Below are 94,763 nucleotides of genomic sequence, written 5' to 3'. Positions count from 1 at the left end.
GGTGCCCCGCGGAGCGGGGCACCCCAGGGGCTGTACCGCTCGGCGCTACCTGCGCCGGAGCCATCTGCGCCACCGCGGCTCCAGCCTCTCGAACACGGCGGCTGGCTGGTGCGACAGGTCCGGGCTGGCAGACAGCTCGGTCAGGGGGGCGACTGCCTCGGGGATGTCGCTCATCTGCAGGTGCTTGCGGAGCCAGACGACGTCCCGACGGACGATCCGGACCGGGGAGCCGACCGCCAGAGCCCGTTCCGGGACCGGTCGGGACCCTGTGACCATGCCCCGGAAACCGATCACCGCCCCGTCCCCGACCCGGCTCCCGGGCAACAGCACGCTGTCCCGGCCGATCCACACGTGCTCGCCGACCTGTACGGAGCGCGAGGGGTTGATGCGTCGCCCGGTGACCCCGTCGTAGAGCGGGTGCGAGTCGTCTGCGCGGATGTTGGTGAGGGGTGCGATCAGGCAGTCGTCACCGATCGTGACCTGCTGGCCCTCGGCGGCGGTGATCTCGAAGCCACGGCCGATCCACACACCCTCGCCGATGGTGACCAGGCAGTCCCGGCCGACCCCGATGTGGCCCGTGACATCCGATCGGGCACCGATCCGGATCACTGAGCCGGGAAGCCGGAAGCGCACGCTCCCGGAGTACTTGACCCCGGGGGCCAACTCCAGGAGGCAGTTCTCGGCGCGCTTCTCGAAGACCACGGACAGCTTGCTGGTGAGACTGGACTGACCGATGATCCGGTTGTTCCCCGGACGGGTCTCGATCAGCGCTTCTTCGGTCGCCGACATCGACCGTCACCCTATGTGCCAACCGGGACGACCGCTCGCCCCCACCCGACAACCCCGGACCCGCCGCCTGGAGGCACCGCCGGATGGGTCACCCCCGCAGCCGGGACGACGTCACGATCGCCAGGAAGTGGCCGGCCACCGCCAACAGGGACGCCGGGATGAGCGCCACGAGCAGGACGCGGGTGCCCACCAGGTCCCCGACGACGAGGTCGACGACCGCCGCGGCCAGGATGACCAGGCTCAGCTCGATCGAGTGGTAGAGCCGGTGGAAGGGCACGAAGCGGGCCAGCCGGCGCAGCCGGGCCAGCCCCCGCGCCCGCGGTGCCGTGGTCGCCTCGTCGTCCCCCACGCGGGACAGGCCCGCGGCGGCCCGGGCGACGTGCACCATGTCGTTGAGCGACTTGTTGAGCACGATCACCACGGCCAGCAGCGCGCCGAGCGTCGTCCAGCCGTAGCCGCCGGGCAGGTCGTCGAGCCCACCCGCGGCGCGCACGCCCAGGCCGATGGGGATGAGGGCCTCGGTGAGGTAGTGGCCCACGCGATCGAGGAAGACGCCGAGCGGGCTCGACGTCCCCCGCCACCGGGCCACCTCACCGTCGCTGGCGTCCCACAGCATCTGCAGCTGGGTGAGCAGGACCGCCAGCACCGCTCCCCAGAGCCCCGGGACGAGCAGCGCGAACCCGGAGGCGGAGCCGGTCACGATCATCAGCGCGGTGACCGCGTTGGCCGAGAGGCCCGCCCGCACGAGCAACCGGGTGAGGTACGGCGAGATCTGCCGCATGTACAGGTCGCCGGTCCAGTGCTCGGCGTTGCGGCGCCCGCGGATGGCCGGCGGCTGGGTGACCTCCCGCAGCAGGGCGATGCTCGGCCAGGCCGGACGCTCGGCCCTCACCGGCCCGCCCGTGCCGCGGTGGCCTGCAGGGCGTCCCGCTCCCGGACGACGTCGTCGCACGCGTCGAGGAACCGGGCCAGCGCGGCGGCCGGGTCGGCGCCTCCCAGGTAGTGCTCGACCAGCTCCGCCCGCTGGTCCCGTTCCCGGTCCTCGGTCAGGCACCGCCGCACCAGCTCCCCGGCGCGGCCGGCCTCCGCCGCCGCCAGCCGGGGGACGGCCGCCAGCAGCGGCGAGGCGCCCACGACCGCACCCGGCTCGGCCGGGACGGTCACCACGAGGGGGCGGCGGGTCGGCAGCCACTCGACGGCCACCGACGACACGTCGGTGACCAGCACGTCGGCGTCGGAGAACGCGCGCTCCAGCGGGACGGCGGTGTCGACGGCCGAGCCGGTCGCGCGGACGGCGTCCTCGGTGAACACCTGCCGCAGCGCCGCGTCGGCTGCCGCCACGTCGGCCCGGTTGGCGCCGGTGCGCGGGTGCGGCCGGTAGACGACCCGGAAGCCGGCCGCCACCAGGGACCGCACGAGGGCGGCGCCGTGCGTGGCCACCGAGCTGTAGGCCATGGACGGCTGGGCGCCCTCCCAGGTCGGGGCGTACAGCACGGTCGGGCGCTCCGGCACGGGGCGCGGGTCGGGCGCCGCCGCCTGGGGCCGGCCGATGCGCACCAGCCGGTCGCGGTCGAACCACATCAGCTCGCGCACCACCCGCTCCTCCGCCGCGGCGCCGGCGACGAAGGCCCGGTCGTAGGCCTTGAGCTGGTTGGACGCCGACACCGCCTTGTCGCTCTCCCCGTGCCCCAGGTAGACGTGCGCCACGCCCGCGTAGCGCAGCATCTGGAAGTTGCGGGGGTGGTGGCTGACGTAGAGGGCCAGGGCGACCCGGCTGCGCTGCACCAAGCCGTCGAGGGTGGCGGTGCGGGCGACGCAGAGCACCGACAGGTGGGTGACCGCCCGCAGCCGCGCGGTGGTGCGGCTGTCCTGGGTGACGAGGACGACCCCGTGCCGCCCGTCCAGGGCGCGCAGCGGGGCGAGCCACTGCTCCAGCTGGTAGGCGTTGCGCGGGGGTTCGGGGAAGAAGGCGACGACCCGCTGCTCGAGCACCCGGCCGGCCAGCCGCGCGTCCTCTCCGATGCCGTCGGGTTCGCCTCCGGGCACCAGACCCAGACGCCGCACCAGGCGGCCACCGGTCGAGCGCAGCCGGGCGGGCAGCAGGGGGAAGGGGGAAGGCACGTGCGGCTCCTCGGTTCGGCCGCTCCGCACGCTACCTGTCAGACGACGGGCGGCCGGCCGTGCCCGGCCATGCGGGCGACCGTGCCCCAGCCGATGGGGGACCGGGTGCCGGGGTCGGACCGCCAGCCCTCCCACCAGCCCCGGAACCAGGGCCGCAGCGTGGCGGGGGTGCCGACCGAGCGGACCACCTGGAGCGCGGTCCAGCTGAGCACGTAGGGCAGGCCCAGGGCCCAGGGCAGGTTGCGGCGGGCCAGCCACACGCGGTTGCGTGCGTTGAGCCGGTGGAAGTCCCGGTGCCGGGTGGGGGCGGTCAACGGGTGCTCCACGGCGAGGTCGCCGGCGTAGTGGACGCGGGCTCCGGTGTCCCACACCCGCCAGGCCAGCTCGATGCCCTCGTGCGCGTAGAAGAAGGGGGCGGGCCACCCGCCGGCCCGCTCGAACCGCGCCCGCCGGACGACGACGGCGCCCTCCCAGACGGAGAAGGCGGCGCTGGACCGCCGCCGGTCGCCGACCCGCAGGCGCGGCGTCCACCGGCGCGGGCCGGGGACCCCACCGGGGCCGTCGACCCGCGGCTGCAGCAGGCCCAGTCGCGGGTCCTGGCCGAAGCGGCGGACCGCCTCGGCCAGGAAGCCCGGGTCGGGGAGGACGGCGTCGTCGTCCAGGAAGAGCAGCAGGTCCCCGGACACGTGCGGGACGCCGGCGTTGCGGCCCGCCGGGATGCCGACGTTCCCCGGCAGGGCCACGCCCCGGACGCCGTCGGGCAGGCCCGTGGGCGCCCACCCGTTGCCGACGACGACGACGTCGGTGGCGACGCCGGTCTGGGCCAGGACGGAACCGACCGCCCGGTCGAGGTCCGCGGGCCGGCGTCCCTGGGTGAGGACGACGACGCCGACGAGCGGGCGGTCAGCCACCGTGGACGGTGACCGACTCCACGCCCTCGGGCAGCACGTCGCCGGGCTCCTCCTCGTGGAGCTCCTCCGCGGCGACGGAGGCGTCGAGGTGGGAGGCCAGCGCGTCCTCGCGGCGGACGTCGACGATGTGCCCGGTGAAGGCCGAGATGAGCACGTCGAGCGAGGTCTCGGCGACCGCCTCGGAGGTGAGCAGGCTGTCGGCGGGCTCGTCGCCGAACGCCTTGGTCCGCATCGGCGTCGCGGTGCGCTCGGGGTTGATGCAGTTGACCCGCACCCCGTCGGCCGCCCACTCGTCGGCGAGGGCCTGGGTCAGGTTGACGACCGCCGCCTTCGCCGAGGAGTACAGGCTGTAGCCACTGCGGCCCCGGGTGTAGGAGCTCGAGGTGAACAGCAGCAGCGACCCGCGGGTCTTCTGCAGGTGGGGCTGGAAGACCTGCGCGATGTGGATCGGCGCGAGGTAGTTGACCTCGGTCGCCATGTACACGGTCTCCTCGGAGGTCTCCGCCAGCTCGCCGCGCGGCAGCACGCCGGCGGTGTTGACCACGTAGTCGACCCGTCCGGTGGCGGCGAGCACCTGCTCGCAGGCGGCGACGATGTCGGCGCGCCGCTCCACGTGGGTGTTGGTCGCCGACCGGCTGAAGACCATGGCGGTGGCGCCGTACGCCTCGGCCAGCCGCACGATGTCGGCGCCGATGCCGTAGCTGCCGCCGAAGACGACGATCGTCTTGCCCTCGAGCGCCTCCCGGTACTCCGCGTCGAACCGGGGACGGGGCGCCTCGTGGCTGTCGAGCTGGAAGAGCTTGTCGGCGATGTAGACGTCGATCGGCTCGGTGACCTTCATGTTCCGGTCCTCGCCGCGGACGACGGCGATCGGCACCTCGGGGGTGTACCGGAGGACGACGGTGCAGTCGTCGGTGGCCTCGAAGTCGGGGTCCTGCGCGGCGCGCTCGTAGGCGCGGCGGATGACAGAGAGGCGGAAGCACTGCGGGGTCTGCCCCCGGCGCAGCAGCGGGCGGCGCAGGACCTCGTCGATGGTCTGCCCGGTGGCCTCGTCGACCTGGATGATCGTGTCGGCCGAGGGGATCGCGGTGTCGACGGCCTCGTAGCGCTCCAGGGCGTCGATGCAGTCGGCGATGACCCGCTGGCTGAGCAGCGGCCGCACCGCGTCGTGGAAGACGACGTTGCACTCCTCCGACCCGAGGGCGTCCAGCGCCCGCTGGGTGGTGGCGTTGCGGGTGTCGGCGCCCTCGAGCACCTGGGTGACCTTCGGGTAGGCGCCCGAGCGGAGGATGGCGCGGACGGCGTCCAGGTGGCCCGGGGCCATCAGGACGATGATCTCGTCGATCAGCGGCGAGGCGTGCAGCACACCGATCGTGTGCTCGATGATCGGCTTCCCGGCCACCTTGATGAGCTGCTTGGGGATGGACAGGCCGACCCGGGTCCCCGTGCCGCCGGCGAGGACGACCGCCACGTTCCGCAATCTGGTCACCACCTGACTGTAAGGGCGCTCCGTCGGTGAATCATGCGTGGACGAGTCCCGTGGGACGCCTGGGACAGACGTCTCGACGGTGACGTGCGGGACGGGTCCTTCACGCTCCCCGGACCCGCCCACGGCCCCGGTCCCGCGCACGCGGTCGTGCCGAACCGACTCCGCTGGGTGGTCGACACGCCAACGGCGCGGGTCCGCCCGGGTGAACTCTGCCCCAACGGGCGCGTACCCGGCCACCTGTCGTGGGCAGGGTGGAGGCGTGTTCCACGACCCGTCCGACCGCGGACCCCGCTGCGCCACCTGCGCACACGAACGCTCGGTGCACGAGCACAACCGCCCGGGCACCGACTGCGGGCGCTGCGGCTGCGACCGCTTCCGCCTCTCCGTGCGCGAACTCGTCGGGCAGTTCGTGGGCGGCCGGGGGCCCCTCGCCGTACGGGCCTGACCGGCCCGTCCCCTCCGGGGGTCTCCCTCAGCCGAAGTGGCTCTTGTGGATGACCCCGTGGACGCCGACCGTCCGGTCGACCACCTGGGAGACCTCGAAGTCGGCGGCGGCCGACAGGTAGGCGTAGGCCACCGCGCGGTCCATGCCCAGGTCGTGCTGCAGGAAGTCGAGCGCGTTGACCACCGCCCGGCGCGCGGCCACGTCGAGGTCGACGAACTGGCCGTCGCGGTACCCGTCGGGGTCGGAGAGCCCGATGGGCAGCCACGCGTCCGGTGACTCGCCGAACGGGTAGCGGAACGCCACCGACGGCGCGTCACCGGAGCCCGGCGTGCAGACCGTCAGCCGGAAGGTGAGGCGCAGCGACCCCTCCAGAGCGGTGAGTGCCACCTCGCCGTGGCCCATGGACATGTGCGGGTCGCCGACCGAGAACAGCGCCCCCTCCGCGACGACCGGCAGGTAGAGCGCCGAGCCGACGGTCAGCCGGCGGATGTCGATGTTGCCGCCGCCGGTGGTGGGCGGGATGGAGTTGAGCAGCGGGTCGTCGAGCGCCGCGGCGTCGCTGACGGTGGCGACGGCCATGAGTCCGGGGAAGCAGTCGACCGGCCAGCTCACCGAGCGCCCGCCGGTCCCCACGGGCAGCGAGGCGCGCATGACGTCCCGGCCGGGGGACAGCGGCGTGAACACCGAGACGTTGCCGTAGCGGGTCGGGTCCCCGGTGTCGCGCCCGTCGGTCGAGACCGGCGGCATCACCTCGGCCTCGGTGATCCCGCCCTCGGGGGCGGCCAGCTGGCGGGCGAGCGCCCCCTTCCCGTGCCGGCTGGAGACGACGCCGTAGGGCACCCGGGGCAGCGCGGTGAGCGGCTCGATCTTGAGCACGTCGCCGGGCCGGGCGCCCTCGACGAACACCGGACCGGTGACGACGTGCGGCCCGTCGGCGTCGAAGTCGCGCTGGTGCCGCCCGTACGAGGCTGCGATGGCGACGGCGTCGTCCAGGACCTGGTCGCGCGGCACGCCGTGCTCTCCGAACCAGGCCACGGGGTCGCGACCCTGGTCCTCCAGGATCCCCTCGTGGCTGACCGTGTCGACGGTGACCGTGCCCCCCGAGCGGACGCGGGCCACCGGCGCGTCGCCGGTGCGGGGCAGGTAGCCCCACAGCACCTCCTCCGGCCGGGAGGACAGGTAGACCTCGCCGTCGATCGGCCCCTGCCCGGGCTGCAGCACCTCGCCCGGCAGCCGCGTCCGGCCGCCGGGCGCGGCCGAGGCCGGTGGGGCGGCGGCGATGCCGGCGCCGAGCAGTGCCCCCGCGGCCAGCGTGGCCTGGACGAACGCGCGGCGGCCGATGCCGCGCTCGACCAGCTCGGCGGCGGCTGCGGGGTCGGGACCGGTCGTCGGGTGCGGGGGCTGCGTCATGGGGTGCTCCGGGGTGCCGGGGACGGTGGTCGCAGCCGGGTGTACGGACCCCCTGTTGCCGTCCCGCGACGTCGCGTGTCGGCCCGGTTACCGGATGGCGTGCCCGGAACGCAGCGTCACGCGGTGTGCACCACGTGGAAGGCCTCGGCCAGCCGGCCCGCAGGCAGGCCGAAGCGGGACGCGGTCTGCCGCATCCAGCCGCCCACGAACTCCTCCAGGTCGTCGCGGTGGCTGACCTGGGTGACGTGGCTCTTCAGCGCCGCGTACTTCAGCTCGACGACGTCGGTCACGTCCACGGCGTGGTCCGCGCGGGGGCTGGCGGTCAGCCAGACCTCCTCCACCGTCCAGGCCTCGAGCCCCTCGTCGGCGAGCAGTTCGGGGAAGGCGAACGGGTTGCGCGCGTCGGGGTAGACCGCCCGCAGGGTCGACTCGCCCACCGTCATGTGGTCGGGGTGGCTGGCGCCGATCCGCTCGAAGAACCGCTCCGGCGAGCTGGTCAGCACCCGCTGGGGACGGACCTCCCGGATCACCCGGCTGATGTCGCGGCGCAGGTCGAGGGTCAGCTCCAGCCGGCCGTCGGGGTAGCCGAGGAAGCGGACGTCGGTGACCCCGACCGCCTTCGCCGCCGCGTCCTGCTCGGCCCGCCGCAGCGGCCCCATCTGCTCGCGCGGGGTCTCGTCGAAGCCCCCGGCGTCGCCGTCGGTGACGATGAGGTAGGTGACCTCGGTGCCGGCGGAGGTCCAGGTCGCGACGGTCCCGGCGCTGCCGAAGTCGACGTCGTCGGGGTGGGCGAGCACGCACAGCGCGCGGTCGACGGAGTGGGCGGGACGGCGGGGCCGGGGGGAGGTCACCCGGCGGAGCCTAGGAGGACCCCGTCCTCCTCACCCCTCGTGGGAGGACCCGGTCCGCCTCACCGGGGAAGGACCCCGTCCTCCCCACCCTTCGCGAGCTCAGGGCGGGACCCGGGACGAGGCCGCGCGGCGAGCCTCGGGACGGGGCCTGCCGGGACGGGGCCGCGGCGGGCCCCGTCCCGAGGGTCGTCACCCCGAGGGCAGGCCGCGCAGCTTGTCGGGGTTGCGCACCACCAGCACCTGCGCGACCAGCCCGTCGACGAGCACCAGCGACATCGTCAGGTACGGCGCGCCACCGGCCCACACGACCACGCCCGGCGCGCCGTTGAGGTCGGCGACCTCGGTGCGCAGGCCGGGCAGGGACAGGCCCTGGGCGGCCGTGGCCAGGAGGAAGCGGGCCACCTTGTCCGCGCCGGCGATCGGCCGCAGCGCCGCCTTGGCCTTGCCCCCGCCGTCGGTCACCAGCACCACGTCCGGGGCGAGCGCGGCCAGCAGCGCCTCGACGTCCCCGCCGGCGCAGGCGGCGAGGAAGCGCTCGGTCACCGCCCGCTGCGCCGACCGGTCGGCGTCGAACCGGGGCTGCCGGGACTGCACGTGCTCGCGGGCCCGGTGGGCCATCTGCCGGACGGCGGCCTCGCTGCGGCCGAGGGTGGCGGCCACCTCCGCGGCCGGCAGCCCGAACACCTCCCGCAGCACGAACACGGCCCGCTCCGCGGGGGAGAGCGTCTCCAGGACGACCAACAGCGCGAGCGAGACCTGCTCGCCGAGCTCGGCGGCGTCGTCCGGGCCCGGTGGGGGAGCGGCGCCGGCGACCGGCTCCGCGCCGGTGAGCAGGGGCTCGGGCAGCCACGGCCCGACGTAGCGCTCCCGGCGGGTGCGGGCGGCGTCCAGCCGGTCCAGGGCCAGTCGGGAGGCGGTCCGCACCAGGTAGGCGCGCGGGTCGGCCACGGCGGACCTGTCGGCCGCCGACCAGCGCAGCCAGGCGTCCTGGACGACGTCCTCGGCGTCGGCGACGCTGCCCAGCATCTGGTAGGCGACGGTGAACAGCAGCCGCCGGTGCCGGTCGAAGTCGGCGAGCGGGGCGGTCATGCCCCGGCCGGGAGCTCGCAGCGGTCCCGGAAGCCCTGGCTGGTCAGGCCGAGCGCGCTGTTGAACCGCGACCGGACGTTCTCCACGGCCACCATCATCGTGAGCTCGACCAGCTGCGCGTCGTCGAGCTCGCGCCGCAGCCCGGCCACCATCTCGTCGGTCACCGCGGGCGGGGTCGCCGTCACGGCCTCGGCGTAGGCCATGACCTGCCGCTCCAGGTCGGTGAAGACGTCGCTGTCCCGCCAGGTGGGGACGGCGCGCAGCTTCGCGGCGTCCACCCCCTCCTGGCTGCTGATCCAGTAGCCGAAGTCCACGCACCAGGAGCAGCCGATCGAGACCGCCGAGGCCATGACGGCGAGGGCCTTGAGCGTGCGGTCCAGCCGGTTCCACCGGGCGAGGGAGGTCTCGAACCCGGCGTCGGTGACGAGGACCCCCGGGTGGTGGGCCATGGCGGCCAGCGGGTCGGGCAGCACGCCGTAGGTGCGGCGCGCGTACCACTCGGCGAGCCGGGTGACCAGCGTGCGGGGCGGGTCGAGGGGGATGCGGGCCATGGTCGTCGTCCTCTCCATCGGGTGGTGCTCATGGAGACGGGACAGCCGCCCCGGACGTGACACGCCAGCGGGGGTTCCGGTCCCTCCCCGGCCGGAGGAGCCTGGCGTGGCACGGGGCCGGTTCCGGTGGCCTGCGGCGGCGGGTCCGCCGGGGGGAGGAGCGGACGTGGACCCGGACTTCAACAAGACCCTGCAGCGGACGGCCGAGGCTCTGGCGGCGATGGGGGCGGGCGACCCGGAGCCCTACGCGGCGCTGTGGGCCCGGTCGGACGACGTCACGCTCTTCGGCGCGTGGGGTCCGATCGAGAAGGGCCACGAGGCGGTCACGCAGACCTTCCAGTGGGTGGGCAGCCGGTTCAGCGACGGGGCGCTCACCCCCACCCACGACGTCGTCCACGTCGACGGGGACCTCGCGTACACGGTCGGGTCCGAGCGCGGGGTCGTCCGGGTCGACGGCGGAGAGCCCTTCCCCATGACCATCCGGGTCACCCACGTCTACCGGCGGCTGGACGGCGAGTGGTGGCTGGTGCACCGCCACGCGGACTTCCCGCCCCCCGACCAGCGCCGCGGCTGACGGCGCCCCGCGGGACGGGGGCCTCCTAGAGGCGGCCGCGGCCCTGGCGGAGCAGCATCATGCCCAGGGTCGCGCCGTCGCTGCCGAGCGCGTCCTGGAAGCGGGAGAGGACCTGCTGCTCGCGAGCGAGCGACAGCCGGGTGCCGCCGGCGGCGCGGCGCAGCTCGCCGATCTGCTGCGAGACGGCGAGCCGGCGCTGCACCAGCCGGATGATCTCCGCGTCGCACTCGTCGATCTGCTCGCGCAGGTCGGCGATGCGGTCGGCGGCGTCAGTCGCGGCGGGGACGGTGGCGGTCATCGGGTTCCTCCAGGGCGGGCGGGAGGCCGTCGGACCCCGGGAACGAGGAACGCCCCGGGCTCCTCGGGCCCGGGGCGTCTGTTGCGGCGTGTGCTCAGCCAGCGGTGACGGACACCGGGACCCGGTGGCCGTAGGAAAAGCTGAGCGCGGCGAGCACGGCGGGGAGTCTGCCACACCTCCGGGGGACCGCCACGGCGTCCCCGGGACGGGTGTGGCGACTGTTCCGCGGGCCCCGGGCAGCGTCACCCGACCGGCTTACAGTGATGTCGTCATGAGCAGCGTCCAGCAGGCCCTCCCCGGTACCGCCTCCCTCCAGCGCTCGGCCTCCGGTCAGGTGGGCCGGGAGCTGGACCGGATGCTGGCCGGTCTCAACGGCCCTCAGCGGCAGGCCGTCGTCCACGAGGGCAGCCCGCTGCTCATCGTCGCCGGCGCCGGCTCGGGCAAGACGCGCGTGCTGACCCACCGGATCGCCTACCTGCTGGGCGCCCGCGGGGTGCAACCCGGCGAGGTCCTGGCGATCACGTTCACCAACAAGGCCGCCGGGGAGATGAAGGAGCGCGTCGCCGCCCTCGTCGGTCCCCGCGCCCGCGCGATGTGGGTGTCGACCTTCCACTCGATGTGCGTGCGGATCCTGCGGGCCGAGGCGGCCAAGCTGGGCCTGAAGTCGTCGTTCACGATCTACGACCAGGGCGACTCGGTCCGACTGATGACGATGGTCGCCCGCGACCTGGACCTCGACGCCAAGCGCTACCCCGGCCGCAGCCTCGCTGCGCAGGTGTCGAACCTCAAGAACGAGCTGGTCGACGAGGAGTCCTTCACCCCGGTCACGGCACCGGAGAAGGTGCTGGCCGAGGCCTACACGCTCTACCAGCAGCGGCTGCGCCAGGCGCACGCGCTCGACTTCGACGACCTGATCATGACGACGGTCAACCTGCTGCAGGCCTTCCCCGACGTCGCCGAGCACTACCGCCGCCGGTTCCGGCACGTCCTGGTCGACGAGTACCAGGACACCAACCACGCGCAGTACGTGCTGGTCCGCGAGCTCGTCGGCACCGGCGAGGGGCCGGTGCCGCCGGCCGAGCTGTGCGTGGTCGGCGACGCCGACCAGTCGATCTACGCCTTCCGCGGCGCGACCATCCGCAACATCGACGAGTTCGAGCGCGACTACCCCGACGCGACGACGATCCTGCTGGAGCAGAACTACCGCTCCACCCAGCGGATCCTCAAGGCGGCCAACCAGGTCATCGCGAAGAACACCGGCCGCCGGCCCAAGAACCTCTGGACCGACGCCGGTGACGGCGAGCTGATCGAGGGCTACGTCGCGGAGAACGAGCACGACGAGGCCGCCTGGGTCGCCGAGCAGATCGACGCCCTGGTCGACGAGGGCACGGCCAAGCCCAGGGACATCGCCGTCTTCTACCGGACCAACAACGCCTCCCGTGTGTTCGAGGAGGTGTTCATCCGCGTCGGCATGCCCTACAAGGTCGTCGGCGGCGTGCGCTTCTACGAGCGCAAGGAGGTCCGCGACGCGCTGGCCTACCTCAAGGTGGTCGCCAACCCGGCCGACGTCGTCAGCCTGCGCCGGGTCATCAACGTGCCCAAGCGCGGCATCGGCGAGAAGGCCGAGTCCTGCATCGAGTCCTTCGCCGACCGGGAGCGGATCGCCTTCGCCAACGCGCTGCGCCGCTGCTCGGAGGTCACCACCCTCGCCCCGCGGTCGCTCAAGGCGATCCAGGAGTTCGTGTCGCTGCTCGAGGAGTTCGAGAACCTGGTCGAGACCGGCTCGGGGCCGGCCGCGCTGCTGGAGAGCATCCTCGACCGCACCGGTTACCTCGCCGAGCTGCAGGCCAGCACCGACCCGCAGGACGAGGGGCGGGTCGACAACCTCAACGAGCTCATCTCGGTGGCCGCGGAGTTCGAGGCGGCGAACCCCGGCGGCTCGGTGACCGACTTCCTCGAGCAGGTCTCGCTGGTCGCCGACGCCGACCAGATCCCCGTCGCGGGCGACGAGGCCGGCGTCGTGACGATGATGACCCTGCACACGGCCAAGGGCCTGGAGTTCCCCGTCGTCTTCCTCACCGGCATGGAGGACGGCGTCTTCCCGCACCTGCGCGCCCTGGGCGACCCGCGGGAGCTGGAGGAGGAGCGCCGGCTGGCCTACGTCGGCATCACCCGCGCGCAGCAGCGGCTGTTCCTCTCGCGGGCGACGGTGCGCACCAGCTGGGGGCAGCCGGCCTACAACCCGCCGTCCCGCTTCCTCGACGAGCTGCCGTCCGACACCGTGCGGTGGGCGGGCAAGGAGCCGGTCCCGGCGCCGAGCACCGGGTACCGCTCCGCCCAGCAGCGGGTCGCCGCCACCGGTCTGTCGACCGGCGGGTTGCGCGGCGGCGCCGGCAACCGCGCGGTCATCTCCGTGGAGGTCGGTGACCGCGTCAGCCACGACGCCTTCGGTCTGGGCACCGTCGTCGAGGTGACCGGCGCCGGGGACAAGGCCCAGGCGACGGTCGACTTCGGCTCCGGCGGCACCAAGCGCCTGGTCCTGCGCTACGCCCCGCTCGTCAAGCTCTGATCCCCGCCGCCCACGCGGACGGCCCGGCCGTGCTCCACGGGTGCCCCTCGTGGTCCGGCGGTGCTGCAGCACCTGCTGGGCACGAGGAACGCCCGAGAGGCGGTGGGTGGGCCGGTCGGGTCAGATCCCGACGCCGCGGTCGGCGAGGTACTGCTCGGGGTCGATGGGCCGGCCGGTCATGCCGCCGCGGTGGATCTCGTAGTGCAGGTGGGGTCCGGTCGACTGGCCCTCGCTGCCGACCTTGGCGATCGGGTCGCCGGCGTGCACGATGTCGCCGGCCTTGACCGAGTAGTAGCGCATGTGGCCGTAGATGTGGACGTTGCCGTCGGCGTCCTGGATGTAGATCGCGTTGCCGTAGCCGGAGGCGGCCCCGGCGCGGATGACGACGCCGTCGACGGCAGCCACGATCGGCGTGCCGAGGGGCGCGGCCAGGTCGATGCCCCAGTGCATGGAGCCCCAGCGCATGCAGAAGCAGGTGCTCATCCGGCCCGGGGTCGGCAGGACCGTCTTCGGCTCACGCGCGGCCCGGGACGCGGCCAGCTCACCGAGGCGGGCCTGGGCCTCGGCCTCGGTGATGCCGCGACGCACGCCGGCGTCCTCCATGTCGCTGATGAGGCCGACGTCGGAGGCGGTGCCCAGGCCGTACTCGGCGGCGCTCACGCTGATGTCGGTGGCGTCGGACCCCAGCGCGCTGGGGAGCGCGGCGACCACGGCGCCCGCGACCAGGGCGGCGAGCCAGAGCGGGCCGCGCCGGCCCGGCGGGCGGGGCACCGTGCGGCGCCGGGGAGGTGTCTCGGGGACGTCGTCGGTCGCGGGCGCAGGAGCCGGGGTGGCCGCGACGAACTCGGGAGAGGAGCGCGGAGCCGGGACGACGGGGCCCGGCTCGCGGTCGGTCCTCGGTCGCTCCAGGAGTGCGGGCCCGGTCTGCGGGGTCACGGAGCACCTTCTTCGTGAGCGACCCTCCGGGCGTGCCGCGCGGGCACACCATCGGGGGAGCGACGGCGGATGAGACGTCTGGGGACGCCCGCCGGCGGGTGCCGGCGCCGTGATCGGACCGTAACGATCCGTCAGGTCACCGACGGTCAACGACACTCCGTGTCGCCTTGTCTGCAACGTGTGATCTGGGTGTGGTGTGGCGGACCCGGGTGTGCACGAGCCGGACGTGCGCCCGCGGGCGCACGCCGGCGGCCGTGGGGGACGCGTTGCCGCGGGGTGGCGTGCCGGCGGCTCAGGCGACGGCGGTGGGTGCCGGCCGGAGGGCCCGCGGTCTGCGCACGCCGGCCAGGGTGGCGGCGACCTCGTCGAGGACGCCGCGGTGGAACGGCAGCGACGTGTGGCCGACCCCGCGGACGAGCACGTTGCGCGCCTGCAGGTCCGGGTGGTCGCAGCGGCCCGCGGCGGTGGGGATGACGACCTGGTCGAGGTCGCTGTAGATCGCGGTCAGCGGGGTGCGGATGCCCCGCGCCGGCTCGGCGAGCTCCTGCAGCACCGGGGACCCGGGACGGAGCTGGCGCACCAGCGGGGTGGGCAGCAGGTGTGCCAGCAGCGAGCCCTGGTGCGGCGTCCCGAGGGTCACCAGCTGGTCCACCCGGCGGTCGCCGCCCTGGCGCTGCACGTGGTAGCGGGCGATGAGGCCGCCCAGGCTGTGGCCCACCACGTGCACCCGCTCGTGCCCGGTCTGCTCGCAGATCCGCTCGAGGTGCACGCCGAGGTCGCGGGCGCCACGGGCGACGTCGGACAGCAGCGGGCTGTAGTTCCAGGAGCAGACGTGGGCGAACCCGCGTCGCCGGAGGCCGCGGCGCATCACCGCGAAGATCGAGTGGTTGTCGACCAGGCCGTGCACGAGGACGACGGGGACGCGCGCGGCCAGCGGGTCGGCGGCGAACAGCGCCCGGACGCCGGGGGGCTGCTCGCCGGGCCGGCAGCGCGGGTCCGGCCGCAGCGCGTCGGTGCGGGTGCCCAGCGGGTACATGAGCACGTGCGCCCCGACGAGGGCCAGCTCGGTGATCCCGCCGGTCACCGCGGTGCGGGTCACGAGGGACCGCAGCCCACCCCGTGGGGTCCGGGGCTGGGGGGCTCGGGTGTGCGACGCTGGTCCGGACCCGGGGTCGCCGAGTGGGCGCATCTGTCAGTCCTCCCCGTTCGTGACCACCGGTGCAGCCCGGGTCCGACGTCGACCGGTGGTGAGGTCTGCCCCCAGCCATGCCCGGTTAACCCGACGGTAAAGCTGCCGTGTGACACCCGTCACACGACGACGCCGTGCTGAGCTCGGATCGACGCCGGTTCGTGACCTACGACGAAGGGGGATGCGTGGCCGCGCGCGATGGCTCTGCCCGGGACCGCGACAGCACCCGGGCCGCCGGTCCCGACCGGGGCGGTGTCACCCGCGAGAGCGCGGTGCCCGCCCGGGAGAGCGCGGTGTCCGCCCGGGACCGGACGGCGTCCGCCCGCCGCACCGGGCCCCGCCGGCCCGCCGCCCCCGCGCCGGCCGGTCCGGCCGACGGGCTGGTGGTCGGTGAGGTCCCGCCGGCCGCGCGGCTCTGCGGGGTGCTGCTCGTCCTCGCCGGGCTCACCGGTGCCGCCGGCGCCTTCCCCACCTACCTGTACGTGGGCGGGGAGGCGCTCGCCCAGGCCGGCGGGTCGGGCGGTGCGCTGGTCGCCCTCCTGACCCCGGTCGTCACGGGCGCCGTCGGCGGCGTCCTGGCGGCGGGGCGCATCCCGCGCCTGGGGCTGGCCTACGCCGGCGTCGGCGGCGCCCTGGCGCTGGGCCTGCTGCTCATCGAGCTCTACCGCGCGCGGACCTCCACCATCCGGCCGGCCGTGGAGGTGCTCGCCGGCAGGGAGGTCCTGACCAGCTCGGTGGAGATCGGCGCCGGCTGGGTGCTCGGGGTGGTCTCCCTCGGCCTCACCGTGCTGGCCGGGCTGCTGTCCGTCGTCGCCCGGGGCCGCACGGTCATGGAGGACGCCGGCTCGCTCGACCCCGTGCGCCCGGTCCTGGCCGGCCTCGCGGCGCTCCTGGGCGTGGGCACGGTGCTGTGCCTGGTGCTGCCCGCCGCCGACGTCCCCGACCGGCTGGTCACCGACCCGGTGACCGGGATGCAGACGGTCGTGGAGCAGGCCGGTCCGCAGGGCCTGCTGGAGCGGCCCGGCCTGGCGCTCCTGGGCGGTCTGCTCCTGGCCGGGGCGGTCGTCCTCTGTTCGGTGCTGGCCCCCTCCCTGCGGCCCCGGCTCGCCGCGGTGGGCGGCCTGCTCGCCATCGCCGTCGTCGTCCTCACCGCGGGGCTGTCGGGCCTGCGCGACGCCGCCGTCTCCGACGAGCTGGAGTGGACGCTCCCCGGCGCCGGCCTGCTCGTGGCCGGGCTCGGCTACGGCGTCCTCACGGCGCTGGCCTGGCGGTGGCGACGGCCGTCCTCCGCCGCCTGAGACGCCCCGGTCCCGCCGTGCAGGAACCGGCGGGAGGCGCTGTGATGCCGACCACGGCTCCCGGAGCCGATGGGACGACGGGAACCGCCGAGCGTTACCGTGCCTGTTCGTGGATCTCTTCGAGTACCAGGCCCGTGACCTCCTGGCGTCTCACGGCGTACCCGTCCTCCCCGGCGGCGTCGCCGAGACCCCTGAGCAGGCCGAGGCGATCGCGCGCGAGATCGCCCGGCCCGTCGTCGTCAAGGCCCAGGTCAAGACCGGTGGCCGCGGCAAGGCCGGTGGCGTCAAGCTCGCCGACGACGCCGACGAGGCCCGCGCGCGGGCGCAGGACATCCTCGGTCTGGACATCAAGGGCCACATCACCCACCGCGTGATGGTCGCCCAGGCCAGCGACATCGCCGAGGAGTACTACTTCTCCTACCTGCTCGACCGCGCCAACCGCACCTTCCTGGCCATGGCCAGCGTCGAGGGCGGCATGGAGATCGAGCAGCTCGCGGTCGAGCGCCCCGAGGCCCTGGCCCGCATCCCCGTCGACGCCACGGCCGGCGTGGACACCGCGAAGGCCACCGAGATCGTGGACGCCGCCGGCTTCCCCACCGAGGTGCGCGACCAGGTCATCGCGATCGCCGTCCAGCTGTGGGACGTCTTCAGCAAGGAGGACGCCACCCTGGTCGAGGTCAACCCGCTGGCCAAGGCGCCCGACGGCACCGTCCTCGCGCTCGACGCGAAGGTGAGCCTCGACGACAACGCCCGTTTCCGGCACGCCGACCACGAGACCCTCGAGGACACCGCGGCGGCCGACCCGCTGGAGGCCGCGGCCAAGGAGAAGGACCTCAACTACGTCAAGCTCGAGGGCGAGGTCGGCATCATCGGCAACGGCGCCGGGCTGGTCATGAGCACCCTCGACGTCGTCGCCTACGCCGGCGAGGAGTTCGGCGGGGTCAAGCCGGCCAACTTCCTCGACATCGGTGGCGGCGCCTCGGCCGAGGTCATGGCCAACGGCCTGCACATCATCCTGTCCGACCCGGCCGTGAAGAGCGTGTTCGTCAACGTCTTCGGCGGTATCACCGCCTGCGACGCCGTCGCCAACGGCATCGTCACCGCGCTGCAGCTCCTCGGCGACGAGGCGACCAAGCCGCTGGTCGTCCGCCTGGACGGGAACAACGTCGAGGAGGGTCGGCGGATCCTCGCCGAGGCCAACCACCCCCTGGTCACCCTGGTCGACACGATGGACGGCGCCGCGCGCCGGGCCGCCGAGCTCGCCGCCGCCTGACCGCACCGAGACCCGACAGGACCAGAGAGATGTCGATCTTCCTCAACGAGAACAGCAAGGTCATCGTCCAGGGCATGACCGGCTCCGAGGGGCGCAAGCACACCCAGCGCATGCTCGCCTCGGGCACCTCCATCGTCGGCGGCGTGAACCCGAAGAAGGCCGGCCAGAGCGTCGACTTCGAGGGCGGCGCCAGCGTGCCGGTGTTCGGCTCCGTCGCCGAGGCGATGAAGGAGACCGGCGCCGACGTCAGCGTCATCTTCGTGCCGCCGGCCGGCGCCAAGAACGCCGTCATCGAGGCCGTCGACGCCCAGATCGGGCTGGCCGTGGTCATCACCGAGGGCATCCCGGTGCACGACTCGACCTACTTCTGGGCCCACGCCCAGGGCGGCTCCACCCGGATCATCGGGCCCAACTGCCCCGGCCTCATCAGCCCCGGGCGGTCGAACGCCGGCATCATCCCGGCCAACATCACCAAGCAGGGCAAGATCGGGCTGGTCAGCAAGTCCGGCACGCTGACCTACCAGATGATGTACGAGCTGCGCGACATCGGGTTCTCCACCTGTGTCGGCATCGGCGGCGACCCGGTCATCGGCACCACGCACATCGACTGTCTCCAGGCCTTCCAGGACGACCCGGAGACCGAGGCCATCGTGATGATCGGTGAGATCGGTGGGGACGCCGAGGAGCGGGCCGCGGACTTCGTCAAGGCCAACGTGACCAAGCCGGTCGTCGGCTACGTCGCCGGCTTCACCGCGCCCGAGGGCAAGACGATGGGCCACGCCGGCGCGATCGTGTCCGGCTCGGCCGGCACCGCGCAGGCGAAGAAGGAGGCCCTCGAGGCCGCCGGCGTCCGCGTGGGCAAGACCCCCTCGGAGACCGCCCGCCTCATGCGCGACATCGTCGGCTGACCGAACGGCTCGCCACGCCGGTCCCGGCCGGTGGACCGCTGCCCGGTGACCTCGGTGAGGTCACCGGGCAGCGGCGTCTCCGGGGGGACTCGATACCGTCACGGACGGGTGCGGGCGGGCGCGCCGCGTTGCCGCCGCTCTCGGACGCCGTTCACGATCGCGTCCAGTGATCACGCCACTGCCGAGGAGTACCCCGCGATGACCAGTCAGCCGCCGCCCCCACCGGGTGGGTACGGGCAGCCGGGGTACGGCCAGGAGCCCGGCCGACCGCAGGAGCCCGGCCAGCAGCCGCCGTACGGCCAGCAGCCGGGACAGCCTCCGCAGTACGGGCAGCCGTCCGGCCAGCCTCAGTACGGGCAGCAGCCGGGGTACGCCCCGCAGCAGCCGGGGTACGGCCCGCAGCCGCCGTACGCCGGTCAGCCCTACGGCCAGGCGCCGTACGGCCAGCAGCCCTATGGCCAGGGTCCCTACGGGCAGGCCCCGTACGGCCAGGCCCCGTACGGCCAGCAGCCCTACGGTCAGGCCCCGTACGGCCAGCAGTCCTACGGCCAGGGCTCCTACGGCCAGGCGCCCTACGGCCAGGCACCCTACGGCCAGGCACCCTACGGCCAGCAGCCCGTCGGCCGGCCGGGCGGGACCGGTGGCGGCGCCGGCTTCGACCCCAAGCGCCTGAAGTTGGCCGACCACGCGGTCGCCGGTGGTGCGCTGCTGTTCCTGGTCCTCGCCTTCTTCCCCTGGTACCGGTTCGACGACGCCTTCTTCGGGACCGACTTCAGCTTCAACGGCTGGGAGTCCGGACAGGTCAAGACGGCGTTCTTCTTCTTCCTGCTCGCGGCGGTCTGGGCCGTCCTGCCGGCCTTCGTCGACCTGCGGCTGGGCTTCCCGAGGTCGTCGATCACGGTCGGCCTGTCCGCCCTGGGTCTCCTGTTCGCCCTGCTCGCCTGGCTGGACTCGTTCAGCGAGGGCTTCGCCTTCTCCATCTGGGCGCTGCTCGGCTTCCTCGTGGCCCTGGCGATCCTGGCGTTCGCCGTCCTCGCCCTGCTGCCGGAGCTGAAGAACCGCCCCGCCCTGCCCGGTGGCCTGGCCGGGGCCGCCCAGTGGGCCAACCAGCCGGCACCGCAGTTCGGCGGACCCGGCGGCCAGCCGCCAGCCCACGGCCAGCCCTACGGCCAGCAGCAGGCCTACGGCCAGCAGCAGGCCTACGGCCAGCCGCAGGCCTACGACCAGCCGCAGGCCTACGACCAGCAGGGGCCCGGCCAGCAACCGCACGGCCAGCGGGCCCCCGGTCAGGCCGCTCCGGGCCAGCCGGAGCCGGCCCCGCCGGTCTCCGAGCAGCCCGGTCCGCCGCCGTCGGCGCCGGGCGCCGGGACGGGCACCGGCGCGAACCCCGCGGTCACCGACCCCGGCCGCGGGGAGCCGGGCGGGTCGACCGCCTCGGGCTCCGGGCAGCCCTCGGGCACCGCTTGACCCGGACGTCCCGCGAGGACGGACCGGCCTGTCGGCGGGGGGCAGTGGCCGGTGGGCCGCTGCCCCCCGCCGGCTTTGTGGGGGCGGTTGGGCGCGGATCCCGGCGATCGGCGTCCGGCCTTGCGACAGTGGAGGCGTGGTCTCCCTGCTGGCACGCCTGACCCTGCCCGGGCAGCGGGAGCCCGCCGCTCGCGGGCTGCGGCACCCCGCCGTGCTCTCGGCCGCGGCCGCGGCGGTGGCCGCGGTGCTGGGCCTGCTGGGACTGGGGCTGGCCGTCGTCGTGGTGCAGACCCTCGACCCGGCCGGCGGGCTCCCCGTCGCGGGCTCCGCCCGGCTGGCCGGCCGGCTGTGGCTGCTGGCCCAGGGCGGCGGGCTCACCCTCGGGTCCGGTCCGCTCGTGCTGGCGCCGCTGCTGCTGACCCTCGCCGTCGCCTGGGGGCTGTCCAGCGCCGCCCGCGGCATCGTCCGGGCCTGCGACGTCGACACGGCCCGCGGTGCCGCCGTCGTCCTGACCGCCCTGGTCGCCACGCACACCGTGCTGGCGGTCCTGCTGGGGCTCGCCCTCGACGCGCCCGGAGCCGGCGTCGACCTGCTGCGCTGCGCCGTCGCGAGCGCGGTGCTGGCCGTCCTCGCCGCCGGCTGGGGCACCGTGCGCGAGTCCGTCGTCCTCGAACCCCTGCTGGACCGGCTGGCGGCGCCGGTGGGGCCGGTGCTGCGCGGGGTCCTCGCCGGGTTCCTGACGGCGCTCGCCCTCGGGCTGGCCGTGGTGGCGGTGGCGCTGGCGTCCGACACGCGGGGGTACGCCGCGCTGTCGGGCTCCCTCGGTGGAGCCGGTGCGGGAGCGGTGGGCCTGCTGGCGCTCGGCGTGCTGCTGCTGCCCAACGCCGCCGCCGCGGCGATCGGGCTGGCCGCCGGACCGGGCTTCGTCGTCGGCACCGGCACGCTGGTGTCGGTGCACGGCGTCACGCTGGGCGCCGTGCCGGCCCTGCCGCTGCTCGCGGCGCTGCCCGACACCCAGGCGGTGCCCCTGGTCGCGTTCGTGTCGCAGGCGGTGCCCGCACTGGCCGGGCTGGTCGCCGGCGTCACCGTCGGCCGCCGGCTGGGCGACCGGGACGGCGGCTCGGTGACCGCCGGGCTGTGGGGGGTGCTCGCCGGGGTCCTCCTCGGTCTCGCCTGCGGGCTGCTGGCCTGGGCGGCCGGCGGGTCCCTCGGCGACGGCGCGCTGGCCCGGGTGGGCGCGCCCGCCGTCGCCACGGGGCTGGCCGTCGCCGCCCAGGCCGGGATCGCCGCCGCGGTCGGCGCCGCCGTCGCCCGCTGGCGCGCCCTGGCCTGAGGCGCCTGCACCCGTCGGAGGAGGCGGACGGGGCCCTCATAGGATCGCGGGCGTGCCCGCAGCCGACCGTCCCCCGCGGGCACGGGTGGTCGTCCTGCTCTCCGGCTCCGGGTCCCTCTGTGCGGCGCTGCTGGCGGCCGCCGACGAGCCCGGCTACCCGGCGACGGTCGTCGCCGTGGGCAGCGACCGCGACGCCGCCGGCCTGGAGCACGCCCGCCGCCGCGGCATCCCGACCTTCGTCCGCGCCCTGCGCGACCACCCCGACCGGGCCGCGTGGGACCGGGCGCTGGCCGGCGCGATCGCCGAGCACCGGCCCGACCTGGTCGTCTCCGCCGGTTTCATGAAGATCGTCGGCCCGGCGGTCCTGGACGCCTTCGGTGGCCGGCTGGTCAACACCCACCCGGCGCTGCTGCCGGCGTTCCCCGGAGCCCACGCCGTCCGGGACGCGCTGGCCGCGGGGGTGGAGGTCACCGGCAGCACGGTGCACCTCGTCGACGCCGGCGTCGACACCGGCCCGGTGCTCGCCCAGCGCGAGGTGCCCGTCCTCCCGGGGGACGACGAGGCCCGGCTGCACGAACGGATCAAGACCGTGGAGCGCGAGCTCCTGGTGGAGACGGTGGCGCGACTCGTCACCCAGCACACGGAGGACCCCCGATGAGCGACCGCACCCCGATCCGCCGCGCACTGCTCGGCGTCTACGACAAGACCGGGATCGAGGAGCTGGCGCGCGGGCTGGCCGACGCCGGTGTGGAGCTGGTGAGCACCGGGGCCACCGCGCGGCGCATCGCCGAGGCCGGTGTCCCGGTGACCCCCGTCGAGCAGGTCACCGGCTTCCCCGAGTGCCTGGAGGGCCGGGTGAAGACGCTGCACCCCGCCGTCCACGCCGGCATCCTGGCCGACCGCCGCAAGCCCGAGCACGTGCGGCAGCTCGAGGAGCTCGGCATCGCCGCGTTCGACCTCGTCGTGGTCAACCTCTACCCGTTCACCGAGACCGTCGCCTCGGGCGCCAGCCCGGACGAGTGCGTCGAGCAGATCGACATCGGCGGCCCGGCGATGGTGCGCGCGGCGGCCAAGAACCACCCGTCGGTGGCCGTGGTCGTCGACCCGGCCCGGTACGGCGACGTCCTCGCGGCCGTCACCGGAGGCGGCTTCACGCTCGCCGAGCGGCAGGCCCTGGCCGCCGCCGCGTTCCGGCACACCGCCTCCTACGACATCGCGGTCGCCTCCTGGATGGGCAGCGTGCTGGCGCCGGAGACCGACACCGTCTTCCCGGCCTGGGTGGCGGCCAGCTGGGAGCGCGCCGACGTGCTGCGCTACGGCGAGAACCCGCACCAGCAGGCCGCGCTCTACCGCGGCGGCCAGCCCGGCCTGGCCCACGCCGAGCAGCTGCACGGCAAGCAGATGTCCTACAACAACTACGTCGACACCGACGCCGCCTGGCGGGCCGCCCACGACCACACCGACCCGTGCGTGGCGATCATCAAGCACGCCAACCCCTGCGGCATCGCCGTCGGCACCGACATCGCCTCGGCGCACCGCAAGGCCCATGCGTGCGACCCGGTCTCGGCCTTCGGCGGGGTCATCGCCGCCAACCGCGAGGTCGACCTGGCCATGGCCGAGCAGGTCGCCGGCGTCTTCACCGAGGTGGTCGCCGCGCCGTCCTTCACCGACGACGCCCTGCAGGTGCTGACCGGCAAGAAGAACATCCGGCTGCTGCGCCTGCCCTCCGCCGGCCGCCCGGCGACCGAGCTGCGGCCGGTGAGCGGTGGGCTGCTGCTGCAGACCGCCGACCGCCTCGACGCCACCGGCGACGACCCCACCACCTGGACGCTGGCCACCGGGGAGCCGCTGGACGCCGCCGGCCTCGACGACCTGGTCTTCGCCTGGCGCAGCGTGCGCGCAGTGCGCAGCAACGCGATCCTGCTCGCCCACGACAAGGCGACCGTCGGCGTCGGGATGGGACAGGTGAACCGGGTGGACGCCGCCCGCCTCGCCGTCGCGCGGGCGGGGGAGCGGGCCGCGGGGTCGGTCGCCGCCTCTGACGCGTTCTTCCCGTTCGCCGACGGGCTGCAGGTGCTGCTCGAGGCCGGGGTGCGCGCGGTCGTGCAGCCGGGCGGTTCGGTGCGCGACGAGGAGGTCATCGCGGCCGCGGCAGCCGCCGGCGTGCCGCTGTACCTCACCGGCACCCGCCACTTCGCCCACTGAGGGGGACCCCGTGCCGCCCACACCCCGCAAGCTCGGCGCGGGTCCCTCCACGGGGCCGAAGCCGCACGTCGGACCCCCGGCGGCCGGATCCGAGGTGGAGGGGGAGGACTTCGCCCGGGTCGACTGGTGGGGCGCCCAGCTCGACGGCGTGACCTTCACCCGGTGCCGGTTCGACGACGCCGGGCTGGAGGAGCTGGTCACCCGCCGGTGCGTGTTCGACTCCTGCGTGCTGACCGGCGTCCGGATGGGCGGCTCCCGGCACCTGGGGACGGCGTTCCTGTCCTGCCGGTTCGACCGCGCACGGCTGTTCGACGTCGTCTGGGACGGCTGCAAGCTCACCGGCTCGCAGTTCCCCGGTGCGCAGCTGCGGCCGATGACCTCGACCGACTGCGACTGGTCGTGGACGTCGTTGCGCGGTGTCGACCTCTCCGGCCTGGACCTCTCGGGTCAGCGGTTCCGTGAGGCCGACCTGACCGACGCCGACCTGCGCGAGTGCGACCTCGCCGGAGCCGACCTCGACCGCGCCCGCCTGCAGGGGACCGAGCTGCGCGGCGCCGACCTGCGCGGCGCGTCGACCGACGGGGTCCACTGGCGGGCGCTGGACCTCACCGGCGTCCGGGTGGACCTGGTCCAGGCGGTGCAGTACACCCGGGCCCACGGCGCCCTGGTCGCCGACTGAGCACCTCGTCGTCCTCGCCGACCCCGGGGTGGCGCCTCGGCGACCGGTCAGTGGCTCAGGCCCGGGGGCCGTGGGTCCCGTACCGGGGGCCGGTGAACATCGCCTTCAGCGCGCCCAGCAGGCCCAGGGCCGGGACGGCGACGGCGAACCAGAAGCCGGTGTCGATCTCGGCCACGTCCCACCCGATGTCCACGAGCGGGACCACCACCCCCGCCGCGGCCACCAGGCTGACCAGGAGCGCCAGGACCCCGAGGAAGCGGTGCGTGCGGGCCGGCAGCACCATGAGCAGGCCCAGGACGAACAGCACCCCGCCGCCCAGGACCACCGCCATGGGCTGCCAGAAGCCGCTGTCGAACAGCGCCCCGAAGCCGCCGCCGTCGAGGTCCTCGAAGCCGCGGCGCACGAGGTCCAGCCCGGTCAGGTCGCTGCCCGGCAGCCAGCGCAGCAGCAGGCTCACCGCGGCCGTGATGCCCGCGAGGATGAGCAGCAGGCTGGCGAAGGTGTCGGGACGGCGGACGGTCACCGGCGTGGTCGAGTACTCCGGCGCGGTGGACGGCCTGTCCCCGGACCAGCCCGGGTACCCCGCGTCGGTCTGCGGGCCGCGCACCGGGGCGATCCCCGGACTGGTCTGCTCCCGCCAGTCGCCGGAACCGCTCTGCGTGCCGGCCGGGGACTGGTCGCGCTCGGTCATCTGCTCTCCTCGCGGATCGGCAGGCGGCGGGAAGGCGCCCGCTGCCCGCGAGCCTAGGGCCGCAGTCGGTCCGGTGGAGCGTCCTCGGGCAGACTGTCGGCCGTGCCCGCGACGATCCTCGACGGCAAGGCCACCGCAGCAGCCATCCGGACGGAGCTGACCGAGCGCGTCGCCGCCCTCACCGCCGCCGGCCACCGGCCCGGTCTGGGCACGCTGCTGGTCGGCGACGACCCCGGCAGCCGCTGGTACGTCAACGCCAAGCACTCCGACTGCGCCCAGGTGGGCATCGCCAGCATCCAGCGCGAGCTGCCCGCCACGGCCACGCTGCAGGACGTCCTCGCCGTCGTCGACGAGCTCAACGCCGACCCCGCGTGCACCGGCTACATCGTCCAGCTGCCGCTGCCGAGGGGGATCGAGGAGAGCGCCGTCCTCGAGCGCATGGACCCGGCCAAGGACGCCGACGGACTGCACCCGGTCAACCTCGGCCGGCTGGTGCTCAACGTGCCCGGCCCGCTGCCGTGCACCCCGGTCGGCATCGTGGAGCTGCTGCGCCGCTACGGCGTGCCCATCGCCGGCGCCGAGGTGGTGGTCGTCGGCCGGGGGATCACCGTGGGCCGGCCGCTGGGCCTGCTGCTCACCCGGCGCACGGAGAACGCCACGGTCACCCTCTGCCACACCGGCACCCGTGACCTGGCCGCCCACCTGCAGCGGGCCGACATCGTCGTCGCCGCCGCGGGCGTCCCCGGGCTGGTCACCAAGGACGTCGTCAAGACCGGAGCCGCCGTCCTCGACGTCGGCGTGAGCCGGGTGGAGGGCAAGATCGCCGGTGACGTCGCCACGGACGTCGTCGACGTCGCCGGGTTCGTCGCGCCCAACCCCGGCGGGGTCGGCCCGATGACCCGGGCCATGCTGCTGCAGAACGTGGTCCTCGCCGCGGAGCAGGCCGCCGCCGCGGACGTGCTCAGCGCCTGATGTCCCGCCCACCGCTCCACACCCGCCGGCCCTTCCTGGCCGGCCTGCTCCGGCAGCTGCCGCTGCTGGCGGTGCTCGTCGGGGTGGCGGTGGGCTTGCTCATGGTGACCGTGGAGCACTGGCGGCGCGGGCTGGTCGTCGTCGGGCTGGCCCTCGTGGGCGGCGGGGTGCTGCGGTTGCTCCTGCCCCTGCGCCGGGTGGGCTTCCTCGCCGTCCGCAGCCGGCCGGTCGACGTCGTCCTGATGGTCGGCGTCGGGGTCACGCTCACCGCCTTCGCGCTGGCCATCCCCGGCGACTGAAGGGGGAGCCCGCGCCACCCCCTCGGGCGGGGCGGCGCCCGGAGCGTTAGGTTGGCCGCCATGGCAGAGCAGCCCAGGAACGGCAAGGTGACCGTCGTCGGTGCCGGGTTCTACGGCTCGACCACAGCCCTCCGCCTCGCGGAGTACGACATCTTCGAGACCGTCGTCCTCACCGACATCGTGGAGGGCAAGCCCGAGGGGATCGCCCTCGACATGAACCAGTCCCGGCCGATCGAGGGGTTCGAGACGAAGGTCGTCGGCGTCGGCGGCGGGTCGTACGAGGGCACCGAGGGCTCGGACGTCGTCATCATCACCGCGGGGCTGCCCCGCAAGCCCGGCATGAGCCGGATGGACCTCATCGAGACCAACGCCAAGATCGTGCGGCAGGTCGCCGAGAACATCGCGCGGACCTCACCCGACGCCGTGGTCATCGTCGTCTCCAACCCGCTGGACGAGATGACCGCGCTCGCGCAGCTGGCCACCGACTTCCCGAAGAACCGCGTGATGGGCCAGGCCGGCATGCTCGACACCGCCCGGTTCTCCAACAACGTGGCCGAGGAGCTCGGCGTCCCGGTGGGCTCGGTGCGCACCCTCACCCTCGGCTCGCACGGCGACACGATGGTGCCGGTGCCCTCGCGCTGCACCGTCGACGGCAAGCCGCTGGCCGACGTCCTGCCGGCCGACCGCATCGAGCACCTCGTCGACCGCACCCGCAACGGCGGGGCGGAGGTCGTGGCGCTGCTCAAGACCGGTTCGGCGTACTACGCGCCCTCGGCCGCCGCGGCACGCATGGCCCGCGCGGTCATGGAGGACGCGGGCGCGGTCATGCCGGTGTGCGCCTGGGTCGACGGCGAGTACGGCATCTCCGGGGTCTACCTGGGGGTCGAGGCCGAGATCGGGCGCGAGGGTGTCCGCCGGGTCGTGGAGGGCGACCTGACCGAGAGCGAGCTGGCCGGGCTGCGCGAGGCGGCCGAGGCCGTGCGCGCCAAGCAGGCCGACGTAGCCGACCTCTGACCGACCCGGTCAGAGCTGCAGAGAGGGAAACGAAGACGTGAGCAAGATCAAGGTCGAGGGGACGATCGTCGAGCTCGACGGCGACGAGATGACCCGGATCATCTGGCAGTTCATCAAGGACCAGCTGATCCTCCCGTACCTCGACGTGAACCTCGAGTACTACGACCTCGGCATCGAGAAGCGCGACGAGACCGACGACCAGATCACCGTCGACGCGGCCAACGCGATCAAGCAGCACGGGGTCGGCGTCAAGTGCGCGACGATCACGCCGGACGAGGCGCGGGTCGAGGAGTTCGGGCTCAAGCGCATGTACCGCTCGCCCAACGGGACGATCCGCAACATCCTCGGCGGCGTCATCTTCCGCGAGCCGATCATCATGTCCAACGTGCCGCGGCTGGTGCCGGGCTGGACCAAGCCGATCGTCGTCGGCCGCCACGCCTTCGGTGACCAGTACCGCGCCACCGACTTCCGCTTCCCGGGCGAGGGCACGCTGACCCTCACCTTCACGCCGAAGGACGGCGGCGAGCCGATCGAGCACGAGGTCTTCCAGTCGCCGGGCGCCGGCGTCGCGATGGCGATGTACAACCTGGACGAGTCGATCCGCGACTTCGCCCGGGCCTCGATGAACTACTCCCTGCAGCGCGGGTACCCGCTGTACCTGTCGACCAAGAACACGATCCTCAAGGCCTACGACGGCCGGTTCAAGGACCTGTTCCAGGAGGTCTTCGAGACCGAGTTCAAGGACCAGTTCGAGAGCGCCGGCATCACCTACGAGCACCGGCTGATCGACGACATGGTCGCCGCCTCCCTCAAGTGGGAGGGCGGCTACGTCTGGGCCTGCAAGAACTACGACGGTGACGTGCAGTCCGACACCGTGGCGCAGGGCTTCGGCTCGCTGGGCCTGATGACCTCGGTGCTGATGAGCCCCGACGGCCGCACCGTCGAGGCCGAGGCCGCCCACGGCACGGTCACCCGGCACTACCGGCAGCACCAGCAGGGCAAGGCGACGTCGACCAACCCGATCGCGTCGATCTTCGCCTGGACCCGGGGCCTGGCCCACCGCGGCAAGCTGGACGGCACCCCCGAGGTGACCCGCTTCGCCGAGACGCTGGAGAAGGTCTGCATCGACACCGTCGAGGGCGGTCAGATGACCAAGGACCTCGCGCTGCTCATCAGCAAGGACCAGCCGTGGCTGACCACCCAGGACTTCCTGGGGGCCATCGACAGCAACCTGCAGAAGGCCATGGCCTGAGCGAAGGGCCCTCCTGCCCCGCAGGGCCGTGCGTCGGCCCCCTCGCCCAGCCGGGCGAGGGGGCCGACGCGTGTCCGGGCTGCGGACTCAGGCGCCGAAGAGCTGGGTCCACCACGGGCCGCCGGGGCCCTCGGCCACGCCGACACCGAGCGTCGTGAGCTCGCAGTCGAGGATGTTCGCCCGGTGGCCGGAGCTGTTCATCCAGTCCTCCATCACCGCGGCCGCGTCCGGCTGGCCGTAGGCGATGTTCTCCGCCCGCGCGTGGTCCACACCGGCCTGCTCGGCCCGGTCGAACGGCGAGAGCCCCTCGGGCGTGGTGTGCGAGAAGTAGTCGCGGTCGCGCATGTCGGCGCTGTGCGCCCGGGCCACGGCCGCGAGGGCGCCGTCGGCCGCCAGGGGAGCGCAGCCGGCGTCGGCGCGGGCCTCGTTGACCAGCGCCAGCACCTGGCCCTCGGCCGTCGGGTCGGCGGGCGCGGCGGCCGCGACACGCGGGGCGGCGGCCGGCTCCTCGGCGCGTGCCGGCGCGGGCTCGTCGGCCGGCTCCTCGGCGCGTGCCGGCGCGGGGGCCTCCTCCTCGACCGGGGTGGGGGAGGACGACGGGGTCGGGTCCGCGGCGGGAGCGGCCGGCGCCGGGGCCTCGGGCGCGGGCACCTCGACCGGGGCGGGCGTCGTCGTCCCCGGGGCGGGGGCCTCCGACGCCGTCCCGGGCGTGGCGGCGGGCGCGCCGTCGACGCCCATCTGCACCGTCGCGCCGCGCGGAGTGCCGCCGGAGGACGACCGGTCGCGGGGAGCGGTCGCACCGGACGACGAGGACGACGCGTCCAGCGCCACCTCGTCCGAGGTGGTGGTCAGCGCGCCGGACACCATCGGGACGGTGAGGGCGACGCAGGCCACCGCCGCGGCGACGGCCAGGACCGGGACGATCCGGCGCAGGCCGAGCGCACGACCCAGGGTGCGGAGGAGGCGACCCAGAGTCGCGACGATGCGGGAAGAGAGCGGCGGACCCGCCGGCATGTGGTGCACCAGGTAACCCTTACGAGTTGCTAGATCACGATCTGTGACTTCGTTGAGAGTAGCCGGACGCGGGGCCTGATCGGCACCGGGATGTGGCCGACCTCACAGGGCGTTCGACTTCACCCCCGTCGAGCGGTGTTCCGCGGGGCCGGGGCGGGCAGCATGGGAGCGTCCTGCCCGCAGTAGACCGAGGAGCACGCCGCCGGTGAGCGACGTCTGGCTCAACATCGTCATGGTCGTCGTCTTCGTCCTGATCGGCGGCGCCTTCTCCGGGGCGGAGATCGCGCTGGTGAGCCTGCGCGAGTCCCAGGTGCGCGCGATGGCCGAGGGCGGGGGGCGGCGCGGCAAGGCCGTGGCCCGCCTGCTCAGCGACCCCAACCGGTTCCTGGCCGCCGTCCAGGTCGGGGTGACGCTGGCCGGCTTCTTCTCCGCCGCCTTCGGTGCCAGCACCCTCTCCGAGCCGTTCGCCGACTGGCTCGCCAGCATCGGCGTGGGCGAGCGGGTGGCCGGCACCCTGGCCCTCGTCCTGGTGACCATCGCGATCAGCTACCTGTCGCTGGTCGTCGGCGAGCTGACCCCCAAGCGGCTGGCGCTGCAGCGGGCCGAGGGGTTCTCCCTCCTCGTGGCCGCCCCGCTCAACGGCATCGCGAAGGTGTCCCGGCCGGTGATCTGGCTGCTCTCGAAGTCCACGAACGTGCTGGTGCGCGTCCTCGGCGGGGACCCCAAGGCCAGCGGCGAGGCGATCAGCCAGGAGGAGCTGCGCGACCTGGTCGCCGCGCACGAGTCCCTGAGCACCGACGAGCGCCGGCTCATCGGCGAGGTCTTCCGCGCCGGCGACCGCGAGGTCCGCGAGGTCATGACGCCGCGCACCGAGGTCGACTTCCTCGAGGCGTCGATGACGGCCAGCCGGGCGGCCAAGCAGGTGCACGACTCCAGTCACTCCCGCTACCCCGTGGTCGGCCGGGACGAGGACGACGTCCTCGGGTTCGTGCACGTGCGCGACCTGTTCCTCCCCAACCACCCCGCGGGCCGGGCGGCGACCGTCGGCGACCTGGTCCGCGAGGTCAAGCGCCTGCCCGGCACCGCCGGCGTCCTCACCGCGCTGTCGGAGATGCGGCGGGAGAACCACCACCTGGCGATCGTGGTGGACGAGTACGGCGGCACCGACGGCATCGTGACCCTCGAGGACCTCATCGAGGAGGTCATCGGCGAGATCTACGACGAGTACGACGAGGAGGTCGCCGACGACGGCGAGGACGTCCCGGGCGGGCCGCACGAGGTCGACGGGCTGCTCAACCTCGACGACTTCCGCGAGGTCACCGGCCTGCAGCTCCCGGAGGGGCCGTACGAGACGGTGGCCGGTTACGTGCTCGCCCACCTCGGCCGGCTGCCCGAGCCCGGCGACGAGGTGACCGTCGAGGGCCGCACGCTCACGGTGCTGGAGCTCGACGGACGGCGGATCGCCCGCCTGTCGGTCTCCCGCGCGGCCGACCCCGAGCCGGCGTCGGGGGAACCCGCCGCCGGCTGAGCCGTCCCCGAGGGCTCAGCCGCGGGCCCGGGCGGTGTCCCAGGCGTCGCGGACGATCCCGGCCAGGTCGGTGTGCTGCGGCGTCCAGCCGAGGTCGGCGCGGATCCGGTCGCTGGAGGCCACCAGCTGGGCGGGGTCGCCGGCCCGCCGCTCGCCGATGACCACCGGCACCGGGTGCCCGGTGACCTCCCGGACGGCGTCGACGACCTCCTGCACCGAGAAGCCGGTGCCGTTGCCCAGGTTGTAGATGCGGTGCTCGCCCGGCTGCGGGGCGGTCAGGGCGAGCAGGTGGGCGTCGGCCAGGTCGGCGACGTGGATGTAGTCGCGGATGCAGGTGCCGTCCGGCGTCGGGTAGTCCTCGCCGTAGACGGTCATCGCCTCCCGGGTGCCCGCCGCGACCTGCAGGGCGATCGGGATGAGGTGGGTCTCGGTGGTGTGCCGCTCCCCGAGGCCGTACGCGGCGCCGGCCACGTTGAAGTAGCGCAGGCTCACCGCGGCGAAGTCGTACGCCGTCGCGTAGGAGGTGAGCATCGCGTCCACGGCGAGCTTGGTGGCGCCGTAGGTGTTGGTCGGCCGGGTGGGCGCGTCCTCGCGGATCGGCACCTGCTCGGGCTCGCCGTAGGTGGCGGCGGTGGAGGAGAAGACGATCCGGCGGCAGTCGACGGCGCGCATCGCCTCCAGCAGCGCCAGCGTCCCGGACACGTTGGTGTCCCAGTAGATCTCCGGCCTGACCTGGGACTCGCCGACGAGGCTCTTGGCCGCGAAGTGCAGCACCGCCTCGGGGCGGACGTCGGCCAGCACCGGGCCCGACTCGTGCAGGGACGCCTGGACCAGCCGCGCCCCCTCCGGCACCGCGTCGGCGTGCCCGGTGGAGAGGTCGTCGAGCACCGTGACCTCGTGGCCACCCGCGAGCAGGGCGGCCGTGACTACGCTGCCGATGTAGCCGGCTCCACCGGCGACGAGAACGCGCATGCGCCCACCCTAGAGATCCGCGCGACCCGGGGTGGGCGTGGTCAGGAGGCAGAGCCTGTGGTCAGCGCACGACCGGCGGTGCAGCAGCTGCCCGCCTACAAGCCGGGGCGCAACCCCGCCGACCTCGCCCGGGAGATCGGGGTGGCGCGGGCGGTCAAGCTGGCCAGCAACGAGGTCGCCTTCCCGCCCCTGCCGGCGGTCGTCGAGGCGCTCGCCGCCACGGCCGCGGAGACCAACCGCTACCCGGACAACGGCGCCGTCGTCCTCACCGGCGCGCTGGCCGAGCGCTACGGGGTCGACCCCGCCCAGATCGTCACCGGCTGCGGCGCGGTCATGCTCTGCCAGCAGCTGGCCCAGTCGTTCAACGACCCCGGCACGAGCATCGCCTTCGCCTGGCGGTCGTTCGAGATGTACCCCCTGCTGGCGCAGGTGGCCGGGGCCCGCTCCGTCCGGGTCCCGCTGGTGCCCGGGCGCCGCGGCGGCCCGGCCGACACCCACGACCTCGAGGCCCTCGCCGCGGCCGTCGACGAGACCACGCGGGTGGTGTTCGTCTGCAACCCGAACAACCCGACGGGGACGGCGGTGGGCCGGGCCGAGCTCGAGCGGTTCCTGGACGCCGTCCCGGCCGACACGCTCGTCGTCCTGGACGAGGCCTACCGCGAGTTCGTCACCGACCCCGACGTCCCCGACGGGCTCGAGCTGATGCGCGGCCGGCCCAACGTGGTCGTGATGCGCACCTTCTCCAAGGCGTGGGGGCTGGCCGGCCTGCGGGTGGGCTACCTCGTCGCCGAGGACCCCGCGGTGGCCGAGGCGGTGCGCAAGACCCACGTCCCGTTCAGCGTCAACATGCTCGCCCAGGCCGCCGCGGTCGCCGCCCTGGCCAGCGAGGACGAGGTGCGCAGGCGCTGCGCGGCGGTCACCGCCGAGCGGGCCCGGCTGACCGCCGCCCTCCGCGAGCGGGGCCTGGACGTCGCCGACAGCCAGGCCAACTTCGTGTGGCTGCCGGTGGGGGAGGACGCCGCGGCGCTGGCCGCCGCCCTCGAGTCGCGGGCGGTCATCACCCGCCCGTTCGCCGGCGAGGGCATCCGGGTGACCGTCGGCACGCCCGAGGAGGACGACGCCTTCCTGGCCGCACTCGACCAGGTGCGCTCGGCCACACCGGCCGCGTGACCCGCCGACCGTGACGAGGACGTTCGGGACGTGCGGCGCCGCGGCTCAGGAACGGCTGGTTTGATGGCCGACGTGCCTCTTCCCCGTGTGCTCTCCGGCATCCAGCCGACGGCGGGTTCCTTCCACCTCGGCAACCACCTGGGTGCGCTGCGGCAGTGGGTGCGGCTGCAGGAGACCACGGAGGCCTTCTACTGCGTGGTCGACCTGCACGCCATCACCGTCGCGCAGGACCCGGCGGAGCTGCGGCGCAACAGCCTCGTGTCGGCCGCCCAGCTGTTGGCCCTGGGCGTCGACCCGGAGCGGAGCACGCTGTTCGTCCAGAGCCACGTGCCGGAGCACCTGCAGCTGTCGTGGGTGCTCGAGTGCCTCACGGGGTTCGGCGAGGCGAGCCGGATGACGCAGTTCAAGGACAAGAGCCAGCGGGAGGGCGTGGCCGGCACGACGGTCGGCCTGTTCACCTACCCGGTGCTGATGGCCGCCGACATCCTCGTCTACCGCGCCGACCAGGTGCCCGTCGGCGACGACCAGCGCCAGCACCTCGAGCTCACCCGCGACCTCGCGACCCGCTTCAACGGCCGCTTCGGCGAGACCTTCCCGCTCCCGGAGGGGATCATCCCCGCGGGCGCGGCGCGGGTCATGGACCTGCAGTCGCCGGACAAGAAGATGAGCAAGAGCCTGCCCCCGGCGGGCTGCGTCTTCCTGCTCGACGACCCGAAGGTGACGGCGAAGAAGATCCGCTCGGCGGTCACCGACACCGGCCGCGAGGTGGTGGCCGACCCGGTGGAGAAGCCGGGCATCACCAACCTGCTCACCATCCACAGCGCGCTGTCGGGCACCCCGGTCGCCGAGCTGGAGGAGCGGTTCGCCGGCCGCGGCTACGGGGACTTCAAGAAGGAGCTGGCCGAGGTCGTCGTCGACTTCGTGACGCCGGTCCGGGAGCGGACCCAGGAGCTGCTCGACGACCAGGCGGAGCTGGAACGGATCCTGGCCGCGGGCGCGGCCCGTGCCCGGGAGGTCGCCGCCACGACGGTCGCCGCGGTGTACGACCGGGTCGGGTTCCTCCCGTCGGCGGGAGCGGGCGCGTGAACGACGACACCTTCGTACCGCGCAGTCGCAGCGTGGTGCCGGAGACCGCCGTCCTGGGCGTGGTCGTGCCGATCCCCGAGCCGTGGTCGCAGCTGTTCGTGGACTGGCGGACGAAGGTGGGCGACCCGCAGGCGAGCCTGGTCCCGCCGCACGTGACGATCCTGCCGCCCACCGAGGTGGCCGTCGCCAACCGGCCGACCATCACCGCGCACCTCGCCGACGTGGCCCGGGCGCACCCGCCCTTCGACATGCACCTGTCGGGCACGGGCACCTTCGCGCCGGTGTCGCAGGTCGTGTTCGTCGCGGTGGCCCGGGGGATCGGCAACTGCGAGCTGATCGCCAACGACGTCCGCCGTGGCCCCCTGGCCCGCGGGCTGTCCTACCCGTACCACCCCCACGTGACCGTGGCGCACGACGTCCCGCCGGACATGCTCGACCTCGCCTACTGCGGGCTGGCCGACCTCTCCGCCCAGTTCCGCGTCGGCCACTTCACCGAGTTCGAGCAGACCCCCGACGGCGCCTGGGAGGTCGCGCGCGAGTACCCCCTCACCGGCCCGCCGCACTGAGGAGGAGGACCCCTGCCCCCACCGCCTCCGACCTCGCGGTGGGTCCCTGCAGGGGGCCGCGCCAGTCCGTCACCAGGGCGGCGACCGGGTCGCCCGCCGGGGGGCCGGACCGCAGACTGGTCGCGATGACTGCGACCCGGGCCGAGCGGTCCGCGCCACCCGGCCAGGAGCCGCCCGCGGCGCAGAGCCGCTGGAGCCGGGTGACCCGCCTGGCCGAGAGCTGGGACGCGCAGGTCACCCGGTTGCGTCACCGCCAGCCCTGGTTCGACCACCTGGCCCGCGCCGGCGGCCGCTACCGGCGCACGCAGGGCGACCTCATGGCCGCCGGCGTCACGTACTTCGTGTTCCTCGGCCTGGTGCCGGTCCTGCTGCTGGTGGCCTCGGTCATCGGCCTGGTCCTGGCAGGGGACGAGCTGCTGCAGGCCCAGCTCTACGCCGCGATCCGGGACGCCTTCCCCGGCTCGACCGGCCGGCAGATCGTGGGGGAGCTGCGCGGGGCCGTGGGTTCGGCCGGCGTCGTCGGCGTCATCGGCCTGGCCGGGTTCGTGTACGCGGGGCTGCGGGCCATGGACAAGCTGCGGATCGGCATGGAGCGGATCTGGCGCGGCCGGGCCGACGAGCCGGAGTTCCTCCGCGACAACCTGCAGGACCTGCTCGCGCTGCTCCTGCTGGGCGCGACCGGCCTGCTCAGCCTCGGCTTCACCGGCGTGGTCACGCAGGCCACCGGCTGGCTGCTGGCCCTGCTCGGCCTCGACGACGCCCCCGGTCTGGGCGTGCTGACCTTCGTCCTGGGCCTCGCCCTGGCGGTCGCCACCGACGTGCTCGTCTTCCTCTGGCTGCTCAAGGTGGTGCCGGCGACGTCCCACCCGCTGCGCCGGCTGCTGCCCGGGGCGCTGTTCGGTGCGGCGGGCCTGGAGGCGATGAAGCTGCTCGGCAGCCTCTACCTCTCGCTGATCTCCGGCAGCGTGACCGCCTCGGCCTTCGGGGGTGCGGTCGGCATCCTCGTGTGGATCAACCTCGTGTGCCGGTTCGCGTTCTTCACCGCGGCGTGGACCGCGACCCTGCCCCGGGTCCAGGGGGCCGCCCACGTGGTGCGGGACCGCGCCGAACCGGTGGTGCCGCCGGCCGACCGCTGACCGGCGTCGGGACCACGTGGACCGCGCGGCGCACGCCGACCACCGTCGCGACGACGATCGAGACGGCGGCGACGCCCAGCGCCGCGGGCACGAGGGGGGAGTCCGCGGTGTCCCCGCCCGCCGAGGGGGTGCCGGGGGCCGCGACGGCGGCCGCGGCCGGGGGTCGGGCCGCGGACGGCGTCGCGGCGACGTCCGCGCGCGACTCGACCAGCACACCGACCCCGTTGGTGCCCTCGGGGACGCTGAACCCCCAGTCGAGCAACAGGGCGGCCTGGTCGGCGGCGCGCAGCGGGGTGTTCTCGGTGCCCATGACGCTGACCACCAGTCGGCGCCCGTCCCGCTCGGCGGCGGTGACGAAGGTGTGCCGGGCGGCGTCGGTGAACCCCGTCTTGCCGCCGAGGTTGCCCGGATAGCTGGTCAGGAGGGGGTTCTGGCTCTGGATCTGGTAGCCCTCGGACCGCCCCTCCACGGCCGGCATCGCGGCGAGCCGGGTGGTGAGGATCGCCGCGGTGCGCCGGTCGTCGACCAGCCGGCGGAAGATCAGCGCCAGGTCGTAGGGGGAGGAGGACTGGCCGGCGACGTCCAGGCCGGACGGTGACCCCGCGACCGTGTCGTGGGCACCGATCGCGGCGGCGGTCTCGTTCATCGCCTCGACCGTCGCCTCGACCCCTCCGGCCGCGCGGGCCAGCGCGTTGGCGGCGTCGTTGCCCGACTGCATCATCAGCGCCTCGAACAGCACCGACACCGGGTAGCGGCCACCGGCCACCATGCCGACGCGGCTGCCCTCCATCCGCTCGTCCTCCTCGGTGCCCTCGACCACCAGCTCGGGGTCGAGCAAGGGGACGAGGGTGAGCAGGGTCAGCGTCTTCAGCGTGCTCGCCGGGTAGTAGCGGCCGTGCGGGTCCCGCGTCGCCAGCACCGCGCCCGTGTCGGCGTCCGCGACGAGCCAGCCCGGCGCGGCGACCTCCTCGGGCAGCGCGGGAGCGTCGTCGACGGCCACGGTGCCCCGGGTGTCCAGGCCCTCGCCGCCCACGGTGACCCCGCCGGGACCGCTGCCCTGGGGCGGGCCGCCGGGGATCGGCGCGGTGGGCGTGGGCGCCGACGGGTCGGCCGTGGGCCGGGCGTCCTCGGCGAGGGCCACGCCGGGAGCGAGGGCGAGCCCGGCCGCCAGGACGAGGGACGCGAGCCGGGCTGCCGCCGTCCGCCGTCGCACGAGGGCACGCTAGACCCGACGGCGGCCGGCGTCTCCCCGAACCTGCGCCGGTGGCCCACGCCACGCGCCCGAGCCGCCTTCGCAACGATCGCGTCTCTATCTCCTCCCCGGCCTGCGGCGGGGCCCGCACGCGCGGTTAGCGTGCCCAGGTCGCGCGTTCTGCGGCCCCGGCGGCGCCGGTCCGGCGGCGCGTGACCCGGATCCCACCGGGGCGGGCTGGTGCACGTGTACGGCTCGTCCCCCCAGAGAGGAGAGCGTCTTGCGCCGAGCGCGGAGGATGAAGGCCGCGGCGTTGCTGCTGGCCGGCAGCATGGCCCTGGCGGCCTGCGCCAGCGACGAGGAGGGCGGCGGCGCCACCGGCGGGGGTGGCGGCGAGGCCGCCGGCGACCTGCAGATCGGCCTGGCGTTCGACACCGGCGGCGAGGGCGACCGCTCGTTCAACGACGCGGCCGTGGCCGGCGTCGAGGCCGCCATCGAGGAGCACGGCGGCGAGGTCACCAAGCTCAGCCCCAACGCCGACGCGTCCAACCGTGCCGACCTGCTCACCCAGCTGGCCGACCAGGGCTTCAACCCGATCATCGCCGTCGGCTTCGCCTACAGCGACGTCATCGGCGAGATCGCCGCGCAGTACCCCGACGTCACCTTCGCGCAGGTCGACGGCTCGGTCGCGGACGCCGGCAACCCGGAGAACCTGACCGGCCTGCTCTTCGCCGAGGAGCAGGGCTCCTTCCTGGCCGGCGTCGCGGCGGCGCTGAAGACCGAGAGCAACCACATCGGCTTCGTCGGCGGTGTGCAGACCCCGCTGATCCAGAAGTTCGAGGCCGGCTACGTCGCCGGCGCCCAGGCGGTCAAGCCCGACATCACCATCGACCGGCAGTACATCTCGCCGGCCGGTGACTTCTCCGGCTTCAACGACCCCGCCCGTGGCCAGATCGTGGCCCAGGGCATGTACGACGCGGGCGCCGACATCGTCTACCACGCCGCCGGTGGGTCCGGGATCGGTGTGTTCCAGGCGGCCGCGGCCTCGCAGGGCCGGGCGATCGGTGTCGACTCCGACCAGTACCAGACGGTCGACGACCCGGCCCTCCAGGCCGTGATCATGACCTCGATGCTCAAGCGGGTCGACGTCGCGGTGGAGACGTTCATCGGCGAGTACGTCGACGGCAACGTGGCCGGGGGCCAGGACGAGCGGTACGACCTGGAGTCCGACGGCGTCGGCCTGGCCACCAGCGGTGGCTTCATCGACGACATCCAGGACGACCTGGACACCTACCGCCAGCAGATCGTCGACGGCACCATCACGGTCCCGACCACCCCGTGACGACGCTCGGCTGACACGAGGCACGACCGGCAGCGGGCCCGGGGGAGCAGACGCCCCCGGGCCCGCTGTCGCGAGCGGGAGGGACCCCTGCCCCCTCCCCCCGGGGGCCCGTGCGCGATCATGCGGCGGGCCGGTGGAACCCGGGCCGGGGGAACGGTGGCGGCGGTCGATCCCGCGCCACCGATGCAGCAGAGTGGACGTGCCCGCACACCCGCAGGGCGCAGCGAGGGAAAGGCCCACCATGCCTCCAGGATCCGGGGCCGCAGGCGTCCCGACAGGGGAGCCCGCGGACGGCGGCGAGCCGCTGGCCGTCGAGCTGCACGGCATCACCAAGCGCTTCCCCGGCGTCGTCGCGAACAAGGACATCGAGCTGCGGGTCCGCCGCGGCGAGGTGCACGCCATCGTGGGCGAGAACGGCGCCGGCAAGTCGACGCTGATGAAGACCCTCTACGGCGAGCACCGCCCGGACGAGGGCCAGATCCTCGTCGACGGCCGCCAGGTGCACTTCCGCAGCCCGGCCGACGCGATCGCCGCCGGCATCGGCATGGTCCACCAGCACTTCATGCTGGCCGACAACTTCACCGTCCTGGAGAACATCGTCCTGGGCAGCGAGCCCACCCGCGGCGGCCGGCTGGACCGGGCCGAGGCCCGCCGCCGCATCCGGGAGATTTCCGACGCCTACTCCCTGGGGCTGGACCCCGACGCGCTGGTCGAGGACCTGGGCGTCGGCGACCGGCAGCGGGTCGAGATCGCGAAGGTGCTCTACCGCGACGCGCGCACGCTGATCCTCGACGAGCCCACCGCCGTCCTCGTGCCGCAGGAGGTCGACGAGCTGTTCGGCAACCTCGCCGAGCTCAAGCGGGAGGGCCTCACCGTCATCTTCATCTCGCACAAGCTGGACGAGGTCCGCAAGGTCGCCGACTCGATCACCGTGATCCGGCGCGGCACCACCGTCGGCACCGCCGACCCGAGGACGACGACCAGCCGCCAGCTGGCCGAGATGATGGTCGGCACCGAGCTGCCCTCGCCGGAGACCCGCACGTCCACGGTGCGGCCCACGCCCGTGCTGGAGCTGCACGAGGTGACCGTGCCCGGCGTCGGCGGGCGCCCGCTGGTCGACGCGGTCGACCTCACCGTCCGCGAGGGGGAGGTCGTCGGCATCGCCGGCGTCGAGGGCAACGGCCAGGCCGAGCTGGTGGACGCCGTCATGGGGCTGCGCCCGGTGTCGTCCGGCGCCGTGCTCCTGGGCGGGGAGGACATCACCTCCTGGCGGACCCGCGCCCGCCGGGAGGCCGGCCTGGGCTTCATCCCCGAGGACCGGCACCGCCAGGGCATGCTGCTCGACGCGACGCTGTGGGAGAACCGCGTCCTCGGCCACCAGACGCGGCCGCCGGCGGTGAAGGGGCCGTTCATCGACCGCAAGGGCGCCCGCGCCGACACCGAACGGATCATGCGGGAGTACGACGTCCGTGCGCCCGGCCCCGACACCCTCGCCGTCGCGCTGTCCGGCGGCAACCAGCAGAAGCTCATCGTCGGCCGGGAGATGAGCGCGACCCCGCGGCTGCTCCTGGCCGCCCACCCCACCCGCGGCGTCGACGTCGGCGCCCAGGCGGTGATCTGGGAGCTCCTCAAGGAGGCCCGCGCCGGCGGCATGGGCATCCTGCTGGTCTCCGCCGACCTCGACGAGCTGATCGGCCTCTCGGACACCCTGCACGTGATGCTCCGCGGCCGGCTGGTGGCGACCCTCGACCCGTCGCGCGTCACCCCGGAGGAGCTCGGCGGCCACATGACCGGCGCGCGGACGACGGCGGGTGCGGCATGAGCGTGCTGCGCCGCCTGGGGCCGACCGTCCTGGCCCCCGTCCTCGCCGTCCTCGTGGCGGTGGTGATCTCCGCGATCGTCATGGCGGTCCTGCAGGTCGACCCGATCCGGGTGTTCGAGGTCATGGTCGACTTCGGCGACACCCCGTCCCAGCAGGTGACCGCCATCGTGGTGGTCCTCAACCGCGCCGTCCCGCTGTTCCTCGCCGGCCTGGCGGTCGCCATCGCCTTCCGGATGGGGCTGTTCAACATCGGCGTCGAGGGCCAGTACCGGCTGGCGACGATCATGGCCGCCGCCGTCGGCGCCGCCGTGGCGCTGCCCGGCCCGCTGCACGTGCTGCTGATCGTGGTGGTGGCGATGGCGGTCGCCGCCATCTGGGCGGGCATCGTCGCCGTCCTCAAGGTGACCCGCGGCGTCAGCGAGGTCATCAGCTCGATCATGCTCAACTTCATCGCGCTGGGCATCGCGTCGTTCCTGCTCACCGGGCCGTTCCGGGGGAGCCCCGAGGGCGCGTCGATCATCAGCACCGCGGAGATCCCCGAGTCCGGGTGGATGCCGAGCCTCAACGGGCTGTTCGACCTGCTGGGCCTGGCCAACCCGCCGCGGCAGCTCTACGGCTTCCTGGTCGTGGCGCTGCTGGTCGGCATCGGCATCGCGGTGCTGCTGAACCGCACCCGGTTCGGCTTCGACCTGCGGGCCACCGGCCTGTCACCGTCGGCGGCGCGGGCCAGCGGCGTCGACGCCCGCGGCATGGTCATCAAGACCATGCTGCTGTCCGGGGCGGTCGCCGGGCTGATCGGCATGCCCGACCTGCTCGGCAACACCCACAGCTACACCACCGACTTCACCTCCGGGCTGGGTTTCCTCGGCATCGCCGTGGCCCTGCTCGGCCGCAACAACCCCGTCGGCATCGCCCTGGCGGCGCTGCTGTTCGCCTTCCTGGACCGGGCGCTGGTGCCGCTGCAGATCGCGGACTACCCGTCGTCGGTCATCACGATCATCCAGGGCACGATCGTGCTCGCCGTCGTCATCTCCAACGAGGTCGCCCGCCGGATCGCCCTCCGCTCGGCCGAGAGCGGGTCGGCGCAGGCCGGTCCGACGCCGGCAGCGGGGGACGGCGGCGCGGGGACGGCACGCACCGCGGACGGCGCGGACGCGGGCACCGGGGCGGGGGTCAGCCGCGGCGCCGGTGCCGGCCAGCAGACCGACGAGCGGCAGGAGACCCAGGCATGAGCACCGTGGCGACGGCGCGGGACGCCGGGCCCGGCCGGGGCCCGGTCGGCGAGCTGTTCCTCGGCGGCGGGCGGGCCCGCCGGATGACCTGGCTGGCGGTCGGGGCCGTGGTGCTGGTCTCCGCGGTCCGGGTGGTCAGCGGCGAGCAGGCGCTGACCTCCTCCTCGACGATCTCCGCCGCGCTGCTGCTGGCCGTGCCGATCGGGCTGGCCGCCCTCGGTGGCCTGTTCTCGGAGCGGGCCGGCGTGGTGAACATCGGCCTCGACGGGATGATGACGCTCGGGACCTGGGGAGCCGGTTTCGCCGGCTACCAGTGGGGCTGGGCGGCCGCCCTGGCCGGGGGGATCGTCTTCGGCGCCCTCGGCGGGCTGCTGCACGCCGTCGCCACGGTGACCTTCGGGGTCGACCACGTGGTCTCGGGGGTGGCGATCAACATCCTCGCCGCCGGTCTCGTCCGCTTCCTCTCCGAGCTGCTCTACACCGACAACCCGGCCGGTGGTGGGGTCACCCAGTCACCGGCGCTGTCCAGCGACCCGCCCGAGTTCTCGGTGCCGGTGCTCTCCTCGGGCCCGGACCTGCTCGGCGACCTCGAGCGCCAGCAGTGGTTCCTGGTCAGCGACGTCGCCGGCATCCTGCGCGGGCTCACCAGCGGCGTGGGGCTGCTCACCGTCCTCGCGGTGCTGCTCGTGCCCGCGTCCTACCTGCTGCTGTGGCGGACCGCCTTCGGGCTGCGGCTGCGCTCGTGCGGGGAGAACCCGGCGGCCGCGGACTCCCTCGGCGTGCCGGTCTACCGGCTCAAGTACATCGCGGTGGTGATCTCCGGCGCGCTGGCCGGCATGGGCGGGGTGTTCCTCGTCTTCATCGCCGGCATCTACCGCGAGGGGCAGACCAACGGCCGCGGGTTCATCGGCCTGGCCGCGCTGATCTTCGGCAACTGGCGCCCCGGTGGCCTGGCGGCCGGCGCCGGCCTGTTCGGCTTCGCCGACGCGCTGCAGCTGCGCAGCCGGACGGCGGTGGTCGCGCTGTTCCTGCTGCTGGCCGTGCTGCTCGCCGGTGTGGCGGTCTGGCAGGCGGTGCACCGCCGCGCGGTGCGGGCCGTGGTGGCCGGGGTGGTCGCCGCCGGCTCGCTGATCGCCTTCCTCACCATCGACGAGCTCGCGCCCGGCCTGGTGTCGTTCACGCCCCACCTGACCACGCTGCTGGTGCTGTCGCTGGCGTCGCAGCGCCTGCGGATGCCCGCAGCCGACGGTCTGGTCTACCGACGAGGAGAGCACTAGTGACCGACGTCGACTGGGAGGCCCTGCGCGCCGCGGCCCGGGAGGCCATGACGCACGCCTACGCCCCGTACTCGCGGTTCCCGGTGGGCGTCGCGGGGCTGGTGGACGACGGCCGGGTGGTGACCGGCTGCAACGTGGAGAACGCCTCCTACGGCCTGGGCCTGTGCGCCGAGTGCGGCATGGTCAGCGACCTGGCCCGCACCGGCGGCGGCCGGCTGGTCGCGGTCGCCTGCGTCGGCGGGGACGGGCAGCCGCTCATGCCCTGCGGGCGCTGCCGGCAGCTGCTGTGGGAGCACGGCGGCGCGGACATGCTCATCGAGACCGTCTCGCTCGGCATCGTGCCGATGCGCGAGGTGCTGCCGGACGCCTTCGGCCCCGATGACCTGACGGCTGCCGCCACGCGGTCTGCCGAGGGAGCAGTGGCCGCCGCCGAGCGGGGACAGGGCTGATGGACGCGATCGACGTCATCCGGGCCAAGCGGGACGGCGCCCCGCTGACCCCGGAGCAGATCCGCTGGGTGATCCGGTCCTACACCGACGGGACGATCCCCGACGAGCAGGTCAGCGCGCTGCTGATGGCGGTGTTCTTCCGCGGGATGTCGCCCGAGGAGCTCGCGGTGTGGACCCAGGCGATGATCGACTCGGGGGAGCGCAAGGACCTCTCGCCGCTGGGCCGGCCGACCGCCGACAAGCACTCCACCGGCGGGGTCGGCGACAAGACCACGCTGCCGCTCGCGCCGCTGGTCGCCGCGTGCGGGGTGGCGGTGCCGCAGCTGTCCGGCCGCGGGCTGGGGCACACCGGCGGCACCCTGGACAAGCTGGAGTCGATCCCCGGCTGGCGGGCCGACGTGCACGAGGAGGCCTACCTCGCGCAGCTGCGGGAGGTCGGCGCGGTCATCTGCGCGGCCGGTCACGACCTCGCCCCGGCGGACAAGAAGCTCTACGCACTGCGCGACGTCACCGGCACCGTGGAGTCGATCCCGCTGATCGCCAGCTCGATCATGAGCAAGAAGATCGCCGAGGGCGCCGACGCGCTGGTGCTGGACGTCAAGACCGGGTCTGGGGCGTTCATGAAGGACCCCGACGCCTCCCGCGAGCTGGCCCGCACGATGGTGGGCCTGGGGGAGGCGGCGGGGGTCCGCACCGTGGCGCTGGTGACGGCGATGGACCGGCCGCTGGGCCGTGCCGCGGGCAACGCCGTCGAGGTCGCCGAGTCGGTGGAGGTGCTCGCCGGGGGCGGTCCCGCCGACGTCGTCGAGCTGACCCTGGCCCTGGCCCGGGAGATGCTGACCGGCGTCGGGCGCTCCGACGTCGACCCCGCGGACGCGCTGCGTGACGGCCGGGCGATGGACGTGTGGCGGCGGATGATCGCCGCCCAGGGCGGGAACCCCGATGCACCCCTGCCGCAGCCCGCGGAGAAGCACGTGGTCCCCGCGCCGGCGACGGGCACGCTGACCCGCCTGGACGCCTACGCGCTCGGGGTGGCCGCCTGGCGGCTGGGCGCCGGCCGGGCCCGCAAGGAGGACCCGGTGTCCGCCGCCGCCGGGGTCACCTGGACCGCCGGCGTGGGGGAGCGGGTCACCGCGGGCCAGCCGCTGCTGGAGCTGCACACCGACGACCCGGCGCGCATCGAGCGGGCCCTGGCGGCCCTCGACGGGGCGATCGGCGTCGACACCGGCGAGGAGCCGCTCCCGCTGGTCCTCGACCGCATCACCGCCTGAGCGGCGCCGCGCTGCCGCGATCATGGAGTCCGGGAAGCGGCACACCGTCGGATCGCGGCGGGTCGCTCCCGCAACTCCGTGATCGCGGGGGTGGTCGGGGAGACGACCGGCCCCTGCGGGCCGGGTGGGAGACTGTCGCATCGTGACCAGTACGTCCCCGGCCGTCGTGGCCGACAGCCGGCCCCGGCCCGGCGCCCCACTCGACCCGGAGGCGGCGATCTCGGTCCGCGGGCTGGTGAAGCGCTACGGCGGGTACACCGCCGTCGACGGGCTGGACCTCGACATCCGCCGCGGCGAGATCTTCGCCCTGCTGGGGCCCAACGGCGCCGGCAAGACGACGACCGTGGAGATCTGCGAGGGCTTCCGCGGCCGGGACGCCGGTGAGGTGCGCGTCCTCGGGGCCGACCCGGCGCAGGCCACCCGGCAGTGGAAGGCGCAGCTGGGCATCGTGCTGCAGTCCGGCGCGGGCGACAGCCAGCTGACCTGCCGGGAACTGCTGCGCGCGCAGGCCTCGTACTACCCGGACCCGCGCGACCCCGACGAGGTCCTGGACCTGGTCGGGCTCACCGAGAAGGCCGGCGCCCGCGGCCGGTCGCTGTCCGGCGGCCAGCGACGCCGGCTGGACGTCGCCCTCGGCATCGTCGGCCGGCCCACGCTGCTGTTCCTCGACGAGCCGACGACCGGGTTCGACCCGGAGGCCCGGCGGCAGTTCTGGTCGCTGATCCGCTCGCTGCGGGACCTGGGCACCACGATGCTGCTCACCACGCACTACCTGGACGAGGCCGAGGCGCTGGCCGACCGGGTCGGGGTCATCACCCGCGGCCGGCTCGTCGAGGTCGCCGTCCCCTCGGCCCTGGGCGGCCGGGGGCAGGCGCCGGCCGTCGTCACCTGGACCGAGGACGGCGCCCGGCGGACCGAGGCCACCTCGACGCCGACCGCGTTCGTCCAGCAGCTGGCCACGCGCTTCCCGGGCGAGGTGCCCGACCTGGCCGTCGCCCGTCCCACCCTCGAGGACGTGTACCTGCAGATGATCGGGGAGCCCGCATGACCGCCGTCCGCGAGGCCCGGACCCCGGCGCAGACCGCGCTGCCCTCGGTGCTGCGGGTCTGCCGGGCCCGCGCCTCGGTGGAGCTCAAGGAGTTCTTCCGGCAGCGCGAGTCGGTCGTCTTCACGCTGGCGTTCCCGGTGATCCTGCTGGTCGTCTTCGGGGCGGTCCTCGACTACGACATCGGCGCCGGCGTCACGTTCACCCAGTACTTCATGGCCGGGATCGTCGCCGCGGGCATCCTCGGCGCCAGCCTGCAGAACATGGCGATCAGCATCGCCACCGAGCGCTCCGACGGGACCCTCAAGCACCTGTCGGGCACCCCGATGCCCAAGAGCGCCTACTTCGTCGGCAAGGTCGTGCAGGTCCTCGCGGTCACCGTGCTGATCGTGCTGATCCTGCTGGCGGTCGGCCGGCTGGCCTACGGCGTCCCGCTGCCGTCGGGCGGCGACTGGTTCACCTTCCTGTGGGTGGCCGCGCTCGGGTCCTCGGCGTGCACGCTGCTGGGGATCGCCGTCTCCAGCCTGGCCAGGAACGGCCGCTCGGCCTCGGCGATGGTCACCCCGATCGCGCTGGTGCTCCAGTTCATCTCCGGCGTCTTCTTCCAGTTCAGCCAGGTGCCGACGTGGATGCAGACGATCGCCGCGCTGTTCCCGCTCAAGTGGATGGCGCAGGGCCTGCGGTCGGTGTTCCTGCCCGACGTCCTGGCCGCGCAGGAGCCGGCCGGCACCTGGGAGCTGGGCCGGGTCGCGCTGGTCCTGGGCCTGTGGTGCGTCGCCGGCCTGGTCCTGTGCGTGCTCACCTTCCGCTGGCAGGACCGCGGCACCGACTGAGCGGGTGCCACGGCCGTCCCCGGCTCAAGTCCGCGTGCACACCGAACGACAATGTCACCGTGAGTGCACCGCTGACCGCTGACGACCTCCGCCGCGCCCCCAAGGTCCTGCTGCACGACCACCTCGACGGCGGGCTGCGACCGCAGACGGTGCTCGAGCTGGCCGACGCGGTGGGCTACCGCGAGCTGCCCGCGGACGACCCCGAGACGCTGGGCCGCTGGTTCCGGCAGGCGGCCGACTCCGGCTCGCTGGTGCAGTACCTGGAGACGTTCGCGCACACCGTCGGGGTGATGCAGCGCCCCGAGGCCGTGCAGCGGGTCGCCCGCGAGTGCGCCCTCGACCTGGCCGCGGACGGCGTCGTCTACGCCGAGGTCCGCATGGCACCGGAGCTCCTGACCGCGCAGGGCACGCCGATCGAGGAAGCCGTCGAGGCGATCCTCGACGGCTTCGCGAAGGGCAGCGCGGAGGCCACGGCGGCGGGGACGCCGATCACCGTCGGCACGCTGCTGTGCGCCATGCGGCAGAACGACCGGTGGGACGAGGTGGCCGACCTCGTCGTCCGCCACCGGGACGCCGGGGTGGTCGGGTTCGACCTGGCCGGCCCCGAGATCGGTTTCCCGCCGGACCGGCACCCCTCGGCGATCGCCCTGCTGGACCGGGCCGGGGCGCACCGCACCGTGCACGCCGGGGAGGCGGCGGGCATCGACAGCATCGTCGCCGCGCTGGACGGCGCCCGCGCCGAGCGGCTGGGCCACGGCGTGCGGATCGCCGACGAGGTGGCCGCCGACGGGACCCTCGGACCGGTGGCGCAGCGGGTCCGCGACCGCGGCGTGCCGCTGGAGGTGGCGCCGTCGTCCAACGTGCAGACCGGCGCCTACCCCTCGCTCGCCGAGCACCCGGTCGACCGGCTGCACCGGCTGGGCTTCGCGGTCACCGTCAACACCGACAACCGGCTGATGAGCGGGGTGTCGGTGACCAGCGAGCTCACCGACGTCGTCGCCACCTTCGGCTGGGACTGGGACGACGTCCAGACCGTCACCGAGCGGGCGCTGGCCGCCGCGTTCCTCCCCGTGAGCGAGCGGGAGCGGCTGCTGACCGACGTGGTCCGCCCGGGGTTCGCCGCGCTCCGCGGCTGAGCGTGGCCGGGGCCACCCCCCGCTCGGGAATCCCCCTGCGTGCTGCGCTGCTACCTTCTGTGTACCGGCACTCGCCGGTCATCCTCCCGGACGGTCCGTCCGGGCATGAGCGCATCCGTGCAGATCAGCAGCGTCTCCTGACGTCGTGATCGCCAGTGAGGACGCCGGTCTGCCGGTGTCCGCGCACCACCACGGGACGCGCCCGAGTCGTATCGGAGTCCCACACCCGCATGACCACGTTCGACACTGTCGACGTCCAGACCACCCCTGAGACCCCCGAGGTCGTCGCCCCGGAGCCCGAGGCCCCGGCCGGTCCGACCTTCGCCCAGCTGGGCCTGCCCCAGCCGCTGGTGACCGCGCTCGAGCGGCGCGGCATCCGGCACCCCTTCGCCATCCAGGCCTCCGCCCTCCCCGACGCCCTCGCCGGGCGCGACGTGCTGGGCAAGGCCGCCACCGGTTCGGGCAAGACGCTGGCCTTCGGCCTGCCGCTGCTCTCCCGGCTCGGCGAGGACGTCCAGCGGGGCCGCCGTGCCCCGCGCGGGCTCATCCTCGTGCCGACCCGCGAGCTCGCCCAGCAGGTGCACGACAACCTCGCCCCGCTGGGCCAGGCCATCGGCATCCAGCTGGCGACCGTCTACGGCGGCGCCTCGATGTACCGCCAGATCCAGCAGTTGCGCCGTGGCGTCGACGTCGTCATCGCCACGCCGGGCCGGCTGCAGGACCTCATCGGCCAGGGTGAGTGCACCCTCGACGAGGTCGCCGTCACCGTCATCGACGAGGCGGATTTCATGTCCGACCTGGGCTTCCTGCCGGTCGTGCAGGAGCTGCTCGACCAGACCCGCCCCGACGCCCAGCGGCTGCTGTTCTCGGCCACGCTGGACGGCGAGGTCGACACCCTGGTCCGTCGCTACCTGAAGGACCCGGCCCGTCACGAGGTCAAGCGCCCCGGGGACGACGCCCCGCCGGCCGAGCACCTGGCCTACAGCGTCGCGTTCCGGGACAAGGTGCCCGTGACGCAGGAACTGGCCGCCCGCCCGGGCCGCACGATCGTCTTCGCGCGGACCCAGCTCGGCGTCGACCGGCTCACGGAGAACCTCAAGGCCGTCGGGATCAAGGCCGAGGCCATCCACGGCGGGCTGCCGCAGTCGGCCCGCCGCCGGGCGCTGGAGGCGTTCACCGACGCCCGCAGCCCGGTGCTGGTCGCCACGGACGTCGCCGCGCGCGGCATCCACGTGGACGATGTCTCGCTGGTGCTGCACTACGACCCGCCGACCGACCACAAGACCTACCTGCACCGCTCGGGCCGCACCGCCCGCGCCGGTGCCGCCGGTGTGGTCGTCTCGCTGCTGCTGCCCGACCAGGTGGGCCAGGCCAAGCGCCGCTTCCGCCAGGCCAAGGTGGAGCCGGTGGTCAGCCGGGTCCGCCCGGGTGACGCCCCGATCGCCGACCTGGTCGCCAGTGGCGTGCACGTCGAGCCGGTGGAGCGCCCGGTGCGCGAGTCCCGTCGTCCCTCCGGGGGCCACGGCGCCCGGCGTCCGCGCCGCGAGGGGGAGCGTCCGCGCCGCGACGGCGACCGGCCGCGTCGTCCCTACGGCGACCGGCCGCGCCGGGACGGCGAGCGCCCGGCGGGGGAGCGCTCCTTCGGCGAGCGTTCCCGCGGGAACGGTTCCTACGGCGAGCGGTCGGGTTCGGCCGACCGTCGCGGCGGGGAACGGCGGTCCAGCCCGTACCGCGGGCAGGGACGGCGTCCCAGCCACTCGGCGGACTCCTCCGACTGAGCACCTGACGAACGGCAGCAGCCGGTCCCGGTTCCCCGGGGCCGGCCGCTGCCGTCTGTGCCCGGGGGTTGCGGTATCGGAAGCGATACCCCCGTCACGGGCCCGTGGGACGGGGGTGTCGCTTCCGATACCGCTGCGACGGGAGTCCTTCCTCAGTCGCGGAAGACCAGCGCCCCGCTGACCTGGGTGACCACCTCGTCCCAGGGCCCGCGCAGCTGGGCGGCGTCCTCGGCGCGCAGGACCGCCTCGGGCTCCCGCTCGGCGCGGGCGACCGCCCGGCCCAGCGGCTCGGCGGGCCGCAGCAGCTCGTCGACCCGGGTCAGCCCGGCGTACTCCGCGATGTCACGGACCCCCTCGACCGGCTGGGCGAGGGCGCGGTGGTCGGCGAGCCCCGCCGCGCCGTCGGCGACCTCGCGGAGGACGTCGGTGAGCTCGGTGAGGTCGTAGCGGTCCTGCTCCGCCGGCAGCGGCGGGGTGTCGGTGTCGGCGACCTCCGGCCAGGACGCGATCTCGGCGAGGTCGTGGTCCTCGTTGCCGGCGCAGAACCGGGTGAGCTCGGCGGGGGTGGCGAAGAGGTAGACCTGGCCGTCGCGGCCGAGGAACCGGGCGCGGTCGTCGACGTAGCAGCGCAGCGTCACGCCCGCACCGTCGGGGACGACGACCTCCACCGGCAGGATCCCCACGGCCTCCCAGAACTCGGCCGCCTTGGCCACCTCCGACGGGGACGCGGTGATCCGGCCGGGGCGCGCGATGGCGCTCACCGGCGCCGCGGCCGGGGCGGTGGGTGCCGCCACCTCGGCCTCCGCCTCCTCCTCGGCGTCCTCCTCGGCCTCGGCCGCGGAGGGGTAGTCGTCGAGGGCGACCGTCCCGCCGCCGGTCCAGTCGAGGTGCGCGTCGAGCTCCTCGAGGACGTCCTCCCACAGGTCGTCGAGGGCGTTCCCGACGCCCACCCACGCGTCCTCCCCGGAGCGGCCGAGGAAGGCGTCCACGCCCAGGCCCAGGGAGCCGACCTCGGGCCGGGCGACCAGCTCGGCGAGCGCGCCGAACTCCCCGCCGCGCTCCACGTCGGCACCCGGCCGGCGGTCGAGCTCGACGTCGGCGTCGACGTCGCGCTCGTCGTCCTCGTCGGTGAGCTCGTCGTCCTCCTCGCCGTCGTCCTCGTCGACGTCCAGGCACTCGGCCAGCCGACTGACGATGTCGATGGTGGCCGCGAGCTCCTCCACCGCCCAGCGGTCGGGGTTCTCCGCGGCGACGTCGTAGACGCCGTCGAGGTCGTAGCGGTGGTCGTCGTCCGGGGTCAGGTCGGCGGCCCCGAGGCCGACCACGACCGGCCAGACCGGGTGGTCGGCGAGGTCGTGGTCGGTGCGGCTGCGGCAGAAGGCCGCCAGCGCCGCCGGGGTGGGGAAGAGGTGGACGGTGGCCCGGTCACCCTCGGACGTGCCGAGGAAGGCCTGCCACTCCTCGCCGTCCTCCTCCCACGGCGGGGCCCACAGGGTGTAGCCGGTGCGGTCGTCGAGGGTGAGGGCGATGGGGACGATGCTCGGCCTTGCCACGGGGGACATCCTGCCCGGTCCCCCTGGATGCGCACCTCCGGGTCCGGACCGTCCCGGGTCCCGCCCTGAGTGGGCGAAGGGGTGGGGAGGGCGGGGTCCTCCCTCACACGCCCATGGGGTGCCAGACGGTCTTGGTCTCCAGGAACCGGGTCAGCCGGGTGAGCCCCGGGTCGGCCGTCCAGTCCGGCTCCTCGGCCGGCGGGCGCAGCACCCGCTTGATGCTGCCGGCGGCCAGCCGCTCGAGCTCCATCGCCCGGTCGGCCGGGGCGCCGGTGAGGTCGACGGCGTCGACGTCGTCGTGCTCGGCTAGCCACGGGCCCAGCTCCCCGGCGTCGCCGGTCAGCAGGTTCACCACGCCCCCCGGGACGTCGCTGGTGGCCAGCACCTCGGCGAGGGTGACCGCCGGCAGCGGCCGCTCCCTCGACGTCACGACGACCGCGGTGTTGCCGCCGGCGAGCACCGGCGCCAGGACGCTGACCAGCCCCAGCAGCGAGGAGCGCTGCGGCGCGAGGACGGCGACCACCCCGGTGGGCTCGGGCAGGGAGAAGTCGAAGTACGGGCCGGCGACCGGGTTGGCCCCGCCCAGGACGGCGCCGAGCTTGTCGGTCCAGCCCGCGTACCAGACCCAGCGGTCGATGGCGGCGTCCACCGCGGCGCGGGCCCGGGAGGTCGACAGGCCCTCGCCCGCGGCGACCTCCTCGCAGAACTGGACGTGCCGGCCCTCCATCACCTCGGCCACCCGGTAGAGCACCTGGCCGCGGTTGTACGCGGTGGCGCCCGACCACTTCGCGAAGGCGGCGCGGGCGGCGACGACGGCGTCCCGGGCGTCCTTGCGCGACGCCAGGGCGGCGTTGGCGAGGAAGTGGCCCTTGGCGTCGGTGACCTCGTAGGTGCGCCCCGACTCCGAGCGGGGGAAGGCGCCGTTGACGTAGAGCTTGTAGGTCTTGCGGACGGCGAGTCGCTCGTTGCCGATCACTGGTCAGCACCCCTCAGGTACGCAGCCAGCCCGTGCCGGCCGCCCTCGCGGCCGTAGCCGGACTGCTTGTAGCCGCCGAAGGGCGACGTCGGGTCGAACTTGTTGAACGTGTTGGCCCACACCACGCCGGCGCGCAGCTGGTCGGCGATCTTGAGGATCCGCGAGCCCTTCTCGCTCCAGATGCCGGCCGACAGCCCGTAGGTCGTGTTGTTGGCCTTGGCGACCGCTTCGTCCGGCGTCCGGAAGGTGAGGACGCTGAGCACCGGCCCGAAGATCTCGTCGCGGGCGATGCGGTGGGCGGGGGAGACGTCGGTGAACACCGTCGGCGGGAACCAGAAGCCGCGGTCGGGCAGCTCGCAGGCCGGCTGCCACCGGGAGGCGCCCTCGGCCTCGCCGATGTCGGACAGCTCGCGGATCCTCGCCAGCTGCTCAGCGGAGTTGATCGCGCCGATGTCGGTGTTCTTGTCCAGCGGGTCGCCGACGCGCAGGGTGCCGATCCGACGCTGCAGGCTCGCGACGACCTCGTCGTGGACGTTCTCCTGCACCAGCAGCCGGCTGCCCGCGCAGCACACGTGTCCCTGGTTGGAGAAGATGCCCTGCACGATGCCCTCGACCGCCTGGTCGACGGGGGCGTCGTCGAAGACGATGTTGGCCGCCTTGCCGCCGAGCTCCAGCGTCAGCGACTTGCGGGTGCCGGCGACGGCCCGGGCGATGGAGCGGCCCACCTCGGTCGAGCCGGTGAACGCCACCTTGTCGACGTCGCCGTGCTCGACCACGGCCCGGCCGGTGTCGCCGGCGCCGGTCACGATGTTGACCACGCCGGGCGGCAGGTCGGCCTGGCGGCAGACCTCGGCGAACAGCAGCGCGGTCAGCGGGGTGGTCTCGGCCGGCTTGAGGACGACGGTGTTGCCGGTGGCCAGTGCCGGGGCGACCTTCCACGCCAGCATCAACAGCGGGAAGTTCCACGGGATGACCTGCCCGGCGACACCGAGCGGGCGCGGGCCGGGGCCCAGGCCCGCCCAGTCGAGCTTGTCGGCCCAGCCCGCGTGGTAGAAGAAGTGCGCCGCGGCCAGGGGGACGTCGACGTCGCGGGACTCCCGGATCGGCTTGCCGTTGTCCAGCGACTCCAGGACGGCGAACTCCCGCGCCCGCTCCTGCAGCAGCCGGGCGATCCGGAACAGGTACTTGCCCCGGTCGGCCGGGCGCATCGGCCCCCACGTGCGGGTGAACGCCCGTCGGGCGGCGCGGACGGCGCGGTCGACGTCGGCCTCGGTGCCGGCGGCGACCTCGGAGAGGACCTCCTCGGTGGCCGGGTTGACCGTCTTGAACGACTCGCCGCTGCCGTCGACGAACTCGCCGTCGACGAACAGGCCGTAGGACGGCGCGATGTCGACGATCGACCGGGACTCGGGCGCGGGGGCGTACTGGAACGGGTTCTCGGTCATCGCCTCAGTCGATCGTCACGTGGTCGGGGCCGGAGTAGTGGCCGGTGCGCAGCTTCTGCCGCTGCAGGAGCAGGTCGTTGAGCAGGCTGGAGGCACCGAAGCGGAACCAGTCGGGGGAGAGCCAGTCGGGCCCGGCGACCTCGTTGACGAGGACCAGGTGCTTGACGGCGTCCTTCGTCGTCCGGATGCCTCCGGCGGGCTTGACCCCGACCTGCCGGCCGGTGGCGGCGCGGAAGTCGCGGACCGCCTCCATCATCACCAGGCAGACCGGCAGCGTCGCCGCGGGCGAGATCTTGCCGGTGGAGGTCTTGATGAAGTCGCCCCCGGCGAGCATCGCCAGCCAGGAGGCGCGGCGGACGTTGTCCAGGGTGACCAGCTCACCGGTCTCGAGGATGACCTTGAGGTGGGCGTCGCCGCAGGCCTCCTTGACCGCGACGACCTCGTCGAAGACGTCGAGGTACCGGCCGGCGAGGAAGGCGCCGCGGTCGATGACCATGTCGATCTCGTCGGCGCCGTTGGCCACGGCGTCCCGCACGTCGGCGAGCTTCACCGCGCGGCTGGCCCGGCCGCTCGGGAAGGCGGTGGCGACGGCGGCGGTGTGGATGCCCGTGCCGGCGAGGGCGTCGCGCGCGATGCCGGCCAGGTCGCCGTAGACGCAGACGGCGGCGACCCGCGGGCAGGATGGGTCGGTGGGGTCGGGCTGCCGGGCCTTGGCCGCCAGCGAGCGGACCTTGCCTGGGGTGTCGGCGCCCTCGAGCGTGGTCAGGTCGACCATGGAGATGGCCGTGTCGATCGCCCACGCCTTGGCGGTGGTCTTGATCGACCGGGTGCCGAGCACGCCGACGCGGGCCTCGGCGCCCACCTGGTCGACTCCCGGCAGGCCGTGGAGGAACGCCCGGAAGGCGGCGTCCGAGCGGGTCACGTCGCCGAACGGCGCCAGGGGCTCACGCCGTGGCGGGGTCTCCGCCGTCAGGGCGTCGGGGTCGAGCACGTGGGTCATGGCGGCATTCTCCCCCGAGGGCGGTTTCCCCCGGCCGATACGGTGGCGCCCGTGCAGCTCACCGTCGTGGACCACCCGCTCGCCCGTGCCCGACTGACCCGCATGCGGGACGAGCGGACCGACAACGCGGCCTTCCGGGCGGCGCTGCGCGAGCTCACCCAGATGCTGGTCTACGAGGCCACCCGCGACCTCGCCATCGCCGAGGAGCCGATCAGCACGCCGGTCACCGGCACCACCGGCTACCGGCTGGCCTCGCCGCCGCTGATCGTGCCCGTGCTGCGGGCCGGTCTGGGCATGGCCGACACCGCGCACGGGATGCTGCCGGAGTCGCAGATGGGCTTCGTCGGCCTCGCCCGCAACGAGGTGACCTTCCAGCCGGAGGCCTACATGGCGTCCCTGCCGGCGTCCCTGGTCGACCGCGAGGTCTTCGTGCTGGACCCGATGCTGGCCACCGGCGGCTCGCTGGTGCACTGCTGCGGCCTGCTGACCGAGCGCGGCGCCACGTCCATCACCGTGCTGTGCGCGCTGGCCGCGCCGGAGGGCATCGCCCGCCTGGAGGCCAGCGGCCTGCCGCTGCGGGTGTTCACCGCCTCGGTCGACGAGGGGCTCAACGACAAGGCCTACATCGTCCCGGGCCTCGGCGACGCCGGGGACCGCCAGTTCGGGGCGGTGTGACCATGCGCTTCGGGGTGCTCGGCACCGGGCACTGGGCGCAGACCGTCCACGCGGCCGCGCTCGCCGAGCACCCGACGGCGTCCCTGGCCGGCGTGTGGGGCCGCGACCTGGCCAAGGCCAAGGCGGTGGGCGCGGAGTTCGACGTCCCGGGCTTCGCCGACCTGGACGCGCTGCTGGCCGAGGTCGACGCCGTCGCCGTCGCCGTCCCCCCGTCGGTGCAGGTCGGGCTCGTGGAGCGGGCCGCGGCCGCCGGCAAGCACGTGCTGCTGGAGAAGCCGATCGGGCTGTCGCTCGCGGAGGCCGACCGGGTGGTCGCGGCGGTGCGCGACGCCGGCGTCGCCTCGGTCGTCTTCTTCACCTTCCGCTTCCAGTCGGGGACGTCGACCTGGCTGGCGCAGGCCGGCCGCACGATGCTGGCCGGTGGTGCCGGGACCTGGCTGAGCGCGCTCGCCGGCAGCCCGTTCGACTCGGCCTGGCGCCGGCAACACGGGGCGCTGTGGGACATCGGCCCGCACGCGCTGTCGCTGCTGCTCCCGGCGCTCGGGCCGGTCACCTCGGTGCAGGCCGGGGGCGGTGCGGGGGACACCGTCCACCTGGTGCTGCAGCACTCCGCCGGGGTGGCGTCGACCGTGACCCTGTCGCACACCGTCGCGCCGATGTCGACCGGGGTCGAGTTCTACGTGCACGGGGACGCCGGCCGGGTGGTCCTGCTCCCCGACACCGAGCACCCGGTCGAGGCGCTGTCGGTGGCGGTGGACGAGCTGGGTCAGGCGGCGATGACCGGGGGGACCCACCCCTGCGACGTCGGCTTCGGTCGTGAGGTGGTCGCGGTGCTGGCGACGGCGGAGCGGGCGCTGGCGTCGGGGTGCCGGGAGCCGGTCTCGGACTGAGGTCCTGCGGCGGCGCGGACTGGCTCCTGTTCGGGCGAGCGGCTGGGTCGACTCCTGCGGCTGTCTCCCTGGACCTGCGGTGGTGCACCACCGCAGGAGTGCGGGCACGACCGCGAGAGCGGTCAGTCGTAGGGGTTGGTGAGGACCGGGCGCGCCTCCAGGACGGCGAACGTCACGGGCGGTCCGTCGGTGGTGGTCGTGCCGGGGACGTCGGCGCTGGCCCCGCCGTCCACGCTGAAGGTGCCGCTCCAGGTGGTGGTCAGCGAGGCGGTGTAGGTGCCGCTGCGGTACTCGTGGCGCACCGAGTGGTCCGGGTACGGGGCACCGGGGTCGGTGCTGGTGAGGTCGGTGCCGTCACCGGTGTGCCAGGTGAACCCGGTCGCGGTGGCGACGATGTCGACGGTGAAGCCGCGGATGTCCACGGTGAACGTCTGCGTGGTGGGGCCGTCGGTGTGGAAGACGACCGGCAGGCCGGTGAGTGCGTTGCCCGGCGGCTGCTGCTCGGTGGCCAGCTCCGGGAGCGGCAGGGTCTGGAAGTAGCGGAACACCTCACCGGGGGACGGCGGCGGGTTCAGCGCCGTGATGTCCACGCAGGCCTGCGCGAAGCCGAGCCACTGTCCGACCGCCGTTCCGGGCGCCGCACCAGATGTGTCGAAGCCGTCGACAGTCGTTCCGTCCTCTTGAACTAGACGCTGGCGCTCAATGACAAGCGTCTGAACGACTCGATCAGGAGGTGCTGGACAGAGGGCGTCGTCTTCCGCACGACAGACGCCTCCCGCTGTTGTGTCGACCGCGCAAGGTGGACTCAGCCGGTACAGGTAGGGCTGTGGGGTGGTGGCATGGACGCTGGCCACCCACTGACCGCCGGGGGTCTGTTCGATATAGGCGGCGGTAAGCGCACCCAGAGTATGGCTCACTTCCGGACTTTCGCATGTCACTCGGCAGTGATGCTCGTCCGCGTGAGCTTCCACAGGTGCGGCCATGGAGGCTGTGAAACCCCCCGCAAACAAGAGCAGCACCACCGCGAGGCGAGATCTCATGTAAACGCCAGGTATGTGGCCACCCATGACTGGCGTTGTTGATCCCAGCGAAGCGCCGCACTTGCTAACAGATCGGTCTTCCTGTCGAAGGTCAAGTCAGGAACGGGTTGGCCTGAGTTGTTTACGATGACGAGCCGCTCCTGATCCACGCGAAAGGTCAACTCGGCGGTGTCTTCACTAAGCAGTGGGTCGCCGACGCGAGTTATGAACACCTGTCCGCCCTCGTAGCGGTAACCAGCAGATGCATCTGCCTCGTAATCAGCAGCGATGCGGTCGCAGTCCTCGCAGCCGTCGCTGAACTCACGCAGGGGTGCGGCGTCCATGACGGTCGACGTCCGGTTGATGAGGTCGATGTAATAGCGGACGAAGGCCTCGGCGCCGGCGGCGTCCTGGGTGCGTGCCTCGTCGGGCATCGGCAGGTCCTCGGGACCGAGGGGTGGGAGCTCCTCCTCCGTCGCGACCGGGGCGTCCGCGCTCGGGAGGGTGTCCGCGGCCTCCTGCTCCGCCGAGCACCCGCCCAGCACCGCCGCGCCCACCCCGAGGCCCGCCACCAGGCGCAGGCTCCAGCCCCGTGTCACGTCCACCCCCGAGTCGATCCGGTCGCGGGGAGACTACGGAGGGTCGGCCGCCCGGGCAGCCGACCCTGTGGACAACCACCCGATCGCATGGTCGGGGCTGCCCGCGCGTTCCCTGGGGCGGCGGACCACGCGGAACACCGGTGACGTGCACGCCAGGGGGAGTGGGCCGTGTCACCATCTGCCCCATGACCTCCACCCGGGCCGGCAGCCTGCGCGCGGCCGCCGCCGTCGCCACCACCCTCCTCCTGGTGTCGGGTTGCTCCGGCGACGACGGCGGGGCGGAGACCGGTGGCGGGTCGGGGGGTGGGGCCGAGACCCAGAGGATCGCCCTGGGCACCATCCCGATCATCGACCTCGCCCCCGTCTACCTCGGTCAGGAGCAGGGCTTCTTCGAGGAGCAGGGCATCGAGCTGGACCTCAGTGCCGGGCAGGGCGGCGCCGCGATCGTGCCGGGCGTGGCCAGCGGCAGCATCGACATCGGGTTCGGCAACAACTTCTCGCTCGTCGTCGCCGCCTCCAGCGGCCTGCCCCTGAAGGTCATCACCAGCGGGGTGGACAGCACCCAGGACCCCGAGCGCGACCAGTTCACGATCGTCACCGCGGACCCGGCGATCACCCGCCCCGCCGACCTCGCGGGCAAGCGGGTCGCCACCAACACCATCAACGCCATCGGGGACAGCGTGGTCAGTGCCTCCGTGCGCGCCGACGGGGGCGACCCGTCGACCATCCAGTTCGTCGAGCTGCCCTTCCCGAACATGGCCGCGGCGCTGCAGGCCGGGGACGTCGACGCGGCGTGGCTGGTCGAGCCGTTCGTCACGCTCGCCGAACAGCAGGGGATCCGCGTCCTCACCACCCCGCTGAACGACTTCACCGACGTCCAGATCGAGGTGTCGACGTACTTCACGAGCGCCCAGTTCGCGGCCGAGAACGCCGAGGTGGTGGAGCGCTTCGCCACCGCGATGAACGAGTCGCTGACCTACGCCCAGGAGAACCCCGACGCCGTCCGGGCGATCCTGCCGACGTTCCTGGACATCTCCCCGGAGCTGGCCGCGCAGGTCCGGCTCCCGGAGTGGAACACCGAGGTCAGCGAGGAGACGTTCGAGGTGTTCACCGACCTGGCCGAGACCCAGGGCCTGCTCGACGGGGAGGTCGACATCGACTCGCTGCTGGAGCTGGCGCGCTGAACCGGGGGAGCCCCTCCGGCACCCGGTCTCAGGCGCCCAGCCGGTCGGCCAGCTCCCCGAACGAGGACACCGACAGGTCGGCGTCCGGGTCGGAGGCCGGCGGCACCCGCCGCCCGCCGAACTCGTCGGGGCGGTGCACGTACGCCGTCCGCAGCCCGCGGTCCCGGGCCGCGGCGAGGTCGTCGACGTGCGCAGCGACCATCAGCACCTGGGACGGCGCCAGCGCCAGCAGCGCGGGCGCGGAGTCGTAGACCTCCGGGTCGGGCTTGTAGTGCCGCACGACCTCCGCGCCGAGGACGAGGTCCCAGGGCAGGCCCGCGCGGCGCGCCATGTCCACGATCAGCGCCACGTTGCCGTTGGACAGCGGCGCGAGCACGTGCGAGCGCCGCAACCGGGTCAGCCCCGGGACGACGTCCGGCCAGGGGTCCAGCCGGTGCCAGGCGAGCACCAGCTCGTCGCGCACGTCGGCCGGCACGTCGGGACGGCTCGCCGCGGCCAGCACCTCGTCCAGCGAGGACCGGTGCAGGGCGTCCAGCGGCGTCCACGGCAGCTCGCCGGAGCGCACCCGGTCCATCGACGGCACGTACCGCCCCCGCCAGTCGTCCGCGAACGCCTCGGCGTCGACCGACGGGCCGAGCAGCCGCCGCACCTCGCGGGCGACGCCGCCGCGCCAGTCCACGACGGTGCCGAAGACGTCGAAGACCAGCGCGCGGACGTCCACCGACCTACACCCCCAGGACGGCGGCCATCTCCGCCCGCAGCCGGTCGAGTTCCTCGGCTCCCTGGCGCCGCGCATCGGTCACGGCGGCCGGCGAGGGCACCGGGACCACCGTCTCCAGGTAGGCCTTGAGCTTGGGCTCGGTGCCGCTGGGCCGGACGATGACCCGCACCCCGTCGCCGAGCAGCCGGACGGCGTCCACCGCGGGCGTCCGGTCGCGCAGGTCGTCGGCGGCCACCTCGCGACCGAGCAGGCGGGACGGCGGCGAGGCCCGCAGGCCGGCCATCATGTCCGCGATCCGCGAGAGGTCCTCGACCCGCACCGACAGCTGCCCGGTCACGTAGAGCCCGTGCTCGACGGCCAGCTCGTCGAGCCGGTCGATCAGGCTGCGGCCGGACGCCCTCAGCTCCGCCGTCATCAGCGCGACGGCGAGCGCGGCGGAGATGCCGTCCTTGTCCCGCACCACCGCCGGCGCCACGGAGTAGCCCAGGGCCTCCTCGTAGCCGTAGACCAGCGGCGCCGTGTCGGACCCGGCCCGCATGATCCACTTGAACCCGGTGGGGGTCTCCTCGGTCGGCACGCCGTGCGCGGCGGCGACCACCCGCATCAGGGACCCGCTGACCAGCGACGACGCGTACGTGCCCCGGACACCGCGGCGCAGCAGCCAGTCCGCCAGCAGGGCACCGACCTCGTCCCCGGTCAGCTGCCGGCCGTCGCAGACCACCGAGCAGCGGTCGGCGTCGGGGTCCTCGGCGATCGCCACGTCGGCGCCGATCCCGGACGCCAGCGCGGCGAGCAGGTCGACGGCGCCGGGCTCCTCGGGGTTGGGGAAGGCGACCGTCGGGAAGGCCGGGTCGGGCGCGTCCTGCTCGGCGACGCTCACCGGCGGCGCGAAGCCGGCGGCGGCGAAGACCGCCCGGGTGGTGTCCGCGCCGACCCCGTGCATGGCGGTGTAGGCGACGGTCAGCCCCTGCCGCACGATGGCCGGCACCGTCGAGGGCTCCAGCGCCCGGACGACGGCGGCGACGTAGTCGTCCCGGACGTCGTCCCCGAGGGTGACCCAGTCGTCGGACAGCGGGACCTCGCGGGCCGGGCCGACCGACGCGATCGCCGCCTCGATCCGCTGGTCAGCCGGGGGCACCAGCTGGCGGCCGTCACCGAGGTAGACCTTGTAGCCGTTGTCGTCGGGCGGGTTGTGGCTGGCGGTGACCATCACCCCGGCCACGCAGCCCAGGTGCCGGACGGCGAAGGCCAGCACCGGCGTGGGCAGCGGGCGCGGCAGCACCTGGACGGCGAACCCGGCGCCGGCCAGCACCGCGGCCGAGACGTGCGCGAACTCGTCGGAGCGTCGGCGGGCGTCGAAGCCGATGACCACCCCGCCCCCGGCGTGCCCCTCGTCGGACAGGTACCGCGCCAGCCCGGCCGCGGCGCGGGTGACGACGGCGGCGTTCATCCCGGCCGGCCCCGCCCGCAGCGGCCCGCGCAGGCCGGCGGTGCCGAAGGTCAGCGGACCAGCGAACCGGCGCTCGAGCTCGGACCGGTTCTCGGCCTCGATGAGCGCCTCGATCTCGGCGCGGTCGCCCTCGTGCGGGTCGGCGTCGGCCCACTCGCGGGCGACCTCCAGCACCGTCACCGGTCGGCTCCGCTGCCCGGTGCGATGTCGCCGCGAGGAGCGGGCGGGTCGAAGTGCTCGGCGTCGAAGCCCGCCGTCGTGTACTCGCCGCCGACGCGGGCGTGCACCGGGTCGGCGAGGTCGGGCTCGCCGTGCACCTCGAGCAGCGCCTCGGCGAAGACCTCGGCGTCGTCCTGCGGGTCGTAGCCGAGGGCCCGGGCGGCGGTGAGGTCCCACCAGTTGCGGGTGTTGGCCGAGACGCCCCAGACGACGGCGAACCCGGGCGAGGGCGCCCGCAGCGCGGCGTCGACGAGGCCGACCTGGTCGCCGGGGGACAGCCACGTCGACAGCTGGCGCACCGTCGTCGGCTCGGGGAAGGCGCTGCCGATGCGCAGGCAGACGACGTCCAGGCCGTACCGGTCGACGTAGAGCGAGCCGAGCGCCTCCATCGCGACCTTGGAGACGCCGTAGTAGGTGTCCGGCCGCGGCGGGGCATCGGCCTCCCGCAGGAGACCGGACCCCGGGCGGGGCGTGAACCCCGTGGCGTGGTTGCTGCTGGCCAGCACCACCCGCGGGACGTCGGCCAGCCGCGCGGCCTCCAGGACGCAGTACGTCCCCTCGATGTTGGCGTGCGCGATCGCCGGCCAGGTGGACTCGCCGGAGATGCCGGCCAGGTGCACGACCGCGCTCGCCCCCTGCGCGGCGTCCAGGACCGCGGCCGGGTCGGTGACGTCGGCGACCACCTGCTCCTCGCCGGGGCGGGTGTCCGGGATGGGGACGACGTCCAGCGAGCGCACCGCCCAGCCGCGCTCGGGCAGCCCGCCGCGCAGCACGGTGCCGATCCGCCCGGCCGCCCCGGTGACGAGGACCGGCCCGCTCATGGAAGCCGCCCCACGAACTCGACGAGGAACTCGCCGAGCCGGCCCGCGGCGGCCTTGCCCGCGGCGAGGACCTCCTCGTGGTCGAGCTTCTCGCCGGTGATCCCGGCGGCGGCGTTGGTGACCATGGACAGGCCCATGACCTCCAGGCCCGCGGCGCGCGCGGCGATCGCCTCCAGCGCCGTCGACATGCCCACCAGGTCCGCGCCGAGCGTGCGCAGCATCCGGATCTCGGCCGGCGTCTCGTAGTGCGGCCCGGGCAGCGCCGCGTAGACGCCCTCGGTGAGCGTCGGGTCGAGCTCCCGGGCCAGCGACCGCAGCCGCGCCGAGTACAGGTCGGTGAGGTCGACGAAGGTGGCGCCGACCAGGGGGGAGCGGGCGGTCAGGTTGAGGTGGTCGCTGATCAGCACCGCCTGGCCGACCCGGTGGTCGGGGGCCAGCCCGCCGGCGGCGTTGGTGAGGACGACGGTGCGCACTCCCGCCGCAGCCGCCGTCCGGACGCCGTGGACCACCGGCTCGACGCCGCGGCCCTCGTAGAGGTGGGTGCGCCCGAGGAAGAGCAGCACCCGGCGCTCGCCGACCCATACCGAGCGGACCTCCCCGCCGTGGCCGACCGCGGTCGGGGCGGCGAAGCCGGGCAGGTCACCGATCGCGACGCTCGCCGCGGCGGTCCCGAAGGCGTCGGCGGCCGGGGCCCAGCCCGACCCCATGACGATGGCGACGTCGTGGCCGTCGCCGAGCGCGGCGACGAGGTCGTCGGCCGCCCGGGCGGCGAGGGTTGCGGGGTCGTTGACCGGAGGTGCACTCACGCACGGACGCTAACGCAGGCCCGCCTGCAGGGCTCCCTGCGTGGTCCCGCCGCGCTCGCACCGGGAGCCGGGGGGCGTGATCGTCCCTAGACTCCGCAGCGTGCAGATTCCCTTCCGCTCCTCCGAGCGCGCCAGCCTGGGAGTCGAGTGGGAGCTGCAGCTCGTCGACCTGCAGACCCGGCAGCTGACCGCCGGCGCGGTGGAGATCCTCCAGGAGATCAGGCCCGAGGGGGCCGAGGAGCACCCCAAGGCCAAGCACGAGCTGCTCCAGTCGACCATCGAGATCATCACCGGCATCTGCACCACCGTCGCCGAGGCGAAGGCCGACCTGGCCGGCACCCTCGCCGAGGTCCGGGCCGCCGCCGAGCGCCGCGGGCTCGGCCTGATGTGCGCGGGCACCCACCCCATCACCGACTGGCAGACCCAGCAGATCTCGCCGAAGGAGCGCTACCTCCAGCTGGTCGAGAAGATGCAGTGGCTGGCCCGCCGGTTGCAGATCTTCGGGGTGCACGTGCACGTCGGCGTCCGGGCGCCGGAGAAGGCGATCCCGATCGTCAACGCGCTCACCCAGTACGTGCCGCACTTCCTCGCGCTGTCGGCGTCCTCCCCGTACTGGGTCGGCGCCGACACCGGCCTGGCCAGCGCCCGCTCCAAGGTCTTCGAGGGGATGCCGACCGCGGGGCTGCCCTACCAGCTGTCGGGCTGGGACCGCTTCGAGCAGTACATGGAGACGCTGATCTCCACCCACGCCATCGAGAGCGTGCGCGAGGTGTGGTGGGACATCCGTCCCCACCCCGACTTCGGCACCGTGGAGCTGCGCATCTGCGACGGCCTGCCCACCCTCGAGGAGATCGGCGCGGTGGCCGCGTTGTCGCAGTGCCTGGTCGAGCAGTTCGACCGGGAGCTCGACCGCGGTTACACCCTGCCCGTGCCGGCCAGCTGGGTGCTGCGGGAGAACAAGTGGCGGGCGGCCCGCTACGGGCTCGACGCCGACATCGTCGTCGACGAGAAGGGCACCGTGCGGCCGGTGCGCCAGGCGATCACCGACCTGGTCGAGGACCTCACACCGACCGCCCGCCGGCTCGGCTGCGAGGCGGAGCTCGCCGACGTGGAACGCGTCCTCGCCGTCGGCGCCTCCTACCAGCGGCAGCGGGCGGTGGCCGCCGCCCACGACGGCGACCTGTGTGCCGTCGTCGACAGCCTGCTCGCCGAGCTGCGGGACGGCCTGCCCGCCCCGGACCCGGCCGGCGCCGCCGGAGGCCGCCCGGCATGACGCAGTTCCCGGAGAAGCTGGGAACGGCGGTCGACGAGTGGGCCGCCGAGCGGAACCAGCAGCTCGTCGCGGTCCGCCGGCACCTGCACGCCCACCCCGAGCTGGCCTTCGCCGAGTTCGAGACGACGTCCTTCATCGAGCAGCGGCTGCGCGACGGCGGCCTGCAGCCCCGGCGGCTGCCCACCGGCACCGGGCTGGTCGTGGAGATCGGCTCGGGCGACCCGATCGTGGTGCTGCGGGCCGACATCGACGCGCTGCCGCTGCCCGACCTCAAGGACGTGCCGTACGCCTCCACCCGCGAGTCCACGTGCCACGCCTGCGGGCACGACGTCCACACCACCGTCGTCCTCGGCGTGGCCCTGGCGCTGGCGACCCTCGACAGCCTGCCCGGCACGGTCCGCTGCGTCTTCCAGCCGGCCGAGGAGACCGTGCCCGGTGGCGCCACCGAGGTGGTCGCCGCCGGCGTGCTCGACGGCGCCTCCCGGGCCTTCGCGCTGCACTGCGACCCGTCGATCCCGGCCGGCACGGTGGGCCTGCGGACCGGGTCGATCACCGCGGCCTGCGACCGCATGGACGTCACGCTGACCGGGCCCGGGGGGCACACCGCCCGCCCGCAGCTGACCGTCGACCTGGTCGACGCCCTGGGCCGGCTGATCACCGACCTGCCCTCGCTGCTGTCCCGGCAGGTCGACCCGCGGGCCGGGATGTCCCTGGTGTGGGGTGCGGTCAACGCGGGTGTCGCGGCCAACGCCATCCCGCAGCGCGGGCACCTGCGTGGCACGGTGCGGGTGCTGGACCGGGACGCCTGGCAGGAGGCCGAGGGCCTGCTGCGCTCGCTGGTCGAGCGGGTGGCCGCGACCACCGGGGCCGAGGTCGAGGTCGACTACATCCGCGGGGTGCCGCCGGTGGTCAACGACCCGCGGGCGGTCGCGCTGCTGCGGTCGGCGGCCCTGGAGACGGTCGGCAGCGAGGGGCTGCGGATGTCCCCGCAGAGCATGGGCGGGGAGGACTTCGGCTGGTTCGCCGACGTCCTGCCCATCGCCCTGGCCCGGCTGGGCACGCACGGGGGCGGCGCCCCGCTGGACCTGCACCGGGGCACCTTCGACGTCGACGAGCGGGCGATCGGGGTGGGTGTGCGGCTGCTGGCCCGCACCGCCCTGCACGCGCTGTCCGCCGACGCCGGGGCCCGGCCGTCCGGCCCGTCGCCACGACCCGGACGCGCGGAGCAGGGCGGGCGTCGGTAGACACTGACGCCGGTGGACCCGAGGAGGGGGACCCGATCGTGAGCAGAGCCGTTCCACGGACGAGTCCGACGAGCGCCCGCGAGGAGGACTCGTGACCGACGACCAGCAGCCGGCCCACCCCGACGCCGAGGTGCCCGCCGAGCACGCCGTCCCCGAGGACCTGCGGCTGGCCGGCGAGTTCCCCGCCGTGACCCGCGACCAGTGGCGCGACCTCGTCGCCGGTGTGCTGCGCAAAGCCGGGCGCGAGGAGCTCCCCGACCCGGTCGAGGACGCCCTGCGCCGCCCGGTCGCCACCGGCGTGTCCGTGGCGCCGCTCTACACCGCCGAGGACGCCGGTGACCTGCCCGGTGCGGTCGGCGTCCCGGGCCTGCCGCCGTTCGTCCGCGGCGGGCGCGCCGGGGCTCCTGGCAGCGACGTGCCCGGTGGCTGGGACGTCCGGCAGCGGCACGCGCACCCCGACGTCGCCGTCACCCGGGAGGCGATCGCCGCGGACCTCGAGAACGGCGTCACCTCGCTGTGGCTGGTGCTCGGCGAGGGCGCGGTCCCGGTCGAGGCGCTGCCCGAGGTGCTCACCGACGTCCTGCTCGACCTCGCGCCGGTGGCGGTCTCCGGAGGCCCGGCGGCCGCCGAGGCGTTCCTCTCGCTGGTCGAGGGCCGCACCGACCTCGCGCCCGGCGGCTCGCTGGGCCTCGACCCGCTCGGCGTGCACGCCGCGTCCGGGCAGGCCCAGGACCTCACCGGGCTCGCGGACGTGGCCCGCCGCGCGAGCGCGCACCCCGGTCTGCGCACGGTGGTCGTCGACGGCACGGTCTTCGCCGACGCGGGGGGCAGCGTCGTCGAGGAGCTCGGCTGCGCACTGGCCGCCGGGGTCGCCTACCTGCGGGCGCTGACCGAGGGCGGACTGCCGGTCGACGAGGCGTTCGGCCAGCTGGAGTTCCGCTTCTCCGCGTCGGCCGACCAGTTCACGACGATCGCCGGCCTGCGTGCCGCCCGCCGCCTGTGGGACCGGGTCGGCGAGGTCAGCGGCGCCGCACCCGACGTGCGCGCCCAGCGCCAGCACGCCGTCACCTCCTCGGTGATGACCACCAGGCACGACCCGTGGGTGAACATGCTGCGGACGACGGTCGCCTGCTTCGCCGCCGGCGTGGGCGGGGCCGACGTCGTCACCGTGCAGCCGTTCGACGCCGCCCTCGGGCTGCCGGACGCCTTCTCCCGCCGGATCGCCCGCAACACCCAGAGCCTGCTGGTCGAGGAGGGCCACCTCGCCCGGGTGCTCGACCCGGCCGGCGGCTCCTGGTACGTCGAGTCGCTCACCGACGCCCTCGCCGAGGCGGCCTGGGGCTGGTTCACCGAGATCGAGCGGGCCGGCGGGCTGGCCGCGGCGCTGGACTCCGGACTCGTCCGGGACCGGCTGGCCGCCGCCTGGGCCACGCGCACCGAGCGGCTGGCGCACCGCAGCGACGCGATCACCGGTGTCAGCGAGTTCCCCAACCCGGCCGAGCAGCTGCCCGAGCGGCAACCGGCGCCCGACCTGCTCCCGGCCGGCGGGCTGCCCCGGGTCCGCGCCGCGCAGGAGTTCGAGGAGCTCCGCGACCGCGCCGAGGCGGCGGCCGAGCGGCCACGGGTGTACCTGGCCACGATCGGCCCGGTCGCCCGGCACACCGCCCGGGCGACCTTCGCGGCCAACCTGTTCCAGGCGGGCGGGTTGGCGACGCCGTCCGGCGACGGGGCGAGCGGCCTGGCCGACGCCGGGACGACGGTGGCCTGCATCTGCGGCACCGACCGCGACTACGGCGAGTCCGCGGCAGCGCTCGCCGCGGAGTTGCGCGCCGCCGGCGCCACGCAGGTGTGGCTCGCCGGCAGACCGTCGCTCGGGGTGGACGGCGTCGACGGGTACGTGTACGCCGGATGTGACGCACTGGACGTCCTCCGCACGCTCCACGGGCAGTTGGGAGTCACGGCATGAGCGGCATCCCCGACTTCGGCGGCGTCGAGCTGGGCCGACCGGCGGCCGGCGCCACGGTGGACGACTGGGCCAAGCGGTTCGAGGAGACGACCGGCCGCGGCGTGGCGGAGGCGACCTGGGAGACGCCCGAGGGCATCGCCGTCCCGCCGCTGTACACGCCGGCCGACCTCGAGGGCCTGGACTTCCTGCAGACCCTCCCCGGGCTGCCGCCGTACCTGCGTGGCCCCTACCCGACGATGTACACGACCCAGCCGTGGACGATCCGCCAGTACGCGGGTTTCTCCACCGCGGCGGAGTCCAACGCCTTCTACCGGCGCAACCTCGCCGCAGGGCAGAAGGGCCTGTCGGTCGCCTTCGACCTGCCCACCCACCGCGGCTACGACTCCGACCACCCGCGGGTGGTCGGCGACGTCGGCATGGCCGGGGTGGCGATCGACTCGATCCTGGACATGCGGCAGCTCTTCGACGGCATCCCGCTGGACCGGATGAGCGTCTCGATGACCATGAACGGCGCGGTGCTGCCGGTGATGGCGCTCTACGTCCTCGCCGCGGAGGAGCAGGGGGTGGCGCCCGCGCAGCTGGCCGGGACCATCCAGAACGACATCCTCAAGGAGTTCATGGTCCGCAACACCTACATCTACCCGCCGAAGCCGTCGATGCAGATCGTCAGCGACATCTTCGCGTTCACCTCGCAGCAGATGCCGCGGTTCAACTCGATCTCCATCTCCGGTTACCACATCCAGGAGGCGGGGGCGACGGCCGACCTGGAGCTGGCCTACACGCTGGCCGACGGGGTGGAGTACGTGCAGGCGGGCAAGGGCGCGGGGCTGGACGTCGACGCGTTCGCGCCGCGGTTGAGCTTCTTCTGGGCGATCGGCATGAACTTCTTCATGGAGGTCGCCAAGCTCCGGGCCGGCCGGCTGCTGTGGGCCCGGCTGATGAAGGAGGCCGGCGCGCAGAACCCCAAGTCGCTGTCGCTGCGCACCCACTCGCAGACCTCGGGCTGGTCGCTGACCGCGCAGGACGTGTTCAACAACGTCGTCCGCACCTGCCTGGAGGCGATGGCCGCGACCCAGGGGCACACCCAGTCGCTGCACACCAACGCCCTCGACGAGGCGCTCGCGCTGCCCAGCGACTTCTCCGCCCGGATCGCCCGCAACACCCAGCTGCTGCTCCAGCAGGAGTCGGGGACGACGCGGGTCATCGACCCGTGGGGCGGGTCGGCGTACGTGGAGAAGCTGACCTACGACCTGGCCCGCCGGGCGTGGGCGCACATCGAGGAGGTCGCCGAGCACGGCGGCATGGCGCAGGCGATCGACGACGGCATCCCGAAGCTGCGCATCGAGGAGGCCGCGGCGCGCACCCAGGCCCGCATCGACTCCGGCCGGCAGCCGGTCATCGGCGTGAACAAGTACCGGGTGGACGCCGACGAGGCCATCGAGGTGCTGCGCGTCGACAACGCCGACGTGCTGGCCCAGCAGAAGGCGAAGCTGGAGGAGCTGCGGGCCTCCCGCGACCCCGGGGCGGTGACCGACGCGCTGCGCCGGCTCACCGACGCCGCCCGCGCGGCCGCGGAGGGACGGCGGGACTCCTCGCTGGACTCGAACCTGCTCAAGCTCGCCGTCGACGCGGCGCGGGCCAAGGCGACCGTCGGCGAGATCTCCGACGCGCTGGAGGAGGTCTACGGGCGGCACGCGGGCCAGGTGCGCACCATCTCGGGTGTGTACCGGGAGGAGGCGGGAGCATCGGGCCCCATGGAGGAGACCCGGCGCATGGCCGAGGCGTTCGAGCAGGCCGAGGGACGACGTCCCCGCATCCTCGTGGCCAAGATGGGCCAGGACGGCCACGACCGCGGCCAGAAGGTGATCGCGACGGCCTTCGCCGACCTCGGGTTCGACGTCGACGTCGGCCCGCTGTTCCAGACGCCGGAGGAGGTGGCCCGGCAGGCGGTGGAGGCCGACGTGCACGTCGTCGGCGTCTCGTCGCTGGCGGCGGGTCACCTCACGCTCGTGCCGGCCCTCAAGCAGGCCCTCGCCGACCTCGGTGCGGAGGACGTCGTCATCGTCGTCGGTGGGGTCATCCCGCCCGACGACGTCCCGACGTTGAAGGAGATGGGCGCGGCCGAGGTGTTCCTCCCCGGCACGGTCATCGCCGAGGCGGCGCAGGGGCTGCTGCGCACGCTCTCGGACCGACTCCGGCACTGATGGCGGGTCGACCGGTCGACGTCCCGGCGCTGGTCGAGGGGGTCCTCGCCGGGGAGCGCCGGGCCGTCGCGCGGGCCATCACGCTCGTCGAGTCGCAGCGCGCCGACCACCGCGAGCGGGCGCAGGAGCTGCTGGTGGAGCTGCTGCCGCACACCGGCTCGGCGCGTCGGGTCGGGATCAGCGGCGTCCCCGGGGTGGGCAAGTCGACGTTCATCGACTCCCTCGGGGTCGCCCTGACCGCCGCCGGGTCGAGGGTCGCGGTGCTCGCCGTCGACCCGTCGTCGGCCCGGTCCGGCGGGTCGATCCTCGGCGACAAGACCCGCATGGCCCGGCTGTCGGTGGACCCGCAGGCGTTCATCCGGCCCTCGCCGACGTCCGGGACGCTCGGCGGGGTCGCGCAGGCGACGCGGGAGTCGATGGTCGTCGTGGAGGCCGCCGGCCACGACGTCGTGCTGGTGGAGACCGTCGGCGTCGGGCAGTCGGAGGTGGCCGTCGCCGAGATGGTCGACTCCTTCCTGTTCCTGACGCTGGCCCGCACCGGCGACCAGTTGCAGGGCATCAAGCGCGGGATCCTCGAGATCGCCGACGTCATCGCGGTGAACAAGGCCGACGGGCCGGGTGCGGTCGACGCCCGGCGGGCGGCGCGGGAGCTGGCCGGGGCGATCCGCATGCTGCGCGGTCACGTCGAGGGCGGCTGGGACGTCCCCGTGCTCACCTGCGCCGGGCTGACCGGTGAGGGGCTGGACCGCGTCTGGGCCGCGGTCGTCGAGCACCAGGACCGGATGAGGGCGTCGGGCGAGTTCGAGGAGCGCCGCCGCACGCAGCAGGTGCGGTGGACGTGGCAGCTGGTGCGCGACGGGCTCGAACACCGGCTGCGGGCGCACCCCGGCGTCCGGTCGGCCGGGCCGGAGCTGGAGAAGGCGGTGCTGGCGGGGGAGCTGACCCCCGCTCTGGCCGCGCAGCAGCTGCTGGAGACCTTCCTCGCCGCCCCGGAGCCCTGAGCGCCGGTTCTGCCCCCGTTCGCCGCGACCCCCACCTCCGCGGCCCCCACCTCCGCGATCATGAAGTCCGGGAGGCGACACCCCGCGCAGCGACGGCGCGCCCCTTCCCGGACTTCATGATCGCGGGGAGTCCACAGGGAGCGCGGCGTCCACAGATCGCGCGGTGGCCGTCCGCTGCGGGCTGCGACTCTCGACGCTGCGGCGGTGGACTTCGCGTTCTACCGCCTCGTGGCCGCCCAGCACGGCGTCTTCACCACCGCGCAGGCCCTGAGCCACGTCACCGACGCCGAGTTGCGGCGCCATGTCCGCGCCGGTCGGTGGCGGCGGACCCGCTGGCGCGGCGTGCTGGTCGACGGTGAGCTGCCGGACTGCCCCGCCCTGCAGCTGCGTGCTGCTGCGCTGGCTGCCGGTGCCGACCTCGTGGCCTGCCACTCGACCGCGGCCGCGGTGTGGGGCTTCGGCGTCATCGGCGATCCGACACTGCACTTCCTGGGCCCGCCGCAGCTGGTCAACAGGCGCCTGCCAGGGGTGCAGGTCCACCCGTCGAGCCTCGGCACCGACGACGCCGTGCTCGTGGACGGCGTCTGGTGCACCCCGCCGGCGCGCACGGCGTGCGACGTCGTCCGCACGACCGCACCCCTCGACGGTCTCGCGACGCTGGACGCGGCCCTGCGGTCAGGGACCTGCACCCCGGCGGACCTGGTGGCCGCCGCGGAGTCGATGCGGGGCCTCCGCCAGGTGGCGCGGCTGCGGGAGCTGGTGCCGCACGCCGACGCGGGAGCGGAGTCCCCGATGGAGTCGCGCATGCGCTGGCGCTTCATCGACGGCGGGCTGCCCGCGCCGACCGTCCAGGTGCGACTGAGCGACGGCGGACGCACCCACCACCTGGACGTGGGGTGGGAGGACCAGCTCGTCGGGGCCGAGTTCGACGGGCTGGAGGCGCACATGACCCGCGAACAGCTGGCCGCGGACCGGGACCGGCACAACTGGCTGACCGAGCACCGGTGGACGTTGCTGCACGTCACGGCGATCGACGTCTACCGGTGGCACGTCGCCCTGGTGGCGCGGACGGCCCGCGCGCTCGGCGTCCCCTTCCGGCCGCGATCATGAAGTCCGGGACGCGGCACCCCGCATTGAGGCGGCGTGTCGCTTCCAGGACTTCATGATCACGGAGGCGAAGCACCGGGAGCGGAGGCGAAGCACCGGGCGCGGAGGCGAAGCACGGGGAGCGGAGGCGGAGCGGGGCGGGGTCAGACGCCGGTGGAGCGGCACTCCCGGGAGCGGAGCTCGGTCAGGTAGTCGTCCGGGGCGCCGGCGGCCTCGGCGGCGTCGGCGAGGGCGCCGAGGTACCGCGCCGAGGGGAGGCCGCCCTCGAACGCGTCGAGCACGTACACGTAGGCGACCTGGTCGCCGGTGAGCGTGTGCACCCGCAGGTGCAGCTTGCGGTAGAGCCCGAGGTCGGCGCCCTCCCACGCGTCCAGCGCCCGCTCGTCGGCCTCGGTGAGGTCGTAGAGGGCCACGAAGACGCCGGGGGACAGCGACTCCCCGGGGGTGGTGTCGTCGGGGACCAGGGTGGCCAGCGCACCCTCCCAGCCGAGGTCCTCCCCGCCGAAGGTCAGCCGCCAGCCCCGGATCCAGCCGGTGCCGGTGTGCGGCGAGGAGGGACAGCGTCGGAGCATCTGTGCGGGGTCCATGTTCGACCCGAACGCGGCGTAGAGGCCCATCGCCTGGCCAGCCTACGGCCGTGTGGCGCGCCCCTCCCCGGGGGATGGACGACGCCGGTCGCGAGAGCGGGGAGAATGGCCTCGGCACGTGTCCGCACCGCATCCCCCGAGGACCCTCATGACCCGCATCGTGATCATCGGCGGCGGTCCCGCCGGCTACGAGGCCGCGCTGGTCGGCGCATCGCTCGGCGCCGAGGTCACCGTCGTCGAGCGGGACGGCGTCGGCGGGGCCAGCGTGCTCACCGACTGCGTCCCCTCGAAGACCTTCATCGCCTCGGCCGGGGCGATGACCAACGTGCGCGACTCCGCTGCCCTCGGGGTGCAGGGCGCCGAGCTGGCCGCCGTGGGCATCGACCTCGGCGCGGTCAACCAGCGGGTCAAGGGGCTCGCGGTCGCGCAGTCGGCCGACATCAAGGCGCGGCTGCTCGGCGAGGGCGTGCGTGTGGTCGCCGGTCAGGGCCGCATGGCCGACGACGTCCGTGGCCTGGTCGAGCACCGGGTCGAGGTGGTCGACGGCGACGGCGCGGTGAGCGAGACGCTCGAGGCCGACGTCGTCCTCATCGCCACCGGCGCCGACCCCCGCGTCCTGCCCGGGGCCGAGCCCGACCACGAGCGGATCCTCGACTGGCGCGACGTCTACGACCTGCAGGAGATGCCCGAGCACCTGGTCGTCGTCGGCTCGGGCGTCACCGGCGCCGAGTTCGCCTCCGGCTACCTGGAGGCCGGCGTCCCGGTCACGCTGGTGTCCTCTCGCGACCGGGTCCTGCCCGGCGAGGACTCCGACGCCGCCGAGGTGCTCGAGCAGGTCTTCCAGTCCCGCGGCGGGCGGCTGGAGCGCGGCCGGGCCGCCGGCGTGCGGCGCACCGAGAAGGGCGTCTCGGTCGAGCTGACCGACGGCCGCACCGTCGAGGGCTCGCACGCGCTGATGACCGTCGGCACCGTCCCCAACACCGCCGGGCTCAACCTCGAGCAGTGCGGGGTGGAGCTCTCGCCGTCCGGGCACGTGGTCGTCGACCGGGTCTCGCGCACCAGCGTGCCCGGCATCTACGCCGCCGGGGACGTGACCGGCGTCTTCCAGCTGGCCTCCGTGGCGGCGATGCAGGGGCGGATCGCCATGTGGCACTCCCTCGGCGAGGCCGTCCAGCCGATCCGGCTCAAGACGGTTGCGGGTAACGTCTTCACCCACCCGGAGATCGCCACCGTCGGCGTGCAGGAGAAGTCGCTGCCCGAGGACGCCCAGATCGACGTCGTCCGGCTGCCGCTGGCGACCAACGCCCGGGCGAAGATGGCCGACCTGCGCGACGGCTTCGTCAAGCTGTTCGCCCGCCAGTCGACAGGTGTCGTCGTGGGCGGGGTCGTGGTCGCGCCCGGCGCCTCGGAGCTGATCCTGCCGATCGCACTGGCGGTCACCAAGGGGCTCACGGTGAGCGACCTGGCGCACACCTTCGCGATCTACCCGTCGCTGTCCGGCTCGATCACCGAGGCCGGACGGCGGCTGATGGGGGCCGACGCCCTCGCCTGAGAGGACCGGGGAGGCCCGGGACGGGGCCGGTGAGGGTGCCGGGGTCGCTGAGACGGGTGTGACACCGGGTTCGGCTGGATCCCCCGGCGCCGGTGCCGATGGGGAGCGGACCCGCCGATGGGGTAGGGGATGCACCCCACCCGGACCGCCCCCGCTGCCCGCCGTCGCCTCCGCGCGCTGGCCGGTGTGGCCACCGCGGTCGTCGTCTCCCTGGCGCTGCCGACCGCGGCGGCGCGGGCCGACGAGCCCGGCGACACCGTGGTCGGGGAGCTGGTGCAGGCCTGGCCGGAGACCGACCTGGCCGGCGCCCCCGCCGGTGCCGACTCCGCCGAGGGTGAGGCGGCCGAGGCTCCGCTGAGCTGGGTCGAGACCGAGGCCGGTGGGGCCGTGCGCGTGCCCACCGAGGCCGTCGCCGACCTGCCCGTCGGGTCGACCGTCGCGGTCACCGTGGGGGACCGGCTGGCCGACGCCGCCGGGGCGGACGGCTACGAGGCCGCCCGGGACGTCCTCGACGCCGAGGTGGTGCGGAGCGCCCCCGTGCACGACGCGGCCCGGACCGCGGCGCTCACCAACCAGGTCACCGTGGCCCTGGTCGTGCCGGCGGGCGGGACCGAGGACGGGACGACGCCGGCGCAGGTCGCCGCCGCCGTGGACGGCCCGGTCGCGGACTTCTGGGCCGAGCAGACCGACGGCGCCGTGACCCTCGGGGTCACCGAGACCCACCCGTGGGTGCACACCGACGCCGGCTGCGCGGACCCCACCGCGCTGTGGAACGAGGCCGCCGCCCGGATCGGCTTCGAGGCCGCTCCCGGCCGCCACCTCCTGCTCTACGTCAGCAGCCTGCCCCGCTCGCTGCCCGGCTGCTCCTACGCGCTCGGCCAGGTCGGCTCGGGTCCCGGCGCGGGTGGCCGGCTCTACGTCCGCGACGTCCTGCCCTCGGTGATCGCACACGAGCTGGGGCACAACTTCGGCCTGGGGCACTCCTCGGGCCACCAGTGCGACGCCGGCGTCGAGACCGGGGACTGCCGCACCGCCGCCTACCGGGACTACTACGACGTCATGGGTGCCTCGTGGAGCTCGGTGGGCGCCCTCAACGCCCCGCAGGCGGCACAGCTCGGCGTCCTCCCCGCGTCGGCCCAGGCGGCCGTCGCGGCGGGCGGCCCGGCCACCACGGTGACCCTCGCGCCGCTGTCCGGCCGCACCGGCACCCGCGCCGTGCGGTTGACCGACCCGGAGGGCGCCACCTACTGGATGGAGTACCGCGCGGCCACCGGGCGCGACGCGTGGCTGGGCACCGCCGACAACCGCTTCGACCTGCAGACCGGCGTCCTGCTGCACCGCACCGGCGAGATGCCCGACACCGCGCTGCTCCTCGACGGCACGCCGTCCCCCGCCGCGGCCTGGGACGAGGACCTGCAGGCGGCGCTGCCGGTGGGCGTCCCGGTCCCGGTGTCCGGTGGCGACCTCACGGTCACCGTCGAGGCGGTCTCCGCCGCCGGCGCCACCGTCACGGTGACCAGCGCCGCCGGGGACACCGTCGCGACCACCCCGCTGCCGGACGAGCCGGGCGGTCGGGACCCCGCGGTGCTGCCCGCGGACCCGCAGGCGGCCGCGCCCGCAGCGCCCGCCGCGCCCGCCGCGCCCGCCGCGGTCACCCTCCCCGAGGCCGGTGGCTCCTCCGGCGCCGGGGCTCCCGGGACGGTCCTCGGCGCCCCGGACGTCGCGGGCACGCCGGCGCTCGCCGATGCCCTGCGCGGGGTCGCGGTGCAGACCGCGGCGCAGACCTCGGGCGACGGCGGGTGGCCGCTCCCGGCGCTGGCGGGCGGCGGTCTCGGCGCGGTCGCGCTCGCCGGTTGGGCGCTGGCCCGGGCACGCACCCACGGCTGACGCCCGGCGGGCCCGCCCCCGGGCCGGGAGGGGGCCCTCGACGCCCTACACGGCGTCGGCGATCGTGCAGATCACCGCACCGCTGGTGACGGTCGCGCCCACCTCGGCCGACAGCCCGGTGACGGTGCCCGCCTTGTGGGCGGCGATCGGCTGCTCCATCTTCATCGCCTCGAGGACGACGACGAGGTCGCCGGCGGCCACGGTGTCCCCGTCGGAGACCGCGACCTTGACGATCGTCCCCTGCATCGGGCTGGTCAGGGAGTCGCCGGAGGCGGCCGAGCCGCCGTGCCCGCCGCCCCGCTTGCGCGGCTTGGCGCCGGACGCCGCGGCGGGGGCGCCGCCGCCGGCGGCCAGCCCGGCGGGCAGCGACACCTCCAGCCGGCGGCCGCCGACCTCGACGACGACGGTCTGCCGCTCCTCCGGCTCGCCGTGCTCGGCGGGCGGTGCGGTGTACGGCGGGACCTGGTTGTCCCACTCGGTCTCGATCCAGCGGGTGTGCACCGTGAACGGCTCGCTGGTGAACGCCTCGTCGCGGACGACGGCCCGGTGGAACGGGATCACCGTCGGCATGCCCTCGACGACCAGCTCGTCCAGGGCGCGGCGGGAGCGCTGCAGCGCCTCCTCGCGGGTGGCGCCGGTGACGATCAGCTTGGCCAGCATCGAGTCGAACGCGCCGGCGACCTCGCCGCCGGTCGCCACGCCGGAGTCCCACCGCACGCCGGGACCCTGCGGGATCTCCAGCCGCTGCACCGGGCCCGGGGCCGGCATGAAGTTGCGGCCGGCGTCCTCGGCGTTGATGCGGAACTCGATGCTGTGGCCGCGCGGGGCGGGGTCCTCGGTGATGTCGAGGGGGAGGCCCTCGGCGATGCGGAACTGCTCGCGGACCAGGTCGATGCCGCTGGTCTCCTCGCTGACCGGGTGCTCGACCTGTAGGCGGGTGTTGACCTCCAGGAAGGAGATCGACCCGTCGGCGCCGACGAGGTACTCGACGGTGCCGGCGCCGTGGTAGCCGGCCTCCTTGCAGATGGCCTTGGCCGACTCGTGGATCCGCGCCCGCTGCTCGTCGGTCAGGAACGGCGCGGGCGCCTCCTCGACCAGCTTCTGGTTGCGCCGCTGCAGGGAGCAGTCGCGGGTGCCGACGACGACGACGGTGCCGTGGGTGTCGGCCAGGACCTGGGCCTCGACGTGCCGGGGCTTGTCCAGGAACCGCTCGACGAAGCACTCGCCGCGGCCGAAGGCGGAGACCGCCTCGCGGACGGCGGAGTCGAACAGCTCCGGGATCTCCTCCATGGTGCGGGCCACCTTCAGCCCGCGGCCGCCGCCGCCGAAGGCCGCCTTGATGGCCACCGGCAGGCCGTGCTCCTCGGCGAAGGCGACCACCTCGTCGGCGCCGGAGACCGGGTCCTTGGTGCCGGGCACCAGCGGCGCGCCGGCCTTCGTGGCGATGTGCCGGGCCTGGACCTTGTCGCCGAGGGCGATGATCGCCTCGGGCGAGGGGCCGATCCAGGTGAGCCCCGCGTCGATGACCGCCCGGGCGAAGTCCGCGTTCTCCGAGAGGAACCCGTAGCCGGGGTGGACGGCGTCGGCACCGGACTGCCGGGCGGCGTCGAGGATCTTGTCGATGACCAGGTAGGAGTCACCGGGCGTCGTCCCGCCCAGGGCGAAGGCCTCGTCGGCGGTCCGCACGTGCAGCGCGTCGCGGTCGGGTTCGGCGTAGACGGCGACGCTGGTCAGCCCGGCGTCCTTGCACGCGCGGGCGACGCGCACCGCGATCTCACCGCGGTTGGCGATCAGGACCTTCTGCACCGGTTCGTTCTCCTCGGGTCGGGACGGTGTGGGGGCGAGGCGGTGTCAGCGTCGCCAGAGGTCGGTGATCGCCAGCCCGCGCTTGGCCAGCTGGGTGCGCAGGGTCGCCAGGGACAGCCCGACCACGGCCGCGGGGTCGCCGTCCACCCGGCGCACGAAGGGGGCGCCGAGCCCGTCGAGGGTGAACGCGCCGGCCACGGCCAGCGGCTCCCCGGTCGCGAGGTAGGCCTCGATCTCCTGCGCGGTGGGGGTGGCGAAGTGCACCGTGGTGGACACGACGGCGACGTCCCGGCTCACCACCCGGCCGTCCCGGACGTCCCACAGCGCCTGGCCGGTGTGCAGCACGCCGCTCTTGCCGCTCATCCGCTGCCACCGGTCGCGGGCGTCCCGGGCGTCGGCCGGCTTGCCCAGCGCCTGCCCGCGGAACTCCAGCAGCGAGTCGGCACCGACGACGAGCGCGTCGGTCTCCTGCTCGGCGACCGCCCCGGCCTTGGCGGCGGCCAGGAGCGCGACCAGCTCACCCACCCGCGGGGCGGTCACCGACGACTCGTCGACGTCGCTGACGACGACCTCGGGGGTCAGGCCCGCCTGGCGCAGCAGGGTCAGCCGCGCCGGGGACGCCGACGCCAGCACCAGCCGACGGTCGGCACTCATGCGAACCTCCCTGAGGCGCGCCAGCCGCCGGGGCCGGGGCGCAGTGGTGTGCGGTGGGCGTCCCCGAACGCGGCCCAGGCCCCGACCGGGGTGGCCCGGCGGCGTGGTCGTCGCTGCGCCAGCGCGGCGACGACCACGGTGAGGGCGGCGAGCTCCTCGGGGGTGGGCTCGCCCCGGACGACCCGCAGCAGGGGCTGCTCGCTCACAGCGGGATGTTCCCGTGCTTCTTGGGCGGCAGCGTCTGGCGCTTGTTGGCCAGCAGCCGCAGGGCCTTGGTGACCTCGACGCGGGTCTCCGACGGGCGGATCACCTGGTCGACGTACCCGCGGTCGGCCGCGATGTACGGCGAGAGCAGGGCGTCCTCGTACTCGGTGATCAGCTCGGCGCGGCGGGCGTCGGGGTCCTCGGCCTCGGCGAGCTCGCGCCGGTAGAGGATGTTGACCGCGCCCTGGGCGCCCATGACCGCGATCTGGGCCGTCGGCCAGGCCAGGTTGAGGTCGGCGCCGAGGTGCTTGGAGCCCATGACGTCGTAGGCGCCGCCGTAGGCCTTGCGGGTGATGACGGTGATCTTCGGGACCGTCGCCTCGGCGTAGGCGTAGATCAGCTTCGCGCCGCGGCGGATGATCCCCTCCCACTCCTGCGAGGTGCCGGGGAGGAACCCGGGGACGTCGACGAAGGTCAGCACCGGGACGTTGAAGGCGTCACAGGTGCGCACGAACCGCGCCGCCTTCTCGCTGGCGTCGATGTCCAGCGTGCCGGCGAACTGGGTGGGCTGGTTGGCCACGACGCCGACCGGGCGGCCCTCGACCCGGCCGAAGCCGACCACGATGTTCGGGCCGAACAGCGGCTGCACCTCGAGGAACTCGCCGTCGTCGAGCACGTGCTCGATGACGGTGTGCATGTCGTAGGGCGTGTTCGCCGAGTCCGGGATGAAGGTGTCCAGCTCCCGGTCGGCGTCGGTGACCCCGGCGGGGGTCGTGTCGGCCGGCGCCACCTCCAGGACCGGCAGCGGGTCGAGGTTGTTGCTCGGCAGGTAGGACAGCAGCGCCTTGACGTAGTCCAGCGCGTCGGCCTCGTCCTCGGCCAGGTAGTGGGCCACGCCGGACTTGGTGTTGTGCGTGCGGGCGCCGCCGAGCTCCTCGAGCGTGACGTCCTCGCCGGTCACCGTCTTCACCACGTCGGGGCCGGTGATGAACATCTGGCTGGTCTTGTCGACCATCACCACGAAGTCGGTGAGCGCGGGGGAGTAGACGTGGCCGCCGGCCGCGGCGCCCATCACCAGGGAGATCTGCGGGATGACCCCGGAGGCGTGCACGTTGCGCCGGAAGATCTCCGCGTACAGGCCGAGGGACACCACGCCCTCCTGGATGCGCGCGCCGCCGCCCTCGTTGATGCCGATGACCGGGCAGCCGTTGCGCATCGCCAGGTCGAGGACCTTGACGATCTTCTCGCCGTAGACCTCGCCGAGGCTGCCCCCGAAGACGGTCACGTCCTGGGAGAACACACACACCGGCCGGCCGTCGACGGTGCCGTATCCGGTCACGACGCCGTCCCCGAACGGGCGCCGGGCGTCCATGCCGAAGTTGGAGGAGCGGTGGCGGGCGAACTCGTCGAGCTCGGTGAACGAACCCGGGTCCAGCAACGCCTCGATCCGCTCGCGGGCGGTCATCTTCCCCGCGGCGTGCTGCTTCTCGACCGCGCGCTCCGAGCCGGCGTGCGTGGCCTCCTGCACCCGCCGCTCGAAGTCCGCCAGCTTGCCGGCGGTCGTGTGGATGTCGACGTCGCCGGGCACGTGGTCCCCGGCGCTCTCCAGTTCAGCCGCGCTCACGGTCCTCCTCGATGGCGCTGGTCGGCGCCGGCCGGCCTCGTCCGCGGCGCCGCGGTGCTCCCCGGCGGGTGCTCGCCAGGCCGCTTCCGAGTTCCGTAGCGTAGGCGAGTGCCCGAGCCGTCGCCGTCCGCCTCCGCCGACCCCGCGCGAGCGCCGCTCGACGGTCCCGCCGTCGCCGCGGCCCTGTGTCCCGGCAGCCGGTTGTGGCGGTCGGTCGAGGTGGTCCCCGAGGTGGGCTCCACCAACGCCGCGCTGCTGGCGGCGGCCGCGGACGACGCGCCGGAGGGCACCGTGCTCGTCGCCGAGTACCAGGCCGCCGGGCGGGGGCGGTTGGACCGGACGTGGGCCTCACCGCCCCGCGCCGGGCTCACCGTCTCGGTCCTCCTGCGCCCCGACGTGCCCGCGGCTCGGCGGGGGTGGCTGCCCCTGCTCGTCGGCGTCGCGCTCGCCGAGGCGGTCGGCGAGGTGCCCGGCGTGCGGACCTCGTTGAAGTGGCCCAACGACCTGCTGTCCGCCGACGGCGGCAAGCTGGCCGGCATCCTCGCCGAGGTCGGGTCGGGGGCCGTCGTCGTCGGGGTGGGCCTGAACGTCTCCACCCGCGCCGAGGAGCTGCCGGAGGGCGGCACCTCGCTCGCGATGGCCGCCGGCCGGCCGGTCGACCGGGCCTCGGTGCTGCTGCAGTTCCTGCGCGCCGTCGAGCGGCGCTACCTGCCGTGGGTGGAGGCATTGGGCGACCCGGTGCGCAGCGGACTGGCCCGCGACTACCTGGCCTGGTGCTCCACCGTCGGCACGCCGGTCGTCGTGAGCCTCCCGGACGGCTCCACCCTCGAGGGCACCGCCGAGTCGGTGGACTGGGACGGCCGGCTCGTCGTCCGGACGGCGGAGGGGACCGTGGAGCTCGCCAGCGGTGACGTGCGACACGTCCGGACACAGGCCCGAGAGTTGTGACGGTCGCGCCGTCCTCGGTCATCCTGTCGCGGTGCCCTACCCGGACAAGCTCCTGGCCGAGGACGAGGAGGTCGTCCGCCACCTGCACCCGCACTGGCTGACGATCTCCCGGCCACTCGTCGTCTCCCTGCTCGTGGTCGGCGGTGCCTCCTTCGGTGCGGCCCTCGTCCCCGCCGGCCCGCAGCAGGGTGTCGTCCGGCTAGGAATCGCGGTCGTCGCGCTGGTGCTGCTGCTGGTGTTCGTGCTCGTGCCGGTCCTGCGGTGGCGGACCACCCACTACGTGATTACGACCCACCGCCTGCTCTTCCGCCAGGGGGTCCTCGCCCGCCAGGGCCGCGACATCGGGTTGTCCCGGATCACCGACGTCTCCTACCGGCAGACCCTCTGGGAGCGGATGATCAGCTCTGGCACGCTGACGATCGAGTCCGCCGGTGACGGCGGGGCCACCGTCCTCAGGCAGATCCCCGACAGCGACGGCGTCCAGCAGTTGCTCAACCACATGATCGAGGAGGACGCCGACCGGCGGGCCCGGGAGAGCGCGGGCTACGTCCACGGCTTCGACGACGGCCACGGCACCGGGTACGCCACCGCCGTGCTCTGAACCCCGGCCCGCCGGGGAGGGCGGTCAGCCGGTGAGCGTCCCCTCCTGGAACCACTGGGGAGCGGCGGGTCTCGACCGTCCTCACCCCCGGGGGTGAGGAGCCACGCCGCACTGTGACGGTTCCGTCACGGCGCGCCTGGGCGGTTCTGTCGGTACCCCGACCTACCTTCTGCGCCCATGCGGCTGCTGCACACCTCGGACTGGCACATCGGCCGCTCCCTCCACGGGGCCGACCTGCTGCGTGAGCAGGAGGCGGTGCTCGGCGGCCTGGCCGACGTGGTGGTCGCCGAGTCGGTCGACGTCGTGGTCGTCGCCGGTGACGTCTACGACCGCGCAGTGCCGTCGGCCGACGCCACGGCGGTGCTCGACCGGGTGGTCGGCCGGCTGCTGCGGGCCGGGGCGACGGTCGTCCTCACCCCGGGCAACCACGACTCCGCGCGTCGGCTGGGCACGTTCTCCGAGCTGCTGTCGACCGCGGGCCTGCACGTCCGCGCCTCCACCGCGCGCCTCGACGAGCCGGTCCTGCTCCGCGACGAGCACGGCGAGGTGGCCCTCTACGGGCTGCCCTACCTGGAGCCGGAGATCGCCCGCCACGAGCTCGGCGTGCCGGGCGCCCGCAGCCACGAGGCGGTGCTGACCGAGGCGATGGACCGCGTGCGCGCCGACCTGTTCCTGCGGCCCGGCGCGCGGTCGGTGGTGCTCGCGCACGCCTTCGTCGGCGGCGGCGTGCCCAGCGACAGCGAGCGCGACATCTGCGTCGGCGGGGTCGACCTGGTGCCCGCCGCCGTCTTCGACGGGGTCGACTACGTGGCCCTGGGCCACCTGCACCGGCCGCAGACCCTCACCCCGCGGCTGCGCTACAGCGGGTCCCCGGTGGCGTACTCCTTCGGGGAGGCCGGCCAGGACAAGCAGGCCTGGTTGGTCGACCTCGACGCCGGCGGGCTGGCCGGGGTGCGGGCGCTGCCCCTGCCCACGCCCCGCCCGCTGACCGTGCTGACCGGCACCCTCGACGAGCTGCTCGAGGACCCCGCCCATGACGGCGTCGAGGAGCACTTCGTCTCGGCCCGGCTGACGGATGACGTGCGCCCGGCCGACCCGATGCGCCGGCTGCAGACCCGCTTCCCGCGCTGCGTCCACCTGGAGTGGGTCGGGGGGGCCTCCGGCGCCGACGGGCGCAGCTACCAGGAGCGGCTGCGGGGGCGCAGCGACATCGACGTGGCCGGGGAGTTCGTCACCCACGTCCGCGGCGGGGTGGGGGCGAGCGCCGCCGAGCGGGAGCTGCTGGGCCGGGCGCTGGGCGCGGCCGCCCGCGAGGAGCTGGCCCGGTGAGGCTGCACTCCCTGTCCCTGTCCGCGTTCGGGCCGTTCGCCGGCACCGAGACCCTCGACGTCGACGCCGTCGCCCGCGATGGGCTCTTCCTCCTGTGGGGCCCCACCGGCGCGGGCAAGACGACGCTGCTCGACGCCGTCGTCTTCGCGCTCTACGGCACGGTGCCGGGTGCCCGCGGCGAGGAGAAGCGGCTGCGCAGCGACCACGCCGACGCCGGTACCCGCACCGAGGTCTCCCTCGAGCTGACCCTCGCCGGAGAGCGGCTGCTGGTGGTCCGCCGGCCCGAGCAGACCCGGCCGAAGAAGCGTGGCTCCGGCGAGACCACCGAGCAGGCCAAGCTCCTCGTCCAGCGGTGGGACGGCGGCTGCTGGGAACCGGTCAGCACCCGGATCGACGAGGGGTCGGAGTACCTGCGGGTGCGGCTGGGCCTGTCCGCCGAGCAGTTCTGCCAGGTCGTCCTCCTGCCGCAGGGCGACTTCGCCCGTTTCCTGCGCGCCGAGCCGGAGGACCGGGCCCGGCTGCTGCGCACGCTGTTCGACGTCGGCCGGTTCGCCCGTGCCGAGGAGTGGCTGGCCGGGGAGCGGCGCGCCGCCGAGGAGGCGTTGCGGGCCGACCGGCACCGGATCAGCACGCTGCTGCACCGGGTCGCGCAGATCGCCGACGTCGAGGTGCCCGAGGAGCTGGCTCCCGAGCTGGTCGGCGCGCACCCCGGGACGTCGGTCGGCACCTGGGTCGCCGGCGTGCGCTCGCGGGCCGCCGCGGAGCTGGCCCGCGCCGCCGCCGCCGCCGAGGAGACCGCCGAGCGCAGCGCCCGGCTGGACGCCGAGCTGGCCGCGGCGCGCGCCCTGGCCGACCGGCACACCCGCCGGGACCGCGCCCGCGAGGAGCTGGCCCGGCTTGCCGCGCAGGAGGAGCGGCTGGCCCCGCTGCGCGCCCGCGCCGACGCCGGACGGCGGGCCGAGGCGTTGCGCGACGCCCTGGACGACGCCCGGCGCACCGCGCGGGCCGCCGAGGCCGCGACCGCGGCCCTGGACGCCGCCCGCACCGCCTGGGCCGAGGTGGCCGGGCGGGTCGACCCGGCCCGCCGCTCCGCGGACGGCCGGCTCGCCCGCGAGCTGCGTGACGCCGCGGCGGCGGCCCGCGCCCTGACGCCCGAGGCCGACCGGGCGGTGCAGCTCGGGCGTGAGGTCGCCCGGCTCGGTCAGGAGGTCGCGACCCTGGCCGACCGCTGCGAGCAGGGCAGTCGCGCGGCGCAGGACTGGCCCGGCCGGGTGGCCGAGGCCCAGCGCCGGCTGGACGAGGCACTCGCCGCGGCCGCCCGGCTGCCGGGGCTCGCCGCCGCCGAGGAGTCCGCCCGCGCGGCGCTGGACGCCGCCCGCCGCGCGGAGCGGGGAGCCGCCGGGCTGGCTGCGGCCCGGGCGGCCGCCGAGGAGGCGCGGCTGGTGTGGCTGCGGGCCCGTGAGGAGCTGGTGGAGCTGCGCGCCGCCCGGCTCGACGGGATGGCCGCCGAGCTCGCCGCCGGGCTGCTCCCCGGCGCGGACTGCCCGGTCTGCGGGGCGACCGAGCACCCCCGGCCGGCTGCGCACGCGGGTCCGGTGGTCTCCGCCGACGACGAGGAGCGCGCACGCGCCGCGGCCGACGCCGCCGAGGACCAGGCGACCGCCACCCGCCGCCGTGCGGAGGAGCTGGAGCGGGAGCTCGCGGTCCTCCGCGCACGGGCCGGTGAGCTGCCGCTCGACGAGCTGGCCGCACGGGCGGAGCAGGCCGGCGCCGAGCGCGTGCAGGTCGCCGGTCTCGCCGGCGCCGTCGACGGCGCCCGGCGGGAGCTCGCCCGGCGGGAGGCCGCCCGGGACGCCGCCGCCTCGGCCCTGGCCGCTGACCGTGAGGAGCTCCAGCGGCGCACCGCCGAGCGCGCGACCCGGGAGGAGGCCCTCGTCGAGCTGACCGCGCGGCTGGACGCCGCCCGCGGTGCCGACGCCGACCTGCCGTCCCGGGTCCGCCGCCTCACCACGGCCGCCGAGCGGTGCGAGGCCGTCGTCGAGGCCGAGGCCGAGCAGCTGCGCGCCCGGGCCTCCGCCGACACCGCTCGCGTCACGGCCGGCGAGCGCGCGGCCGCCGCGGGCTTCGACGGCCTGGCCTCCGCCGGCGCTGCGCTCCTGGAGCCCGGCGAGCTGGCGGCCCTCGAGCGGGGTATCCGCGAGCACGACGACGCCCGGTCGGTGGTGGCCGCGACCCTCGCCGACCCCGAGCTCACCGACCTGCCCGCCCGGCCCGACGTCGCCGCGCTGCAGGACCGGTGCGCCGAGCTCACCGCGCGGCGGGAGGAGGCGGTCACCGCCCTCGACCAGGCCCGCCGCTGTGCCGCTGCGCTCGACGGGCTGGCCGGTGAGGTGACCGCGGCCGAGGTGGAGCTGGCCGAGCGCCGCGACCGGGCCGGCCAGGTCGCGGGGCTGGCCGACCTGGTCAACGGCCGCGGCGCCAACACGCTGCGGATGCGCCTGCAGTCCTTCGTCCTCGCCGCGCGGCTCGAGCAGGTCGCGGAGGTGGCCAGCAGGCGGCTGCAGGAGATGTCGGGGAGCCGCTACACGTTCCTGCACAGCGACGCGCAGGCCCGGCACGGTGCCCGTGGCGGGCTGGGCCTGGACGTCTTCGACGAGTACACCGGCACCCGCCGTCCGACCAAGACCCTCTCCGGCGGCGAGAGCTTCATGGCCTCGCTGGCGCTGGCACTGGGCCTGGCCGACGTCGTCACCTCCGAGGCCGGGGGCGTGCAGATGGACACCCTGTTCGTCGACGAGGGCTTCGGCACGCTCGACGCCCAGGCGCTCGACGCGGTGATGAACGTGCTCGACGAGCTGCGCCGCGGCGGGCGGACGGTCGGCGTGATCAGCCACCTCGAGGAGCTGCGCACCCGCATCCCGACCCGGCTGGAGGTCGTGGCCGGGCGGCACGGCTCACGGCTGGCCGGCTGAGCGGTCGTTCGCCCGCACGGCGGCGGGCGGGCGGCCCGGGACGGTCAGGTCCGGCGGGGTGGGGGAGTCACCGCTCCGCGTCGGGGGTGGGGGTCGGGAACACCCAGAAGCGGTAGGACACGAAGCGCACGACGGTCCCGACGGCGATGGAGGTCAGGTTCGCCGCCTGCAGCGACCAGGCGTCGGTCAGCCCGAGCGCGTAGCGGGCGAAGGCGATGATCCCCAGGCCCAGCAGCAGTGTCAGGCCGTTCACCACGGTGAACAGGACGCCCTCCCGCCGCAGGCCGGTGCGCTCGCTGTCGGCGAAGGACCAGTAGCGGTGCCCGACGAAGGCCGCCGCCATGGACACCACGGTGGAGCCGGCCTTCGAGCTGACGGCGCCGAGCCCCAGGTGCGCGTACAGCACCTGGAAGAGGACGACGTCGATGACGAAGCAGACCGCGCCGACCACACCGAAGGCGCCGACCTGACGGACCAGCGACCACACGGCTGACCCGGCCCGTCGCGGGCGGACGGACTGGCTGGTCACCCGGCGATGCTAACCGGGGCCGGGGGATGGCGCGGGCGGCGGAGAAGCGCTCCTACCCCTCCGGCAGGCGCCGTGGAGGGCTGGCTTCGTCAGGAGTTGCCGATGGACGGGCGTGAGTCTGTCGTGTCGTCGACTCAACATGCCCGACCGGCCAACTAACTTCTGTGACGGGCCATGAGCGCAGGGTCACTGCCGTCAGCCTGCACAGAGGAGTTGTGGTGTCTGCACGTCCACCGGGAGTCGTCGGCGCGAAGGTCGGCGCAACCTCGTCCCCCGAGATCCGCCCGCTGACGGGCCTGCGAGCCGTCGCGGCGGTCTGGGTCGTCGTCTACCACTTCCACTTCACGCCCGGGCTGGACTACTCCGGCTACTGGGAGCCGCTGCGCCCGGTGCTCCGGGCGGGGGCGACCGGCGTCGACCTCTTCTTCGTGCTGAGCGGCTTCGTGATCACCCTGACCTACCTGGAGCGGGTCGGCCGCAAGCCCTCGCCGCGACGGGTGGCCGCCTTCCTGTGGGCGCGGGTGTGCCGGATCTGGCCCGTGTACGCGCTGGTGACCACGCTCTACGGCGGCTGGTTGCTCTACAAGGCCACGCAGGTCTCCGACGGGTACCTCGCCTACCAGGCCGCGCAGCCGGTCCTCGACCTGCCGCAGTACCTGCTGCAGCTGTCGATGGTCCAGCTGTGGTGGCACCCCGAGTCCAGCGGCGAGTCGTGGATGGGCTCGGCCTGGTCGATCAGCGCCGAGTGGCTGGCGTACGTGGCCTTCCCGCTCCTCGCCGTCCTGCTCTGGCGCATCCGCAACGCCCCGCTGGTCCTGCTGGGCGCGACCGCGGTCCTGGCGATGGTCCCGCTCAGCCACATGACCTACGTGCACGGCGGGCCGGTGCTCCCGTGGTCCTGGCTGCTGCGCATCGGCGCGGCGTTCCTGGCCGGTGCGCTGACCTGCCTCGTCGTCCGGCGGATCCGCCAGACACCGCGGGTGCAGCGCGCGGCCGCCACGTGGGCCGGGGCCGCGGTGGGCGCGATCGCGGTCGGCCTGTGGTGGGGCGACTGGCGCGGGATCGACAACGACCACTCGGCGTTCGGCGGGATCGTCGTGGTGTTCTTCCCGCTGCTGGTCGGGGCGCTCGCCCTGTCCACCTCGGGCGTCAGCGCCTTCCTCTCCAAGGAGTGGGTGGTGCACGGCGGGCGCATCTCCTTCGCCCTCTACCTGGTGCACATCCCGGTGTTCGAGGTCTCCTGGACGCTCATGGGGTGGTGGCCGAAGATCGCGGTGGGCACCTCGCTCTGGGCCCTGCTGCTCGTCCCGGTCCTGCTGTCGACCCTCGTGCTGGCGCACGTCTGCTACCGGTACGTCGAGGAGCCGGCCCGCCGGTGGCTGCGGCGGTTCACGCCCGGCCGGTCCCGCGCAGTCGCCGCGCGGCGCCCCCAGGACGCGGACGCCCTGGCTCCCGAGCCGCGGGTCGTGGCCGGCGTGGCCGTCCTCCAGTCGTCCTCGGGGGGCTCCGCGCGTGCCGTGCCCGCCCCGCGCCGGGACTCGCTGAGCGCCTGAGACCTGACCCGCCGGAGTGAGCGGGGTCCGCACGTCCAGGTCCATGCCCCAGACTCGTCGCGTGTTCGATCGCTCCGCCCCGCGACGGGGGCACGCGAGGACGACCCTGGCCGTCCTGGCGCTCGTGCTGGCGCAGCTGCTCGGCGGGTGCGCGCTGTGGGGAGACGGGGACGAACGGGTGCTCTCCGCCCCGCAGCCGGGCTCGCAGGTCCCGGCCGGTCCCTCCGCGACGACGCCGTCCGTCGCGGGGACCGGGATGGCCGCCCCCGGGCCGGAGGTGCCGGCGCCGAGCACCTTCGCGGTGGTGGGTGACTCGATCACCGCCGGCGGTGCCGTCATCTCCGACCGCCACGTGGAGGGGGAGGCCTCGTGGGTCCCCGCCGCGGCGGAGTCCTCCGGGCTGACCTTCGTGGGCGGCTGGGCGGTGCCCGGGGCGACCACGGGGGACATGCTGCGGGCGCAGGTGCCCGCGGACGCCGACGTCGTGGTGGTCATGGCCGGCACGAACGACGTCCTCCAGGACCGCCCCTGGGACGAGTCCGCCGACAACCTGACGCGCCTGGCGGCCGCCGCCACCGCCGCCGGGGTCGACACGGTCGTCGTCTCCGCGATCGCCCCCAACGACGTGGACACGCCGGGGCGGCAGGCGTACAACGCGGCGCTGGCGTCGCTGGCCACCCAGCGGGGCTGGGTGCTCGTCGACCCCTGGGGCGAGATCGACGACGACGGCCGGTTCGCCCCGGGCACGACGACCGACGGCACCCACCTGCCGCCCGAGGTGGCGGCGTCCGTCGGCACCCGCCTGGGCGAGCAGCTCGCCGAGCTGGGCTGACGACGGGGCGGACGCCCGGTCCGGGAGGCGGCGCCGGCCCCTCTAGGCTGGGCTCCCGTGGCCTCTCCTGTCGACGCACGCACCGGGCTGCCCGTCGTGGCGATGGTCGGCGGGGGGCAGCTGGCCCGGATGACCCACCAGGCCGCGATCGCCCTCGGCCAGTCGCTGCGGGTGCTCTCGACCGGCCCCGACGAGTCCGCGGCCCTCGTCGCTGCCGACGTCCGGCTGGGCGACCACCGCGACCTCGACGCCCTGCTGGCCGTCGCCGAGGGCGCCACGGTCGTCACCTTCGACCACGAGCACGTGCCGACCGAGCTCCTGCACGCCCTGCAGGCCGCCGGGCACCGCGTCGCGCCCGGCCCCGAGGCGCTGGTCCACGCCCAGGACAAGCTGGTCCTGCGGCGGGCGCTGGCCGAGGCGGGGGAGCCGCAGCCGGCCTGGGCCGAGGTCACCTCCGTCGACGAGGTCGCCGCCTTCGCCGGGCGGCACGGCTGGCCGGTGGTGCTCAAGACCCCGCGCGGGGGCTACGACGGCAAGGGTGTGTTCGTCGTGGACGACGCCGCCGCGGCCGCCGAGCTGGTCGAGCGGCACGGCACCCTCCTGGCCGAGGAGCGGGTGCCGCTGGTGCGCGAGCTGGCGGCCGTCGTCGCGCGGTCGCCGTTCGGGCAGGTCGCCGTCTGGCCGGTCGTCGAGACCGTGCAGCGCGACGGCGTCTGCCACGAGGTGCTCGCCCCCGCCCCGGGCCTGGACGACGAGACCGCGACCGCCGCCCAGGAGCTGGCGGTGCGCGTCGCCGACCGGGTCGGCGTCGTCGGCGTGCTCGCCGTGGAGCTGTTCCAGACCGCGGACGCCGTCCTGGTCAACGAGCTGGCGATGCGGCCGCACAACTCCGGCCACTGGACGATCGAGGGCTCGCGCACCAGCCAGTTCGAGCAGCACCTGCGCGCGGTCCTCGACTACCCGCTGGGTGCCACGGCGATGACCGCGCCGGTGGTGGTCATGGCCAACCTGCTGGGCGGCGCGGCCGCCGCCGAGGGCTGGTCCGGCCCGGGGCTCGACGAGCGGGTGCACCACCTGATGGCGCACTGGCCGGACGTGAAGCTGCACTGGTACGGCAAGGGCCAGCGCCCCGGCCGCAAGCTCGGCCACGTCACCGCGCTGGGCTCCGACCTCGCCGAGGTGCGCGCCCGCGCGGTCGCCGCCGCCCGCTACCTGGCCGACGGCGAGATCGACCCGGCGTTCGCGTTCGAGACCGAGCACTGAGGAGCCTGCGTGGAGACCGAACCCGGCACCCCGCTCGTCGGCATCGTCATGGGCAGCGACTCCGACTGGCCGATGCTGGAGCCCGCCGCCACGGCGCTGGCCGAGTTCGGCGTCCCGTACGAGGTGCACGTGGTCTCCGCGCACCGCACGCCGCGGCGGATGCTGGAGTACGCCGAGTCCGCCGCAGGCCGCGGGCTGCGCGTGGTCATCGCCGGTGCCGGGGGAGCGGCCCACCTGCCGGGGATGGTCGCCGCGGCCACGCCGCTGCCGGTGATCGGCGTCCCCCGTCCGCTGGAGCTGCTCGACGGGCTGGACAGCCTGCTGTCGATCGTGCAGATGCCGGCCGGCGTACCGGTGGCGACGGTGGGCATCGGCGGCGGGCGCAACGCCGGGCTGCTCGCCGTCCGGATCCTGGCCGCGGCCGACCCCGAACTGCAGGCCGCCGTCTGCGGGTTCCAGGCCGACCTCGCCGACGCGGTGGTCGCCCGCGACGCGGCGTTGCAGGAGCGGTTCCGCTCCACCTGAGGCGGGGGGTGCGTCCTACCATCTACCCGTGGGTAACAACGCCGGCGGGCTGTACGCGCTGACCGAGGAGCACGACGCGATCCGGGCCGCGGTCCGTGAGATCGCCGAGCGGGAGATCGCCCCGTTCGCCGCCGAGGTGGACGCGCAGTCCCGCTATCCGCTCGAGGCCCAGAAGGCGCTGACCGCGGCCGGGTTCCACGCCACCCACATCCCCGAGGAGTACGGCGGGGAGGGTGCCGACCCGATCGCCACCTGCATCGTGATCGAGGAGGTCGCCCGCGTCGACGCGTCGGCCTCGCTGATCCCGGCGGTGAACAAGCTGGGCTCGATGCCGATCATCCTGTCGGCGTCGGAGGAGCTCAAGCAGGCGGTGCTGCCGAGCATCGCCTCCGGCGAGGCGATGATCAGCTACGGGCTCTCCGAGCGGGAGGCCGGCTCGGACGCCGCGGCGATGCGGACCCGGGCCCGGCTCGAGGGCGACAGCTGGGTGCTCAACGGCACCAAGGCGTGGATCACCAACTCCGGGATCTCCTCCTGGTACACGGTCATGGCCGTCACCGACCCGGACAAGGGCGCCAACGGGATCTCCGCGTTCGTCGTCCACGCGGACGACCCGGGCTTCGCCGTCGGCCCCAAGGAACGGAAGATGGGCATCAAGGGCTCGCCGACCTGCGAGCTGTACTTCACCGACTGCACCATCCCGGCCGATCGCATCATCGGCGAGCCCGGCACCGGCTTCAAGACCGCGCTCCGGACGCTGGACTTCACCCGGCCGACCATCGGCGCGCAGGCCGTCGGCATCGCGCAGGGCGCGCTCGACGCCGCCGTGCAGTACACCCGGGAGCGCAAGCAGTTCGGCAAGAACATCGCCGAGTTCCAGGGCGTGCAGTTCATGCTCGCCGACATGGCCATGCAGATCGAGGCCGCCCGGCACCTGGTCTACGTGGCCGCGGCCCGCGGGGAGACCGGCGGCCCCGACCTCGGCCGGCTGTGCGCCTCGGCCAAGGCGTTCGCCTCCGACGTCGCGATGAAGGTGACGACCGACGCCGTCCAGCTGTTCGGCGGGGCCGGGTACACGCAGGACTTCCCGGTCGAGCGGATGATGCGCGACGCCAAGATCACCCAGATCTACGAGGGCACCAACCAGATCCAGCGGATGGTGATCGCCCGCTCGCTGCTGCGCTGACCTGCCCCACGGGTCCGGGACCGGCCTGGGTAGCCTCGGTGCCTCAGCGACGCCTCCGGCCACGGGGCCGGGCGACCCACGGGGGATCATGTCTGTGATCCGCGGCCTCTGGCCCTCGGCCGACGGCCTGGCCCTGGAACTGTCCGGGACCGTGGCAGACGTCGTCGTGGACGTCGAGATCGACGGTCGCAGGGTGTGGTCGTTCCGGACCGTCGAGGCCCCGGTCCCGCCGTCGCTGCTCCCCCCGGGGGTGCCCGCCGAGAAGCTGACGTACCAGCCGTGGCCGGTGAGCCTGCGGGCGCGGCTGGCCGGTCGGTTCCGCGTGCGGGTCCGCGCCTCGGGTGAGGACGACGGCCCGGAGGTCCAGGTGAGCCTCGACGGTGGCTTCGCGTCACCGCGACTGGTCGACCGCTACGGCGCCCCGCTGGTGGTCAACAAGTGGGGACGGCTGGGTCACGCACTGGGGGACGCCCCGCCGGGCATGGTCGATCGGATGCTCGACACCATGGACGGCGTCCGGGCGGTGCTGGAGCGTCACCTCGGTCCCACCGTCTACGTGACAGGGGGGACGCTGCTCGGTCCCGTGCGTGAGGCCGGCCGGCTGCTGCCCCACGACGACGACGCCGACCTGGGCTACCTGAGCCGACACACGGCTCCGGTGGACGTCGACCTCGAGGGGTTCGAGGTCGGCCGGCTGCTGACCGAGGCGGGCTACGAGGTCGTCCGGCTGTCCGGCGGTCACCTGCAGATCCACGTCCGTCACGCCGGTGCCCCCGACCACTACGTCGACGTCTTCCCGGGCTTCCTGCTCGACGGGTACTGGCACCAGCCCTTCGCCCTCCGCGTCCCTGCCCGGTACGAGGAGCTCCTGCCCACCACGGACCTCGAGGTCGCCGGGCGGGTCGAGCCGGCGCCGGCTCAGCCGGAGCTGGCCCTCGAGCGGCTCTACGGCAGCGGCTGGAGGGTGCCCGACCCGGCGTACACCTTCGTCGTCCCGCTCGAGATCGGGGACCGTTTCTGGGGCTGGTTCGCCGACTTCAACGTCGACCGGGAGCCGTGGGAGGACGAGGTCCTGCTCCGCCCGGAGGAGCTCGACCCACCGGCCCGGATGAGCGCCACCGCCCGCTGGGTGCACCGGGAGGCCCCCGTCGGCTCGGCGGTGCTCGAGCTGGGCTGTGGCCTGGGCGCCGACGCCGTCGGGCTGGCCGCCCTCGGCCGGACGGTGCACGCGGTGGACTACTCCCGGGAGGCCGTCCGGGTGGCACGGGCGCGGGCGGAGCAGGGGACGCCGGTCACCTTCGAGGTGCTCAACCTCTACGACCTGCGCGCCGTCCTCCGGCTCGGGGTCCGGCTCGCGGCCCGCCCCGAGCCGTGGACGGTCTTCGGACGACACCTGCTCAACGCGCTGGAACCGCTGGCCCGCGACAACCTGTTCCGGCTCTGCGGCATGCTGGTGCGCCGAGGGACCGCGGCGCACCTGGACCTGCTGCTCGACCCGGACGAGCACCTGCCGCTCGTCCCGCACCGACGACTGACGCCGGACCAGGTCGCCGACGAGGCCGCCCGGCACGGCCTGGTGCTCGACGAGGCCGTCCCCGCCCTGGAGCCGGCCACCTGGCTGGGCGCCCCCGAGGAGCGCCTGGTGGAGACCAGCCGCCTGACCCTGCGACGGAGGACACCGTGAACCGATCGAGTGGCGGTGCCGGCCGGCACCTCAACGGCCCGGTCTGGGCGGTGCGGCGGGCGCTGGCCCCCGAGGCGCTCGAGTTCGGCGGCGAGGTCCGTGGCCTGCTGGAGCGGGCGAGCGCCCTCGAGAGCGAGGTCGAGGCGCTGCGCGCGCGGGTCGGGGAGCTGGAGGACCGTCAGCGGGAGAGCGCCGACCTCCGCGACCGTCTGACCGCAGTGGAGGAGCGACTCGGGAAGGTCGACGAGCTCGCGGCGCTGGTGGGCACCCTGCGCGAGGGACTGCTCGAGGAGCGACGGCTGCACCTGAGGGTCGCCGAGTTGGCCGACGTCGTCACCGAGCTCGTCCTGCCGCTGCACGACCGCGAGATCGACCCTGCGGCGCTGGCCCGGCTGCGGCCCGACACCCTCTGACCGCCGCTCACTCCAGCAGCCGGGAGACCCCCGACAGGCGGGCGTCGCCGGCCATCGTGGTCAGCCAGGCCGACCAGCCCGGCCGGGCCCGCATCGCCTCGAGCGCGGCGCGGGCACCGTGCCGGTCCCCGCGCCGCGAGGCGGCCAGCGCGGCGTAGAGGTCGCGGGCGCCCTCCGGGGCGAACAGCGCCAGGTGCTCGTAGTCGCGCTCGTCGTAGGCGCGCTGCAGGTTCCGCAGCATCCGCAGCTGGGCCACCGGGTCGCCGGAGTCGTCGACCCGGAGGTCCATCCGCACCCCGTCGTCCTCGTCGGTGGCCGGGGTCCCGCTGACGACGAGCAGCGCGGCGGACTGCCGGCCGCGCAGGTCGCCGCCGGCGTCCTGGCCGGCGGTCAGCGCGGCGAGCAGGCGGTCGGCCAGGTCGCCACGGGCGGCGGCGAACGCCTGGGCCATCGCCGGCAGCACCTCCGTCGAGGCGAGCATGTTGCCCTGCACGCTCGACTGGGAGCCCAGCAGGTGGCCGCTGACCGGGAACGAGCCGCGCCCGGTGTCGGCGGCCACCGCACCGGACGCGTCCAGGACGGCGATCTGCCGGTCGACGTCCTCGGCCGCGTGCGCCGCCGCCCGGACCAGCTGCGCCGGGTCGGCGCCCTCCTCCAGCCCGGCCAGCAGCGCCGGCCCGAGACCGCGCCGGCTGCGCGCCTGCACGGCCACGACCCCGACGCCCGGCCGGGCGCTGGGCACCGCCCGCCCGACGGCGAGGATGCACGACGAGACGGCGATGCCCAGCTCACCGGTGTCCGGATCACGGGCGACGATCGAGAAGGTCACGGGTCCTCGCTGGGACGGTGGCGTTGGGTGGACCCGGACCTGGCTCAGACGGTGGCGGGCAGTGTCATCTCGGGGACGTGGTCGGGGATGGTCAGGGGCGCGCCGGTGGCCTGGGCGACCTCGTCGGGGGTCAGGCCGGGAGCGGTCTCGACGAGGGTGAACCCGGCCGG

84 protein-coding genes are annotated in these 94,763 nt (G+C 74.6%); 51 read left to right on the top strand and 33 right to left on the bottom strand.

Going from position 1 to position 94,763, the window contains the following annotated elements:
* Nucleotides 1-45: 45 nt before the first annotated feature.
* The 9 genes from ACI79I_RS19215 to ACI79I_RS19175 all read right to left on the bottom strand — a co-directional run bounded on the left by ACI79I_RS19215 (nt 46) and on the right by ACI79I_RS19175 (nt 9,656).
* A complete protein-coding gene (locus ACI79I_RS19215) occupies nt 46-789 on the bottom strand; it encodes an acyltransferase (protein WP_456993914.1) in 744 nt (247 codons plus the stop codon).
* 88 nt (nt 790-877) lie between these two features.
* A complete protein-coding gene (locus tag ACI79I_RS19210; RefSeq protein WP_456993913.1) occupies nt 878-1,681 on the bottom strand; it encodes a CDP-alcohol phosphatidyltransferase family protein in 804 nt (267 codons plus the stop codon).
* Nucleotides 1,678-2,910 (bottom strand): CDP-glycerol glycerophosphotransferase family protein, encoded by a 1,233-nt coding sequence (locus ACI79I_RS19205; RefSeq protein WP_456993912.1) that lies wholly within the window; start codon nt 2,908-2,910, stop codon nt 1,678-1,680. The genes ACI79I_RS19210 and ACI79I_RS19205 overlap by 4 nt, the downstream gene beginning before the upstream one ends.
* A gap of 38 nt (nt 2,911-2,948) precedes the next feature.
* Nucleotides 2,949-3,821: a glycosyltransferase family 2 protein gene (locus tag ACI79I_RS19200; RefSeq protein WP_456993911.1), complete on the bottom strand. Its 873-nt coding sequence runs from the start codon at nt 3,819-3,821 to the stop codon at nt 2,949-2,951.
* Nucleotides 3,814-5,310 carry an SDR family NAD(P)-dependent oxidoreductase gene (locus ACI79I_RS19195; RefSeq protein ID WP_456993910.1) on the bottom strand — a complete coding sequence of 499 codons (1,497 nt, stop codon included), beginning with the start codon at nt 5,308-5,310 and terminating at the stop codon, nt 3,814-3,816. The genes ACI79I_RS19200 and ACI79I_RS19195 overlap by 8 nt, the downstream gene beginning before the upstream one ends.
* A gap of 472 nt (nt 5,311-5,782) precedes the next feature.
* Nucleotides 5,783-7,165, bottom strand: coding sequence for an acetamidase/formamidase family protein (locus ACI79I_RS19190; protein WP_456993909.1), 1,383 nt, complete (start codon nt 7,163-7,165; stop codon nt 5,783-5,785).
* 116 nt (nt 7,166-7,281) lie between these two features.
* Nucleotides 7,282-8,016, bottom strand: coding sequence for a PIG-L deacetylase family protein (locus tag ACI79I_RS19185; RefSeq protein WP_456993908.1), 735 nt, complete (start codon nt 8,014-8,016; stop codon nt 7,282-7,284).
* 189 nt (nt 8,017-8,205) lie between these two features.
* Complete coding sequence (gene sigJ, locus ACI79I_RS19180) at nt 8,206-9,105, bottom strand: RNA polymerase sigma factor SigJ (protein WP_456993906.1); 900 nt, start codon at nt 9,103-9,105, stop codon at nt 8,206-8,208.
* Nucleotides 9,102-9,656 (bottom strand): carboxymuconolactone decarboxylase family protein, encoded by a 555-nt coding sequence (locus tag ACI79I_RS19175; protein WP_456993905.1) that lies wholly within the window; start codon nt 9,654-9,656, stop codon nt 9,102-9,104. Before ACI79I_RS19175 ends, sigJ begins: the two co-directional genes overlap by 4 nt.
* A 166-nt stretch (nt 9,657-9,822) precedes the next feature.
* On the opposite strand from ACI79I_RS19175, the gene ACI79I_RS19170 reads away from it, so the two are divergent.
* Entirely contained in the window at nt 9,823-10,230 is a 408-nt protein-coding gene (locus ACI79I_RS19170; protein ID WP_456993904.1) for a YybH family protein, read from the top strand.
* Nucleotides 10,231-10,255: 25 nt separating this feature from the next.
* Here ACI79I_RS19170 and ACI79I_RS19165 read toward each other — a convergent pair whose 3' ends face one another.
* Nucleotides 10,256-10,528, bottom strand: coding sequence for a chorismate mutase (locus ACI79I_RS19165; RefSeq protein WP_456993903.1), 273 nt, complete (start codon nt 10,526-10,528; stop codon nt 10,256-10,258).
* Between the two features lie 271 nt (nt 10,529-10,799).
* Between ACI79I_RS19165 and pcrA the strand changes: the two genes are divergently transcribed.
* Nucleotides 10,800-13,097, top strand: coding sequence for a DNA helicase PcrA (gene pcrA, locus ACI79I_RS19160; RefSeq protein ID WP_456993902.1), 2,298 nt, complete (start codon nt 10,800-10,802; stop codon nt 13,095-13,097).
* Nucleotides 13,098-13,217: 120 nt separating this feature from the next.
* On the opposite strand, the gene ACI79I_RS19155 is transcribed toward pcrA, so the two are convergent.
* Both ACI79I_RS19155 and ACI79I_RS19150 read right to left on the bottom strand, forming a co-directional pair.
* A complete protein-coding gene (locus tag ACI79I_RS19155) occupies nt 13,218-14,033 on the bottom strand; it encodes a M23 family metallopeptidase (RefSeq protein ID WP_456993901.1) in 816 nt (271 codons plus the stop codon).
* Nucleotides 14,034-14,325: 292 nt separating this feature from the next.
* Nucleotides 14,326-15,132, bottom strand: a complete 807-nt coding sequence (locus ACI79I_RS19150) for an esterase/lipase family protein (protein ID WP_456993900.1) — start codon at nt 15,130-15,132, stop codon at nt 14,326-14,328.
* 275 nt (nt 15,133-15,407) lie between these two features.
* Between ACI79I_RS19150 and ACI79I_RS19145 the strand changes: the two genes are divergently transcribed.
* The 8 genes from ACI79I_RS19145 (at nt 15,408) to ACI79I_RS19110 (ending at nt 24,385) form a co-directional block, all read left to right on the top strand.
* Nucleotides 15,408-16,520 carry a hypothetical protein gene (locus ACI79I_RS19145; protein ID WP_456993899.1) on the top strand — a complete coding sequence of 371 codons (1,113 nt, stop codon included), beginning with the start codon at nt 15,408-15,410 and terminating at the stop codon, nt 16,518-16,520.
* Nucleotides 16,521-16,629: 109 nt separating this feature from the next.
* Complete coding sequence (gene sucC / locus ACI79I_RS19140) at nt 16,630-17,793, top strand: ADP-forming succinate--CoA ligase subunit beta (protein WP_456993898.1); 1,164 nt, start codon at nt 16,630-16,632, stop codon at nt 17,791-17,793.
* 29 nt (nt 17,794-17,822) lie between these two features.
* Complete coding sequence (sucD, locus tag ACI79I_RS19135; protein WP_456993897.1) at nt 17,823-18,701, top strand: succinate--CoA ligase subunit alpha; 879 nt, start codon at nt 17,823-17,825, stop codon at nt 18,699-18,701.
* A gap of 198 nt (nt 18,702-18,899) precedes the next feature.
* On the top strand, nt 18,900-20,168 hold the full coding sequence (locus tag ACI79I_RS19130) for a hypothetical protein (RefSeq protein WP_456993896.1): 1,269 nt from the start codon (nt 18,900-18,902) through the stop codon (nt 20,166-20,168).
* Nucleotides 20,169-20,304: 136 nt separating this feature from the next.
* Nucleotides 20,305-21,501, top strand: coding sequence for a cell division protein PerM (locus tag ACI79I_RS19125; protein WP_456993895.1), 1,197 nt, complete (start codon nt 20,305-20,307; stop codon nt 21,499-21,501).
* Nucleotides 21,502-21,553: 52 nt separating this feature from the next.
* The gene (purN, locus tag ACI79I_RS19120) at nt 21,554-22,159 is read left to right on the top strand and encodes a phosphoribosylglycinamide formyltransferase (protein WP_456993894.1); all 606 of its coding nucleotides are present in this window, start codon (nt 21,554-21,556) and stop codon (nt 22,157-22,159) included.
* A complete protein-coding gene (gene purH / locus ACI79I_RS19115; RefSeq protein ID WP_456993893.1) occupies nt 22,156-23,706 on the top strand; it encodes a bifunctional phosphoribosylaminoimidazolecarboxamide formyltransferase/IMP cyclohydrolase in 1,551 nt (516 codons plus the stop codon). Before purN ends, purH begins: the two co-directional genes overlap by 4 nt.
* Before the next feature lie 10 nt (nt 23,707-23,716).
* Nucleotides 23,717-24,385 carry a pentapeptide repeat-containing protein gene (locus ACI79I_RS19110; protein WP_456993892.1) on the top strand — a complete coding sequence of 223 codons (669 nt, stop codon included), beginning with the start codon at nt 23,717-23,719 and terminating at the stop codon, nt 24,383-24,385.
* Between the two features lie 55 nt (nt 24,386-24,440).
* On the opposite strand, the gene ACI79I_RS19105 is transcribed toward ACI79I_RS19110, so the two are convergent.
* Entirely contained in the window at nt 24,441-25,076 is a 636-nt protein-coding gene (locus ACI79I_RS19105; RefSeq protein WP_456993891.1) for a hypothetical protein, read from the bottom strand.
* 102 nt (nt 25,077-25,178) lie between these two features.
* On the opposite strand from ACI79I_RS19105, the gene ACI79I_RS19100 reads away from it, so the two are divergent.
* Genes ACI79I_RS19100 through ACI79I_RS19085 form a run of 4 tightly spaced genes read left to right on the top strand, consistent with a single transcriptional unit; the run spans nt 25,179 to nt 28,613 of the window.
* Nucleotides 25,179-26,048 carry a bifunctional methylenetetrahydrofolate dehydrogenase/methenyltetrahydrofolate cyclohydrolase gene (locus tag ACI79I_RS19100; protein ID WP_456993890.1) on the top strand — a complete coding sequence of 290 codons (870 nt, stop codon included), beginning with the start codon at nt 25,179-25,181 and terminating at the stop codon, nt 26,046-26,048.
* Nucleotides 26,048-26,347, top strand: coding sequence for a DUF3017 domain-containing protein (locus tag ACI79I_RS19095; protein WP_456993889.1), 300 nt, complete (start codon nt 26,048-26,050; stop codon nt 26,345-26,347). The genes ACI79I_RS19100 and ACI79I_RS19095 overlap by 1 nt, the downstream gene beginning before the upstream one ends.
* A gap of 60 nt (nt 26,348-26,407) precedes the next feature.
* Nucleotides 26,408-27,361, top strand: a complete 954-nt coding sequence (mdh, locus tag ACI79I_RS19090) for a malate dehydrogenase (RefSeq protein WP_456993888.1) — start codon at nt 26,408-26,410, stop codon at nt 27,359-27,361.
* 37 nt (nt 27,362-27,398) lie between these two features.
* Nucleotides 27,399-28,613, top strand: a complete 1,215-nt coding sequence (locus ACI79I_RS19085) for an NADP-dependent isocitrate dehydrogenase (RefSeq protein WP_456993887.1) — start codon at nt 27,399-27,401, stop codon at nt 28,611-28,613.
* Between the two features lie 87 nt (nt 28,614-28,700).
* Here ACI79I_RS19085 and ACI79I_RS19080 read toward each other — a convergent pair whose 3' ends face one another.
* Entirely contained in the window at nt 28,701-29,627 is a 927-nt protein-coding gene (locus tag ACI79I_RS19080; RefSeq protein ID WP_456993886.1) for a CAP domain-containing protein, read from the bottom strand.
* 205 nt (nt 29,628-29,832) lie between these two features.
* Here ACI79I_RS19080 and ACI79I_RS19075 point away from each other — a divergent pair, with 205 nt between their 5' ends.
* Nucleotides 29,833-31,155 carry a hemolysin family protein gene (locus ACI79I_RS19075; protein ID WP_456993885.1) on the top strand — a complete coding sequence of 441 codons (1,323 nt, stop codon included), beginning with the start codon at nt 29,833-29,835 and terminating at the stop codon, nt 31,153-31,155.
* Between the two features lie 15 nt (nt 31,156-31,170).
* On the opposite strand, the gene galE is transcribed toward ACI79I_RS19075, so the two are convergent.
* Complete coding sequence (gene galE / locus ACI79I_RS19070; RefSeq protein WP_456993884.1) at nt 31,171-32,127, bottom strand: UDP-glucose 4-epimerase GalE; 957 nt, start codon at nt 32,125-32,127, stop codon at nt 31,171-31,173.
* A gap of 57 nt (nt 32,128-32,184) precedes the next feature.
* Between galE and hisC the strand changes: the two genes are divergently transcribed.
* The 4 genes from hisC (at nt 32,185) to ACI79I_RS19050 (ending at nt 36,085) form a co-directional block, all read left to right on the top strand.
* Nucleotides 32,185-33,297 carry a histidinol-phosphate transaminase gene (hisC, locus tag ACI79I_RS19065; RefSeq protein WP_456993883.1) on the top strand — a complete coding sequence of 371 codons (1,113 nt, stop codon included), beginning with the start codon at nt 32,185-32,187 and terminating at the stop codon, nt 33,295-33,297.
* A 63-nt stretch (nt 33,298-33,360) separates the two neighbouring features.
* Nucleotides 33,361-34,383, top strand: a complete 1,023-nt coding sequence (trpS, locus tag ACI79I_RS19060) for a tryptophan--tRNA ligase (protein ID WP_456993882.1) — start codon at nt 33,361-33,363, stop codon at nt 34,381-34,383.
* The gene (locus ACI79I_RS19055) at nt 34,380-34,949 is read left to right on the top strand and encodes a 2'-5' RNA ligase family protein (protein ID WP_456993881.1); all 570 of its coding nucleotides are present in this window, start codon (nt 34,380-34,382) and stop codon (nt 34,947-34,949) included. The genes trpS and ACI79I_RS19055 overlap by 4 nt, the downstream gene beginning before the upstream one ends.
* A gap of 125 nt (nt 34,950-35,074) precedes the next feature.
* Nucleotides 35,075-36,085 (top strand): YihY/virulence factor BrkB family protein, encoded by a 1,011-nt coding sequence (locus ACI79I_RS19050; RefSeq protein ID WP_456993880.1) that lies wholly within the window; start codon nt 35,075-35,077, stop codon nt 36,083-36,085.
* Here ACI79I_RS19050 and ACI79I_RS19045 read toward each other — a convergent pair.
* Nucleotides 35,988-37,298 (bottom strand): D-alanyl-D-alanine carboxypeptidase family protein, encoded by a 1,311-nt coding sequence (locus tag ACI79I_RS19045; protein WP_456993879.1) that lies wholly within the window; start codon nt 37,296-37,298, stop codon nt 35,988-35,990. The two genes, ACI79I_RS19050 and ACI79I_RS19045, sit on opposite strands and share 98 nt — an antisense overlap.
* Nucleotides 37,299-37,557: 259 nt before the next feature.
* Here ACI79I_RS19045 and ACI79I_RS19040 point away from each other — a divergent pair, with 259 nt between their 5' ends.
* The 10 genes from ACI79I_RS19040 (at nt 37,558) to ACI79I_RS18995 (ending at nt 49,462) form a co-directional block, all read left to right on the top strand.
* Entirely contained in the window at nt 37,558-38,619 is a 1,062-nt protein-coding gene (locus tag ACI79I_RS19040; protein ID WP_456993878.1) for a BMP family lipoprotein, read from the top strand.
* A gap of 241 nt (nt 38,620-38,860) precedes the next feature.
* A complete protein-coding gene (locus tag ACI79I_RS19035; protein WP_456993877.1) occupies nt 38,861-40,441 on the top strand; it encodes an ABC transporter ATP-binding protein in 1,581 nt (526 codons plus the stop codon).
* On the top strand, nt 40,438-41,673 hold the full coding sequence (locus ACI79I_RS19030; RefSeq protein WP_456993876.1) for an ABC transporter permease: 1,236 nt from the start codon (nt 40,438-40,440) through the stop codon (nt 41,671-41,673). The genes ACI79I_RS19035 and ACI79I_RS19030 overlap by 4 nt, the downstream gene beginning before the upstream one ends.
* Nucleotides 41,670-42,950, top strand: a complete 1,281-nt coding sequence (locus tag ACI79I_RS19025; protein WP_456993875.1) for an ABC transporter permease — start codon at nt 41,670-41,672, stop codon at nt 42,948-42,950. Before ACI79I_RS19030 ends, ACI79I_RS19025 begins: the two co-directional genes overlap by 4 nt.
* Nucleotides 42,950-43,399 (top strand): cytidine deaminase, encoded by a 450-nt coding sequence (locus tag ACI79I_RS19020; protein ID WP_456993874.1) that lies wholly within the window; start codon nt 42,950-42,952, stop codon nt 43,397-43,399. The genes ACI79I_RS19025 and ACI79I_RS19020 overlap by 1 nt, the downstream gene beginning before the upstream one ends.
* A complete protein-coding gene (locus ACI79I_RS19015; protein WP_456993873.1) occupies nt 43,399-44,670 on the top strand; it encodes a thymidine phosphorylase in 1,272 nt (423 codons plus the stop codon). The genes ACI79I_RS19020 and ACI79I_RS19015 overlap by 1 nt, the downstream gene beginning before the upstream one ends.
* A 142-nt stretch (nt 44,671-44,812) precedes the next feature.
* Nucleotides 44,813-45,718 carry an ABC transporter ATP-binding protein gene (locus ACI79I_RS19010; RefSeq protein WP_456993872.1) on the top strand — a complete coding sequence of 302 codons (906 nt, stop codon included), beginning with the start codon at nt 44,813-44,815 and terminating at the stop codon, nt 45,716-45,718.
* The gene (locus ACI79I_RS19005) at nt 45,715-46,548 is read left to right on the top strand and encodes an ABC transporter permease (protein ID WP_456993871.1); all 834 of its coding nucleotides are present in this window, start codon (nt 45,715-45,717) and stop codon (nt 46,546-46,548) included. Before ACI79I_RS19010 ends, ACI79I_RS19005 begins: the two co-directional genes overlap by 4 nt.
* Nucleotides 46,549-46,607: 59 nt before the next feature.
* The gene (locus ACI79I_RS19000; protein WP_456993870.1) at nt 46,608-47,684 is read left to right on the top strand and encodes an adenosine deaminase; all 1,077 of its coding nucleotides are present in this window, start codon (nt 46,608-46,610) and stop codon (nt 47,682-47,684) included.
* A gap of 230 nt (nt 47,685-47,914) precedes the next feature.
* Nucleotides 47,915-49,462, top strand: coding sequence for a DEAD/DEAH box helicase (locus tag ACI79I_RS18995; protein WP_456993869.1), 1,548 nt, complete (start codon nt 47,915-47,917; stop codon nt 49,460-49,462).
* 152 nt (nt 49,463-49,614) lie between these two features.
* Here the strand turns inward: ACI79I_RS18995 and ACI79I_RS18990 are convergent, their stop codons facing one another.
* The 4 genes from ACI79I_RS18990 to deoC all read right to left on the bottom strand — a co-directional run bounded on the left by ACI79I_RS18990 (nt 49,615) and on the right by deoC (nt 54,436).
* On the bottom strand, nt 49,615-51,024 hold the full coding sequence (locus tag ACI79I_RS18990) for a hypothetical protein (protein ID WP_456993868.1): 1,410 nt from the start codon (nt 51,022-51,024) through the stop codon (nt 49,615-49,617).
* A gap of 94 nt (nt 51,025-51,118) precedes the next feature.
* Entirely contained in the window at nt 51,119-51,991 is an 873-nt protein-coding gene (locus tag ACI79I_RS18985) for an aldehyde dehydrogenase family protein (protein ID WP_456993867.1), read from the bottom strand.
* Entirely contained in the window at nt 51,988-53,436 is a 1,449-nt protein-coding gene (locus tag ACI79I_RS18980; RefSeq protein WP_456993866.1) for an aldehyde dehydrogenase family protein, read from the bottom strand. Before ACI79I_RS18980 ends, ACI79I_RS18985 begins: the two co-directional genes overlap by 4 nt.
* Before the next feature lie 4 nt (nt 53,437-53,440).
* Nucleotides 53,441-54,436 (bottom strand): deoxyribose-phosphate aldolase, encoded by a 996-nt coding sequence (gene deoC, locus ACI79I_RS18975; RefSeq protein ID WP_456993865.1) that lies wholly within the window; start codon nt 54,434-54,436, stop codon nt 53,441-53,443.
* 51 nt (nt 54,437-54,487) lie between these two features.
* On the opposite strand from deoC, the gene upp reads away from it, so the two are divergent.
* Nucleotides 54,488-55,111 carry a uracil phosphoribosyltransferase gene (upp, locus tag ACI79I_RS18970; protein WP_456993864.1) on the top strand — a complete coding sequence of 208 codons (624 nt, stop codon included), beginning with the start codon at nt 54,488-54,490 and terminating at the stop codon, nt 55,109-55,111.
* Nucleotides 55,112-55,113: 2 nt separating this feature from the next.
* Nucleotides 55,114-56,001: a Gfo/Idh/MocA family protein gene (locus tag ACI79I_RS18965; protein WP_456993863.1), complete on the top strand. Its 888-nt coding sequence runs from the start codon at nt 55,114-55,116 to the stop codon at nt 55,999-56,001.
* A 122-nt stretch (nt 56,002-56,123) separates the two neighbouring features.
* On the opposite strand, the gene ACI79I_RS18960 is transcribed toward ACI79I_RS18965, so the two are convergent.
* Entirely contained in the window at nt 56,124-56,591 is a 468-nt protein-coding gene (locus tag ACI79I_RS18960) for a hypothetical protein (protein ID WP_456993862.1), read from the bottom strand.
* A gap of 446 nt (nt 56,592-57,037) precedes the next feature.
* Nucleotides 57,038-57,625: a DUF6318 family protein gene (locus ACI79I_RS18955; protein ID WP_456993861.1), complete on the bottom strand. Its 588-nt coding sequence runs from the start codon at nt 57,623-57,625 to the stop codon at nt 57,038-57,040.
* 179 nt (nt 57,626-57,804) lie between these two features.
* Here ACI79I_RS18955 and ACI79I_RS18950 point away from each other — a divergent pair, with 179 nt between their 5' ends.
* A complete protein-coding gene (locus ACI79I_RS18950; protein ID WP_456993860.1) occupies nt 57,805-58,803 on the top strand; it encodes an ABC transporter substrate-binding protein in 999 nt (332 codons plus the stop codon).
* Nucleotides 58,804-58,831: 28 nt separating this feature from the next.
* Here ACI79I_RS18950 and ACI79I_RS18945 read toward each other — a convergent pair whose 3' ends face one another.
* Genes ACI79I_RS18945 through ACI79I_RS18930 form a run of 4 tightly spaced genes read right to left on the bottom strand, consistent with a single transcriptional unit; the run spans nt 58,832 to nt 62,820 of the window.
* On the bottom strand, nt 58,832-59,524 hold the full coding sequence (locus ACI79I_RS18945; protein WP_456993859.1) for a haloacid dehalogenase type II: 693 nt from the start codon (nt 59,522-59,524) through the stop codon (nt 58,832-58,834).
* A 4-nt stretch (nt 59,525-59,528) separates the two neighbouring features.
* A complete protein-coding gene (locus tag ACI79I_RS18940; protein ID WP_456993858.1) occupies nt 59,529-61,154 on the bottom strand; it encodes a phospho-sugar mutase in 1,626 nt (541 codons plus the stop codon).
* Nucleotides 61,151-62,014 carry an NAD-dependent epimerase/dehydratase family protein gene (locus ACI79I_RS18935; RefSeq protein WP_456993857.1) on the bottom strand — a complete coding sequence of 288 codons (864 nt, stop codon included), beginning with the start codon at nt 62,012-62,014 and terminating at the stop codon, nt 61,151-61,153. Before ACI79I_RS18935 ends, ACI79I_RS18940 begins: the two co-directional genes overlap by 4 nt.
* Entirely contained in the window at nt 62,011-62,820 is an 810-nt protein-coding gene (locus ACI79I_RS18930; RefSeq protein WP_456993856.1) for a purine-nucleoside phosphorylase, read from the bottom strand. The genes ACI79I_RS18935 and ACI79I_RS18930 overlap by 4 nt, the downstream gene beginning before the upstream one ends.
* A 100-nt stretch (nt 62,821-62,920) precedes the next feature.
* On the opposite strand from ACI79I_RS18930, the gene ACI79I_RS18925 reads away from it, so the two are divergent.
* The 6 genes from ACI79I_RS18925 (at nt 62,921) to ACI79I_RS18900 (ending at nt 71,618) form a co-directional block, all read left to right on the top strand.
* Entirely contained in the window at nt 62,921-64,093 is a 1,173-nt protein-coding gene (locus ACI79I_RS18925; protein ID WP_456993855.1) for a glutamate--cysteine ligase, read from the top strand.
* The gene (locus ACI79I_RS18920) at nt 64,090-65,337 is read left to right on the top strand and encodes an amidohydrolase (protein ID WP_456993854.1); all 1,248 of its coding nucleotides are present in this window, start codon (nt 64,090-64,092) and stop codon (nt 65,335-65,337) included. Before ACI79I_RS18925 ends, ACI79I_RS18920 begins: the two co-directional genes overlap by 4 nt.
* A 91-nt stretch (nt 65,338-65,428) precedes the next feature.
* Nucleotides 65,429-67,303, top strand: a complete 1,875-nt coding sequence (locus ACI79I_RS18915; RefSeq protein WP_456993853.1) for a methylmalonyl-CoA mutase subunit beta — start codon at nt 65,429-65,431, stop codon at nt 67,301-67,303.
* Complete coding sequence (scpA, locus tag ACI79I_RS18910) at nt 67,300-69,507, top strand: methylmalonyl-CoA mutase (RefSeq protein ID WP_456993852.1); 2,208 nt, start codon at nt 67,300-67,302, stop codon at nt 69,505-69,507. The genes ACI79I_RS18915 and scpA overlap by 4 nt, the downstream gene beginning before the upstream one ends.
* On the top strand, nt 69,507-70,508 hold the full coding sequence (gene meaB, locus ACI79I_RS18905) for a methylmalonyl Co-A mutase-associated GTPase MeaB (protein WP_456993851.1): 1,002 nt from the start codon (nt 69,507-69,509) through the stop codon (nt 70,506-70,508). Before scpA ends, meaB begins: the two co-directional genes overlap by 1 nt.
* Before the next feature lie 204 nt (nt 70,509-70,712).
* Entirely contained in the window at nt 70,713-71,618 is a 906-nt protein-coding gene (locus tag ACI79I_RS18900; protein ID WP_456993850.1) for a type IV toxin-antitoxin system AbiEi family antitoxin domain-containing protein, read from the top strand.
* 140 nt (nt 71,619-71,758) lie between these two features.
* On the opposite strand, the gene ACI79I_RS18895 is transcribed toward ACI79I_RS18900, so the two are convergent.
* Entirely contained in the window at nt 71,759-72,232 is a 474-nt protein-coding gene (locus ACI79I_RS18895) for a gamma-glutamylcyclotransferase (protein ID WP_456943886.1), read from the bottom strand.
* Nucleotides 72,233-72,350: 118 nt separating this feature from the next.
* Here ACI79I_RS18895 and ACI79I_RS18890 point away from each other — a divergent pair, with 118 nt between their 5' ends.
* Together ACI79I_RS18890 and ACI79I_RS18885 are read left to right on the top strand one after the other, a co-directional pair.
* Nucleotides 72,351-73,754, top strand: coding sequence for an NAD(P)H-quinone dehydrogenase (locus ACI79I_RS18890; RefSeq protein ID WP_456993849.1), 1,404 nt, complete (start codon nt 72,351-72,353; stop codon nt 73,752-73,754).
* A gap of 129 nt (nt 73,755-73,883) precedes the next feature.
* On the top strand, nt 73,884-75,641 hold the full coding sequence (locus ACI79I_RS18885; RefSeq protein WP_456993848.1) for a reprolysin-like metallopeptidase: 1,758 nt from the start codon (nt 73,884-73,886) through the stop codon (nt 75,639-75,641).
* Nucleotides 75,642-75,686: 45 nt separating this feature from the next.
* Here ACI79I_RS18885 and ACI79I_RS18880 read toward each other — a convergent pair whose 3' ends face one another.
* Genes ACI79I_RS18880 through ACI79I_RS18865 form a run of 4 tightly spaced genes read right to left on the bottom strand, consistent with a single transcriptional unit; the run spans nt 75,687 to nt 79,929 of the window.
* Nucleotides 75,687-77,447, bottom strand: coding sequence for an acetyl/propionyl/methylcrotonyl-CoA carboxylase subunit alpha (locus tag ACI79I_RS18880; RefSeq protein WP_456993847.1), 1,761 nt, complete (start codon nt 77,445-77,447; stop codon nt 75,687-75,689).
* Nucleotides 77,448-77,492: 45 nt separating this feature from the next.
* Nucleotides 77,493-78,101 (bottom strand): Maf family protein, encoded by a 609-nt coding sequence (locus ACI79I_RS18875; RefSeq protein ID WP_456993846.1) that lies wholly within the window; start codon nt 78,099-78,101, stop codon nt 77,493-77,495.
* Nucleotides 78,098-78,307 (bottom strand): acyl-CoA carboxylase subunit epsilon, encoded by a 210-nt coding sequence (locus ACI79I_RS18870; RefSeq protein WP_456993845.1) that lies wholly within the window; start codon nt 78,305-78,307, stop codon nt 78,098-78,100. Before ACI79I_RS18870 ends, ACI79I_RS18875 begins: the two co-directional genes overlap by 4 nt.
* The gene (locus tag ACI79I_RS18865; RefSeq protein ID WP_456993844.1) at nt 78,304-79,929 is read right to left on the bottom strand and encodes an acyl-CoA carboxylase subunit beta; all 1,626 of its coding nucleotides are present in this window, start codon (nt 79,927-79,929) and stop codon (nt 78,304-78,306) included. The genes ACI79I_RS18870 and ACI79I_RS18865 overlap by 4 nt, the downstream gene beginning before the upstream one ends.
* A gap of 108 nt (nt 79,930-80,037) precedes the next feature.
* Here ACI79I_RS18865 and ACI79I_RS18860 point away from each other — a divergent pair, with 108 nt between their 5' ends.
* From ACI79I_RS18860 to ACI79I_RS18845, 4 genes are all read left to right on the top strand, one after another.
* Nucleotides 80,038-80,877 carry a biotin--[acetyl-CoA-carboxylase] ligase gene (locus ACI79I_RS18860; protein ID WP_456993843.1) on the top strand — a complete coding sequence of 280 codons (840 nt, stop codon included), beginning with the start codon at nt 80,038-80,040 and terminating at the stop codon, nt 80,875-80,877.
* A gap of 31 nt (nt 80,878-80,908) precedes the next feature.
* Entirely contained in the window at nt 80,909-81,478 is a 570-nt protein-coding gene (locus ACI79I_RS18855) for a PH domain-containing protein (RefSeq protein ID WP_456993842.1), read from the top strand.
* 177 nt (nt 81,479-81,655) lie between these two features.
* The gene (locus ACI79I_RS18850) at nt 81,656-82,807 is read left to right on the top strand and encodes an exonuclease SbcCD subunit D (RefSeq protein WP_456993841.1); all 1,152 of its coding nucleotides are present in this window, start codon (nt 81,656-81,658) and stop codon (nt 82,805-82,807) included.
* Nucleotides 82,804-85,779 carry an AAA family ATPase gene (locus ACI79I_RS18845; protein WP_456993840.1) on the top strand — a complete coding sequence of 992 codons (2,976 nt, stop codon included), beginning with the start codon at nt 82,804-82,806 and terminating at the stop codon, nt 85,777-85,779. Before ACI79I_RS18850 ends, ACI79I_RS18845 begins: the two co-directional genes overlap by 4 nt.
* A gap of 67 nt (nt 85,780-85,846) precedes the next feature.
* Here the strand turns inward: ACI79I_RS18845 and ACI79I_RS18840 are convergent, their stop codons facing one another.
* Nucleotides 85,847-86,308, bottom strand: coding sequence for a GtrA family protein (locus ACI79I_RS18840; RefSeq protein ID WP_456993839.1), 462 nt, complete (start codon nt 86,306-86,308; stop codon nt 85,847-85,849).
* 218 nt (nt 86,309-86,526) lie between these two features.
* Between ACI79I_RS18840 and ACI79I_RS18835 the strand changes: the two genes are divergently transcribed.
* From ACI79I_RS18835 to ACI79I_RS18805, 7 genes are all read left to right on the top strand, one after another.
* On the top strand, nt 86,527-87,861 hold the full coding sequence (locus ACI79I_RS18835) for an acyltransferase family protein (protein WP_456993838.1): 1,335 nt from the start codon (nt 86,527-86,529) through the stop codon (nt 87,859-87,861).
* A gap of 61 nt (nt 87,862-87,922) precedes the next feature.
* Nucleotides 87,923-88,693 carry an SGNH/GDSL hydrolase family protein gene (locus ACI79I_RS18830; protein WP_456993837.1) on the top strand — a complete coding sequence of 257 codons (771 nt, stop codon included), beginning with the start codon at nt 87,923-87,925 and terminating at the stop codon, nt 88,691-88,693.
* Between the two features lie 57 nt (nt 88,694-88,750).
* Nucleotides 88,751-89,956 (top strand): 5-(carboxyamino)imidazole ribonucleotide synthase, encoded by a 1,206-nt coding sequence (locus ACI79I_RS18825; RefSeq protein WP_456993836.1) that lies wholly within the window; start codon nt 88,751-88,753, stop codon nt 89,954-89,956.
* Between the two features lie 9 nt (nt 89,957-89,965).
* Nucleotides 89,966-90,481 (top strand): 5-(carboxyamino)imidazole ribonucleotide mutase, encoded by a 516-nt coding sequence (gene purE, locus ACI79I_RS18820; RefSeq protein ID WP_456993835.1) that lies wholly within the window; start codon nt 89,966-89,968, stop codon nt 90,479-90,481.
* 28 nt (nt 90,482-90,509) lie between these two features.
* Nucleotides 90,510-91,667, top strand: a complete 1,158-nt coding sequence (locus ACI79I_RS18815) for an acyl-CoA dehydrogenase family protein (protein ID WP_456993834.1) — start codon at nt 90,510-90,512, stop codon at nt 91,665-91,667.
* Between the two features lie 94 nt (nt 91,668-91,761).
* Nucleotides 91,762-93,351 carry a class I SAM-dependent methyltransferase gene (locus ACI79I_RS18810; protein ID WP_456993833.1) on the top strand — a complete coding sequence of 530 codons (1,590 nt, stop codon included), beginning with the start codon at nt 91,762-91,764 and terminating at the stop codon, nt 93,349-93,351.
* Nucleotides 93,348-93,764: a DUF6752 domain-containing protein gene (locus ACI79I_RS18805; RefSeq protein WP_456993832.1), complete on the top strand. Its 417-nt coding sequence runs from the start codon at nt 93,348-93,350 to the stop codon at nt 93,762-93,764. Before ACI79I_RS18810 ends, ACI79I_RS18805 begins: the two co-directional genes overlap by 4 nt.
* Before the next feature lie 7 nt (nt 93,765-93,771).
* Here ACI79I_RS18805 and ACI79I_RS18800 read toward each other — a convergent pair whose 3' ends face one another.
* Complete coding sequence (locus ACI79I_RS18800; RefSeq protein WP_456993831.1) at nt 93,772-94,593, bottom strand: DUF1028 domain-containing protein; 822 nt, start codon at nt 94,591-94,593, stop codon at nt 93,772-93,774.
* Nucleotides 94,594-94,763: the final 170 nt, after the last annotated feature.

It is taken from the genome of Geodermatophilus sp. SYSU D01105, from assembly GCF_054050095.1.
This window is presented reverse-complemented; position numbering and strand designations above follow the sequence as displayed.

Bases quoted from the DNA above. Each gene is read 5' to 3' on its own strand.
- sucD (WP_456993897.1), top strand. From the start codon at position 17,823: ATGTCGATCTTCCTCAACGAGAACAGCAAGGTCATCGTCCAGGGCATG.
- ACI79I_RS19105 (WP_456993891.1), bottom strand. From the start codon at position 25,076: ATGACCGAGCGCGACCAGTCCCCGGCCGGCACGCAGAGCGGTTCCGGC.
- ACI79I_RS19025 (WP_456993875.1), top strand. From the start codon at position 41,670: ATGAGCACCGTGGCGACGGCGCGGGACGCCGGGCCCGGCCGGGGCCCG.
- galE (WP_456993884.1), bottom strand. From the start codon at position 32,127: ATGCGCGTTCTCGTCGCCGGTGGAGCCGGCTACATCGGCAGCGTAGTC.
- meaB (WP_456993851.1), top strand. From the start codon at position 69,507: ATGGCGGGTCGACCGGTCGACGTCCCGGCGCTGGTCGAGGGGGTCCTC.
- ACI79I_RS19095 (WP_456993889.1), top strand. From the start codon at position 26,048: ATGTCCCGCCCACCGCTCCACACCCGCCGGCCCTTCCTGGCCGGCCTG.
- ACI79I_RS18980 (WP_456993866.1), bottom strand. From the start codon at position 53,436: ATGACCGAGAACCCGTTCCAGTACGCCCCCGCGCCCGAGTCCCGGTCG.
- ACI79I_RS18990 (WP_456993868.1), bottom strand. From the start codon at position 51,024: ATGTCCCCCGTGGCAAGGCCGAGCATCGTCCCCATCGCCCTCACCCTC.
- ACI79I_RS18885 (WP_456993848.1), top strand. From the start codon at position 73,884: ATGCACCCCACCCGGACCGCCCCCGCTGCCCGCCGTCGCCTCCGCGCG.
- ACI79I_RS18995 (WP_456993869.1), top strand. From the start codon at position 47,915: ATGACCACGTTCGACACTGTCGACGTCCAGACCACCCCTGAGACCCCC.
- trpS (WP_456993882.1), top strand. From the start codon at position 33,361: ATGGCCGACGTGCCTCTTCCCCGTGTGCTCTCCGGCATCCAGCCGACG.
- sigJ (WP_456993906.1), bottom strand. From the start codon at position 9,105: ATGACCGCCCCGCTCGCCGACTTCGACCGGCACCGGCGGCTGCTGTTC.
- ACI79I_RS18965 (WP_456993863.1), top strand. From the start codon at position 55,114: ATGCGCTTCGGGGTGCTCGGCACCGGGCACTGGGCGCAGACCGTCCAC.
- ACI79I_RS19175 (WP_456993905.1), bottom strand. From the start codon at position 9,656: ATGGCCCGCATCCCCCTCGACCCGCCCCGCACGCTGGTCACCCGGCTC.
- ACI79I_RS18950 (WP_456993860.1), top strand. From the start codon at position 57,805: ATGACCTCCACCCGGGCCGGCAGCCTGCGCGCGGCCGCCGCCGTCGCC.
- ACI79I_RS19080 (WP_456993886.1), bottom strand. From the start codon at position 29,627: ATGCCGGCGGGTCCGCCGCTCTCTTCCCGCATCGTCGCGACTCTGGGT.
- purH (WP_456993893.1), top strand. From the start codon at position 22,156: ATGAGCGACCGCACCCCGATCCGCCGCGCACTGCTCGGCGTCTACGAC.
- ACI79I_RS18850 (WP_456993841.1), top strand. From the start codon at position 81,656: ATGCGGCTGCTGCACACCTCGGACTGGCACATCGGCCGCTCCCTCCAC.
- ACI79I_RS18935 (WP_456993857.1), bottom strand. From the start codon at position 62,014: ATGAGCGGGCCGGTCCTCGTCACCGGGGCGGCCGGGCGGATCGGCACC.
- ACI79I_RS18920 (WP_456993854.1), top strand. From the start codon at position 64,090: ATGACGCAGTTCCCGGAGAAGCTGGGAACGGCGGTCGACGAGTGGGCC.
- ACI79I_RS19015 (WP_456993873.1), top strand. From the start codon at position 43,399: ATGGACGCGATCGACGTCATCCGGGCCAAGCGGGACGGCGCCCCGCTG.
- scpA (WP_456993852.1), top strand. From the start codon at position 67,300: ATGAGCGGCATCCCCGACTTCGGCGGCGTCGAGCTGGGCCGACCGGCG.
- ACI79I_RS19165 (WP_456993903.1), bottom strand. From the start codon at position 10,528: ATGACCGCCACCGTCCCCGCCGCGACTGACGCCGCCGACCGCATCGCC.
- ACI79I_RS19130 (WP_456993896.1), top strand. From the start codon at position 18,900: ATGACCAGTCAGCCGCCGCCCCCACCGGGTGGGTACGGGCAGCCGGGG.
- ACI79I_RS18895 (WP_456943886.1), bottom strand. From the start codon at position 72,232: ATGGGCCTCTACGCCGCGTTCGGGTCGAACATGGACCCCGCACAGATG.
- ACI79I_RS19050 (WP_456993880.1), top strand. From the start codon at position 35,075: ATGACTGCGACCCGGGCCGAGCGGTCCGCGCCACCCGGCCAGGAGCCG.
- ACI79I_RS18890 (WP_456993849.1), top strand. From the start codon at position 72,351: ATGACCCGCATCGTGATCATCGGCGGCGGTCCCGCCGGCTACGAGGCC.
- ACI79I_RS19215 (WP_456993914.1), bottom strand. From the start codon at position 789: ATGTCGGCGACCGAAGAAGCGCTGATCGAGACCCGTCCGGGGAACAAC.
- ACI79I_RS19035 (WP_456993877.1), top strand. From the start codon at position 38,861: ATGCCTCCAGGATCCGGGGCCGCAGGCGTCCCGACAGGGGAGCCCGCG.
- ACI79I_RS19030 (WP_456993876.1), top strand. From the start codon at position 40,438: ATGAGCGTGCTGCGCCGCCTGGGGCCGACCGTCCTGGCCCCCGTCCTC.
- ACI79I_RS18875 (WP_456993846.1), bottom strand. From the start codon at position 78,101: ATGAGTGCCGACCGTCGGCTGGTGCTGGCGTCGGCGTCCCCGGCGCGG.
- mdh (WP_456993888.1), top strand. From the start codon at position 26,408: ATGGCAGAGCAGCCCAGGAACGGCAAGGTGACCGTCGTCGGTGCCGGG.
- pcrA (WP_456993902.1), top strand. From the start codon at position 10,800: ATGAGCAGCGTCCAGCAGGCCCTCCCCGGTACCGCCTCCCTCCAGCGC.
- deoC (WP_456993865.1), bottom strand. From the start codon at position 54,436: ATGACCCACGTGCTCGACCCCGACGCCCTGACGGCGGAGACCCCGCCA.
- ACI79I_RS19005 (WP_456993871.1), top strand. From the start codon at position 45,715: ATGACCGCCGTCCGCGAGGCCCGGACCCCGGCGCAGACCGCGCTGCCC.
- ACI79I_RS19190 (WP_456993909.1), bottom strand. From the start codon at position 7,165: ATGACGCAGCCCCCGCACCCGACGACCGGTCCCGACCCCGCAGCCGCC.